Annotated in this window: 103 protein-coding genes and 9 pseudogenes (1 of these 112 running past the window's edge); 61 read left to right on the top strand and 51 right to left on the bottom strand. The window is 65.5% G+C overall.

Features of this window, described 5'->3' with window-relative positions:
- Nucleotides 1-881, bottom strand: the 5' portion of a protein-coding gene (locus tag ACNQS7_RS00760) for an MFS transporter (protein ID WP_133438223.1). Its footprint begins 421 nt before the window's first position; the window shows 881 of its 1302 coding nt (coding positions 1-881); it begins with the start codon at nt 879-881; the stop codon falls past the left edge of the window.
- Complete coding sequence (locus ACNQS7_RS00755) at nt 881-1948, bottom strand: PLP-dependent cysteine synthase family protein (protein WP_418011123.1); 1068 nt, start codon at nt 1946-1948, stop codon at nt 881-883. Before ACNQS7_RS00755 ends, ACNQS7_RS00760 begins: the two co-directional genes overlap by 1 nt.
- Before the next feature lie 1877 nt (nt 1949-3825).
- On the opposite strand from ACNQS7_RS00755, the gene ACNQS7_RS00750 reads away from it, so the two are divergent.
- The 6 genes from ACNQS7_RS00750 to ACNQS7_RS00725 all read left to right on the top strand — a co-directional run bounded on the left by ACNQS7_RS00750 (nt 3826) and on the right by ACNQS7_RS00725 (nt 9248).
- Nucleotides 3826-4125 (top strand): PE family protein, encoded by a 300-nt coding sequence (locus ACNQS7_RS00750; RefSeq protein WP_055581891.1) that lies wholly within the window; start codon nt 3826-3828, stop codon nt 4123-4125.
- Nucleotides 4126-4153: 28 nt separating this feature from the next.
- Nucleotides 4154-5308, top strand: coding sequence for a PPE family protein (locus ACNQS7_RS00745; RefSeq protein ID WP_133438092.1), 1155 nt, complete (start codon nt 4154-4156; stop codon nt 5306-5308).
- Nucleotides 5309-5536: 228 nt separating this feature from the next.
- Nucleotides 5537-5908: a hypothetical protein gene (locus ACNQS7_RS00740; RefSeq protein ID WP_133450042.1), complete on the top strand. Its 372-nt coding sequence runs from the start codon at nt 5537-5539 to the stop codon at nt 5906-5908.
- Between the two features lie 164 nt (nt 5909-6072).
- Entirely contained in the window at nt 6073-7134 is a 1062-nt protein-coding gene (locus tag ACNQS7_RS00735) for an IS630 family transposase (RefSeq protein WP_065140309.1), read from the top strand.
- A gap of 103 nt (nt 7135-7237) precedes the next feature.
- Nucleotides 7238-8302, top strand: a complete 1065-nt coding sequence (locus ACNQS7_RS00730; RefSeq protein ID WP_065133690.1) for a PLP-dependent cysteine synthase family protein — start codon at nt 7238-7240, stop codon at nt 8300-8302.
- Between the two features lie 223 nt (nt 8303-8525).
- On the top strand, nt 8526-9248 hold the full coding sequence (locus ACNQS7_RS00725; protein ID WP_133438093.1) for a YoaK family protein: 723 nt from the start codon (nt 8526-8528) through the stop codon (nt 9246-9248).
- 840 nt (nt 9249-10088) lie between these two features.
- On the opposite strand, the gene ACNQS7_RS00720 is transcribed toward ACNQS7_RS00725, so the two are convergent.
- Both ACNQS7_RS00720 and ACNQS7_RS00715 read right to left on the bottom strand, forming a co-directional pair.
- A complete protein-coding gene (locus ACNQS7_RS00720; RefSeq protein ID WP_055581895.1) occupies nt 10089-10523 on the bottom strand; it encodes a DUF4189 domain-containing protein in 435 nt (144 codons plus the stop codon).
- A gap of 437 nt (nt 10524-10960) precedes the next feature.
- The gene (locus ACNQS7_RS00715) at nt 10961-11140 is read right to left on the bottom strand and encodes a hypothetical protein (RefSeq protein WP_306238054.1); all 180 of its coding nucleotides are present in this window, start codon (nt 11138-11140) and stop codon (nt 10961-10963) included.
- A gap of 63 nt (nt 11141-11203) precedes the next feature.
- Between ACNQS7_RS00715 and ACNQS7_RS00710 the strand changes: the two genes are divergently transcribed.
- On the top strand, nt 11204-11356 hold the full coding sequence (locus ACNQS7_RS00710) for a hypothetical protein (RefSeq protein ID WP_338100596.1): 153 nt from the start codon (nt 11204-11206) through the stop codon (nt 11354-11356).
- A gap of 415 nt (nt 11357-11771) precedes the next feature.
- On the opposite strand, the pseudogene ACNQS7_RS00705 reads toward ACNQS7_RS00710, so the two are convergent.
- Nucleotides 11772-11921: pseudogene (locus ACNQS7_RS00705) on the bottom strand (DUF732 domain-containing protein); the annotation flags it as partial.
- Between ACNQS7_RS00705 and ACNQS7_RS00700 the strand changes: the two are divergent.
- From ACNQS7_RS00700 to istB, 4 genes are all read left to right on the top strand, one after another.
- Nucleotides 11877-12104, top strand: a complete 228-nt coding sequence (locus ACNQS7_RS00700; protein WP_055577519.1) for a hypothetical protein — start codon at nt 11877-11879, stop codon at nt 12102-12104. The pseudogene ACNQS7_RS00705 and the gene ACNQS7_RS00700 overlap by 45 nt on opposite strands.
- A gap of 726 nt (nt 12105-12830) precedes the next feature.
- Nucleotides 12831-13805, top strand: coding sequence for an IS110 family transposase (locus ACNQS7_RS00695; RefSeq protein ID WP_418011108.1), 975 nt, complete (start codon nt 12831-12833; stop codon nt 13803-13805).
- Nucleotides 13806-13865: 60 nt separating this feature from the next.
- Entirely contained in the window at nt 13866-15542 is a 1677-nt protein-coding gene (gene istA, locus ACNQS7_RS00690) for an IS21 family transposase (protein ID WP_055578112.1), read from the top strand.
- Nucleotides 15539-16429, top strand: a complete 891-nt coding sequence (istB, locus tag ACNQS7_RS00685; protein ID WP_082275278.1) for an IS21-like element helper ATPase IstB — start codon at nt 15539-15541, stop codon at nt 16427-16429. The genes istA (ACNQS7_RS00690) and istB overlap by 4 nt, the downstream gene beginning before the upstream one ends.
- A gap of 677 nt (nt 16430-17106) precedes the next feature.
- On the opposite strand, the gene ACNQS7_RS00680 is transcribed toward istB, so the two are convergent.
- Nucleotides 17107-17544 carry a DUF4189 domain-containing protein gene (locus tag ACNQS7_RS00680; RefSeq protein WP_055577520.1) on the bottom strand — a complete coding sequence of 146 codons (438 nt, stop codon included), beginning with the start codon at nt 17542-17544 and terminating at the stop codon, nt 17107-17109.
- A gap of 1857 nt (nt 17545-19401) precedes the next feature.
- Here ACNQS7_RS00680 and ACNQS7_RS00675 point away from each other — a divergent pair.
- Nucleotides 19402-19536: a hypothetical protein gene (locus tag ACNQS7_RS00675; RefSeq protein WP_256102193.1), complete on the top strand. Its 135-nt coding sequence runs from the start codon at nt 19402-19404 to the stop codon at nt 19534-19536.
- Nucleotides 19505-19684: a hypothetical protein gene (locus ACNQS7_RS00670; RefSeq protein WP_065133692.1), complete on the top strand. Its 180-nt coding sequence runs from the start codon at nt 19505-19507 to the stop codon at nt 19682-19684. The genes ACNQS7_RS00675 and ACNQS7_RS00670 overlap by 32 nt, the downstream gene beginning before the upstream one ends.
- A gap of 172 nt (nt 19685-19856) precedes the next feature.
- On the opposite strand, the gene ACNQS7_RS00665 is transcribed toward ACNQS7_RS00670, so the two are convergent.
- Both ACNQS7_RS00665 and ACNQS7_RS00660 read right to left on the bottom strand, forming a co-directional pair.
- Nucleotides 19857-20123, bottom strand: a complete 267-nt coding sequence (locus ACNQS7_RS00665; protein ID WP_240744041.1) for a YgaP family membrane protein — start codon at nt 20121-20123, stop codon at nt 19857-19859.
- A 133-nt stretch (nt 20124-20256) separates the two neighbouring features.
- Nucleotides 20257-20511 (bottom strand): annotated as a pseudogene (locus ACNQS7_RS00660) (metal-sensitive transcriptional regulator); the annotation flags it as partial.
- Between the two features lie 519 nt (nt 20512-21030).
- On the opposite strand from ACNQS7_RS00660, the gene ACNQS7_RS00655 reads away from it, so the two are divergent.
- Nucleotides 21031-22257 (top strand): L,D-transpeptidase, encoded by a 1227-nt coding sequence (locus ACNQS7_RS00655; RefSeq protein WP_133450040.1) that lies wholly within the window; start codon nt 21031-21033, stop codon nt 22255-22257.
- A gap of 236 nt (nt 22258-22493) precedes the next feature.
- Here the strand turns inward: ACNQS7_RS00655 and ACNQS7_RS00650 are convergent.
- From ACNQS7_RS00650 to ACNQS7_RS00640, 3 pseudogenes are all read right to left on the bottom strand, one after another.
- Nucleotides 22494-22792: pseudogene (locus ACNQS7_RS00650) on the bottom strand (IS3 family transposase); the annotation flags it as partial.
- A 167-nt stretch (nt 22793-22959) separates the two neighbouring features.
- A pseudogene (locus tag ACNQS7_RS00645) lies at nt 22960-23765 on the bottom strand (ExeA family protein).
- A pseudogene (locus ACNQS7_RS00640) lies at nt 23762-24117 on the bottom strand (transposase); the annotation flags it as partial. The pseudogenes ACNQS7_RS00640 and ACNQS7_RS00645, both read right to left, overlap by 4 nt.
- 54 nt (nt 24118-24171) lie before the next feature.
- Between ACNQS7_RS00640 and ACNQS7_RS00635 the strand changes: the two are divergent.
- Both ACNQS7_RS00635 and ACNQS7_RS00630 read left to right on the top strand, forming a co-directional pair.
- Entirely contained in the window at nt 24172-25383 is a 1212-nt protein-coding gene (locus ACNQS7_RS00635) for a tyrosine-type recombinase/integrase (RefSeq protein WP_055577260.1), read from the top strand.
- On the top strand, nt 25380-27413 hold the full coding sequence (locus ACNQS7_RS00630; protein WP_133450039.1) for a site-specific integrase: 2034 nt from the start codon (nt 25380-25382) through the stop codon (nt 27411-27413). Before ACNQS7_RS00635 ends, ACNQS7_RS00630 begins: the two co-directional genes overlap by 4 nt.
- Before the next feature lie 100 nt (nt 27414-27513).
- On the opposite strand, the pseudogene ACNQS7_RS00625 reads toward ACNQS7_RS00630, so the two are convergent.
- Together ACNQS7_RS00625 and ACNQS7_RS00620 are read right to left on the bottom strand one after the other, a co-directional pair.
- Nucleotides 27514-28091 (bottom strand): annotated as a pseudogene (locus tag ACNQS7_RS00625) (helix-turn-helix domain-containing protein); the annotation flags it as partial.
- Nucleotides 28092-28143: 52 nt separating this feature from the next.
- Nucleotides 28144-28787, bottom strand: a pseudogene (locus ACNQS7_RS00620) (hypothetical protein).
- Between the two features lie 1058 nt (nt 28788-29845).
- On the opposite strand from ACNQS7_RS00620, the gene ACNQS7_RS00615 reads away from it, so the two are divergent.
- Nucleotides 29846-31492, top strand: a complete 1647-nt coding sequence (locus tag ACNQS7_RS00615; protein WP_287042151.1) for a PE family protein — start codon at nt 29846-29848, stop codon at nt 31490-31492.
- A gap of 48 nt (nt 31493-31540) precedes the next feature.
- A complete protein-coding gene (locus ACNQS7_RS00610) occupies nt 31541-33193 on the top strand; it encodes a PPE family protein (protein ID WP_055576978.1) in 1653 nt (550 codons plus the stop codon).
- A 117-nt stretch (nt 33194-33310) separates the two neighbouring features.
- Here ACNQS7_RS00610 and ACNQS7_RS00605 read toward each other — a convergent pair whose 3' ends face one another.
- The 3 genes and pseudogenes from ACNQS7_RS00605 to ACNQS7_RS00595 form a co-directional block, all read right to left on the bottom strand.
- On the bottom strand, nt 33311-33604 hold the full coding sequence (locus ACNQS7_RS00605; RefSeq protein ID WP_418011127.1) for a hypothetical protein: 294 nt from the start codon (nt 33602-33604) through the stop codon (nt 33311-33313).
- A gap of 55 nt (nt 33605-33659) precedes the next feature.
- Nucleotides 33660-33806, bottom strand: a pseudogene (locus ACNQS7_RS00600) (alcohol dehydrogenase catalytic domain-containing protein); the annotation flags it as partial.
- A 564-nt stretch (nt 33807-34370) separates the two neighbouring features.
- A complete protein-coding gene (locus tag ACNQS7_RS00595; RefSeq protein WP_133450037.1) occupies nt 34371-35558 on the bottom strand; it encodes a cytochrome P450 in 1188 nt (395 codons plus the stop codon).
- A gap of 78 nt (nt 35559-35636) precedes the next feature.
- Between ACNQS7_RS00595 and ACNQS7_RS00590 the strand changes: the two genes are divergently transcribed.
- Entirely contained in the window at nt 35637-36215 is a 579-nt protein-coding gene (locus ACNQS7_RS00590) for a TetR/AcrR family transcriptional regulator (protein ID WP_133438099.1), read from the top strand.
- A 256-nt stretch (nt 36216-36471) separates the two neighbouring features.
- Here the strand turns inward: ACNQS7_RS00590 and ACNQS7_RS00585 are convergent, their stop codons facing one another.
- Complete coding sequence (locus ACNQS7_RS00585; RefSeq protein ID WP_231752364.1) at nt 36472-36762, bottom strand: IS110 family transposase; 291 nt, start codon at nt 36760-36762, stop codon at nt 36472-36474.
- Nucleotides 36763-37015: 253 nt separating this feature from the next.
- Nucleotides 37016-37483 (bottom strand): hypothetical protein, encoded by a 468-nt coding sequence (locus tag ACNQS7_RS00580; RefSeq protein ID WP_055576974.1) that lies wholly within the window; start codon nt 37481-37483, stop codon nt 37016-37018.
- Nucleotides 37484-38657: 1174 nt separating this feature from the next.
- Between ACNQS7_RS00580 and ACNQS7_RS00575 the strand changes: the two genes are divergently transcribed.
- The 8 genes from ACNQS7_RS00575 (at nt 38658) to ACNQS7_RS00540 (ending at nt 46358) form a co-directional block, all read left to right on the top strand.
- Nucleotides 38658-39035, top strand: a complete 378-nt coding sequence (locus ACNQS7_RS00575) for an STAS domain-containing protein (RefSeq protein WP_069433862.1) — start codon at nt 38658-38660, stop codon at nt 39033-39035.
- A 471-nt stretch (nt 39036-39506) separates the two neighbouring features.
- Nucleotides 39507-40475 carry a hypothetical protein gene (locus ACNQS7_RS00570; protein WP_133450036.1) on the top strand — a complete coding sequence of 323 codons (969 nt, stop codon included), beginning with the start codon at nt 39507-39509 and terminating at the stop codon, nt 40473-40475.
- Nucleotides 40476-41210: 735 nt separating this feature from the next.
- Nucleotides 41211-41921 (top strand): hypothetical protein, encoded by a 711-nt coding sequence (locus ACNQS7_RS00565; RefSeq protein ID WP_065136438.1) that lies wholly within the window; start codon nt 41211-41213, stop codon nt 41919-41921.
- Nucleotides 41922-42043: 122 nt separating this feature from the next.
- Nucleotides 42044-42649 carry an RES domain-containing protein gene (locus ACNQS7_RS00560; RefSeq protein ID WP_082986671.1) on the top strand — a complete coding sequence of 202 codons (606 nt, stop codon included), beginning with the start codon at nt 42044-42046 and terminating at the stop codon, nt 42647-42649.
- Between the two features lie 684 nt (nt 42650-43333).
- Nucleotides 43334-44851 carry an IS21 family transposase gene (gene istA, locus ACNQS7_RS00555; protein ID WP_240258325.1) on the top strand — a complete coding sequence of 506 codons (1518 nt, stop codon included), beginning with the start codon at nt 43334-43336 and terminating at the stop codon, nt 44849-44851.
- A 47-nt stretch (nt 44852-44898) separates the two neighbouring features.
- A complete protein-coding gene (locus tag ACNQS7_RS00550; protein WP_240263800.1) occupies nt 44899-45624 on the top strand; it encodes an ATP-binding protein in 726 nt (241 codons plus the stop codon).
- A 207-nt stretch (nt 45625-45831) separates the two neighbouring features.
- The gene (locus ACNQS7_RS00545; RefSeq protein WP_055580842.1) at nt 45832-46059 is read left to right on the top strand and encodes a ribbon-helix-helix protein, CopG family; all 228 of its coding nucleotides are present in this window, start codon (nt 45832-45834) and stop codon (nt 46057-46059) included.
- Entirely contained in the window at nt 46056-46358 is a 303-nt protein-coding gene (locus tag ACNQS7_RS00540) for a hypothetical protein (protein WP_055580841.1), read from the top strand. Before ACNQS7_RS00545 ends, ACNQS7_RS00540 begins: the two co-directional genes overlap by 4 nt.
- Before the next feature lie 1096 nt (nt 46359-47454).
- Here the strand turns inward: ACNQS7_RS00540 and ACNQS7_RS00535 are convergent.
- Complete coding sequence (locus ACNQS7_RS00535) at nt 47455-48096, bottom strand: cadmium resistance transporter (RefSeq protein ID WP_079481877.1); 642 nt, start codon at nt 48094-48096, stop codon at nt 47455-47457.
- Nucleotides 48097-48234: 138 nt separating this feature from the next.
- Nucleotides 48235-48624: a heavy metal-responsive transcriptional regulator gene (locus ACNQS7_RS00530; RefSeq protein WP_005148625.1), complete on the bottom strand. Its 390-nt coding sequence runs from the start codon at nt 48622-48624 to the stop codon at nt 48235-48237.
- Nucleotides 48625-48680: 56 nt separating this feature from the next.
- Here ACNQS7_RS00530 and merA point away from each other — a divergent pair, with 56 nt between their 5' ends.
- Genes merA through ACNQS7_RS00505 form a run of 5 tightly spaced genes read left to right on the top strand, consistent with a single transcriptional unit; the run spans nt 48681 to nt 52467 of the window.
- A complete protein-coding gene (gene merA / locus ACNQS7_RS00525; RefSeq protein ID WP_005148655.1) occupies nt 48681-50084 on the top strand; it encodes a mercury(II) reductase in 1404 nt (467 codons plus the stop codon).
- Nucleotides 50085-50110: 26 nt separating this feature from the next.
- Nucleotides 50111-50752 (top strand): organomercurial lyase MerB, encoded by a 642-nt coding sequence (gene merB, locus ACNQS7_RS00520; RefSeq protein WP_005148656.1) that lies wholly within the window; start codon nt 50111-50113, stop codon nt 50750-50752.
- A gap of 32 nt (nt 50753-50784) precedes the next feature.
- Complete coding sequence (locus tag ACNQS7_RS00515) at nt 50785-51075, top strand: hypothetical protein (RefSeq protein ID WP_005148657.1); 291 nt, start codon at nt 50785-50787, stop codon at nt 51073-51075.
- Nucleotides 51068-51622, top strand: coding sequence for a TlpA family protein disulfide reductase (locus ACNQS7_RS00510; RefSeq protein WP_005148658.1), 555 nt, complete (start codon nt 51068-51070; stop codon nt 51620-51622). Before ACNQS7_RS00515 ends, ACNQS7_RS00510 begins: the two co-directional genes overlap by 8 nt.
- Nucleotides 51619-52467 (top strand): cytochrome c biogenesis CcdA family protein, encoded by an 849-nt coding sequence (locus tag ACNQS7_RS00505; RefSeq protein ID WP_005148659.1) that lies wholly within the window; start codon nt 51619-51621, stop codon nt 52465-52467. Before ACNQS7_RS00510 ends, ACNQS7_RS00505 begins: the two co-directional genes overlap by 4 nt.
- A gap of 136 nt (nt 52468-52603) precedes the next feature.
- On the opposite strand, the gene ACNQS7_RS00500 is transcribed toward ACNQS7_RS00505, so the two are convergent.
- The 5 genes from ACNQS7_RS00500 to ACNQS7_RS00480 form a co-directional block, all read right to left on the bottom strand.
- Entirely contained in the window at nt 52604-53035 is a 432-nt protein-coding gene (locus ACNQS7_RS00500) for a hypothetical protein (protein ID WP_225503056.1), read from the bottom strand.
- 412 nt (nt 53036-53447) lie between these two features.
- Nucleotides 53448-54476: an ATP-binding protein gene (locus ACNQS7_RS00495; protein WP_005148661.1), complete on the bottom strand. Its 1029-nt coding sequence runs from the start codon at nt 54474-54476 to the stop codon at nt 53448-53450.
- Nucleotides 54464-56428 (bottom strand): Mu transposase C-terminal domain-containing protein, encoded by a 1965-nt coding sequence (locus ACNQS7_RS00490; RefSeq protein WP_005148662.1) that lies wholly within the window; start codon nt 56426-56428, stop codon nt 54464-54466. The genes ACNQS7_RS00495 and ACNQS7_RS00490 overlap by 13 nt, the downstream gene beginning before the upstream one ends.
- A gap of 123 nt (nt 56429-56551) precedes the next feature.
- Complete coding sequence (locus tag ACNQS7_RS00485; protein WP_011894084.1) at nt 56552-57292, bottom strand: TnsA-like heteromeric transposase endonuclease subunit; 741 nt, start codon at nt 57290-57292, stop codon at nt 56552-56554.
- Nucleotides 57293-57689: 397 nt separating this feature from the next.
- On the bottom strand, nt 57690-60233 hold the full coding sequence (locus ACNQS7_RS00480; RefSeq protein WP_418011107.1) for a DEAD/DEAH box helicase: 2544 nt from the start codon (nt 60231-60233) through the stop codon (nt 57690-57692).
- A gap of 265 nt (nt 60234-60498) precedes the next feature.
- Here ACNQS7_RS00480 and ACNQS7_RS00475 point away from each other — a divergent pair, with 265 nt between their 5' ends.
- Both ACNQS7_RS00475 and ACNQS7_RS00470 read left to right on the top strand, forming a co-directional pair.
- Nucleotides 60499-60681 carry a hypothetical protein gene (locus ACNQS7_RS00475; RefSeq protein ID WP_418011106.1) on the top strand — a complete coding sequence of 61 codons (183 nt, stop codon included), beginning with the start codon at nt 60499-60501 and terminating at the stop codon, nt 60679-60681.
- A gap of 11 nt (nt 60682-60692) precedes the next feature.
- Nucleotides 60693-61331 (top strand): Fic/DOC family protein, encoded by a 639-nt coding sequence (locus tag ACNQS7_RS00470; protein ID WP_418011105.1) that lies wholly within the window; start codon nt 60693-60695, stop codon nt 61329-61331.
- A 250-nt stretch (nt 61332-61581) separates the two neighbouring features.
- On the opposite strand, the gene ACNQS7_RS00465 is transcribed toward ACNQS7_RS00470, so the two are convergent.
- Both ACNQS7_RS00465 and ACNQS7_RS00460 read right to left on the bottom strand, forming a co-directional pair.
- Nucleotides 61582-62304, bottom strand: a complete 723-nt coding sequence (locus ACNQS7_RS00465; protein ID WP_418011104.1) for a translation initiation factor IF-2 N-terminal domain-containing protein — start codon at nt 62302-62304, stop codon at nt 61582-61584.
- Nucleotides 62305-62315: 11 nt separating this feature from the next.
- Nucleotides 62316-63491, bottom strand: a complete 1176-nt coding sequence (locus ACNQS7_RS00460) for a hypothetical protein (RefSeq protein WP_418011103.1) — start codon at nt 63489-63491, stop codon at nt 62316-62318.
- A 727-nt stretch (nt 63492-64218) separates the two neighbouring features.
- Between ACNQS7_RS00460 and ACNQS7_RS00455 the strand changes: the two genes are divergently transcribed.
- The 11 genes and pseudogenes from ACNQS7_RS00455 (at nt 64219) to ACNQS7_RS00405 (ending at nt 75214) form a co-directional block, all read left to right on the top strand.
- Entirely contained in the window at nt 64219-66990 is a 2772-nt protein-coding gene (locus tag ACNQS7_RS00455; RefSeq protein ID WP_418011102.1) for a hypothetical protein, read from the top strand.
- Between the two features lie 465 nt (nt 66991-67455).
- Complete coding sequence (locus ACNQS7_RS00450) at nt 67456-68502, top strand: tyrosine-type recombinase/integrase (protein ID WP_133450026.1); 1047 nt, start codon at nt 67456-67458, stop codon at nt 68500-68502.
- Nucleotides 68503-68571: 69 nt separating this feature from the next.
- Nucleotides 68572-69126 (top strand): MucR family transcriptional regulator, encoded by a 555-nt coding sequence (locus tag ACNQS7_RS00445; protein ID WP_418011101.1) that lies wholly within the window; start codon nt 68572-68574, stop codon nt 69124-69126.
- A gap of 326 nt (nt 69127-69452) precedes the next feature.
- Nucleotides 69453-69659 (top strand): annotated as a pseudogene (locus tag ACNQS7_RS00440) (helix-turn-helix domain-containing protein); the annotation flags it as partial.
- Between the two features lie 189 nt (nt 69660-69848).
- Nucleotides 69849-70013: a helix-turn-helix domain-containing protein gene (locus ACNQS7_RS00435; protein ID WP_240744037.1), complete on the top strand. Its 165-nt coding sequence runs from the start codon at nt 69849-69851 to the stop codon at nt 70011-70013.
- A gap of 332 nt (nt 70014-70345) precedes the next feature.
- Nucleotides 70346-71998 carry a ParB/RepB/Spo0J family partition protein gene (locus tag ACNQS7_RS00430; RefSeq protein WP_133450023.1) on the top strand — a complete coding sequence of 551 codons (1653 nt, stop codon included), beginning with the start codon at nt 70346-70348 and terminating at the stop codon, nt 71996-71998.
- 557 nt (nt 71999-72555) lie between these two features.
- Nucleotides 72556-72783 (top strand): glutaredoxin-like protein NrdH, encoded by a 228-nt coding sequence (nrdH, locus tag ACNQS7_RS00425; RefSeq protein ID WP_133450022.1) that lies wholly within the window; start codon nt 72556-72558, stop codon nt 72781-72783.
- A 24-nt stretch (nt 72784-72807) separates the two neighbouring features.
- Nucleotides 72808-73104 (top strand): hypothetical protein, encoded by a 297-nt coding sequence (locus ACNQS7_RS00420; RefSeq protein ID WP_055580464.1) that lies wholly within the window; start codon nt 72808-72810, stop codon nt 73102-73104.
- Complete coding sequence (locus tag ACNQS7_RS00415; RefSeq protein ID WP_055580463.1) at nt 73101-74351, top strand: hypothetical protein; 1251 nt, start codon at nt 73101-73103, stop codon at nt 74349-74351. Before ACNQS7_RS00420 ends, ACNQS7_RS00415 begins: the two co-directional genes overlap by 4 nt.
- Nucleotides 74348-74530, top strand: coding sequence for a hypothetical protein (locus ACNQS7_RS00410; RefSeq protein ID WP_055580462.1), 183 nt, complete (start codon nt 74348-74350; stop codon nt 74528-74530). The genes ACNQS7_RS00415 and ACNQS7_RS00410 overlap by 4 nt, the downstream gene beginning before the upstream one ends.
- A 6-nt stretch (nt 74531-74536) precedes the next feature.
- On the top strand, nt 74537-75214 hold the full coding sequence (locus ACNQS7_RS00405; protein WP_055580461.1) for a hypothetical protein: 678 nt from the start codon (nt 74537-74539) through the stop codon (nt 75212-75214).
- 27 nt (nt 75215-75241) lie between these two features.
- Here the strand turns inward: ACNQS7_RS00405 and ACNQS7_RS00400 are convergent, their stop codons facing one another.
- On the bottom strand, nt 75242-75388 hold the full coding sequence (locus ACNQS7_RS00400; protein ID WP_156452787.1) for a hypothetical protein: 147 nt from the start codon (nt 75386-75388) through the stop codon (nt 75242-75244).
- A 47-nt stretch (nt 75389-75435) separates the two neighbouring features.
- Complete coding sequence (locus ACNQS7_RS00395) at nt 75436-75762, bottom strand: helix-turn-helix domain-containing protein (RefSeq protein WP_082658843.1); 327 nt, start codon at nt 75760-75762, stop codon at nt 75436-75438.
- Between the two features lie 397 nt (nt 75763-76159).
- Here ACNQS7_RS00395 and ACNQS7_RS00390 point away from each other — a divergent pair, with 397 nt between their 5' ends.
- From ACNQS7_RS00390 to ACNQS7_RS00350, 9 genes are all read left to right on the top strand, one after another.
- Nucleotides 76160-76501, top strand: a complete 342-nt coding sequence (locus ACNQS7_RS00390; protein WP_055580460.1) for a hypothetical protein — start codon at nt 76160-76162, stop codon at nt 76499-76501.
- Between the two features lie 27 nt (nt 76502-76528).
- Nucleotides 76529-76873 carry a hypothetical protein gene (locus ACNQS7_RS00385; RefSeq protein ID WP_133450021.1) on the top strand — a complete coding sequence of 115 codons (345 nt, stop codon included), beginning with the start codon at nt 76529-76531 and terminating at the stop codon, nt 76871-76873.
- 388 nt (nt 76874-77261) lie between these two features.
- Complete coding sequence (locus ACNQS7_RS00380; protein WP_133450020.1) at nt 77262-77801, top strand: hypothetical protein; 540 nt, start codon at nt 77262-77264, stop codon at nt 77799-77801.
- 391 nt (nt 77802-78192) lie between these two features.
- Nucleotides 78193-79161 carry a DUF4192 domain-containing protein gene (locus tag ACNQS7_RS00375; protein WP_055580457.1) on the top strand — a complete coding sequence of 323 codons (969 nt, stop codon included), beginning with the start codon at nt 78193-78195 and terminating at the stop codon, nt 79159-79161.
- Nucleotides 79162-79491: 330 nt separating this feature from the next.
- Entirely contained in the window at nt 79492-80040 is a 549-nt protein-coding gene (locus ACNQS7_RS00370) for a hypothetical protein (RefSeq protein WP_231752612.1), read from the top strand.
- A gap of 88 nt (nt 80041-80128) precedes the next feature.
- A complete protein-coding gene (locus tag ACNQS7_RS00365) occupies nt 80129-80446 on the top strand; it encodes a hypothetical protein (protein WP_055580455.1) in 318 nt (105 codons plus the stop codon).
- 419 nt (nt 80447-80865) lie between these two features.
- Nucleotides 80866-81909, top strand: a complete 1044-nt coding sequence (locus ACNQS7_RS00360) for a DUF932 domain-containing protein (protein WP_418011100.1) — start codon at nt 80866-80868, stop codon at nt 81907-81909.
- A gap of 371 nt (nt 81910-82280) precedes the next feature.
- Nucleotides 82281-82622 carry a hypothetical protein gene (locus ACNQS7_RS00355; protein ID WP_055580453.1) on the top strand — a complete coding sequence of 114 codons (342 nt, stop codon included), beginning with the start codon at nt 82281-82283 and terminating at the stop codon, nt 82620-82622.
- 28 nt (nt 82623-82650) lie between these two features.
- On the top strand, nt 82651-83187 hold the full coding sequence (locus ACNQS7_RS00350) for a hypothetical protein (RefSeq protein WP_055580452.1): 537 nt from the start codon (nt 82651-82653) through the stop codon (nt 83185-83187).
- Between the two features lie 77 nt (nt 83188-83264).
- On the opposite strand, the gene ACNQS7_RS00345 is transcribed toward ACNQS7_RS00350, so the two are convergent.
- From ACNQS7_RS00345 to ACNQS7_RS00335, 3 genes are all read right to left on the bottom strand, one after another.
- On the bottom strand, nt 83265-83789 hold the full coding sequence (locus ACNQS7_RS00345) for a hypothetical protein (protein WP_055580451.1): 525 nt from the start codon (nt 83787-83789) through the stop codon (nt 83265-83267).
- Between the two features lie 85 nt (nt 83790-83874).
- Complete coding sequence (locus ACNQS7_RS00340) at nt 83875-84138, bottom strand: hypothetical protein (protein ID WP_418011099.1); 264 nt, start codon at nt 84136-84138, stop codon at nt 83875-83877.
- Nucleotides 84102-84419: a hypothetical protein gene (locus ACNQS7_RS00335; RefSeq protein ID WP_418011098.1), complete on the bottom strand. Its 318-nt coding sequence runs from the start codon at nt 84417-84419 to the stop codon at nt 84102-84104. The genes ACNQS7_RS00340 and ACNQS7_RS00335 overlap by 37 nt, the downstream gene beginning before the upstream one ends.
- 243 nt (nt 84420-84662) lie before the next feature.
- On the opposite strand from ACNQS7_RS00335, the gene mobF reads away from it, so the two are divergent.
- Nucleotides 84663-90506 (top strand): MobF family relaxase, encoded by a 5844-nt coding sequence (gene mobF, locus ACNQS7_RS00330; RefSeq protein ID WP_418011097.1) that lies wholly within the window; start codon nt 84663-84665, stop codon nt 90504-90506.
- A 77-nt stretch (nt 90507-90583) separates the two neighbouring features.
- On the opposite strand, the gene tnpA is transcribed toward mobF, so the two are convergent.
- Genes tnpA through ACNQS7_RS00285 form a run of 9 tightly spaced genes read right to left on the bottom strand, consistent with a single transcriptional unit; the run spans nt 90584 to nt 95087 of the window.
- Entirely contained in the window at nt 90584-90931 is a 348-nt protein-coding gene (gene tnpA / locus ACNQS7_RS00325) for an IS200/IS605 family transposase (protein ID WP_197419953.1), read from the bottom strand.
- An 8-nt stretch (nt 90932-90939) separates the two neighbouring features.
- Complete coding sequence (locus tag ACNQS7_RS00320; protein WP_254902492.1) at nt 90940-91071, bottom strand: hypothetical protein; 132 nt, start codon at nt 91069-91071, stop codon at nt 90940-90942.
- The gene (locus ACNQS7_RS00315; protein ID WP_055580448.1) at nt 91068-91757 is read right to left on the bottom strand and encodes a hypothetical protein; all 690 of its coding nucleotides are present in this window, start codon (nt 91755-91757) and stop codon (nt 91068-91070) included. Before ACNQS7_RS00315 ends, ACNQS7_RS00320 begins: the two co-directional genes overlap by 4 nt.
- On the bottom strand, nt 91754-92107 hold the full coding sequence (locus ACNQS7_RS00310) for a hypothetical protein (protein ID WP_055580447.1): 354 nt from the start codon (nt 92105-92107) through the stop codon (nt 91754-91756). The genes ACNQS7_RS00315 and ACNQS7_RS00310 overlap by 4 nt, the downstream gene beginning before the upstream one ends.
- Nucleotides 92097-92288, bottom strand: coding sequence for a hypothetical protein (locus ACNQS7_RS00305; RefSeq protein WP_084954002.1), 192 nt, complete (start codon nt 92286-92288; stop codon nt 92097-92099). Before ACNQS7_RS00305 ends, ACNQS7_RS00310 begins: the two co-directional genes overlap by 11 nt.
- Nucleotides 92289-92328: 40 nt before the next feature.
- Complete coding sequence (locus tag ACNQS7_RS00300; RefSeq protein WP_084954003.1) at nt 92329-92610, bottom strand: hypothetical protein; 282 nt, start codon at nt 92608-92610, stop codon at nt 92329-92331.
- Nucleotides 92607-94010 (bottom strand): type IV secretory system conjugative DNA transfer family protein, encoded by a 1404-nt coding sequence (locus ACNQS7_RS00295; protein WP_133450285.1) that lies wholly within the window; start codon nt 94008-94010, stop codon nt 92607-92609. Before ACNQS7_RS00295 ends, ACNQS7_RS00300 begins: the two co-directional genes overlap by 4 nt.
- Entirely contained in the window at nt 94010-94669 is a 660-nt protein-coding gene (locus ACNQS7_RS00290; protein WP_055580445.1) for a hypothetical protein, read from the bottom strand. The genes ACNQS7_RS00295 and ACNQS7_RS00290 overlap by 1 nt, the downstream gene beginning before the upstream one ends.
- Nucleotides 94653-95087: a hypothetical protein gene (locus ACNQS7_RS00285; protein WP_084954005.1), complete on the bottom strand. Its 435-nt coding sequence runs from the start codon at nt 95085-95087 to the stop codon at nt 94653-94655. The genes ACNQS7_RS00290 and ACNQS7_RS00285 overlap by 17 nt, the downstream gene beginning before the upstream one ends.
- 251 nt (nt 95088-95338) lie before the next feature.
- Between ACNQS7_RS00285 and ACNQS7_RS00280 the strand changes: the two genes are divergently transcribed.
- The 6 genes from ACNQS7_RS00280 to ACNQS7_RS00255 all read left to right on the top strand — a co-directional run bounded on the left by ACNQS7_RS00280 (nt 95339) and on the right by ACNQS7_RS00255 (nt 103399).
- A complete protein-coding gene (locus ACNQS7_RS00280; protein ID WP_197419952.1) occupies nt 95339-96601 on the top strand; it encodes a hypothetical protein in 1263 nt (420 codons plus the stop codon).
- 14 nt (nt 96602-96615) lie between these two features.
- Complete coding sequence (locus tag ACNQS7_RS00275; protein ID WP_051445784.1) at nt 96616-97542, top strand: conjugal transfer protein; 927 nt, start codon at nt 96616-96618, stop codon at nt 97540-97542.
- Nucleotides 97543-97584: 42 nt separating this feature from the next.
- Complete coding sequence (locus tag ACNQS7_RS00270; RefSeq protein WP_042910081.1) at nt 97585-97872, top strand: hypothetical protein; 288 nt, start codon at nt 97585-97587, stop codon at nt 97870-97872.
- A gap of 63 nt (nt 97873-97935) precedes the next feature.
- The gene (locus tag ACNQS7_RS00265; protein ID WP_055580442.1) at nt 97936-100929 is read left to right on the top strand and encodes an ATP-binding protein; all 2994 of its coding nucleotides are present in this window, start codon (nt 97936-97938) and stop codon (nt 100927-100929) included.
- Complete coding sequence (locus tag ACNQS7_RS00260) at nt 100926-102971, top strand: hypothetical protein (RefSeq protein ID WP_055580441.1); 2046 nt, start codon at nt 100926-100928, stop codon at nt 102969-102971. The genes ACNQS7_RS00265 and ACNQS7_RS00260 overlap by 4 nt, the downstream gene beginning before the upstream one ends.
- A gap of 2 nt (nt 102972-102973) precedes the next feature.
- On the top strand, nt 102974-103399 hold the full coding sequence (locus tag ACNQS7_RS00255) for a GntR family transcriptional regulator (RefSeq protein ID WP_231752610.1): 426 nt from the start codon (nt 102974-102976) through the stop codon (nt 103397-103399).
- A 258-nt stretch (nt 103400-103657) separates the two neighbouring features.
- Here ACNQS7_RS00255 and eccA read toward each other — a convergent pair whose 3' ends face one another.
- The 10 genes from eccA to ACNQS7_RS00205 form a co-directional block, all read right to left on the bottom strand.
- Nucleotides 103658-105490, bottom strand: a complete 1833-nt coding sequence (gene eccA, locus ACNQS7_RS00250) for a type VII secretion AAA-ATPase EccA (protein ID WP_055580439.1) — start codon at nt 105488-105490, stop codon at nt 103658-103660.
- 29 nt (nt 105491-105519) lie between these two features.
- Nucleotides 105520-107112, bottom strand: a complete 1593-nt coding sequence (gene eccE, locus ACNQS7_RS00245) for a type VII secretion protein EccE (RefSeq protein ID WP_055580438.1) — start codon at nt 107110-107112, stop codon at nt 105520-105522.
- A complete protein-coding gene (mycP, locus tag ACNQS7_RS00240; RefSeq protein WP_133450292.1) occupies nt 107109-108785 on the bottom strand; it encodes a type VII secretion-associated serine protease mycosin in 1677 nt (558 codons plus the stop codon). Before mycP ends, eccE begins: the two co-directional genes overlap by 4 nt.
- Nucleotides 108786-108814: 29 nt before the next feature.
- On the bottom strand, nt 108815-110332 hold the full coding sequence (gene eccD / locus ACNQS7_RS00235; RefSeq protein ID WP_133450283.1) for a type VII secretion integral membrane protein EccD: 1518 nt from the start codon (nt 110330-110332) through the stop codon (nt 108815-108817).
- Nucleotides 110329-111366 carry a MinD/ParA family ATP-binding protein gene (locus tag ACNQS7_RS00230; RefSeq protein WP_055578320.1) on the bottom strand — a complete coding sequence of 346 codons (1038 nt, stop codon included), beginning with the start codon at nt 111364-111366 and terminating at the stop codon, nt 110329-110331. Before ACNQS7_RS00230 ends, eccD begins: the two co-directional genes overlap by 4 nt.
- 573 nt (nt 111367-111939) lie before the next feature.
- Nucleotides 111940-112851: an ESX secretion-associated protein EspG gene (locus ACNQS7_RS00225; protein WP_055577127.1), complete on the bottom strand. Its 912-nt coding sequence runs from the start codon at nt 112849-112851 to the stop codon at nt 111940-111942.
- A gap of 82 nt (nt 112852-112933) precedes the next feature.
- Nucleotides 112934-113224, bottom strand: coding sequence for a WXG100 family type VII secretion target (locus ACNQS7_RS00220; protein ID WP_055577128.1), 291 nt, complete (start codon nt 113222-113224; stop codon nt 112934-112936).
- Nucleotides 113225-113269: 45 nt separating this feature from the next.
- On the bottom strand, nt 113270-113566 hold the full coding sequence (locus ACNQS7_RS00215) for a WXG100 family type VII secretion target (RefSeq protein ID WP_055577129.1): 297 nt from the start codon (nt 113564-113566) through the stop codon (nt 113270-113272).
- Between the two features lie 131 nt (nt 113567-113697).
- The gene (locus tag ACNQS7_RS00210; RefSeq protein ID WP_055577130.1) at nt 113698-114864 is read right to left on the bottom strand and encodes a PPE family protein; all 1167 of its coding nucleotides are present in this window, start codon (nt 114862-114864) and stop codon (nt 113698-113700) included.
- A 23-nt stretch (nt 114865-114887) separates the two neighbouring features.
- The gene (locus ACNQS7_RS00205) at nt 114888-115184 is read right to left on the bottom strand and encodes a PE family protein (protein ID WP_055577131.1); all 297 of its coding nucleotides are present in this window, start codon (nt 115182-115184) and stop codon (nt 114888-114890) included.
- Nucleotides 115185-115343 lie beyond the last annotated feature (159 nt).

Here is a 115343-nt window from a genome sequence, read left to right as displayed (position 1 = left end):
AAGAAGGAGGCCGCCAGCACACCCAACCCGATGGCCAGGCTGCGCCCCGGGCCCCACCGCGCGGCGAACCAGCGGGTGATGCGCAGCTGTCCGGCCACCGCCACCCCACCTGAAACGACGAAGATCGCCGCCACCAGCAGCGCTTGATAGCGCTTGGTCAACAGCGCCGCCTGCAGCGGCAAGGCGAGATAGACCTGGAAAGACAAGACGTAGGAGCCGATCATCGCCGCGGCGAACAACAGAAAGGACCGGTTTCCCAGGACGACTCGCCAGTCATCGAGTATCGATGTTTTCTCTGGTGCGGCATCGGCGCTGTGCTGCGGCAGCGCCAGCAATTGCGCCACCGTCAGCACCGCAAAGACCGCCGCCGCGCCTGCCGCGGTGATGCGGAAGTCGATAGCAACCAGCAGCACTCCAACTAACGGGCCCAGCAGAATTCCAGCCTGATAGAAGATGTTGAACACCGCGAATGCTTCCACACGGCGCGCACGTGAATCGGCGGCGAGATAAGCGCGCACCGCGGGATTGAACAACGCTCCAGCGAAGCCGGTGGCAGCCGAGGCGATCAACACCACCGGCAACGAGTGAGCGAAGATCAGCAACGCGAAGCCGCCCGTGCGGAGCAGACAACCGGCCACGATCAACGGTTTGTAGCCGATCCGGTCAGCCAGCGTGCCGCCGACAATGAACATGCCCTGTTGGGAGAAGTTGCGGACACCCAAGACCAGCCCTACGGCCCACCCCGCCAGCCCCAGTGGGCCGGCGAGGTAGGCCGCCAGGTACGGCATCAACATGTAGAAACCCAGGTTGATGCCGAACTGATTGATCATCAGCATCCGGCTGGGCCGGTCGAAGCTGCGGAATTGGGTCAGCAACTCCATTACTGCATCGCTCCGGTCGGATCCACCACAGTGGCGCAGCGGGTCCAGGACTGCACGACCTGGTCGTTAGGGTGGTCGACCACGGCCGGCTCCTCGGGCGGAAATTGGTCGAGCAGGCCGTGCTTGCGGCAGTAGTCGTCGTTGTAGATGGTGTCGAAATACCGTTGTGGTCCGTCGGGGAAGACCGCGGCGATGGTGGTCTCGGCGGGCATGGTGCGTGCGGCCCACCCGGCCACCAACCCGACCGCGCCCACGCTCCAGCCGCCGCTGGCGTGGTGGGTGGCCGCCAGGGCACGCGCCGCCCACACCGCTTCGGCCGGTGCCACCCAGTGCACCTCGTCAAACGCCGCATAGTCGACGTTGCGCGGGTAGATGCTCGAGCCCAGACCCCGCATCAACCGGCTGGCCGCGGGTTGACCGAAGATCGTCGAGCCGACGGTGTCCACCCCGATCACCTTCAGGCCAGGGTTGGCCTGGCGCAGCACCCGGGCCACCCCGGCCGAATGACCACCGGTGCCCACCGAGCACACCAGCACATCGACACCGCCGAGCTGATCAAGCAACTCCAAAGCCAGCGGTCGGTAGGCGTCAACGTTGTCGGGGTTGCTGTACTGATCAGGGGACCAGGCGTCGGGGTCAGCGGCCAGTAGTTCCGCAATGCGGTCCTTGCGGGCTTGTTGCCATCCGCCAAGCGGGTGGGGCTCGGTGACCAGGTCCACCTCGGCGCCGTAGGCGTGCAGCATGTTCTGCACGATCGGTTCCATGCCCGGGTCGGTGACCACGGTGACCGGGTGGCGATAGACCATGCCGGCCAGTGCCAGTCCCAAACCCAACGATCCGCTGGTGGATTCCACGATGCGCGCTCCCGGGCGCAGGTCACCGCGGGCGCGGGCGCGTTCCACCATGTGTACTGCGGGTCGGTCTTTCATGCTGCCGCCCGGATTGAATCCCTCGAGCTTGGCCCAGAACCCCCGATCGGCCGGAGTCAACGGCTCCGAGATCCGCAACACCGGAGTATTGCCCACCAGGCCGGCCGGCTGCCGGCTTGCCGTGACCGGCGGGCACATCGCAGGGTTAAGTGGCCGGTTCACCGCCACTGGCCGGGAGTTGCACGACAGACGGGCTTCCAGAGAGTTCGAAAAACGAGCAGGGTTGGCGTTCATGCGATCGTCGCTTTCTTGAATGAGGCCGCAGGCGCAGCCATCGACAAAGGGATCGGCCACCGGCCGTCGTGAGATGCACAGACGACCTGGCGCTACCCAGTCAGCGACGAGAAGAGCACAACCGCGTCAACAGTTCTCGACCGGTTAAAGGAGCGGCGGGCCCACGCGGCGGACCACGACCGCCCGCTATCCTCTGCCACCCGAACAAGCCCACTGCGCCCACCGTCGCCACCACCACGCTCAGAGCCGCCACGGTGGCGACAGGCGCGTTAGGCAACACGGCGGTCATGAACGCCTCGTGATGAGAAACCGAGGGATTTTCTAGGTGCGCGTGATTGCTATTGATGGTGAATTCGCCACCCAACGAACTCACCAGAACATGGGCGGGATGGGGTGCGGCAGGCTCATGCCGCACCTCGGCGTGTCCGAGAACAAGGACCCACACCGCGATCGCGGTCACCGCAGCAGCCAGTGCCGCGGTGAATTGCCACCACGGCCGCGGGCATGCCTTCGATCCGCTCACAGTACTAACAGCGTAGCAACGGGACCCGTGACGCGCCGACGCCGGGCGGCCATGCTGGGACATCACGTCCGCCCGCGCCGCTACGTACCCCATACCCCTTGAGGGTACGGACGAGCCGGGCGTGTGGCAAGGGGTGCGAGGAGGTCCGACAAGGCCGTCGAACATCGTCTGGTGCATCGACAGGCTTAAGGTGCATCACCAATGGTGATCATCGTCATTAACCGGCGGAGGTAGTGCCCTGCTCTGCTCACGTCTTGACAAGGAGCAGGGACCGTCGGCGCGGCGAAGGAAGCCCGATCCCGTTGCGGGGCTGCGAGGTGCAGTCAGCCGGGAACTTAGCCGAGGAGCTGAAAGACGTGTCACCTCCGCAGCGGGAACCTGTCGTGATCCAGCCGCATGGTGTACCCTCGGAGGGTATGAGGAGGATCCGATTGTCGTCGGATGACCGACGTGTCGGATTGGGCAGAGCGCCACGGTTGCGCTTTGCCGTCGTCGTGGCGGCCGCAGTCGCGGCACTGGCCATCATTGGTCACTGCGTGCCAATGCGCGCCGCTGCCTCGCCGTCTCCGTCGGCGCCACGACAGCCAGTGGCCTCGCTTCCTCTCGCGGTTCATGCCAGCGCTGATCAGTCGCAGCTTGCGCAGGAGCGGCCCATCTGTAAAGGGTCGAAGGTGTTCGCAATTGATGCGATACCTGCGGCGGTGATGACAGCGCTGGTCGTCCTTAGCGCGGGCCTAGCGACGCTGGCGGGTATGGGCTGGCAAACACAGCTTGTGGCACCGGCCGGACGGAGCCCTCCGCACCCACCCGTTGCCGTCCTGTCCGGTCAAGATCTTCTGACTCGGATCCGCGTAGCTCGCCGCTGACTGGTCAGCGTCAGGCCCTCGTGCTCTGCTGCACACGGCCGGAGACGTCTGCCCTGTCCATTTCCGCGCGCTAGTCGCGCCGCTGACGTAAGCCGACTCATGCGACTTATTCACTGCTTGATGACTTCCGAATGCTCTGCGGTGCCCGGGTTGCTGAGCTGCTTGCCGCCGAGGAAGACACGGCGCCGCGCGCCTTCCCACCGAGGCCGAGCGGTAGCCGAGGCTCGCCGACGACGGTCGCTGCCCATAGGGATGTTGAAGGTCCCCGACCGCCGGGACACGATCGCCGCCGGCACCGCCCATCTTTCACAGGCGCCTACACGGTCCATCTGCGGCCTTGTCACGGAAACCCATGTCGGTAGCGGAGACGCATTTTTCAAGGAGAGCAAAGCATGTCGTTTGTGACAACGCATCCGGAATCACTGGCGTCGGCGGCCGGCGATCTGCAGACGATCGGCGCGGCGATGGATGCCCGAACGGTGGCGGTCGCGGTCCCGACGGCCGCAGTGGTGCCGGCCGCCGCTGACGAAGTGTCGTCGTTGACCGCGGCCCAGTTCGCCGCGCACGCCCAGCTGTACCAAGCAGTGGCCGCCCAGGCCACAGCGATTCACGACCAGTTCGTTGCCGCCTTGGCGACTAGCGCTGGATCCTATGCCGCCACCGAGGCCGCCAACGCGGCCGCGACCGGCTAACACGCGGTATAGCTGAAGGAGTACGCGAATGGATTTCGGGGCACTTCCGCCGGAGGTCAATTCGGCACGGATGTATTCGGGTCCCGGTTCCGGACCGATGCTGACGGCCGCGACCGGCTGGGATGAGCTGGCCGTTGAAATGAGTTCGGCGGCAACAGCTTACGCCGGGGTAGTAGCTCGGTTGACGGCCTTGTCCTGGTATGGGCCGGCGGCGACCTGGATGGCGTCGGCAGCTGCGCCTTATGTGATGTGGATGACCACGACCGTAACCGCAGCAGAGCAGGCGGCCGACCAGGCCCGCGCCGCAGCCGCCGCATATGAGGCGGCGTTCGCGCAGACCGTGCCGCCACCGGTGATCGCGGTCAACCGCAGCTTGCTGATGACCCTGATCGCGACCAACATCTTCGGTCAGAACACGCCTGCGATCGCGGCCACCGAGGCCCAGTACGCGCAGATGTGGGCTCAAGACGCTACGGCGATGTATGGATACGCAGCTTCGTCAGCGGCCGCGTCGACGTTAACGCCTTTCGCGCCGCCCCAGCAGGTCGTCAATCCGAGCGGGTTGGCTGCGCAGGGTGCCGCTGTCGCCCAGGCCGCGGGTGGTTCGGCCGCAACCGACACCCAAGCCGTCCTCACGCAGCTGACGTCGTCCGTACCCACCGTGCTGCAGGGACTGGCTTCACCCCTGTCGTCGGGTTCGCTTTCCTCGACGTTGAGTTCGATGAGCCCGATGCTGTCGGTGACCAGCTCGACCGCGTGGATCGCCAGCGCCGGCCTGTCGACCGGGGAGAAGCTCAAGGGCCTGCTGCCGGCGGCCACCAGCGCCCTCGCGCCAGCCGTTGCCGAAGGGTTGGCCACCGGGCCGCTCGGATCAGGCTTGGCCGGTCTGGCAGGCTTCGGCGGCGCCGGCACGACGGTATCGGCGGGTATGGGGCGGGCCGGGTTGGTCGGGTCGTTGTCGGTACCGCAGAGTTGGACAGCCACCGTGCCGGCCAAGGCGGCTGCTGCGCTGACTGGCACCAGCCTCGGCGCCGCTCCGGCCGCCGACTCCGGCGTCCCGAGCAGCATGTTAGGGGGACTCCCGTTGGCGGCTGCAGGAGAACGCGGCGCGGCCGGAATTGTCCCCGATCCCCGGTTCCTGGAGCGCCCACCAATGGTGCCTCGCTGGTCAAACCTGGTGTAACGAAAGATGGCCACCACCAAGGGCCGCCAGAACCACGGTTGCGCAGGCCTGCAGCGCCGACACGGGCGCCGACTCACGCAAACCGGGGTGCAATGACCGATGAATCGGCGAAACCTTGCCGCGCCTGGTTGCTGGGACAACATCCGACGCCTACCCTCTAGGGGTATGAGGTGTGTGCGAGAACGGACGGGTGCGTCTCGACGCGCCTTGCCGCCGACGCGGCGGTCGATGACCGCGGCCGCCACAGCCGCCCTCTTGCTTCTGCTGATGGGGCACTCGGCACTGCTGCATTCGGAGAACAGCCACCCCCACCACTCCCATGCGCTGTTATCCAGCGTGGGTGCGGAGTTCGCGATCAATGTCGATCACCCCCATCTTGTCAGCGGGGCGTTGACCGCCTGTCATGACGTCTCGGCGTCCGCGGTGTTGCCGCGAACCCCAACCATCTTGGTGGAATTCGGCGTGGCCGCAGCAATGGTCGCGTTTGTCGCGGGATTGTCCGGTGACGCCGCGATGTCGGGGCGGAGCCCACCCAACGCAGCACCCCCCGCCCTCACCTGTCGAGATCTCGTGACGCGGTTCTGCCTGATTCGTCGCTGACCGATCAGCGTCAGGTCGTGGTGTCATGCGCACGGCCGGTGCTCGCTGACCGATGTTCGATGTCGCAGTTCTGCGGCGCATCTGCGAAAGCGACGATCAATGAAGGACTCTTTGCCCCTAGTGTCGCGCGTCATTAATAAATTTACAGTGTGGGATGATGGTGTATGCCGTCATCTGCACTGCTAATCAGTCCTGAAGATCGTGTGACGTTGGAGTCGTGGACTCGGTCCTCGACGGTGTCTGCCGGCCATGTCGAGCGCGCGAGAATCGTCTTGGCGGTGGCTGATGGCGCCGGTACCTCGAGCGTGGCGCGGATGTTGGGGGTGTCGCGCCCCACGGTGATTAAGTGGCGGGACCGGTTCGCCGCCAACGGAATTGCGGGACTCGACGACGAAGCCCGCAGTGGGCGGCCCAAAACGGTCGATGACGCGGCGATCATCGCCGCGACGCTGGAACCACCGCCGGATGCCTTGGCGGTCACGCACTGGTCGAGTCGGTTACTAGGCCGCTACCTGGGTATCGGGGACGCCACGGTGGCCCGCGCGTGGCGGCGCTACGGTGTCAAGCCCTGGCGTCGTGAGACGTTCAAGTTCTCCACCGACCCCGAGCTGGAGGCCAAGGTGCGCGATGTGGTCGGGCTGTATCTGAACCCTCCCGAGAAGGCGGTCGTGCTCTGCGTTGACGAAAAGAGCCAAATTCAAGCGCTCAACCGCACCCAACCCATCCTGCCGATACGCCCGGGCCTGCCGGAAAAAGCCACCCACGACTACCAGCGCAACGGCACCGCCACCTTGTTCGCCGCGTTGGAGATCGCGACCGGGAAGGTCACCGACCGCTGCTATGAGCGGCATGGCAAGGCCGAGTTCCTGGACTTCCTCAAGGCGGTCGCCCGGGCCTACCCGCGGCGGCGACTGCATGTGGTGTGCGACAACTACCACACCCATAAACACGCCGACATCACCGCGTGGCTCGCCAAGAACCCACGCGTGACACTGCATTTCACCCCGACCTCAGGATCATGGCTGAACCTGGTCGAGGTGTTCTTCTCGATCATCACCCGCCAAGCCATCCGGCGAGGTTCATTCAACAGCGTCAAAGAACTCATGGCTGCCATCAGTGCCTTCATCAACGGCTGGAACCAACGCTGCCACCCGTTCTCATGGACCAAGAGCGCAGACGAAGTCCTACCCCACACCCGTCAACAAACTTCAGACGCGCGACACTAGCGCACTCTGAGCGTCGCAATACGCTCACTGAAACTGCCGAGCTGCACCGCAATTGTGACGTAATTGATCAGGACATCGCAGGGCATCTTGGTTCTGCGGCTGCCTGCGCCTGTTCAGCTGGCATCGCGAGGCCGCTAGCCTAGTGGGCAATACCCCGGTGCTGTGGATCTCCGACGCAATCGCGGATGGGGGCCGCGGGTTTTGGGCCAAGCTTGAGGGCGCCAATCCCGGCGGAATGAAAGATCGCCCCGCCTTGCACATGGTTCAATGCGCTCGGGCTCGCGGCGAACTGCAACCGAACGCACAGATTGTCGAATCCACCAGTGGCACGCTCGGATTGGGGCTGGCATTGGCCGGGCAGATATACGGCCACCCCGTAACTTTGGTTACTGATCCCGGCATGGAGCCCATCGTCCAACAGATGCTGGCCGCGTACGGGGTGCGCATCGAGATCGTCCCCGAGCCACATCCGCGCGGGGGATGGCAGCAGGCCCGCAAAGCCCGCGTCGCGCAACTGCTGGCCGCAGATCCGCGTGCCTGGAATCCCGATCAATACAACAATCCTGACAATGTAGCCAGCTACCAGTTGCTGGCGCTGGAACTGCTGAATCAGGTTGGAAGCGTTGATGTTCTGGTGTGTTCGGTGGGCACCGGAGGCCACTCGGCGGGTGTGGCGCGTGTGCTGCGCGAAGCTAACCCCGACCTGAAGCTGATCGGAGTTGACACCATCGGCTCGACAATTTTCGGGCAGCCGGCCGCCGCCATGCGACTGATGCGCGGTCTAGGGTCGAGCATCTATCCCGGCAACGTCGACTACGCCGCGTTCGCCGAGGCGCATTGGGTCGCCCCAGCCGAAGCCGTGTGGGCATGTCGCACGCTGGCAAGCACGTACTACATCAGCGGAGGATGGAGTGTCGGTGCGGTGGCGTTGGTCGCCGGCGGGGCTGCTCGCGCCCACCGTCCCGGTACAACCATAGCCGCCATCTTTGCCGATGGTCCGCTACGCTACTTCGACACCATCTATAGCGACGATTTCTGCCGCGGCCACGATTTGCTCCTCGCAGCCCAGCCGCGTGAGCCCGCAATCATCGCTGACCCGACCGATCAGGTTGTGCGGTCGTGGACGCGGTGCACGACCGTACGCGATCCAACCCTGTCAAGGCAGTGAGCATTCTCGGTGTGCACGTCTTCACCCGGGAGGTGGTGGCCGGTGTCAGCGGAGATTACATCGATGTCGCGCTAGGCTGCGGCAGTTCTGTTGTTGTCCCTCAAGTCCGAAGGACAGACGGTACGACGCAATCCTGGCCGTTGACACCGCAGCCCCATCGATCTGCTGTTGGACCTTCGACGCTGACCAACGAGCCGCAACGACCACAGAGAAGGGGAGCTTGATGCCGCCTATCAAACGACCACAGACACGGGACCCGCGCGTAATCCTGCTCCTCTACAGCGGACTGCTGGCCGCGGTCGCCGGTTGGGTCAACTCGGTGGCCCTCCTCGTCTGGGTATATCCGGTAGGCAACCTCACGGCGCTGACCACCAAAATCGGCCAGCACACTACCAATCCACTACTTCATCCCGGTGGCATGATCGCGGCAATCGTCGCAGGATTTCTGATCGGCGTTCTGGGAGCCGGTGCCCTGGTTGCTCCCACGCAAAGCCCTACCGGTCCGCGCCACGCCGCGGTGCTACTGGGCGAAGCAGCTCTTCTGTTGGCGGCCGCCGGTATTGAACATCCGTTGATCAGAGCGCCACTGGCCGCCGCGGCGTGCGGATTGCAGAACGGAATGACTTCCAGTTTCCCGGGGATGCCCCTCCGCACCACTCACTTCACCGGCACGATCACTGACCTCGGCCTGCTTGTGGCGCGCAGTTACCGCCACGGAATGGACAATTGGAAAGCGGCGCTACTGACTTCGACCGTCCTGCTATTCATCGGTGGCGCCGCCGGCGGCGTGATCCTCGGCGGCCGGATCGGCGACCATGCACTGATCCCGGCGGCCGTGGCATGCGGCGGCCTCGCAATCGCACACGTGTTGCGTTGTCGCGGAAATCGCTCGCTCGCTGTTCACACGGCACCCGCAACTTACCCTCAAGGCGACGCACCGCCATGAGCTGGCGTCATCACTGCGCTCGCCCGCGAGTCGGATGCAGTGACCCCTGGTGACCACCGAAGCTGCTGCAGGCATTCTCACCGACCTCAACGTTGCAGATCGACCGGCCCAGGTGCAGCGGCCGCCGCGCCCGCCGGGGCTCGCGAGGATAGCGACTGCTCAAGTCGAGTAAGCCTCGCCGGCACAACGCCGTCGAGAAAGCTATGCACGGCGTTGCAGGTACAGCTAACTCAAAGGGAAAATCCGTTCATCGGACGCAACCGTCAATCTGACGCCGCCGTCGCCGCGCGGTCGCGTAGGTGAAGCGATCAGCGTTTTGCGCGCCGGACTTGGCTTGTGAGAGCCAGCTATTCGGGTCTGGCGGAACGGCGTTGCCCGTCCGGCGAGCCGGCGACTGGCTTCTGGCTGGGGTGCCCGCCGGCCGGCAAGCCCTTCCTTGGTTCCTTCGGGAAGATCAAAACGATGCCGCGAATCCTGGGAAGGGCACGAGCAACTGAGCCCGCTGTAAGGGTCCCCTGGATCCGCAGCAACCGCCGAAGCGGGGCCGCCGATTGCCGCCCCCATGGCAGCCACGACGGTCATCAAGTTCCGCAGGCGCCTGCCCTACACAGTCATCGCGTTCTACCACATCTCAAATCGCAGATCCGCGAACCCGAACGCGAACGCCGCCACCCGAGCCTTCGTGACAGACCTCTCAACTACCCCCACCCGGGTACAGTACCGCCGAACGACACATAGCTCTATATACGGTATCCCTGTACAGTATGGAGCTCAACAGCTTGGCGCCCGGACGCGCGACGCTTTACCCCGCGGAACCTCGGCGCTCAGTCCTCAATGCGCTCAATTGCATACCCAGCTCGCGACCGTCCCACCGCCGAGCCTGTTCAAAGCGTCGGCCTCGGCCGCTGCACGCGAAAAGCCCGTTCCGCCACGGTAATTCACACCGTCGGAAGCGACCGCGCCACACAGATTGAAGCTGATGACGACGCGGCAGTCGTTGTCGTTGCAGCGGTCGACCGCGACCTGTTCCGCTCGCGCCTTAGTAAGGTAACCCTGCGCTGTACCCCAAGCGCCGCTCGGGGCATAGGCGATCGCGCCGTAGCGCATCACGTGCGGCACGGGCATTTCCGGCCGCATGCCCATCTCGGACATCGCGGCTTTGTCCAGATTGGCGCTTACCTGCGGAACCAGCGGAAGCGCTATAGCCATCAGCCCGGCTGTGGCACCGACGCCCGCGACCGCCAGCGCGATTCGATGACCTCTCTTGGGTGTCATTAATTTGATTCCTTTCTTGTTCACTCTGGGGAGTGACCCTCATGTCTGCGGCACACAGGAAATTGTTCCATCATATACCCCATGGGGGTAGGGACGAAAGTCCCCAAAAGCAAGACTTGCTCGCCGGGGGCCGCGAATCAGCCATCTCGACCAGCCTTGGGTTTGGCACCGTCGCGACCAAGCGAGATAGCAAGTTCCGTCGCTGTGCGCGACCGCGCAGACGGTAGGCGTTGTCAAATTGCTTGCGAAACTCGATGTTTGGCGGTTGTATCCCAACCTGCCTCAGCGAATCACCGGGGTGTGCGGTGCTGGGTGTGCGTGGCGTTGGTATCACAGGTGTGTCAGGACGCCCCGTCGCGCGTCTGTTATTCGGGCTGTATCGACAGTGTGAATCTGTTCGGTCAATGGCGTCAGGCCGTTTCACGGTGCGAGCCTTATTAGGCCGGGTGGACCGGGGGGAGCCGGTGAAGGCTTCGACGAACCGCTGCCACCACCAGACCCGCTGCCCGCTCCAGCGCCACCGCCGCTGCCTCCTCCTCCAGCGCCACCGCCGCCGCTGCCTCCCCCTCCAGCGCCGCCGCCACCACCACCCTGCTGACCAGCTTCAGGTGGCTCAACTACTTGTGGTGGGGGCGGGGGCTCATGAGGAACCGGTGTCGGCGTCTGCTGAAGGGGAGGTGGTGGCTCCTGTGGCGGCGGTGGTGGCTCTTGCGGCAGTGGCGGTGGTTCTTGCGGCGGTGGTGGTGGCTCTTGCGGCGGTGGTGGCGGCGCTTGCGGTGGGGGCGGGGAACGCCTTGGGGGCGCCGGCGCCTCGACTTGCGGAAGCGGCGTGACGATATGTGCTGTGGGAGGCGGGGGAGTCGGAATCGGAATCTGTGGCGGGTTCGGGAGGTGGGGATCACCCGCCGGTAAGCTACCGACGGCCCAGGCCGGCACTGTGTCATGTACCGACCTCCTCTCGGCGTGGTATGTCCAAGCCGGCCGGGAGATTTCAGGCGTCAAGCCGACCACGTGGTCGCCCGGGGTATCCGGCCGCGCGGCAGCCTCGACGTACGGCGTTGCGCGCCGCGTCAGTGAATTAGTGCCCGAATTGACCGAATGGCGCTCATAGCCGCCGACGCGATACATCGATTGATGCGGTCCCGACGCCGCGCCGGACACTACGGGAGCTATTGCGCCACGGTCGTACGGGCAGTAGACCTCCACGGCTGCAGTGATGAATCGGGTCATGGTGGTGGTGACTCGCGCCGGGGGAAAACGGCGCAGTGTAGGGTCCATGTTGTATGCGTCATTGCGTAGCGCGTCGACGATTTCGTCCACTGGCGTACCGCCGTCCAATTTGAGACAAACCTTATGAGCCGCGTTGATGACCCTCGGCGCATTAGCGACAGCAGGGATCTCCTTGCTTTCGAGAAGAGCGAGAAATTGGTCATCCTGGTTTGGGTCGGCCGCTGCTGCGCCGCCACGCAGAATGGCGGTGCCGGTGATGACCGCGAGGGCGGTGACGAGCGCGCCGACATGCGTGTTGATTCTGGTGGACATGCCCTGTGTCTTTCTGCCATGAAGACGTTCGCCCGGTAGGCCGTCCGCCTATATTTCTTGCGTGCGCCGGTTTTCAGGCGCTGCGACGTCGTTGCGCCGCTTAATTCGGTCATGACTCGCCCAGGAACAGGAGCGACGATGATTCGCATATCAAAGACCATTCCCGCCAGCAGATTGCACCTGCAGTCCTGGTTGCCTCGGGCATATCGCCGTGACCGTTGGCCGCTTTCGTCGCGGCTGGTCGCCCCTAACAAGTCAAGCGAGGCCAACAGACGTTCAGCTACGCGGCGGCACGTTGTTGTGCTGAGTTAACGAGAAGCAGCTGTGGGATCTGCGGCGGAATTACATCTCTCCATAGCGGCTAAATGTACCCCCACGGGGTACCTTGGTCAAGCAGTTGTGTTGTCTGCGTGGGGCAACCGGGCTAGGGTACGGGCCGCGTCTTCATCGGGGGAAGTCATCGGAACGCAAGAAGGGCTTCAACGCGATTTCCGTTCTAGCGAGACTGACCCTGGTGGGTCGCCCGTTCCTGGGCTGAAATGTTGTGGTGGTCGCCTTGCGACGCCGTGGCTCTATGGTTCTTCGACGCCGTGTTCTAGCCGGGCGCTGGAGTCGCGTTCTGGGCCCTTCATTGTTGCTGCCGTTGACGTTTCGGTCGAGCACGCGGATTCGATTCAGTGCTTCTTTTGTGCGGCCCCACAGGCGACCACGCCCTGTTGATGCGAGCGGGAGAGGAGTTGACGCGAACGATGTTGGCCGAGTCCCATGACGAGGAACAGGTCATTGCTAGAGAGTCGCTGCCCTGGATATCGGCAAGGCCGAGTTGGTGTCTTGTGTGCGGGTTGCGGGCCCCGGAGCGAGTCGACTCCGGGAGGTGTCGACACATTCGACGATGACCAGTCGTTGACCGAACTGGCCAACCATCTGGTCGAGGTCGAGTTGCGGATCGAGCGGGTGGTGGTGCAAGCGACCAGTGACTGTCGGAAACCGGTGTCCTACCTGTTGGAGGCGCACGGGCTGGCTCCGTGGCTGGTCAATGTCCGCGACGTCAAACATCTGCCGGGCCGGCCGAAGACCGATGTGCTGGATGCGGTGTGGTTGTGCAAAGTCGCCCAACGGCAGATGCTGTGGCCAAGCTTCGTGCCGCCGTGGCCGACCCGCCGCTTGCGGGATCTGAGTCGCTACCGCGTCGACTTGGTCGGGGTGCGTACCGCGAAGACCCGGGTTGAAAAGCTACTCGAGGACGCCTGCGACATCTTCGGGGTGCCCGGGCGGGCGATGATGGCCGCGTTGATCGCTGGCGAACGCGACCCGCATGTGCTGGCGCAGATGGCGCGCTCGGGCACGCGGACCAAGATCGGCCGGCTGGACGAGGCGTTCAACGGCCACTTCGATAGCCACCACCGGTTCCTCTTGTCGCGGATGCTCGACCGCATCGACGGCATCGATGCCGACATCGCCGCCGTCGATGAACAGATCGAGGCGTATCTGGCCCCTTCCGCGGCGGCGGCAGCGCGCCTGAATGAGATACCCGGTGTCGGGCCGGTCGCTGCCGCGGTAATCATCGCCGAGGTCCGACAGCTTCCTGGGCGAGCGGTACCGGCGCATACCCAGACGGCGCGGCAAGAAACGCGCGATCGTCGCTGTCGCACGCTTGGCTATGACAGTTTGATTCAGGACCGGTGTGACGGCCTGATTCAGGACCACCTTCTTTCAGACCGGTGTGTTGTGACGGTTTGATTCAGGACCACCCTCGACGGTTGGCGTGTCGATTATTGGCTCGCTGTCGGAGGGTTCCGGATGGGAAGTCGTGTGGAGCTGTTCGCCCAGATACGTAGGGACGCCCGGGTCGAGGGTTTGGGTATTCGGGCGCTTGCTCGTAAGTACAAGGTTGGCCGGGATACGGTCCGGCACGCGTTGGCGAATCCGGAGCCGCCGAGGCGGAAGACACCGGTGCGGGAGTCGCCGAAACTGGGCCCGCTCAAACCTGCGATTGATGCGATGCTGCGGACCGATCTGGATGCGCCCCGCAAGCAACGCCACACTGCGACAAGGATTTGCAATCGTCTGGCCGATGAACACGGCGTTGAGGATGTGTCGTATTCGTCGGTGCGTGACTATGTCCGGGTCCGTCGTGCGGAGATCATCGCCGAGTCCGGTAAGCAGGCGCAGGAAGCGTTCGTGCCGCAGGAACACCCGCCCGGCGCTGAAGCTGAGGTTGATTTCGGCGAGGTTCACGTCATCCTCGCTGGTGTCAGAACCCGCTGCTACATGTTCGTTTTCCGAATGTCGATGTCCGGCAAGGCAGTCCATCGGGTGTATGCGACTCAGTCGCAGGAGGCGTTCCTCGAAGGCCACATCGAAGCATTCGACGTGATCGGCGGCATCCCGGTGCGCCATATCCGCTACGACAACTTGAAGTCTGCGGTCACCTCGGTGGTGTTCGGCCGCGGTCGGGGCAGGGTCGAGAACGACCGGTGGGTGCTGTTCAGATCGTTCTACGGGTTCGACCCGTTCTACTGCCAGCCGGGAGTGAAAGGCGCCCACGAGAAAGGCGGAGTCGAGGGCGAGATCGGACGTTTCCGCCGCACCTGGCTCACGCCCATGCCGGAAGTGGACTCGCTGTCAGAGCTCAACGACTACATCCGCCGCTGCGAAGCACGTGAGGATCATCGGCGGGTCACCGGCCGGCTGCACACCGTGGGCCAGGACTTCCAGACCGAACGAGAACATCTCGCCGCTCTGCCTGCCGAGCGGTTCGACCCGGGGCTGGTGCTGCATCCACGGGTGGACCGGTCGGCGCTGATCACGGCGCGGTCGGCGAAGTACTCGGTTCCCGCCCGGTTGATCGGACGCAAAGTCAGGGTGTCGCTGCGGGCCTCGGAGTTGGTCGTCTTCGACGGCCGCACTATCGCCGCACGCCATGAACGCGTCACGACCCGCAACGGGCAATCGATCAACCTCGACCACTATCTGGAGGTGTTGCACTGCAAACCCGGCGCGTTGCCCGGCTCCACCGCGCTTGCTCAGGCCCGCGCCGCCGGCACTTTCACCGCAGCGCACGAGGCGTTCTGGCAGCAGGCCCGCCGCGTCGACGGCGATGCTGGCGGGACTCGCTCGCTAATCGACGTGCTGCTGCTGCACCGCAGCATGCGCGCTACCGATGTGATCGCCGGGATCCACGCCGCCCTGTCGGTCGGTGCCGTTTCAGCGGATGTGGTCGCGGTCGAAGCACGCCTGCATGCCGCCGGTGGTGGTCTCGAATCAGACCGTCACGCCGGTAACCATGCCAATACCGTCGATTACCGGGTCGTCAGTCTGACCCAGCGCCGCCTGGCTGATCCAGCGACCGTGATCGCCGGCCTGCCACCCGACACCCGGCCGCTGCCTGACGTCGCGGCCTACGACGAGCTGCTCCAACGCAGACCCCCAACACCGCCACCCGGTGACGGAATGGAAGGAACGACTGGATCATGAGCACGGCCACGAAAGTCACCAACACCCTGCGCCGCCAACGCGGGATGACCCCACAAGCGGCCCAAGCCGCCGTCGATTCCGCATGCCGACGCCTGCGGTTGCCGACCGTGCGTGCGGTGATCGACGAAGCAGTGAAAGTCGCCGAGCGTGAACAGCTCACCTACCACGGCTTCCTCGCCGAACTGCTCCTGGCCGAATGCGATGACCGGGACCGCCGATCCACCTTGCGGCGAGTCGCAGCGGCCGGGTTTCCACGTCAGAAATGGTTGGGCGACTTCGATTTCGACGCCAACCCAAACATCAACGCCGCCACCGTACATACCGTCGCCCAAGGCGATTGGATACGCCGAGGCGACCCGCTCTGCCTGATCGGCGACTCGGGCACCGGCAAGTCCCACCTGCTCATTGGTGTGGGCACCGCCGCCGCCGAGCAAGGCTTCCGCGTCCGCTACACACTGGCGACCAAACTGGTCAACGAACTCGTCGAGGCCGCCGATGAAAAGCAACTCGCCCGCACGATCGCCCGCTACGGCCGCGTCGATCTTTTATGTATCGACGAACTCGGCTACATGGAACTCGACCGCCGGGGCGCGGAGTTGCTGTTCCAAGTACTCACTGAACGCGAGGAAAAGGCGTCAGTAGCCATCGCATCCAACGAGAGTTTCTCCGGCTGGACCAAAACCTTCACCGACCCCCGACTCTGCGCCGCGATCGTCGACCGACTCACCTTCCACGGCACCATCATCGAAACCGGCACCACCTCATACCGGCTCAGCCATACCCGCGGTAGCAGCTCGCGATCACAGCCTACGAAGACGCCTGAGCCACCACCTCCTCGCCGAGGTGGTCCCGAATCAAGCCGTCACAGTGGTCCTGAGTCAGGTTGACATAGAGACACGCTCCATCCTGGTCATCGTATGGCACCTTCTCGCCAACAAAGAGACACCCGCTTCACCGATCTCGGTGCCGATCACTTCACCCGCCATATCAACTCGGATACACAGAAACGTAACCACATCCGCCAACTCGAAGCACTCGGCTACACCGTTACCCTTACTTCAGCGGCCTGACCCCACTGCGCACACTGGTCCCGCCGTCACCCGCACGGCCATGTCGACGTGCAGATTCCCAAGTCAGCTCACCATTGTTTTCGGATTAGCGTCGGATGCCTGGTTTCACAGTCACGCGCCTGTGGCGCGTTTGTCCACGAACGCTCAGGCGCCCGACCGCAAAGCGGTATGACGAGTCGTTCGGTCTGGTTGTATGCGTGGTCGGCGGTTGAGGGTGCACGGTCGAACGTAGCTATCGGATGAGTCGCTCCGCTGGCTCCGATCGCGATCGCCAACGTTGGGAGGGTGCAACACATTTGGTCCGCAGTCACGTGTTTGTTGGCGAGCGGACGCCTTCACCGCTGATATGGCTGGCGGCTCTGGCATACCCGCCGCGCCGAGGATGGGTGGAGCCGGCCGAGAAGTGGGCCGAGTCTCGTATTTCTCCCGGGCGCACGCGGCGCAAGCCTAAGTGTCCGGCTTGTGAGCGATTTGATCGAGAATGTGTCGGCAACTCAGTTGCACACCGAGTTGACTACCTTCCCGCCGCCCAGCCTGTTCAACGCGTCTTGTTCTGCCGCTTGACGTGAGAGTCCTGTTCCACCTTGGTATCTCGAGCCATCAGAGGCGACGGCGCCGCAGAGGTTGAAGCTGATGATGACTCTGCAATCATTTTCACCGCACTGGTCCAGAGCGACTCGTTCGGCTTGAAGCTTGACCTGGTAGCCGCGCGAGGTGCCCCATGCGCCGGTGCTTGGGGAGTAAGCGATCGCGCCATAACGCATCACATGGGGGACGGGCATTTGGGGTGCCATACCCATCTCGGCCACTGCAGCATTGTCGAGGTTGGCACCGACCTGGGGAACAAGCGGAAGCACCAGGATCATCAGCCCCGCTGTGGCACCGACGGCGGCCACCGCAAACGCGATTTGCTGACGACGTTTCGTTTTCATTTCACTAACCCCTTTGCTGAGGACTGGCGGAGGCGTTGGCGGGAGACCAACCGGTTACCCCGTAGGCGTTCTGAAGTTATGGATGATGCGGTGTGGGCTGTGGTGTCGGCGTTCCCGATTCATGAGGCTCCATGGAGCTTCCGGGATGCATCGTGCCGGGCCGCATGCCCCCGCCCGATCCCATCATCGGACAGCTGCTGTCGCCCGAGCCGCTGGAGGCTCGCTGCCCACCGCTGGGGCCGTCGGTAGCGCGGCCCAAGAAGAAACCCCAAAAAAAGATCACAGTCACGATGAAGACGACTCCGGCCGTGATTGCTACGACGGACCAGATTCGATCTACCCGGCTGGGTTGACTGGGGCGATCGGCGACGGAAGGCTGTGCCGCCGTAGCCGGCGGCTCGCTGGACTCATTTGTTTGCGTCATGCCGAGTGATTCTGCCACAGAAATACCCTTAGGGGGTAGGGACTAAAGTCACTGGGGCAGGGGTCAAAATCTTAATCTTGCGGCAACCCGCAAGACACTTTGTTGCGGGTCCGGCCACCCGGGATTCCGACGCCGGGTCAGTCGCTGCAAACCCCTTTAGGGGCACGCTGAGAACTGGTTTGCGGGGGACCGTTGGTCCGCTGATGTGCGAAAACAGCCACAGAGCACAGGCCGTCGTGAGGCGGGTGTGTCTGCGATATCGGTCGAGGTCGATGTTTCTGCCCTAGCGCGGTTCGCGGAAACGGGTCAGGTGCGCAGGCGCGTGGTACCGCCTGAAGTGCGTAGCGGGCCGCAGCCGTACAGTATGGCATGTACCCATACGGGGTACCCTTATCGCCCGCGGCAGCAAGAGTGGCCGGTTGGGCGTTTCTGTTCCCCGACGGTGTTCGATTGCGCTTGTTACTAATGCGTCTCACTGCCCCCTGGCGGCGGGTGGGTGCAGTCATCTTAGGGCGCATGCCGCATCCTGCTGCCCGTGGCCTGCTGCCCGTGACCGGCACACCGAATCGGCGAGTTGCGCGGTTTCTGCGGCTGCGGGGCGGGGTCGGAGCGGTGCAGGTCGGGACGGGCTGCGATCTGGCGCGCGATTGGACGGCACGCGGTTGTGAGTGCGGTGGATGCTCGGCGCGGGGTGCCGGGGCTGTGCGGGGATGACTTTGGAGTGCGGCGATTTTGGCGTCTTCTCTACGGACGGGTGGTGCGTTGATGCAATCCGTTGCCACGGTCCGTCGGGCATTACCATTGCAGCTTACTGTGGCACCTTAGCGGGCAAACAGCCGCTGAGATGCGTTCCCGAATCGGCTCCACCATTGGTACAAACTTTCCACGTCGGCGCCGCCGTGGACGACGAGCAAGAGTAGTTGCCGATCTCTTGTCCATTCGATGTCGGGCGCACCTGCGACCGTGCCGCAAACGTTCTGGCCAGTGATCACAGTGTCGGACCACCTGGCGGCTGGTGTGAATTCCCTAGCCCCGGGCAATGATGAGCGTTACCTCTAAGCCTTCACGCAGGCCGATTAGGAAAACCCGATGAAAGCACCGTATTCGCCTTGCATATCGCCCTGCCCTCTGCACGAGTCGGGATCTCTCTCAGTCACCGCTTTAGCAACAAGTGTGATAGGACCAGGAGCGTATGGGACGGGCGCTGAGAAGGCGCTGAGGTGGATGGCCGCTCTGTTCGGCGGGCCGAATGGGCCCCTCGGTTGGGCGCGTCAGCCACCGCTCGAAGTGAATCCCTGATCCTTGGTTGTTCTAGATGTCGAGTCCATAACTTGGGTCGTGGCTGCGGTGGCGGGAGCGGGTCGTCGTGAGGGCGTCGAGTTGTGCTGCGAGATCGGCGATTTCGTCGAGTGCGCTAGGAGGTGGTCGCGGCGGTGCAGAAGTTGGTGGGCGGTCTGGTACTCGGGATGATCCGATGCTGGCGCGGTGGGGTGGTGGTGTTGGTGCGTTCGATGGCGTCGGTGGGGGTGGTCGGGGGTGCAGAGGCGGTGCGCCAGGGCAGTAGGTGATCTGCGGCGGTGGTCGGGGTGTGGGCCGGCGGGCGGTGATCCGGAGCAGTTTGGTGTTGGTGACGCCGGCGTTTTCGGCGATCCACTGCAGGTGGTCGGGGTGCAGGTGGTCGGCGTCATCGACGACGATCAGGGTGGTGCGCGGTAGCGTCCAGCTTGGCCTTGGATGTGGGTGCGGGCGCGTTCGACGGTGGTGTCGGCGTACGGTAGCTGTGGCCTGTGGCCAGGTGTCCTGCCCACATTGGAGCCCGACCGTCGGTGGAGTCGAGGTTCTGAGTAAACGCGAGACCTAGGCTACTATTACAGTATGTAGTAGTAGCCTAGGTCTCGGCGGCCGTCGGAATCCCTGCGCGATGCAGCAGCACACTCAGTGGACACCAGCCCACTGCCGCGTTGAGCAACAAGTTCGCGCCGACCCATCCCGCGAGGAGGCGCAGAAGCCCCGAATGCTCAGATCGCGCGGTCTGCGCGATCTGCGTTGCGAGCACTACAGTCCCGGCTACGAGGCTCACGATCCGCTCGATCGTCCATCCCTGCGGCTTGGGCATCCCGAACATGCCGGGCGCCGTCAACGCCTGGTCTTGCATGACAGTTCTCCTTGTCAGTTCGTCTGCCCGACGCCGCGACTGGCAAGTCGGTTGCGGCGCAGCGCCCAACAGCGGGCCTGGACTCTTGGCTATCTGTCCGCATCACCGATTGAGGCCGCGAGCGAGACAGGGCGAAGAAGCTTTCCAACTGGGTCTCGGTCGGCCGCGGTGGCTCGCCTGAGCTGCTCTCGTTAATGCAGTCCAGCAGACCGGATGCCACGATCATGAACCCAGCCCGGTCAAGGGTGCGGGAGACCGCCGCGAGCTGGGTGATCATTTCTTTGCGGTCGGGGCCTTGCTCGATTATGGCTATCACCCTGGCGAGTTGACCCTGCGTGCGCCGCAATCGGTTGAGCACCGCGGTGATGGTGTCTTCGTCGCCGAACATTGAATTCCCATCTCCAGTAGACATCCCAGATACTACCCCAGGGGGTATCTGGGTGTCATCTTACCGACCGCTTGAATACCTGTACGGGTATTGGTATGGTGCCAGTCATTGGGCGGGTGCAGTCACACCACGAGTTGTTCATGGCGTCTCCGTCTATCCGACTGCCGCAAGCCCGTATCGTGCACAACCGTATAGTGGGTCGGTTCTTGGCTGACAGGCGTCAATGCGGAAAGGAACTGACCGATGTCTCGTGTATTGGTCTGAGCCATTGGTGCTGAAGATCGAGAGAGCCGGCAACATGCTATACCCTGAACGGGTATGGGTCCGGACCCATGGAGCCCTGCGGTAAGGGGCACTGGTCGCCCCATTCCGTAGCTTCGACCACCTGAGCTTCAACGTTCACGATTGACGTGGGCTTGTAGCTTCTGATGCCGTACGTGGCTGTAGCCCGCGCGGCGCCGATGACAACGAATCTGGAAGAACGGAAGGCGTCTCGTGTCTCTTGATCGACAAACTCGTATGAGCCGCATCGCGGTCGCTGTGATCAGTGTGACGGTGATGGCCGTGGTGGCCGCGGTGGTGATCGGGCGAAGCGATGACCGCAATGGTGCGCTTGCCACACAGTCGGCCCCCCGCCGTGAAACGCCTGCGACCGTCACCGTCACCCCAGGCCCCAACGCCGTGAACGTTGACCCGCTGGGCGCAGTCACGGTGAGCGCGGCCAACGGCGCCCTGACCGACGTGCAGATGGTAAACGACCAAGACAAGCCGATCCCGGGTGCCATGAGCCCCGACCACCTAGTGTGGAAGCCTGGCGTGCCGCTTGGTTACGGCCGCAGCTACACCATCACCGTGGTCAGTCGCGGGCCGACGGGAACTCCCGCGTCACAGATGTCCCGGTTCACCACGCTCACACCTAAGAATCAGGCCTCGGTGTCGCTGACCACCACCTCGGGTGCGGTGTTGCGCGACGGCGGCAGCTACGGAATCGGCACGGTCATTGTCGCCCACTTCGATGAACCCATCACCGATCGGGCGGCCGCGCAGCGCCGACTGATTGTGACGACGGCTCCGGCCGTGGAGGGCTCCTGGTATTGGGTTGATGACCAGAACGCCCATTGGCGCCCGGAGCATTACTACGCGGCGGGCACGAAAATCAGAGTGGCGGCCAACATCTACGGCGCGCCGCTGGGTGGCGGACTGTACGGCCAACAGGACCAGCAGACTTCGTTCACCATCGGGGACGCGCATGTGTCTATCGCCGACGACAACACCAAACAGGTCAATGTGTACGACAATGGTGTTCTGGTGCGCACCATGCCCACCTCGATGGGCATGGGCGGCACCCAAACCGTCGCCGGCCATACCCTGACATTTTGGACCCCGCCCGGTGTTTACACGGTGATGGATAAGTCCAATCCGGTCGTGATGGATTCGTCGACCTATGGTCTGCCCGTCAGCTCCCATCTCGGCTACCGCGAGACCATCAACTACGCCACCCGCATCAGCCCCGACGGGATCTATCTTCACCAACTCGACAGCACCGTGTGGGCCCAAGGCAACACCGATACTTCCCATGGCTGTCTAAACCTCAACGGCGACAACGCCAAATGGTTCTTCGGGTTTTCCCAGCCAGGCGACATCGTCGAGATCCGCAACACCGGCGGCCCGTCACTGTCGTTGCAGAACAACGGCGACTGGAGTGTGCCCTGGGCGCAATGGCAGGCCGGAAGCGCCCTCGCCTGACCCGGCCCCAACCATGTGCTGGCGCTCACTAACTCGCTAGGCGCCGGTGACGCGATCATCATTGGGCTGGTGCGGTCGCGTATACCTCGACGTAGATCACGGCGGCGGGCATTGCGCGCGGTGGTTAGCTCATTGAACGCGATGTGATTCCCGGCCGGTTCGGGGCAGATCGCCCCGCATAGAAACTTATCGGCCTGAAGGGACTGCCCCGAGTTCAATTGACTCGTGGGTGCGTTCTAGGCCGCGGTTGCGACTGTTGTGTGGAGCAGTTCGAACTCAATCGGGGTGAGCTTGCCGAGTGCGCGTTGCCGGCGGCGTCGGTGGGAGGTCCGCTCGATCACGCCACTATCGCCAAGCGTAGTTCGGCTCGGGTGGACCAGAGTTTTCAGTCGAGCATGTTGCGTTTTAGAAGTGCGAAGAACGACTCCATGGCGGCGCTGTCTGCGCATGCGCCGACGCGGCCCATCGGTCTGTGTAACCCGTTGTGCGACAGTGCGTGGACGAACTTCCGTGACTTGAATTGGCTGCCCCTGTCTCGTTGGTGTAGCCGCGGAATCCTCGGATGGCCTGCTCGGGCCGGGTGTTGACCGGCACTCTGGATGAGCATGACGGCGGCACTGACGGTGAGGACGTGTGGGTATGAAATGACCCCGCCGAGAGGTGTCCGGCGGGGTCGGTGGTTTCGGGGTGTCGGGATGGTGTTCAGTCTGCCGTGACTTCGGCAACGGCGGTGCGAGTGGAGGATTCGTCGACTATGGCTTTGTCGGCGGCGAATGCTACGAGGAGGGTTTGCAGGGCGAGGTTGTTGACCGCGCGGGGATAGCCGCGGCTGGTCTGGTGGACCAGCGCGGCCGCGTCGTCGGAGAGCAGGGTGTCCTCGCGTCCGTCCAGCTTGAGGTGGTGGCGCAGGTAGTTGGCGGTTTCTGTATCGCTCGTGGGCGGCATCGTGTAGCGCAGCCCGAGGCGCTGGTCGAGCGCGGCGAGCACGCCGAGTTTCGTTCGTCGCCGTAGCGTGGGCTGGCCGACGAGCAGGCGTGCGAACGGGCTCAAGGAGTCGAGCTCATGGTTGGTCAAGCGCAACGCTTCCAATTGGTCGTGGCCAAGGAGGTGGGCCTCCTCGACGACTACGACGGGTGTGCGTCCCCGTTCGGCCTGTTCAGCGGCCAGCGCGTCGGCGGCTTGGGGGGCCAGGGTGGCGTGGTGGGTCAACGGTTGCCCACCCAGCGAGGCCACGATGCGGTGGTGGATGCCGCGCACCCCGACGGTGGGATCGGGCAGGTAGATGACGGTGTGGCGGCTATGGTCCAGGCGGGCGAGGGCGGCGCACACCCACGGGCTTGCCGGCGCCCACCTCGCCGGTAATCACTCCGATGCGGCGGTCGGCGACACCAGCCGATACGGGTGACTGCTTCGCTGTGCGCGCTGTGGCGGTGCAGCATGGACGGGGCCAGGTCGCGGCCGAACGGCATCCGAGACAAGCCGTAGTAGGAGATCAGCTTGTCCATCATTGGGGTGCCACCTCCTGGCCGGTGAGCAGGTCGAGCTGTCCGGGGATTTGGTCGCTAGCCCCGTGAGGGCGGCGTGGTTCACGCCGTGGGCCAGCTCGGCTTGATGCGTGATCTCGATCAGCCGCGCGTAGTCGATGCCGGAGGGTTGCGTTGGCGCCGAGGGGGTTTCGGGTTTGGCCTTGGGATGGGTGTGACGCCCGATGTGGTGCGGAATGGCCAGGCCCATCGGCGCGCCGGCCAGACGCACCTCGTTGCGGGTGAGGTCGAACGGGTCGAACACCAGCTCGACCTTGCGGCCGACCAGCGTCGGGTCGACCTCGTAGCTGTTGCCTGTTAACTGAACTACTGGGGTAGTTTTCCCTGTTCAGTGGCGCCCGGGCGTTGGGGGCCGTTAGGGTTCGGCGCCGTGGTCGAAGATGAGTCGGGGCGAGACCTGGGGGCGCTGATCGTTGCTCGGGTCGGGCGGCTGGAGGCGACCGGTTCGCCGTGGGAGCCGTATCGGTTGATCGATCCGCGCGGGGAAGTGGTTGTGCCGGTCGCTGCGTTCCTCAAAGAGGTGCAGGCGTGCGGGCGGTCGCAGGCGACGCAGCGGTCGTATGGTCATGATCTGTTGCGCTGGTTCAGGTTTCTGTGGGCGGTGCAGGTGCCGTGGGACCAGGCGACCTGGGTCGAGGCGCGTGACTTCTGCCGTTGGATTCAGATCGGGAGCAAGCCGGTGAGCGTGCGCTGGGAGTGCAGCGACAAGGCACCCTCTGCGGTGTCCGGTGGGAAGTATGCGCCGCGGACTGCCGCCCATGGGGAGAGTGTGTTGCGGTCATTCTACGACTTTCATGTGGACACCGGTGCCGGGCCGATGCTGAACCCGTTCCCGCTAGTGCGGGAGCGGCGACGCAAACGGTTTGGTGCGCACCATAATCCGATGCATCCACATCGCAACGAGCGTGTCGGGTTGTATCGGCCCAAGCTGGTCGACCGGCTGCCGCGCTGCATGCCGGATGAGAAGTTCAACGAACTGTTCGCCGGGCTGGGATCGCATCGTGATCGGGCGTTGGTCGCTTTCTTCGTCTCGACTGGTGCCCGGGCGTCGGAGTTGCTGGGCGTTCATTGCGGTGATGTGGATGCCGGGTTGCAGCTGATCACGGTGATCCGCAAGGGTAGCCGGGCGGCGCAGCAGCTTCCGGCCTCGCCGGATGCGTTCGTGTGGCTTCGGCTGTATCAGGCGGAGTTTCACGGACAGATGCCGACCAGGCGCGATGATCCGCTGTGGCAGACACTGCGGTGGCCGTTTCGGCCGCTGACTTATCACGCAGGCCGGGCGATGTTCGTCCGCGTCAATTCCGTTCTTGGAACGGACTATTCGATCCATGACCTGCGTCATACTGCTGCCTATCGGATGGCCCGCGACCCGGAGATGGCGCTGACCGATGTGCAGTGGATCTTGGGTCATGCCCAATTGACCACCACCCAGATCTATACCTCGGCTCCGATCGGGGAGACCATCGCAAGCATCCTGGCCCACCATGCGCGGCGGGCGACGGCGCCGTCTGCGCCGGCGCTCATCGCGCCGGAATACCGACCCGAGTCGCTGGATGTGCTGTTCCCGGGAGCCGCGCGGTGACCACGACGGCGCCGGCTTCGTCGGTGGCACCCGCGACGAGCCGCGATCAGCGGCGACCTCGTTCGGATCGCCGCGACGTGTTCGAACTGCGAAAGCAGTTCCCGCCCCGGGTGAATCCTGTGTCGTGGGAGGCGACCGAAGCCTCGCGCGGACGTGTCCTTGCCCGGGTGCTCACCACGCCGTTCACCGCCGATAACGCCGAATACCAGGCCGAGGTGCGCCGAGGTGTACGCACTGTGCTGGACTGGCTAGCAACGATGCCGGGAAGTACCTTGCAGGCGCGGTGGACTGCTTCAGGCGCGGAGCACGCCGCCGACTGGCGGATCCTTGCGGTGACGCCGTTGGCGGCCGGCCGCACCGAAACCGCGGTCAGCAACCTGAAAAGCCGCTTTTCGCGCGGCCTGTCGGTGCTGATCTGCGCCGATGTGATCCGTCCGAGCCTGGGCTGGTTGCTGGCGACTCCGTCGCCGAAGAACCTCGCGACTGCGCTGGCCCGCAGCCGCGACCCGCAAGGGTTCGCGGTGTTGAACGACCAGTGCCAGCGGCTGGCCGTAGGCGACTGGGCCCGCGGGATCGCGCTGGCGCGTATCGCCATGATCATGGCAGGCAAAGGAGGTCGGGCCATCGACATCACCGCCGGCGACTGCATCCAGATGGTGCAGCTCGCCGCGGAGGCCACCAAAGCCAGCGGCAGGGACCGCGGATACCGCAGTGCCTTCTTCTACCAGCTAGTGCGTTCTTTGGGTCGGTTCCCCGACAACGCACCGGCGAGCACTAGAGCGTTTCACGTCCACGGCCAGAGGAGCGTCGAGGAGATGATCGACCGATACGGCATCCAGTGCCGGCCAATCCGGGACCTGCTGGTGGACTATCTGCGGGAGTTGCAGGCCGGCTCCGACTACGCGACCGTGCTCCAGCTATCCTATGTGCTGGGCAAGTTGTTCTGGCGCGACTTGGAGCTGCATCACCCGGGCATCGCCTCGCTGGGCCTGCACCACGAGGTCGCCGCGGCATGGAAGCTGCGCATGCAGGTGAAGACGACCACGACGGTCGAGGGCGGCGAGCTCGTCGAGCGTCATACGCCACGACTGTCGGCGATCCAGCACCTGGGCAACGTCCGCACGTTCTATCTGGACATCGCGCAATGGGCCGCCGACGACCCGGCCCGGTGGGGGCCGTGGGTCGCGGTCTGCCCCATCCGTGGCGGCGAATTGACCAGCGGCCGCGCCAAAACCGCCGCTGCCCGCAAGTCCCGGATGGACCAGCGCACTCGCGAACGCCTTCCCGTGCTGCCGACACTGGTGACCGCTGCCGAGAACCGCCGCCAGCGGGCCACCCAAGCGCTGGCCGCAGTCCTGGCCACCGAGCCTGGTCGGGAGATCACCATCGACGGGCAGGCGCTGCGGCGGGCCGAGCATTCACCGGAATCCGGCACCCACCTCTGGGCCGAAGACCCCGCGACCTGCAGTCGTCGTGACCTCAAAGCTGAAGAGCGACGAGCTTTTTGGGCATGGGCCAGCATCGAAGTGCTGCGGCTGACCGGCATCCGCATCGAGGAACTGACCGAACTGTCACACCACAGCCTGATCCAATACCGGCATGCAACCACCGGCGAACTGATTCCGCTGCTGCAGATCACCCCGTCCAAAACCGACGCCGAACGACTGCTCGTGATCTCCCCGGAACTGGCCGACGTGCTGGCCACCATCGTCACCCGCATCCGCCAACCCGACGGCGGCATCCCGCTCGTCTCGGCATACGACTACCACGAGAGGATCTGGAACCCACCGATGCCGCTACTGTTCCAATGGCATTGGCGCCTGGAAGACCGGCCACTGAGCCCCAACATGATCCGCCAGCTGATCAACGACACACTGGCTAGCACCGAGCTGACCGGCGCCAGCGGGGCGCCGCTAAGGGTAACCCCCCACGACTTCCGGCGGCTGTTCATCACCGACGCCGAAATGAGCGATGTTGCAGCTGATGCATCATTCTCCGGACGGCGTGAACGTTTTCTAGCAGGGGCTTGACGTTTCGTCCGAGTTCGGAACTCGCAGCGGCGGCAGCCGAGACACGCCGTGCAGCAGGGGTTTCGGGGGTCTTGTTGCGTCGGATGCCAGGATGTTGCTACAACCGGGAGTGATCATCTAGAAACGCGAACAGATACGTCTTACGGGCCGCAATTCGTATGCCGTACAGCGCATCCCCGGTCCACAGGTCGTGGGGATGCTCGGCTTCGAACCGGCCGAACACCGGCGCCGATCCGCCAGCCGTGCCGCCGGTGAGGCTGAGCCGGTGGAAGTTGCGTTGCAGGGTGCGTTCATCGGGCGCGCCCAGCCTAGCTGGGTGCGCAGGATCCGCCGGATCGCTGCGGCCGTGCGCTGCGGGTCTTCCCGGCGCAGCGCCACCGCCAGCTCCAACGCCTCGGCCGGAGTGCGTGGTGTGCACTGACGCGGATTGGGCACCAGCGCGTCAAACCCGCCGGCGCGCCAGTCGCGGATCCAGCGGTCGATGCTCGGGCGGCTGATACGCACTCGCCGCCCGAACGGGTCGATGTGCTCCCAGGAAGCCAGCTCGCGCACCATCTTTCCCTGCTCCTTGGTCGAAAGCGCCGCATCGGCGGCCTCCCGGATCAACTGGTAGCGAAACAACCCGATCGCCCGCGCGCGCTCTGCACGCACCTTCTCCTCATCGTCGCTGACCGCCACCGGCCCGCTCCTTCCTGGTTGCTGTCCGTCAAACACACAACAGCGCACAGATTTACGGCGTGATCGGCGCCGCCGGCTGGGTCGACTCGTGTTGCACCGGCTCGCCGGGCCAGCCCGGCGCCAACAACCGGCCACCGGAGACCGCCACCGCCGTCTCGGACAGCGACACCTTGGGCAGCAAGAACGGTGTGTGATTGCGGTCGCGACCGCCGCAATCACCGTCACCGCGTCGGCCAACACCCCGCCGGCCGCATCCGGCATCACCGGATCGGCAGCCACCGCAGCCAGCCACACGGTGAACACCGAACGCATCGCCTCGGCCCGCTGGGCAAACCGGCGCAGCCAACCCCGCACCGTCTCGGCCGGACGCGTCGAATCCGCAGCGACTCGGCGAAACCCCACCCGGGGTTGTGGCCTTCGTTGCCAGCGCCGACACGATCACCGCTGCGGTATCGGCGCGGCGCAGCAGCGCGGTCACCGGCAACAAAACATGCGTCACCCCGCACCTAGTGCAGCGCCACCGGCGCTGACACAACTCCACCGGCCCATCCGCGCCGCTGCCGCAACCGTCCCCGCCCCCAACCCGCCAGCACACCCCCGCACGATGGGCAGCTCAGCTCACCAGCCGCCCAGCCTGCGCTCGACTTGATCGACATCTGCTTCTACGGTGACCCCTGCGCCTCCGAGCGCACACAGGCGGCCCTCCCGTAGCACTCGGCCAAGAGACGGCGGGAGGGCCGTCGCCTACCAATGACCTGATCACCGTGCCGCCCCGGCACCACACACACAAACCGGGGCATAACCGGCCCCACGCTGCTTACCGTCAGCGCCGCAACCCTACCTCCATGTGCTCACCCTGAATGCCCCCGAACAGCCGGGTTCGCTGAGGAATTCCTCGGCTTAACGATTCGGGGGATAGTTAGCGTCCGTCGTATCTCTACGTCTGTGGAAGGAGACGGCTATGGGTATGACGGTCGCAGAGATCGGCGTGGTTGCTGTTGCGGAGTTGCGGTCGGCTGGCTACTGGTGAAAGTCGGCCCAGAGCGCGCTGACACTCTTGCGGCTGTTCCGTTTCTCCGGGCCGCTTCCCGAACCCGGCGTGCATCTCTCAATGCACCGGGCTCTCCACAAGACACGTCCTGGTGTCGTGGTGTTTCTCGTCGGCGGTGATCGGCCAAGCTTCGGGATGACCGATCCGCGTAGCGGTATCGGGTAGTGCTGTTCTTGGACAGATCGATCAGTGTCACCTCGTCCCGGCTGGCCACCATCGCCCTGCGCAGTACTGTCCGCGGAGTTGTTTCCAGGTCGATTTCGGGTGTTTACGGCGATCTATCGCCAAACCGTATGCCACGCATAGCGGTTGAGGTGGGAGAAGGCAGCCGAGGACCGGAGGTCTCCCCACATCAAGCCAACACGTCTGCTACCAACGTCCTGTCTCGGTACAGCTAGTTGCATCGGACCGGAATTGCCGTCACTGCGGTTCCGGTCCGACGTTTAGTGCGTCGTCTCTGTGCGTGGACAATTGTCTGTGTGCGTGGACATCAGCCTGGCGTTGCGCCGAGTGCTTCGACCTGGTCAATCCGATGTACATTGCCAGAGTTTAAATTGTAAAAAGACTTTACACGGCACCCTGAGTAATATAACCGTTTGATAACGGTGAGAATTCTTTCATATAACTGGTACACCGTTGTCCTGCGCTTACTCGATATGATTCGCCTCTCCCGAGGCAGCAATAAAGTGAGGAACCCCCTGTCATGTCCTTTCTGTTTACTCGGCCGGATTTGGTGATCGGGGCTGCGACGGATCTAGCCGGTATCGGCTCGACGATCAACAGCGCTACGGTCGCGGCGGCTGCCCCCACGCTCAATGTGCTGGCTGCTGGAGCCGACGAGGTGTCCGCGGTGATCGCGGCGCTTTTCGGCGCGCACGCCCAGCAGTACCAGTCGATGAGCGCCCAGGCCTCGGCACTGCACAGCCAGTTCGTGCAGACGCTGAACGCGGCCGGCAACGCCTATGCCGGTGCCGAAGCAGCCAACGTGCAGCAGCAGCTCCTAAACGCGATCAACGCACCGACCCAAGTGGCCCTGGGCCGCCCGCTGATCGGCAACGGTGTTGACGGGGCGGCGGGTACCGGGCAAGCGGGCGGTGCCGGAGGGCTGTTGTACGGCAACGGCGGCAATGGCGGATCCGGAGGCGCGGGTCGGGCCGGCGGCAACGGCGGTACCGCCGGGTTGATCGGCAACGGCGGGGCCGGTGGCTACGGCGGGCTGGGGGCCAGCGGTGGCAACGGTGGGGCCGGTGGGCTGCTGTACGGCAACGGTGGGGCAGGCGGTTTCGGCGGATTGTCCGGTGGCAGCGGCGGTAACGGCGGCAGTGCCGGGCTGTGGGGCACCGGCGGTGCCGGCGGTGCCGGCGGCGCGGGTGGCAATGGGAACAACGGAGTCAACCCCGTGCAGAGCTTCACGGGGTCGGCGACGGACGGCCCCGCCGGTGCACCGGGTGAACCCGGCGGCAATGGCGAGCCCGGCCACCCCGGACTTCCCGGCCAGGCCGGCGGTAACGGCGGGTCCGGGTACAGCGATGCCCGTGACCCCGAACTACTGTCGAACACAGGCGGTAACGGCGGCGCCGGGGGGGCCGGGGGCGACAATGCGCCCGGCGGTACCGGCGGTCCCGGGGGCAACGGCAATCTCGTCGGCGGAACGGGCGGTGTGGGCGGCGACGGCGGGCCCGGCGGGACGGGCGGGAACGGCGGCGACGGCGGAAACGTCTTCTACAACTTTGATGTCGCAACCGGAGGCGCCGGCGGAAATGGCGGAAACGGCGGTGCCGGTGCGCCCGGTGGCACTGGCGGCAGCGGCGGCCTGAACTATACAGCGGACCCAGAGGGAGGTGCCCTTCAAGGTCCCGGTGGTGCGGGTGGTTGCGGTGGCGACGCCAATGGCCTGTTGAGTGCCGGCGGCAACGGTGTCGCGGGTGGTAACGGCGGCGCTGGTGGTCGGGGCGGGCTGTTGTTCGGCGACGGCGGTGCCGGCGGTGGCGGCGGTCTCGGGGGTGCCGGGGGCATCGGAGCCGCGGGTGGGCCCGGTGGTGCCGGTGGTGCCGGCGGCACCACCCCCGACGGTGTTTTTCGCGGTGGCCCGGGCGGCGACGGCGGTGACGGCGCGCCCGGTGGCGCGGGGGGAGCCGGCGGTAACGGTGGCGCGGGCGGCGGGGCTGGGCCGCTCAGCCGGCCGGGCGCGGCGGGGGCCGGCGGCCTGGGCGGCACCGGCGGGGCCGGCGGCACTGGCGGCGCGGGCGGACCCGGCTATGGCTTCGCCCCCCCGTTCCAGGCTCCGTCGGGCAATCCGGGTAACCCTGGCTTGAAGGGTGCCGACGGTGCCAATGGCCGTCCGGGTTAGCCCTGGCCGCTGTCATCCAATTCGGTCCACTTTTCCTTGGAGATCACCATGACCAATTTTGCTGTGTTGCCGCCGGAGATCAATTCGTGGCGGATGTTTGCCGGTGCCGGTTCCGCGCCGATGCTGCAGGCCGCGGTGGCCTGGGAGGGGCTGTCCGCGGAGTTGGAGTCGGCCGCCCACGCGTTTACCGCGGTGACCGCGGGGTTGACGGGCCAGGCGTGGCAGGGGTCGGCGGCGGCGGCGATGGCGGCCGCCGCGGCACCCTATCAGCGGTTCTTGAGCGCAGCCACGGCTCAGGCGGCCGCGGCGGCCGGACAAGCCAAGTCTGTCGCTTCGGCGTTCGAGGCGGCCCGCGCGGCGACCATTCCTCCGGCGGCGGTGGCGGCCAACCGAAACGCGTTCGTGCAGTTGGTGATGACGAACCTGTTCGGCCAGAACGCGCCCGCGATCGCGGCGGCGGAAGGCATCTATGAGCAGATGTGGACCCAAGACGTGGCCGCCATGCTCGGATACCATTCGGGGGCCTCGGCGGCGGCGGCCCAGCTGGTCTCGCTGCCCAGCAATCTGCAGCAGCTGCTGCAGGGCCTGCCCAGCCTGGGCGTGGGCAATAAGGGCAACGCCAACGTCGGCAGCGGCAACACGGGCAGCGGCAACGTCGGGGAAGGGAACCGAGGCAGTTCCAATCTGGGCGGCGGCAATATCGGCAACGACAACATCGGCAACGGCAACCTGGGCAACGGCAACGTCGGCATTGGGAACTTTCGCAACGGCAACATCGGCCTAGGAAACATCGGCAGAATCGCCACCAGCGCGGACCCGGGCCACAACATCGGCATGGGCAACCGCGGCAACAACAACATCGGCTTCGGAAACAACGGTGAAGCCAATACCGGCGGCGGGAACGTCGGCAATGCGAACATCGGCGGTGGCAATACCGGTAACAACAATTTCGGTTTCGGCAACACCGGCAACAACAACATCGGCATCGGCCTCACCGGCAACAATCAGGTGGGCATCAACCTGGCCGGTCTGCTGAATTCGGGCTCCGGCAACATCGGCATCGGCAACTCCGGCACCAATAACATCGGCTTCTTCAATTCGGGTGATCACAACGTCGGCATTTTCAACACCGGCATCAACCCCCTGCAGCCAGGCCAGCTGAACAGCATCGGTTTCGGCAACTCGGGCTACGGCAACATCGGCATCGGAAACGCCGGTTTGCTGAACACCGGCATCGGCAACGCGGGAATATTGAACACCGGCTTCGGCAACTCGGGCAGCGAGAACACCGGCTTCGGCAACGCAGGCTCATACAACACCGGCTTCTGGAATTCCGGTGACACCAACACCGGCAGCGGGAATTCGGGGAACGTCAACACCGGTTCGTGGCATTCGGGCAACGTCAACACCGGCTTCGGCGCAACCACCAACACCGGCCTGGTCAATTCCGGCTTCGGCAACGCGGGAAGCTCCATTTCCGGGTTCGGGAACGCCGCCGTCGGCAGCAACGCAGCGAACATTTCCGGCTTCGGCAACACCGCCAGCGGCCACCCGTTGGCCAACGGCCGCCTGTCCGGCTTCGGGAACACCGGCATACCAGGCCCCCTCAGCTCCGCCACCACCAGCGGATTAGGCTCGGGCTTTTTCAATGTGGGCACCGGCCTGTCCGGATTGTTCAGCATCCGTCGACAATTGCCGTGACGTCAGCACGGGGCTCATTATCAAGGGCGATTCATGATGTGCCGGATTCGGTCGCAGACGTAGATGCGACCGTGTTGCTGACCGCTCGACTCACGTATCGGGGTTGGATCTGCTGTTCTACCGGTCCTTGATCTCCGGTGTTGACGAGGCCAACGCATCCCGCGAACAGTGCGAGGCTGCAACCTCGTCGGCCGACACCAGCAGGGAGGGGTCGATGAGCCCGCCGACGCCTGACTGGTCACCGCTCACCAGTAGGTAATCCGAACAACCCGTAACTTTCAAGCCTGACATTGAGGAATTCGTTGCCACAGGCCGCGCTTTCGCCGCGCGATGGATGGGCTGGTAGGCGGTCATGTATGGGAAAATCACGCTGACAAGCACGGCCGGATCCACATCGTCTGGCACCTTCACCGCCAAGGACTCTGCGACACAGACCACTCGGCGTAGCCACCCCAAACCACTCGCGCGGCGACACGGTCACCCCGGGCACCAGCGTCGAGCATCGCGAACCGACCTGCTCCACAACACCAACGAACTCATACCCAGGGGTAAAGGGCGGCTTGGGACGACCTGGATAGGTTCCGGCTCGAAGCAGCGTGTCCGTGAAGGACACGCCCGCGGACAACACGAGGCCACTCACTTGGTGTCACGTCGAACCACGTCGGCTGCAGATAGTGGCAGCCCGCAAACTTGGTCGGGACCCAGGACGTGTTCGTCCTCCTCGATGACGCTGAGGACCTCTGGCCCTCCGTAGCGTGATACCACTACCCGCTTCATCTGCGAACTTTAACTCGAGGCACGAAGTGCGCCTCGCCTCCATTGATAATCTCCACGGAACCGAACTCGCTGGCGCCGCAACGTCGCCGTGGGGGAGCTTTTCCTCAATCTCCGTTGGGGACTCGGCGCCCGTAGCCGCAAATCCAGGCCTGAAGCCGCCGCCGCAGTGCCCCGCCACGGAAGCGTCGCCTCGAAGAAGAGTGCGATGACCCAAGCCACCTCGGCAGGTGGCCTCCTGACCGAGCAGTCCTGCGCGGTTGTTGGGCGGGCTCGGGTGCCTACGGCTGAACCCTGGGAGCGTCCGGTGACCACGGTCGATGAGCGCAGTGTCGCCATTCGCCATAACGGCATCTTCGAAGAAGCTGGCCGACATTGAGCAGGGGAGTTAGGACGGGTTGGTTCACCACGAGACCGGTAGGTCGACAAGCCCGCCGGCGAGCACGTCGCTACGCGCGGTAAGCATCGCGGGATCCACCGTCAGGTGCATGGCAGGAAACTGCGGAAAGAGCTGGGTGAAAACCGTCTTTAGCTCCATACGTGCTAACGGCGCCCCGATGCAGTACCGCGCGCCGTATCCGAAGGTGAGGTGGGTGGCGTCCCGCCGGGAGATACCCAGACGGTCCGGCTCGGCGAACACCGTCGGGTCGTGGTTAGCCGATTCGATGTCAAGCAGGACCAAGTCTCCGGAATGGATTGCAACACCATTGATGTCGAAGTCGGTGCGCGCATACCGCGGAATGCCGACGACGCCGCCGCCGAAGGCGGCTGCCCGCAATAGCTCTTCGACTGCGATCGGAATAACCGTAGGGTCAGCCAGCATCGCCTGCCGTTGATTGGGATTGGTCAGCAGCAGCAATGCCCCGTATCCGATGGCGACTACCGTGGTCTCGTGCCCGGCGAATAGCAGGAACATCGACAACGTGGCGGCCTCCTCGTCGGAGACGCCGTCAGTTGCACACAAACGGGATATGACGTCGTCGCCGGGGTAGGCGCGTTTGTGCTCGACCAATTTCATGCTATAGCTGAACAATTCGGCCAGGCCATGCTCGGAGCGGGAGTGATCGCGCACATTGGCCGCGTCCTGAGTCCACCCACGAAACTGGTCACGATCGGAGTACGGCACACCAAGGAGCTCGCAAATGACCAGAATCGGCAGCGGCACAGCCAATTTCGCGTACAGGTCGGCCGGCGGACCCTCTTCCGCGAGTTCGTTCAGCAGTCCGCTGGTAAGCGCTTCGACCCTCGGTTGCAGGGTCCGCAAATGCTTGGGCGAGAAGTGCGGCTGCAGTAGGCCACGCATCCGGGCGTGGTCGGCCTCCTCGGTGTTGAAGTTGCCTAACGGGCCGCCGAACAATGCCGATTCCCCGATGCGCGCGGCGGTGTTGGGCTCAGGATGCCCGCGACCCAGTCGGTGGTCGTCAAGCAAACGCCGTACCGCTGCATAGCCAGTGACCAGCCACGCATCATCGCCCACGGGCGTGCGGACCGGGTGAATCGTGGCCTGCGACTGCAACGCGCGCAGTTCAGGCGAGGCTTGGAGCGGATGCGCCCGCGTCAATGGCAGCTGAATTGGTGTGGTCACGGGCATCCTCTAAGGAAAGAAACTCTTGTATAAGATGCCTTAGACAAGGCTAGTTGTAAAGTAACCCGTAAACAAGAGGGGGTTGTGGTGAGTGTCAGCCGAGCCGAGCCGACTCGACGGCTGCCGCGCGAGCGGCGCCGCGAACAGATCCTCGACGCCGCAACCCGCGCCTTTGCCCGGGCAGGCTTTGCTGACACCGGACTTGATGCCGTTGCCGCAGAAGCCGGTGTCACCCCGGTGATCCTGTATCGGCACTTCGCCTCGAAGGCTGACCTCTATCGTGAAGTGCTCGACTACGGTTACCGCCGGCTCCGCGAGGCCACCGGGGCGGACGAATTCGATGATGCCAGCATCCCCGCGCTAGTACGTGCAGCCGCTGCTGATCCGGAGGCCTTCCGACTGCTGTTTCGCTATGCTGCCCGCGAACCCGAATTCTGTGACGTAATAGAACGAGCTCTGGACAACGGGACTGAGATCACGCGCCGCTACCTTGCGGGCATCGCCGACGAGCGGTGGCGGAGCTGGGCAGCGCACCTATTACCTACCGTCACAATGGACGCCGTGATCGCCTGGCTTGACGCCGGCCGGCCCGACCCCGATCAGGCCGCCGCGCGCATCCGTCGTATCGTCGACGCCGTAATCCATGCCGCCCAACCCCGCTGATCTGGCAATAGCACACCGACGACGACCACATTCGCAAGCCGTTATCGGACGCGGTGACGCAGCCAGTTTGCGCTGTCAACACAACATCGTCGGCACAATCCCGGCCAGAGCGGCAGGTGCACACAGTCTGGTTGGAAGGAAGAGACCCGTCTGCCTGGCCTGCGTCGGGCAAAGACCAAGGGTATAAGCCGATGGTTGAAAGTGTGTCCTGCCAAGCTGCGACTCCGGTGTTGGGCCCAGGCGTTCAGCTCACCGATCACACGACATCGCGATCGGTCACCGGGTGTCCGTATCCGGCCAGCACCAGCTCGGTGATCGCCTCCAAGTCGATCACGTCAGCCTTGACCCGCCGTCGGCCCTGCACGCGACGCTGCTCGGCGACCTGAGCGGGGTTGAGCTCCAACACTTCCCAGCCGTCCGGCCACCGATGGTCGAGCACCGGGCGGTGGTAGTGGCCGGCGGCTTCCACGCCAACCTTCACCCGACCTGCCGGCGGCACCACAGCCGTGGCCCGCGCCGCCGCTGCGGTCAGACCCAACCCGGTCATCGCGAACTCGACGGACCGACCAGCCGATGACGCGTCGCGTCGGTCACCGAAAACAATGCCGAAGTCTTGCCGACATCAACGGCCATGACGATCGTGGACGACGTGACTGGAGCTGCATGCACAGACACAACAACACCTCCGGGGCGTGTCACGAGGTCAACGTGCGTCAACACGCGGACCCCGGAAGGAATCAGTTACAGATCCCTTCCTGACACCTCCGGAGGCATTTTGAGAAGGACCAAGCCGATCTATATCAGCCGACTTTGGTCAGGGAAAATAATTGATGGTGGTCAACGATGTAGCAGTTCGGTGGGACGTGTGGGATGTCCACCTTAGTGTAGGGCGTGAAGTGCACTTCCCCGTTGAGCGTAACAGGGTCCCACCACTGGACTACGCTCACCGGATGGTATCCGCCATCGAATAAAAAGTCGCCCATCACATATAACGGACACTTCAGACCATCGGGGATAGTCCGCGAATTGACGTATTGGCCATCTTTTAGTGGAGCGTCGAAACTCGACCCCAGCGCAGTCGTCACGTGCGCGATGCAGTCCGGATTGCATGTCGTACTGACAGTCCACGTCCCCGTACCGCCGTCGTCGTCGGCGTAGAGATAGACACCGTCCATCGCCGGAGGTTCCGCCTTGGCCTGCGGTGCGGCCGCGCCAAGCCCCACTCCGAACAACACCGCAATCGCTGCGGGCGGAGGCCACATTCTCATGCGTGTTTCCGTTCTCTTGTCTTACCGCTATCAATGGCGAGGTTCATGTCCCTGCTGGTCATCAGTGTGACCCCCACTTGGCCACTGCGGGACTTCTGACGAACGTGCGTCTGCCGCGGATCACCGGATGAGCACATCTTGTCGGAGTGCCAAAACTTTAATTGAGGGGACGGTGAATTTAAGCGAGCCTCTCAATGCTGGCGCTGTCCCACGTGGATTATCGTAATAGTGCAAGAGGGCAAGCATATTTAGACGCACCATTTTCTTGATCGGATTTGTCAACAACGGTATGCCCGGCACACCCAATGTTTAGAACTCGCGCACCGGCCATTAACTGTCCTAGGGGGCACTTGCAGCGTCATCTGCCTTCCGGCTGTGTCAGGTCGATAAGCGGTGTAGTTCAGAATGGTCATCATCCCGGCTTCCAGGTGCTAGCCGTGATGACCGAGGATCCTGGGTTATCGGCGATCAGCACAGCAGTGAGTTTCTGGTTGGGCAGCACGATGACGGCGACTTTGCGCAATAATTGGAGGGTAGCAGCGCGCCCTGTGCCGTGCTGACGACAGGCGGCCATGGAACATCGCTTTCGTCCGTGCCGACAAGTACCCCATACCCCCTGAGGGTACGAGCAGGTGGCGCGTGTGACAAGGAGCGGGAAGGTTACGAAAGGCCCGTCGAACACCTTTCTGGTGCATGGCACGCTGTGCCCGGGGGACCTTCGGCGCCGGCAGGCCACCCGACCCCTGTGTTGGTCCAAAGTTGAAGGCTCGCGGTTCACCGCTTGGAGCACTTTCCTCGCAGTAACTGCCCGCATTTTGACTGACCGCCTGCTCGGTGGCCTCGGGTCAAGCCGTCACCGCAGAGCAACCCATGTCGGTTGTGGGGCGAGATTGGCCACATATGGTACCGTCCGGGGGTATGGGGTATACGCGACCGTCGGCCGATGCCCGATGTACCGGCCGGGCACACCTAACTGGACGGGCCTCCGCGCTGATCGCTGCTACGCGCCAATTGGGGGACACCCTTCCGCTATCATCGCGCGCCGAGCAAGAGGCGTCATCCACATCAGATTTCGCGCAGACGCACATCGAACGCTCAACGACACTGACGAGTTCCGGCGGCAGCCAGCAGCCTTAAGGCACGCCGATACCAGCCAGCGGGGTCACAGGATACGGTGAATTCCTCTCACGGACTTCGTCTTTTAGTATCATATGACGGAGCAGTTCTCGTGCTGTCGGCATCGGGAGTTATTGACCTCGCGACCACGCCACACTTTGCTCACCGCGTCAACGAGGTTCTCAAACAACGGCCCGCCGCGCTCATCATCGATTTGTCCCACGTCGAATTCATGAGTGCGGTGGGCATCGACGTGCTTGTCCAGGCTCACCACGCCACCGACACTACGGCTTATGCAGTGGTCGCTGACGGCCCGGCCACAGCTAGACCGCTGCGGCTGACCGGCCTTCACACCGTCATCGCGATCTATCCGAGCGTGGCCGAGGCCCGCAAAGGCTTAAGGACAGCACCGCCACCCAGCGCAGAGCCACCATGAAGGGCCGGGCGTTGGCGCTCATCCACACTGACCATGCCTCGGTCACTGTCGGTCAGGACGACGCTAGCAAACGCACCGAAAAGGGGTTTTCCCCCGGCGGCACTGACCGCCTGAACCATCACCCCGAAGAAACACACGACGACGTACACCACGTCCTTGGACACTTGACCTCCGCCGAAATCTGCACGGCACGGATCTGGAGACCGCGGAGTACGAAGAGTGGCACTGGTACCGGTTCTTTCGTCTCCGCCGTCGTTTCGAGAGTTGGGCGGCCCAGCGCGGCCCGGGGTGGTTCCGCGGAAAAGCCGGTCGGCCAAGGCGGCTAGGTGAGTGGCGACCATATTCGATGCGGGCACTTCAGCCCGGTCAGAGCCCACGCACGTCGGGCGCTTTTCCTCAGCGTGGCCGACGCCGTTCGCCGTGGTGGTGCTTCGGACCCTTGTGAGACGTGTGCGGCGCACGATTTCAAACGTGCTCGGGCAAGTCTGGTGCCATATGCTGCCCAACCCGACAGTGCCCGGCTGCGGCTGGATTTGCTATTGCTGCCGCGTTGGTGTCGCTGGGGCCGGATCGCCCGCAGATCGCCCTTCGTCAGGCCGAACCCACCACAATGACACGAGTTGGGTCACAGGCGCTTTCGCCAAAACTTTGTCGGCGCTGGTGGCTAAGGTAGTGACTGCCGGGATGAAGCAGGAGCCGTCGATGTTCGATGATGAGGTGAATTACCCCACCGCCGTGGCAAGCTATGACGACGGCGGTGTGGCTGAAGCCATCCGCTGGTGCACGTCTCACATGGAGAAGGGCGACACCCTCACTGTCTGGACCAAGCTGAAGTCCAACCTGCGCAACTGCGACATGTTGAACCGACTGGTCATCCGCCACTCCGACGTCGAGCACGTGACCGGCAGAGGAGGCGCATACGTGCGTGGCCACGGCCCGGTGCTGATGGCCTGGCCAGGCATGGACGACATCGGCGAACTGGTCCGATTCAGCAATCACATGATCCGGGGGTTGTGTGTGATCACTTGGAACGCCAACCGGATTCGGCCGTGGGTAACGCAGATGCGACCGGATATCCTCGGCAACGGTTCGGAGTGGGAGGACCTCACGCCGAAGCTAGACCCCGTGGTGATCGAGGCGATGAACAGTCTCACGTTAACGATCAACCACAACAACACAATCGCGGCTGGCTACGAGAAGGACGACGTCGTGAGTGTGCTCCTCGAAGTCCACGATGCCGGCATCCCAATGGACGGCGACGCGATGCAGGGATGGGCGCTTGCCCACGGTTGGTCCGGGAAGAACCCGGCATTGCTGGCCAAGTACGTCGAGGACGTCAACGGCGGCAAACGCCCCCGGTGTAACCGAGTGATCCGTTCCGACTACATCGACCACCTGAGGGCGCGGGTGGCCGGAGGCGTCAATGACGACGAGGAATGATCGTGGCCGTCACGTCTGCCCCACAACTTCCGTCGAGTGAGGAATATAGCGGATGCGAATACGGCGGGTTATCAGTAGAACGTAGAACGAGCCCTTATTCCCTATCCTGTTGCAGCGCAGATTATTTCACAGCCCGAGTCAATCGCCGAAAACTTGATCAGCCCGTATGCTCAAGCCAGGGGCCAAGAGCCCGGAAGTGGCGCCGACGAAGGTCGACTCAGACCTCCACCCATAGGCCGCGTCGTACTGCCCAACCGGCGGTTCACCGTCGCAAGGTCATGGTTCGACTACTCGAGAGCGCCAACTTGCAGGACCTCGATCTCTTGGATGCATCCGGCAACCGCGGCCCAACTAGCAAAATGCCAGAGAATTCGACCGATGTTGATACCGCCGATCCGATCAAGGTCGCGATATTCTCTAACATGTTTCGCCGCAGTGCATTTCGCAATTGTCTACACTGGCGATAACTTGCGCAATTCGTACTCATGAAGGGCTTTTCACCGCAGTCGATTGGAGCGAGTGAAAGCGATTGATTCAACAGATGATCAGGCTTAGCGCTCTGACGCCAATGACGGTGTCGCTTGTCCACGCAAAGATCGACGCCTGAGGCTCAGCGGTCGGCACGATCACCCGCGATGGAACACCGTCCCAACCGTGGGCGTCCGCCGTGCCGTGTGCGTCGATTTGGGTTTGTAGCGAACTGACGCCGATCGCAGCAAGTGCTACGATTGCTACATGATGTCGGACTATGTTATCGCCGAGGTGGACGATGGACTGGAGGTCCGTGGCGTTACCCGAGGGGAGCTCACCGAGGCGCTTCAGCTCCTCAATTTCTTCGGAGGAACCGAGGGCCCACACGAGGCAATCGCCCTGCTACAACTACGCAACGCGCTCGTGCATGACCCGCAGGGCGGTGCACACATCCGCGAGTTCATTGAGGTGTTCAAGGCTATTCGCACGCTGCAAGCCGAGCATGTGGAAGCGTCGCGCGAAGAGCTGCTTCGCGTGCTGATGGGCCATGGCGTTAGTCTGACGCCCGCCGCGACCCTGTCGCAGTCGAAGCGTTTGGCCGCCCACCGCAACGCGCTGCTCGCGACGCCTTTCCACACCTACAAATCGCTGAGTGAGCAGCGCAATTCGTCGGAGTCCAACACCAGAACGTGGGTGGCGCGACGTCGACAAGCGCATCAACTATTCACCGTTGACCATGGCGGCAGGACCTTGATACCGGCGTTTCAATTCGATGAGCACGGCAAGCTGCGCGCCGAGTTGGCGCCGATCCTGGCAGCGCTTGCCAATGGGGGAGTGCGGGACTGGTCCTTGTGGACGTGGCTTACCAGCCCGACGAGTTTTCTCTCCGGCGAGGTACCAGAGCGCACCGCAACGACTGATCCAGCGCGTGCGCTGCGCGCAGCCCAGCGCTTCGCCGCGGGTGCGGCCGCCTAGAACACCGGCTCGACGTGACCGCTACGCCTCCGCCCCAGGATCTGGTGTGCCCCCACCCGGCGGGCTGTGGTGTAGTCGCGACGTTGCCCACATTGAATGCAGTGCCCCTCGAAAAAGGCCGCATGCTCTACCGCGTGTACGACGGTAAGTGGGGATATGACGAATTCAATGCAGGCTGGGGCGACACCCGCTTTGCCCCGATCGACGACCCCATCACCGGAAAGCGGTTGTCGAACATGTATGTGGGTGAATCGCCTACCGGGGTCCTGCTCGAGTCGGTCTTTCACGATGTCCACCAGTTGGGCAGCATGATCGCCTACGACGCCCATCTGCACGAGAAGCTGTTGGCGCACATCGAGTTGCCGGTCGATGCTGCGCTGGGCGACCTTCGCGATCCGCAGCTGACGCGGCTAAACCTCAAGCGCAGCCAAGTGATCTCGAGTCCGGCCGAGCACTATGCATGCACCCGGCGCCTGGCGATCGCAGCTCTTGCACAGAAACATGATCCGCCGCTTCAGGGACTGATCTGGCATTCTCGTCAAGCCGAGTTGATCAACAAGCCGCCCGAAGAAGTAATCGTCCTGTTTGGGGAAAGGTACCCGCCGAAGCGGGGTTCCTGGCAGCGGTCCGGACCCGGCTCGCAAAACCTCTACGAAGGGCCAGGGCGACTACTCGTCGAAGAGATCGCCGAAGAATTGCGTGCGCTGATTGAGACGGATAAGGCGTAGGCGCAGTCGTGGCCGGAAGGTAGCAACTTTATCCACGACGGCGATGTGGGCAAAAGTTCGTTGACACCGGCAGGCAGGCGCATTGTCAAGACCGAATTTTCGGCGCCAGTGGGGTCGTGATGTGTAGGTCTAGCTTTCGCGCTGGCAGTCAAGTTTGACGTTGGGCATGGTTGGTCGACCAGGCAGGATGCCTGGCGTTCGAAGAGATAAACAGTGCACCGGGAAAGCGGGTGGGCCGTCGTGGTCCGGCAGGCTGATGAGTCGCCGTGAGCGGCAGGCTTTCTTGTGCGCCGTGATGGCGGCCCAGGTAAGACCAATCACCGACATTTAGTGTTGAGCGCGGGTCGCGGGGCGGGCCGCTCAAGTCGTTCGGAGCGAGGCGGCGAGCGGCGTCCAGCGATCGGCGACCGTGCGCCTGTGCCGTGCACGTGGATCGGATGCCGGAGGGTGATGCTTGCATTGGAGAACTGTCGGCGGACATGAAAAACTGCCCACTGGCGGACATGAAAGTGCCCGTTCGCGGCCAATAAGAACTGCCCACCGGCGGATACGAAAGTGCCCGCAGGCGGCCATGAATCTGCCCAGACCTACTTGATGTCGTTCGGCGCGTCTGCGCTGGGGCGGCCTCTCCTGCGGTTTCGATGTCGATGCCTAGTCGACCCGACAACCCCAGGAGAGACCTACTTGAAGTCTGACGGAGAACTCATGGAAATACTCAATGCCTACGACCTGACCGGGTCCTACCGCGCCGCGGCCGAGCTGTGTGGGTGCTCGCACCACACCGTGAAGAAAGCGGTCGAGGATCGCAACGCTGGGCTGCCCCCGGCCACGCGGCGGGCCCGGATGATCGATGATTGGCGCGACCTGCTGGAAACCTGGGTCGCTGATTCGAAGGGCAAGATCCGCGGCGACAAAGCCCACGACAAGCTGGTGGCGTTGGGCTACACCGGCACCGACCGCACCACCCGCCGTTCGTTGGCGGAGATCAAAGCGCAATGGCGCCTTGGCAATACACGCGTGCACCGGCCCTGGATCACCGAGCCAGGACTGTGGCTACAGTACGACTTCGCCGACGGCCCCCTTGTCGCCGGCCGCAAGATCGTGCTGCTCGTGGCGTGGCTGGCGTGGAGCCGCTACCGCGTCGTGGTGGCTTTGCGGGACCGCACCGCACCCAGTGTCTTCGCCGGCCTGGACCGCATCTTTCGCATCGTCGGTGGTGCTCCGACCTACCTGCTCACCGACAACGAGAAGACCGTCACCACTGGACACATCGCCGGAGTTCCGGTCCGCAACCGGGCCGCGGTCACCTTCGGCCGCTACTACGGCCTTTCGGTGCTGACGTGTGAACCCGCCGACCCAGCCACCAAGGGTGGGGTGGAGAACGCGGTGAAGCTCGCCAAAGCCGACATCGTGCCTACTGAGACCAACCTCCTGCCGCAGTACGACTCGTTCGCCGACGTCGAAGCCGCATGCGCCGGTTTCACCACCGAGATCAACGCCCGCGTGCACCGGATCACGGGACGCCGGCCGGCCGAGATGCTCATTCAGGAACGCCCGGCCCTGCACGCGGTTCCTGACCTGCCCCACACCGCCGCGTTGGGGGTGACCCGCCGGGTTCCCGACAACACCCCGATGGTCACCTTCGACCACTGCCAATACTCGCTGCCCGCAACTCTTCTGGGCCAGACAGTGTGGATCCGTGACCACGACGGCACCGATGAGGTGGTGATCTGCGCTCTTGATGGCGGCGGCCCGGTGGAGGTGGCGCGGCATCGCCGCGCCGCCCCCGGTAGTCCCGCCATCAACGATGACCACTTCCCTGAGCATCGGGACAAGGTGCCCGGTGATTACCGGGTGCGGGCCCGCACTGTCAGTGAGCAGACCTTCCTGGCGCTGGGGCCGGGTGCGGCGGTGTGGCTCAAAGAAGCCGCCGCCGTCGGCACCGAACGGATCCTGCAGAAGATGGCCCACGCGGTGGAACTGTCGGCGTTAACCGGCCGCGCCGATGTCGACTGGGCGCTCGGGCATGCTGGCGTGCACGGTCGCTTCGCCACCGGTGACCTTGATTCCATCCTCGCCAGCAAGGGCATGGACACCACTCGCCGCGGCGCCGACGAAGACACCTCCCTGGCGCAAGGAACCAGTGGGTGGAACTTATTCGGCCGCAACGTTATCGACGCTGACGAGGCAGGCATCGCGTGACTACCACCACGACCACCGCGTCGCTACCCGCCGACGTCGAAGCGCTGATGCGTGGGCTGCGGTTGCCGCACGCCCGCGCGATCGCCGCCGACGTGCTGGCCACTGCCCGAGCTCAACGCTGGGACCCCACCGAGGTGATCAAAGCGCTGCTGACCGAGGAGTCCGCCGGCCGGGCCCGGTCCATGCTGGCCGCCCGCCGCAAAGCCGCCGGCTTCCCGACCGGGAAGACATTCGACGTGTGGGACCCCAATGCGTCGTCGATCCCGTTACCGACCCAGCAGGCGCTACAGACCCTGGAGTGGGTGGGTCGTCGGGAGAACCTGGTGGTCTGCGGGCCCGCTGGCACCGGCAAGACGTTCTTCCTCGAAGCGTTGGGGCAGAAGGTCATCGAAGCCGGGATGCCGGTGGCGTGGTTCACCCTCGAGCAGATCGGGGTCCTGGTTCGGGCGCACCGCGCTGACGATTCGTTGGGCAAGGCCGTGGCCAAGATCGTGCGTGCCGAGCTCGTGGTGATTGACGACGTTGGACTGTTGCCCGTCGGTGCCGATGCCGCTGAAGGGCTCTACCGCATCGTCGAGGCCGCCTATGAACGGCGCTCGGTGGCGATCTCATCGAACCTGCACCCCAGTGGTTTCGATGAGCTGATGCCCAAGACGTTGGCGACTGCCACCGTGGACCGGCTGCTGCATCACGCGCACCTGTGCCAGACCAGCGGAGACTCCGTGCGGCTGGCCCAAGCCCTGCACGGGAAGGGAGTCAAACCCTTGAGCTGACAACGGCCTCAACCACCGGTGGCGGACACACCCTAATGGGCAGATTCGTGTCCGCCACTGGGCAGTTCTTATTGGCCACCTACGGGCAGTTCTCATGTCCGCCCACGGGCAGTTTCAGCTGTCCATTGACAGAGAACAGAACTGAGGAATGCAGGCGACGGTTGGACCAAGCAGGACGCTTATCCTCCTTAAGGTAGGATAATAAGTATGACAAAGGCGAAGGTGTCGGTGACGATAGATCAGGCTGTGCTTGCGGCGGCCGATGCGGATGCCCAGGCGGTCGGCTTGAATCGTTCCGAGATGATCGAGCGGGCCCTGCACCACGAGCATCTCCGGATCTCGCTGGACCACTACACCGCGCACACCGTTCCGGCGTTGGATATCGACGCCTACGCGCAGACGGTCTACCAGGCCAACCGGGCCGCAGGCCTGTGATCACCCCCGGCGACGTCAGGCCGCGCCGCGACACCGGACACGAGCTGTATGTTGTCGTACTCTCCAACGCGATACACCTCGCCGCTGCAACCGGGCGCGTGATCACCTGCCCGTTCATTCCCGGTGAAATCCCCAGTGGCACAATGGCGATGATTGTATCTGTGCAGCAACCCAAGGGCGTTGTCCTGCCCGAGCTAGTTCAGTGGCTTCCCGCGGTAGCGCTCGACGAATCCATCGGCAACATCGGCGCAGCAGCCCTCGCCGACACGACGGCAACCATCGCGGCCCTCGTTTCCTGATTCAGCGCAAAGACCGACCCGGTGTCGCCGTCACCGCCTTGAGAATGCCGGATATGGACCACGGTCGGAATATCTCACCGCTCACGACGTCATCAGCACCGCGACGAAGGCGCCCGAGGGCGACGATCTCGTAGTTGCCGTTCTCGCCGCGGCAGCCGATTCCGGCATAGAAGTCGACGAGGCTTATTTGGCGCCGCGTGCTCGAATTGGAACCGCTCGACCTGTCCGACGTGCGCGAACATCTTGCCCTATAGCTCGCCAACGACCGTCAGGTCAGCTTGCCGGCAACGGGATGGTGGTCGGGTGCGGACAGCCTGTTCGGCCGTCTGGTCGAGGTGAACGGCGGTGTCGCCGCCGTCGCGAAAAAGCTCGGCGTGAATGCCAAGCACCTTGCCTGGGTTGCGGATTAGAGCCGTCGACTTCGGGCAGTCTAGCCCGTATGGGGAGGCTGGGGCCGCACGGCATGTGAACGTGGGTTTACGACCGGTGGTAGCAAAGGTGAACACGGCAGCGACTGTTATCCATGCATAACTGATATTATGCATGAATTATGCCACCCGCCGAGCCGCCCTCGTCAGGTCCTGCACTGTCTCGCACCGACGCCGACCGGCCGGAGTGTTTTCGTGCGTTTCGTTTCTGGCCGACCGGGCCACTCGCAAGCCCTCACCGCACACGACCGCGGCTGTCCGTTCTCATTGAATCTGGGGCACATTTACTAGTCTGACCTGCATTGCCCCAGATTGGATGAGAATTTCGATCGCGACGTTTCTCATTGAATCTGGGGCAACCCTGCTTCCGCGCCCGGCTGCGAGCGCAGCAGGGTAGCCGGAATGGTCTCCTGTCGATTCCGTTGGCTCGGGTACGTCTTCGGTATAACTACTGTGATCGTGTCTCTCGTGACACACGATCATGATTCTGTGGTGCGCTCGCTCGTGTTGGTAGTTCGGGTGCCGGCTGCGGCCTTTGAGCACCTTGGCCACCGCCCGTTTTAGATTGTCATAGCGGATACGGGCCGGGACATCACCAAAGTGGTTGAACGCCAACACATGCCGATGCAGGAGCGCCTCCTGGCCCTGAGTGGTGAAGTTGCTCCGAGCTAGAGGGCGAACGCTCCGCCTTTGATGAGGATGAGGGCCCCGATTGTGATCAGTGCAACGGGCAGAACGATGTGGCCCCAGCGTGAGAGTGCTTTGGCGATGATCGGGTGGGAGGCGAAATATCGGCCGGCCGCGCACCAGATGGCCACACCGATGAGGAACACGATGATGTAAACACCGATGGTGGCGATCGTTGAGACGGCGAAGATCGGAACGTACACGCCGATGTTGTCGCCGCCGTTGGCGAAGGTGATGACTGCGACCTGCCAGGTGCCAGGCGTCAACAGTGTTGCGGGATCATCGGTCGGCGCCGGTTGGGTGCGGCGATCCCGCCAGGCCAGCCATGCCGCCCGCAGCCCCAACACGATGGGCAGCAGCCCGAAGTACGGCAGTGCGGCTGGAGGAAGCAGCGTGGCACCCAGGAGTGCGCCGCCGACCGAAACTGCCAAGATGGCGGTGAAGCCGAGGTACTGACCGGCGGTCACTCGGATGGCTGCGCCACGATGACCGGGCGCCTGGCCGAACATCACCGCGAGGACCACGATGTCGTCGATATTGGTGATGGCGAAGGTGGCGATCGCCTGAACGAGTGTGGCTGGGCTCAGCACGGCCAATGCGACCAGCTTCGAGTGAAATCCCACCGCATCGGGTGAGCCTACTGCTCAGCAGGCCCCGCGCTCCCGCGCACCAACGACCTCCAGTGGGGCGGAAATTCATGACGACTGCCGGGGTCAACGGACTTGACGAAATACATGCCTCCGGTGCCACGGAGGTGGCTCCTAGAGGTATCGACATACGTCATCGGCGCTGCATGATTCCGGGTCGACGCTTTCGGCGCCCTGCCGCAGCCGGGCGATGGTCTCGCGCAGTGCCACCAGTGCGCTGATCTGCTCGTCGAGGTCGGTCAGTCGGATGTCGAGCAGGTCGCGCACGTGCGTGCACGGCGCGTGGCCGCTGTCACGGATGTCGAGGATCTGCCGAATCTGGGCGAGGCTGAACCCGGCGGCCTGTCCCCGTCGGATGAAGCCGACCCGGGCGATCGTGTCGGCGGCATAGTCGCGATATCCCGCCGGGGAACGTTCGGCGGGCGGGAGCAGGCCTTCGTCTTCGTAGTAGCGCAGCGTCGCGGTGGTGGCCCCGGTCGCCTCGGCGAGCTTCCCGATTCTCACGATGTCTCCTCAGAACACTTGACCTTCAAGCCTACTTGAAGGTCAAGGATGGGTGCATGAGTCAGGGATTGGACCTCGCGGTCATCGGTTCCGGCGGCGCGGCGATGGCCGCGGCGATCCGCGCTACCGCGCTCGGCAAGTCCGTCGTCATGATCGAGCGCGGCATCTTCGGTGGCACGTGTGTCAACACCGGCTGCGTGCCGTCAAAGGCCCTGATCGCAGCGGCCGAGGCCCGGCATACCGCAGCCGACACTGCCCGGTTCCCGGGGATCGCCACCACGGCCGGCCCGGTGGACATGGCGGCCCTGATCGCCGGCACGCACGATCTGGTGGAGTCGCTGCGCTCAGAGAAGTACCTCAACGTGGCCGAATCGTATGGCTGGCAGCGCATTCAGGGCCAAGCGCGGTTCGCCGGAACCCCGGACGCGCCCGTCATCGAGGTCGGCGATGCCACCATCGAGGCCGAGCACTACCTGATCGCCACCGGCGCGAACCCAGTCATCCCGCCCGCATTCGAGGGCGTCGCCTACCTGACCTCGACCACCGCGATGGAAGTCACCGAGGTCCCGGAGTCGCTGCTGGTGATCGGCGGCGGCTACGTCGCGTTGGAGCAGGCGCAACTGTTCGCCCGGCTCGGGTCAACGGTGACGGTGCTGGTCCGCTCCACGCTGGCATCGAAGGAAGAGCCGGAAGTCGGCATGGCGCTGCTGGAGGTGTTCGCCGACGACGGCATCCGGGTGGTGCGCCGCGCCACGGTGAGCGAGGTCGAGCAGGCCGACGATCAGGTCACGGTCACCGCGACCATCACCGGCGGAACGCAGCAGTTCCGTGCCGCGAAAGTCCTCGTCGCCACCGGCCGCCGTCCGAACACCGACGGCCTGAATCTCGAAGCGGTGCAGGTCAAAACCGGCGAGAACAACGAGGTCGTGGTGAGCGACGGGCTGCAGTCGTCGAACCCACGGATCTGGGCGGCCGGCGACGTGACCGGGCACCGCGAGTTCGTCTACGTCGCCGCCCATCACGGCGCGATGGTCGCCGACAACATCTTCACCGACGCCGGCCGCAGGGTCGACTACCGCCATCTGCCCCGCGTGACGTTCACCAGCCCCGCGGTCGGTGCGGCCGGGACGACCGAGGCCGAGCTCCTCGCCGCCGGGACACGGTGCGACTGCCGGGTGCTGCCGCTAAAACATGTGCCGCGTGCGGTGGTCAACCGAGACACCCGCGGTTTCATCAAACTCGTCGCCGACGCCGGCACCGGCCGCATCCACGGCATCACCGCCGTCGCCAAGGATGCTGGCGAGATCGCCGCCGCCGCGGTCTACATCCTCGACGCCGCGATGACCGTCGACCAGGTCGCCGGGTCCTGGGCCCCGTATCTGACCATGGCCGAAGGCATCAAAATCGCCGCCCAGTCCTTCAGCGCCGATATGTCCCGACTGTCCTGCTGCGCATCCTGACGCATGGCTCACTCGAAAGGTTCCTGATGCCCAATTTCCTTGACCGCCTGACCATTCCGGAAGAGTCCGGGCTCGACCCGACGATGCTGGTGCCGTTGCTGCGGCTGCTCGCCGCCGGCGAGCCGGTCACCGTGGAGGCGCTCGCCGCGGCCGTCGGCCTCCCGGTTGACGAGGTGACCCGGCGTCTGGCCGCGGTACCCGACACCGAATACGACGAGCAGGGCCGCATCGTCGGCCAGGGCCTGACCCTGCGCCCGACCCGCCACCGATTCACCGTGGCCGGCCAAGAGCTCTACACCTGGTGCGCCCTGGACACCCTCATCTTTCCCACCATCCTGGACCGGCCCGCCAGCATCGAATCCGAATCACCCGTCAGCGGGCACCCGATCAGGGTCTCGGTCGGCGAAAACGGTGTCACCAGCGTGCAGCCCGAGACCGCGGTGGTCTCGCTGGTCAACCCCGACGACCTCACCTCGATCCGGTCCTCATTCTGCAACCAGGTGCACTACTTCACCTGCGCGCAGGACGCCGCGCCGTGGCTCGCCGAGCACCCCGAAGGTCAGATCGTCAGCGTCGCTGAGGCCCACCAACTCGGCGCAGCCCTGACCACACAAATCCTTACCCAGCTCCATACCCCGCCAACTGCCCACCCCGGCTGCTGCAGCTGACCAGCCGCACCCAACCTGATGAGGAGAAATCAATGAATCAACGTCCACGAAGAAATCCCGTGCTGCTGGGTGCGGCAGCGGTGCTGGTGACGGCCCTGTGTTGCGCCGCGCCAGTCCTGATCGCCGGCGGCGCGCTCGCCGCCGTGTGTGGACTGCTCGAGAATCCATGGGTCATCGGGGCAGCCGTCGCGCTGCTGCTGGCGGCTGTGGTCGCCTTCGCCCGCCGCGGTCAACGCGGCGATCACTGCTGTCCCGCCGACAGCCATTCACCCGCGACGCACACGCTCGACGACCTGACGAAAGGAAGCATCGACAATGTCTGAAACGCGTTCGTTTACACCCCACAGGTGGGCGGGCGTTACGGCTGTGATGCTGGCAGCGGGCGCGCTGACCGCGTGCGGCCAATCGGCCACAACCAGCAATCCGACCTCACCGCCACACGCCAACGCCACAACCCAGGCGACGGCGGCGACACTGACCACGGTGGACGGCAAAACCGTCGAACTGCCCGCTGCCGCCCCGACCGCGATCCTGTTCTTCTCCTACGGGTGCGGCGAATGCGTCGGCGGCGGTAAATCCCTGGCCGCTGCTCGGGCGGCCGTGGAGAAAGCCGGAGGCAGCGCCAAGTTCCTAGCCGTCGACATCGTCCCCACCGAGAAACCCGCCGATGTTCGCCACTTCCTGGACCAGATCGGCGGCACCAGCCTGCCCGCGGTCGTCGATACTAACGGGGCCCTGACCAGCCGCTACCAGGTGACCGCGCCGACCACCGCCCTCGTCATCGACCCGTCCGGGCAGATCAGCTACCGCGGCCACGCCCCGTCCCAGGATCAGATCCTGGCCGCCCTCGGCAGCAGCGCCGCACGGTGAACCTGCTCGCGCTCGCGTTTACCGCTGGCATGCTCGCCCCGGTCAACCCCTGCGGGTTCGCGCTGCTACCGGCGTGGATCACCGGCACCATCGCCACCGGCGGCACCGATGCGGTGCTCGTGCGGCTGGCCCGGGCACTGCGCACCGGGGCCGTCCTGACCATCGGGTTCACCGGCACCCTCACCCTCGCCGGTATCGCGATCAGTGCCGGTGCCCGGACCCTGGTGACGGCTGCTCCCTGGCTCGGGATCACGATCGGGCTCACCCTGGCCATCTTGGGCGGCTTCATGCTCACCGGCCGCACCATCGGTCTGCGTATGCCTGCCCGGACGCGTCATCGGCCGGACTCCCCAACAGCCGGTGGTGTGCTCGCGGCCGGAATCGGCTACGCCCTGGCGTCACTGTCCTGCACCTTCGGGGTACTGCTCGCGGTGATCGCCCAGGCCCAGGCCACCAGCGGATGGGGCGGTCTGCTGGCAGTGTTCACCGCATACACAGCCGGTGCCGCCACCATCTTGATGCTGGTCAGCGTCGGCACCGCCATCGCCGGCACGGCCCTGACCCGGCATCTGGGTATCCTCGCCCGCCACGGGACCCGCGTCACCGCCGTTGTCCTCATCGCCACCGGCGCCTACCTCGCGTGGTACTGGCTGCCCGCGGCCACCGGGCACACCGCCAGCGGCGGCAACCTGCTCACCGGCTGGTCGGCCACCGCGACCGGATGGCTGCAGGACCACGCCCTCCCGGCCAGCGTCATTGCCGCCTTCGCTGTGGTGGTCAGCGCGGTGGCCGCGTACTGGACCACCCACCGCCGGCCAATCACCGGCAAGCAGCGCCGCCGGTGATGATTCACCGGCCGATACACCCAGCCAGATACCACTGTCCCTAACGATTAGAAAGCCGATAGATACAACCGTCGGACACAGTCAGATGCACACCACAAGTGCCTTACTGATAAGGCACATTCAAGACTGCCGACCCCTAAGCGCGACACGCCAGTTCTGCGCCGTCTGAGCGTGTCGTCAATACGGCAGTGGCGAATAGGCGTCGGTACTGCGCCCATTGCTCGACGGGGGTGGCGTCGGCATGGTGGGCGCCGGTGCGTTCGTTGATGCGGTCGAGCAGTAGCGTCGGCCAGGCGGGTTCCGTTGGCGTCCTGGGCTGTTCAACCCGAGGGCGAGCTGTGAGCAATGTTGCGGCTACGGCGATCACATCGGGGTAGGCCACCACGTGCGCTTCTAGGCCATTCTGCAGAATCCCCGCCGCCACGTGACGCTCTGCGTGAGCCCAGAAGACCAGGATGTGGCGGGCGTCGCCCAAGGCGTCATGAAGGTCGACCTCTGAATACTGACGGGCCAAGCGCCGATGCGTGCGCCCGGCACTGAGCACCGTGGGCCGGTCACGAAGATCCACCTGGTCGTCAAGAACGCGCGTTGGTGAACCGATCCAGCGTCGGTGACGGTGGCATACGGAGACATGTGCAGGCAGGTAGCAGTAGACGGGTTCGTGTATTCCCTTGCGTGCCATACATCTTTGACACAAAGGGCGGCGGAGATATTGCTTGAGCGCGGTGGGGTCGCCAGCAAGCCCGCAGAGACGGGACCGGATTACCTGCTCAGGTTGGCCGCTGACGACGGCCAACCAGTCCGGTCGCGGCCGGGCTGCGCATGATTCGGCGACATGGCCGCGCAGTGTGGAGACGCCGATATGGTTGGCGCGGGCCAGCCTGTCGATGTAGGACGATACGGCTTCCCAACGGAACGGTGCGATCGTTCGCGGGAGCCGCTGGCGTGGTCCGCGCGGCCACGGCCTGACAGTTGCCACGTCAGCTGGCCGTGCGGGCCGCGGCCGTGTGGGCGGCGTAGTCGATCAAAATATCGTCCATGGCCTCGCGGGTGATGTGCTCGGTGCCGTCGAGCATCGCTTGGATTGCTGAAGCCCGGATCAAGTGGGCCAGGCTGCCGATCATCCCGCCGGTGCGGCGGTGCAGGTAACGGGCCTGGGCGACAAGGCTTCCCGGTTCGTGTCGATGCAGACGCAAGGTACCTTCCATGGCGGCGACGAGTTGTCGCCACTCCTTGGCGTCGGGGAATGCGCTGGTGTGGATCACCCCGCAACGGCCGGCCAACTGCCGTCCCCGCGTGCCGGTGAACAGCCCCGAGCGTTCCACTTCGATCCCGGCGTAAACGAATGTCGCAGGCAGATGCTCGGTGAAGTATTTGAGGTGGTCGGACAGTTCTTCGCCGGCGCGGGTGTCGAGGTTGAGGTTGTGGATTTCATCGACCACCACGATGTCGGTACGGGCATCGATGAGCACCTGGCACACGGCATCGGAAATATCGGTCACGTTCATCCGCTGATTGAGCGTGGGAAGCCCCAGAAACCGTGCGAACTCCATCGCCAACTTGCGGGGCGACCCTTTCGGCGGGGCCGTCACATACACCACCGGAATCCGGCTCTCATCGCCGGGAAACCTTGCACGGGTGCGCAATTCGTGAAACCGACCCAGTTGCTTGATCGCCGTAGTTTTCCCCGTCGCTGCCCCGCCGGAGATGATCAGCCCGCGCCGGGCCCCGATCTCGCGCTGGTTGAGCAATGTCAACAGCCGGCCCTGATGGGTGATCGCTTCGATCGCCGACGTGGTGACCACCACCAGCTCCGAATGATGCGCAACCCGGGCCTCGTTGTAGGCCGTCCGCTCGTCCTCACCGAGGCTGGCCCACTCGTCGTCGGCGAGCAACGTGAACTCCGGCGGATCGGCATCAACAAAACGCCGCCAGCCCTCCAGCGTCGTGGTCGGCTGGCGGCGATCCTCTAACTGACCCACCGCCGCAATCTCGGTCACAGTCGCCACGTTTGGGCCTCCTTGCGTGCATCAAACACCGGCAGGGGTATGACCTCCGCCATCTCGCCGTCATCGTCGAAAGTCTCGTTGTCGGCGGCCCGTTCCGACGGTGACGGGCCATGATGTTCGGATGATTCCGTCGGGTCCGGCCAGTCCCGGCCGGCGCTCGCGGCGCTGGTCCGTCCAGTCACTCGGCGCTCGGCTTTCGTCTGCTGCTGCGGCCCAGCGGCGGCGCGGTCCAGCAAGTCCTCCGCGATGGCCGCAATCTCCGCTTCCTGGGTCTTCTGGGCCCCTCTGCGGTCGGCTACGGAGCGGGCGTGGCGCCACAGTGTCTCGCCGAACGGCACCGGCGAGGACCGAAGGTGCGTCCACGTCGCGGCCAGCCATCCGTCTTCGTGGTGATTGCGCACCCAAATCCTCGACACGTCATACGGGTCGTAGTGCACTTCCCACTGTCCGTTACGGGCATCGACCCCGGAATGCTGGCGCCGGTATGGGTTGAGCGCCTTGGCGTCATAGGTGCGATGGTTGATCCGGACCCCGTAACTGTTGATTGTGCGCCACTGCACGGGAAGCAATTCGATATAGTCGTCGGCGTCCAGTGGGACCGGTACATAGCCAGCCACCTCAACGAGGGCAGTGTATTTCTCGTTGGGAGACAACGCTTTCCCCGGCGTCACCGGATCCCGCAGGCCATCGTGGGGGCGGTTCTGCCACACCGCGATGATCCACTCGTCCAGCAGCGCCTGCAGCTCAATCATCGACCACACCGCGTCGTCCTCGGCGTTTTTCCCACGCCGCTCCACCGATGAACCGACGTAACCGGCCACGTACTGTGCGAACAGGGTGCCCACCGACTGCAATGTCCGCTCGATCTTCGGCTTATCGGTCGGGCAGTCGGGATGAGCCGGCTGCAGATTGATCCCCAATGTGCAGCACGCTTGCCGAAATGTTTGGGACAGATACGCTTTCCCGTGATCGCAGACGATCGTCTCGGGAGCGATCACCGGCCTGGCCGCAGCATCGGCCAGGCGCTGATCGACACTGGTCAGGCTGTGGTGCGGAAGTACCGACCGGGACATCCGCAGCGCATCGGCCCATCCCGGGCGCATCGGTTCGGGCGTCAATGCCCGCGCCAAGAGCAGTGACGCGTCCACTGCTTTGGTCGTCGGTCGCAGCACCGCGGCCGGGATGGACCGCGTAGCGTTGTCGACCATCGCAGTCAGCTCGACTCGGTCTACCATGCCGTCATCGAGCACTACCCGTACATCCAGAAGGGTTGAATCGATTTCCACCATCTCGCCGGGGCGCACCACGGTGATCGACCCGAATGGGCCATCGGGCTGCTTGGACAGCGATCGCCGCGTCCGTGCTGACCCGAACGTGTGCCGTCCTTCCGCGAGGCGCTTGACCAGCCGGTAGAAGGTGGGCTGCGACGGCATCGCGGGCGCGTCGTCGGCACCATAGGTGGCCACCAGCGTCTTGGCGACCCGCCGTTGCAGACGCTGCACCGTTCCCGTTGACAGGTCGGTCTCGCCCTCGATCGCATCCCGCACCGCGGCGACGACACGGTCGTCCACACGGCCGAATACCGCGCGCCGCCGATTATGGCGCCCGTCAACCACTCCCAGGAGCCCGTCCCGTTCGTAGGCAAATCGGCGACGCTGCAACGCATTCCGACTCACGTCGTGGCCGGCGGCACGCAGCTCGTCCAACTTGGCCAGCTCACGCTGCCGCAGAGATCGTTTCGCCGTGTCGAACTCTGGGCGGGGACGAATGCCCGCGGCCGTCCCAGGCGGGCGGCCGCTGAGGATCTCCACGATGTGGCGCTCCCACCACCGTGCTTGCTCGACGGCTGCCTCGGGAATGCCAGCCAGCATTTCCTCAGAACACAGTGGCGGTCGCGACCCCGACACCAATTCCAATGCCGGATCAACCATCAGCTGCGAGAGCGGCACCACAATCTGCTCGCCGACAGCGTCAACCAGTCGAGCTGATCCGCCCGACAGGGTTACGACGGTGAAAACACCTGCTGATAAACGGATTTCGTCTCCCTCTCGGACGACACCCGTTCGCACGTCAGGTCACCACCCGGTCCCGAGGCCAATCGCCGTGTCGTCGCCAAGTGCCGCTCCTTGCAGATCGGCAACTAAACGGCCGTGCCAGAGCAGATGAAACAGTACGGGCAGCACCACCAAAGGAGTCCCGACCGCGTGCACACCAGCCATCAACGGACGGACCCGAGCGAAGACCTCCGCCAGTTGATCAGCCAAACCGATCTTCAATACTCGCGGATGCCGATAACCCGATAACCAACGTAGATTCGCCCGCAGCACTGGATCGAGGGAACCGACACGCAGGTAATCCCAACCGACCATCGCGCACGTGGCGGCAGACCGATCGAACACGTCCCGATCAGCGTCAGAGATCCGGTCGTCCTCACGAACGTCGACTACGACGACAGATCCATCGCGGCGCCGCACGAAGTAGTCAGGAGCATGCCGCGTGCCGTCACGCCAATGAATCCAAAATGGTTGCGACAGAACACCAACAACATCCGGATCGGCATCCAACGCCATCAACTGGTCACGTTCTACCCAGGACTCGTGACCTACATGTGCGCCGGTTGTGGCGAACCACCACAGCCCGGGAAAGTTACGCTGACCTCGAAACGAGGGGAAATTCCGCACTGGTGAACAGTCCAACTCAAACCGGGTTGCAGCACATCGGTCCAGCGATTGCCGCGTGCATCCCTCGCGGGTGTTGAACTCCAAGTCCACTGCACTCGCTACACCTGGCCCAGCCGAAACAGCCGACGTCAGCACACATAAACGCTAAGCCTCGTGCCCCAGATTCAATGAGAAAGACACGCACTTACCCCAGATTCAATGAGAATGCCCCAGAATCAATGAGAACGGACAGCGGCGTATCGGCGCGACTTCGACGCGATCGCGGCCGTGCGGACCCGAATACCTGCGGCCGGTCGACGACCGATAAAGAAACCCGGGTCAGCTGCCGGTCCGGCCATCGTGTTGGACAATGATACGTCACTGTGACGCACTTGAAGGCGAATCACCCAGCGGCCCATTATCTCGTGTGCTGCGTCCATAGATAATCGTCATTGTCCATGACCCATGGCCGACAATCTTTGAGCCGTGTGTCCGCGCGACTCTCAGCGGTTAGGTGGCGATTTCTATTTTCGCCGGTGGCAAAATCTTCCAGCTACCGCGAAGTGGGTCGGATCAGCTTCGAACTGTGTGCAGGGATAATCTGCTCAGCCGTTAGTTTGTTTCGCTGCAGCCCTTTGGTGACCGCCGCGGGATCACCCCATGATTTCGCTGCGGCAATTTCGTCGGCGAACCGCAACACATCGGTGCGCAGATTATCGAGATCAGCAACGGTGATAATTCGCGTCTCTGGCGGCAAGCTGGCTTCGGGGTGAAGCTCGGCACTCGGGTGCAGCATTACCGGAATCCGTTTCGTAACGTGTGGATTGCGGCAGGAATCCCATTCGAGGGACGTCAAGAGCTGGCCTGCTTCTTTGACCTTCATGATCCGGGGATCGGCCCGATTTACCTCGGTCTTCAGCTCGATGACCGCGTTGAGAGTAGGAGTCATGCCCCACAAATTGTCAGGGCCTCCATCCTTCTCCTCTTTGTCGGGCCGGGTGGATGCGAACCCGAGATGATGGCCGAGCAATTTGAACTGTTGCTCGGCGAGGTCGTGAGTTTCAGGTAGGGCCCACACGATGCTGTCGAAGATCGTGCGAAATCCGAGCCGCAACGCGTTCGCGTCGGTGTACAGCTCTGCCAGACGTTCCGCCGCCTCTTTTCCTTGCAGTGCAGGACCTTTTACCGGTTTGGCAGACGGGGAAACGTCCGACTTGATTACCCCAGGATTGAGTTCCCGCGCCCTCGCGATTGTGTTCTGGGCCTGCATGGGGTCAGTGAGTTGTTGATAGCCGGCTAGCTCTTCGAGGAACCAGCCCGTCTCCAAATCATCGGTCACCGTGTTGATCCCAACGCTCAGCAACTCAGCGGCCGCCTGGGCATCGCCGGCGTCGGCTTTGTTGAAGGCCTCCCGGCGCGCGATCGCGATGTCGGTGATTTTGCCGTCATGGTCATATTCCACATCGGCTACAGCTTGCTTGGCAGCGGTAACCCAGTCGTCACCGCGTTCCAGAAACATGTTGAGCGCGTTGCGGATCTCGGCGATCCCCTCGTTCTCAATCTGGACGGCGATCTTCTGGCTGAGTTCGATCTGTTTGAGGGTCACCGGGGAGTAAAAACGCCGTTGCTTGGGGTCGCGCAGCGTCAGCGCCGCCTCGCTGGTGAGCAGCAGCACGGCGCAATAGTCTTCGAGGTCGCGGATGCCTCGGCCCATACCTTGTTCGATTCGTTGCACCTTGCGCGCCTGGAATGTTGTTGACCCAGTGAGTGCAGCAGATTCACGTTGTTCAGCACCTGAAAGCGGTGTGGGAATGCCGTCGATAATGAGCAGCCGGCACGCGTCGTGCGGTAGGTCGACGCCGTCGTACTTGTTGATGAGGACTACCACGCCTACCTGCTCGCCCGCGGTGAGGCGGTCAACTACTGGTCCCATCGTCTTCACGTTGACGATCTCGTCCGCAACCTCCTCCCATGCCTTCGCCCGATGCTTACTCGGCACAAGCACGACGACGTTGACCGGTTTGTCGGTGGTGGATCGGTCGCCGCTTCGATCTCCATCGGCGAAGTCCCGGGCCAGCCGGTGGATGGTGACTTCGGAAAGGCTGGGGTTGATAGACAGCGGCGCCAGGATGATGCGGTCACCGAGGTCTGAGGCTCGCTCGGGAGTGATCGGCTTCCGAATGGTGTCGGGATCGGCGCCGAGCTCTGTGACGAGGACGCTTTCGTCGGCCAACGTGGCTGTCAGGTAGACCCGCCGGCGCGCCCCGGAAAACGCCGGGATCATGTTGATGGGCGGGCATGGCATCTTGATCTCGACCCCGCGGTGCGAGAACGTAATGATGGCCATCGCCAGGTTGTCGGCCACGAACGGCCAGCCGAAATAGAACTCCTTGATGGTGTCGTCGTCGCCGTACTTCTTCAGTATCTGCAGCGCCGCGTCTGCCCGCTCGGCCGTCGCTTTCGGCGGCACTCGGAGTGTGGCGCTGTAGTCCCTATCCTTCAGGTCGGCAAAGGCTTTGGGGCTCTGACGCTTGAGGTCCTCGCCGAACAGCTCCAATAACTCGCCGAATCCGGCGCACTCCGGGGGCAGGGTTGGGCAGAACTGGTGTCTGGCCGCCGCAAGCGCGGAGTGCGCATCGTCGACGATCACGGTGCCCAGTTGGGTCACCGGTTTCTGGCCCCGCACACCGAAGGCGCTGCGACCGTTGACCAACTTCTCGAAGGTGCTGACCAAGATGGCACCGCCGGCAAGGAATCGCTCGTCGTGGTGATCGGTGGTCACGGCGATTCCCTGAGGGGCCTCGTCCACCACCTGCTTGATCAGGTAGGTGTCGGGAACTAGGTAGACGACCGGGCCGACGTCTTCGTTGAGGCTCGACTGCCCAATCAAGAGTCCGACCAGCGTCTTGCCGCCACCGGTGTTCTGCTTGATCACCAGGTCAGGCTGGTCGCGGCGGTCGAACCACTGCTTGAGTACCTCGCCCTGTTCGGGTCGCAGCCGCGACCATGGCTTGTGGGGCAGGGCGGTGAAGATGTCTCGCGGTTGGAGCAGCTTCGCGCCGTTATCGGCGTTGATTTTGTCCCAGTTGATGGGCATCGGACCTCTGTGAGAGCTGGTAGAACTGCGGCGAAGCTGATGGTATTTGAGTCTACTGGGCGACCCGGGGGCGCCCGTGCCTCGCGGCACCACGGTGGCGGCGAACCATCGCCAGCCCGAGTTGGCGCATAAGTGCACAACTTCGTCGCTGTACTGGACTATGCCAGCCAGCTGTCGGGCCGCTTACTCGCGGTTCCACCCTGATGTCGGCCGTGTCCACTATCCTGGAGGGACTTCACTGAGGGTACTGAGGGTGGTGTTCCGAGTGACCGAGCTGCAGAAGGTCAAGCGCCGGGTCAAGGCTGTGCGCGCGATCCGCCGCAGCACCGAACTCGAAGGTTCCCGTAGCACCAACGCCACGCGCGCCGACCAGGTCGCCTACGCCCGCGGGACCATCACCGCCGCCGAGCTGCGCGATCGCGTCAAGCGTCGGTACAACCTGAAGTAACCGGCTCTGGAGTGCCGCATCCCTGGGACACCGGTGATCTCGAACGGAACTGGCAGGGCTATTTCATACCCGGCACGAGCATTTTGAGGAACCGAGTCGGCGCCCTGACACCCGAGGCGCTGCGGGACGCCGAGAACGATCTCGTCGAAGCACGTGTTATCGAACTCCGTGAGGCTCCCGAACTTCTGGGTGACCGCACATACGATCTCACGTACCTGCGCGCGATCCACCGTCAGCTCTTTCAGGACGTGTACACCTGGGCGGGTGATGTGCGGACCGTCGGCATCGAGAAGGGTGGCGAGTCCTTCTGTCCCCCGGGCAGTATCAGTCGGCCGATGACCCATGTCGCCGCAGAGGTCCACCGGCTCAACCAGCTCAGGGATCTTCCCGAGGCTGATCTCCCGCCCACCGTCGCATACCTGTACGACTACGCGAACTTCGCCCATCCCTTCCGTGAGGGCAATGGCCGGTCCACCCGCGAGTTCTTCGACCTTCTTCTCTCCGAACGCGGCGCCGGACTCGATTGGCAGAAGACCGACCTGACCGAGTTGCACAGCGCATGCCACACTGCGCGAGCCGAATCCGACCTCTCAGGGCTCACTGCGATGCTCGCGAAAATCCTCGACGATGACCCCGCATACGAGTTCTGATCAGGCGGGGCAGTGCTCAAACGTGCCCCGCTTCGGCGCCTGGCGGCGACCGCGAAAAACCCGCACTGACATAACTGTTGAGGGCCGTGCCTTTCGGCTCTGCTTCTGCCAAGCGTCAAGACGACCGAATCGGATGGGGTCGCGTAGCGGAAAATATCCTAGTAGGTTGTGTTGCAGCGGAATTCGAATACCGTCTCGTTTTCCTGGCGCCCGGGTTTCACGTCGAGACCCGGGACGCATACCGCGGCTTCTACCCTGCGTTCTGGTTCCGCCGCCACTGGTGGACCTCGGAGACAGCCTCGGTCCTGCTGATACGGCCATCGCGGAATCGCTGAAAGATATTGTCGCTGTTTGGGTCTATCCGACCATACCTGAGCCCTAGAGCGGCTTCCCCGACGGTGATTCCCGCCTGTGATAGCTCCGTGGCCGTGTGCGGGCGTTGGCCATCACGAGTGAGTCGGATCCATTCGATGATGGCGTCATCCTCGCCGTCGAGTCCGTTCAGCCGTTCGCGGACCCATTGTTGGTGCAGGGCCTTTGCCTTCTTGACTTCCCAGGCATAGTAGGGGCCTTCTGGTGCGCCAAGGTGGTTCGGTCTGGCAGGAACGATTACGTCGTCGAGCAAGGCTTTGAGAATCGGTGCCATCCAGCTGAGCTGGGGAGTTCTGTGGTTACTTGCCGGCGAGGGCTGGGCTTTGATCCGGGCAAGGTCGGCGGCGAAAGACAGCTCGGCGTCGCTGGCGTGATTTGTCGCGGCTGATCGACCGTACATTCCGGGATCGACAATTCCCTCGGTGTATTCCCCTGTGGGTGTTGATATTTCAGCGGCGAAGTCACGCAGCATCGCTCTGACAACCGGCGACTCAATACTTGACCCGGCCGACTTGACGTACTCGCCGCGCTCTTTGAGCACCGTGATCAGCTGGCTGGAGGTCCAACCCAGCTGTTTGGCGAATTCGTAAACACGCATCATTGTTCCGACGCCTATTTCTCAGCTCCGGATCGCGACGGTGAGGCATGCTGACCGGGTCTGTTGTTGCGCTTGTGTGCGCGCTGCCGAGCCTTAGCCAAGATTTCCACTGCTGCCTGGAGGACCTCGGGATTGGCCATGCCCGCTTCTAGATCATCTTGGCGTAGGAACCCGGTGTCGTTGCAGACTAGGCCGCCCACCACGTAGGTCAGCCGTGCACTTTCTGGCAAATCGGCGTCGAGTACCCCCTGGCCCTCAATCATCCGCAACATATGACGACGGCGTTGACGGCTGAGATTTGGCACGACATGACTTGCGGCCCTAGCGGCTTCACCGTCCGTGCGGGTTGACGGAAGGTTGGGACCAGCGGCAGCCCCTCGGCGACCAGGCTTGGTTGGTGCCAGGTAGCCGCGGCGCCGGGCCATGGCAATCCAGTCGCGGATCGTGGCTTCGGGGCGGTCGAATACTTCAGACATACGCTTGAGTGCACCTCGACCACGCCCGGCCTCCCAAACGTAAGTCTCGGCTACATCAATGAGCAGCTCGTCACTGAGTTCGGGCCGCCCGCGGCGTCGGGCTGCGGCCGTCGAGGAGTTCTCCAAGGCACGACGCTGTTCGTCGCTCAGTTCATCGGGCATCAGGTTTGGACCGGGGAACGCTCTAACGCCCTCCGTGCGCCACGAATCGTCGACGAGCTGACGTTCGGTTCGCGTGATGATGTCACCAAGCGGGACACGGCGCAAGACATCGCTGTTGATCAGGGCCGGCGGATTTTGACTGTCGGGAAGCTCGACGCTGTCAGGGGGCGAGTAGTTATCGTGCTGATCGAAGTAGCCCCAGTTGCGCCGAAAGAGTTCAAGCTCGGCAACTTCCAAACCCCGTCCGCGATTAACCAGCACCGCATACACGGTTACGGGAAGCTGCTCGGAGTTGTACACGATGTCACAGACATATCCAGGTCCTCTGGACTTCTCCTTGATGTAAATCTCAAGCCGGTCAGTGGGCCAGTCCCCCTCAACGTCAATGTCTGATGCGCAGACCTCATCGTCATCACGCGGGCCGAATCCCATATCGAAGAACGAACCTTTGGTCAGGTCCAGAAGCTGCCCCACCCTGCTGCGGCTGTATGAGAGGTCTCGAATATTCAGATCAGGATCGTGGATGAAGTCGATTTTTTCGCTCTGCCCCATAGCTTGAGAATAAGCCCGCAGGACAGCGTAAGAGCGGGGAAAAGTTACCGAGTTAGTCGGCGGAATAACTCAGCTTCAAAGGTCTGCGTGCGGCGGCACCTGCCTTAGCTACTGCTGCCCCGAAGGCTGCGGCCTCGGCCTAGGGCGCCGGGCATGGCGAAGACCAACGACCTACGAACGCTATTTGGGCGTGCTCCCTGTGGGGAAAAGCCACCGTCGCACCCAGTTCAGGTCGAAACGGCGATCGTCGGGCCAAACAATTAGCCGCAGCCGATCCATGCTCGACCCGGGCGGTTAACTTCGGCCCAGGAGGGCTTGGCAGTGTAGGTCGTCTGCGTCGCGGCGTTGGTCCCGGAACGCTCAGGCAGTCCCCTGCCGCCGCCGGGCGACACGCCCTGGCTACCGGTAACCCTCCATATTCGATCCGGTCGTATTGGAGCCGACGGACTCTCGCGGCCTCCGAGCGTTTTGGGCACAGGTGACGACACCGGGCGCTGCGCAACGGCCGCCCTGTGGGATTCGTCGGCGAGTGCTCGACGTCGGGTGTGAATGGTTGCCGAACCAGACTTCGCGGAGGCTCGAACGTTCCGCCCAAGACGATGGCGGGCTCGCATGACGTTGACAGCGGACGGCGACAACTCCGGATCGGTATACCCCGCGTCTCTCGAACACCTGTGCTATCATCTGGGCGATTACTGGCAGCGCTGAAGGGGTGAAAACAGGCGACGTGAGCGGCGGGACGCGGTCAGCCTTCGGATACCTCTATCAATACGCGGCGACTGCGGAGTACTACCTCCGTTTCCTCAGCGAACATCCCACGGCGTCGCTGCTAGTCGAGCCCACCGCGCTGGTTAGCCGCGGTCTGGCCGCCGACGACGACATCGTGGACTTCGCTGTGGAAGTCGATGCGCGGGTCGTGGACAAAGTTCAAGTGAAGGGGTCCGCCGACCCGCATGGCAATCAGCTGTATCCCGGCGAAGCTCAAGAGGTGCTTGGCAGGTTGTCGGGCTGTAAGACCTCGACGGCCACCCTGCTGACCAACCGGCCACTATCGTCGGGCCTCACCGAACAGTGTGGCCGCCTCGAAGATGCCGACGGCGCGATCGCGGCTTTCGCCCACCCAGCGTCCCAAACCGCCGACGGCTCGCCACCACGCCGGATCCTCGTTGATGGCCGGAGCATCGACGATCTAGCGGAGGGGCTGGCGGAGCGTATCCGCGGGCTCCGTCGCGATCACGCGCTCAGCCAAGGTGAATCCAGCGCGCGTATCGTCGCCACCGTCCTGCTGAACCAGATCTTCCGATCCGCCGCCGGCACCGTCGCCTCCAAACTGACTGCCCACGAGGTCATGGAGATTGTGAGAAGGCCTGACGCGGAGATCGCCCATGCGACAGGCAGCTTCGACTGGGGGATTCCGATCAGCGGTATTCCGACGTTTGCATCCACGGTGCCCCGCGTCGAACGCCTTGGTGAAATCTTTAAAGCCATCGGGCATCCTGCCCAGGCGCAGCGCCCACGGGTAGCGGTCCTCAGCGGTATGACCGGTTACGGAAAGTCCGCGCTGGCCGCCGATTACTGCCACCTGCACGCCAACTCCTATGAGTTCATCTGCTGGATCGACTGTCGGGACGACACACTGATCGTCTCGAACGTGCGACGACGGACTGAAGAATTGACCCGAGTCCGGCTCGGTCACCGCGACGATCCCGCAGAGCGGTTCCTGGCTGCCCTAGCCGCCCAGCGCGGCCCCTGGCTCATCGTTTTCGATGGGGCCGCAGCGCGGCGTGACATCGAACGGTTCTTGCCCACCCGTGGCAACGGCTCAGTTCTGGTCACCACGACCAACGAAACCGGCTGGTGGCCAGGTATTCCCAGAATCGACACAGGAGTATTCGCCCCGGCCGAAGCCGCGAGTTGCTTTACCAGCTACGCGGGTCTGGACTCAGCGACCGAGCACGCCGGCATCACCGACATCGTCGAGCGGCTCGGATGGATGCCACTCGCGGTGAGCATGGCAGGAATGTACTTCGGTAATGCGGCAGGCACTCTGGCCGAGCTTTCGCAGGACTACTTCGCCGAACTGGATGCGCTCGAAGACGAGGGCGCCGTCCCACCAGGAGTCGACAACAAGACCGCATACGCCGCCATCAACCATGCTGTCCACCATCTCGGTGCAGGCATTGGTCCTAGCTCGAATCTCGACGTGCGGATGGCGCAAGCCCTGCTACAGCGGGCCTCACTGCTAGCACCAGACCTGATCCCACTGAACTACCTGATCGCCGCCACCCCAGAGTCAATGCTGTTGCAACTCGGACACTTCCCAGACCCGGAAATAGCCGACGGAGCCACGAGGCGGCGGTACATCAGCATCTTCCGCACCCAATCGATTGCCCACCGGGCCTTTCTGGTCGATAGAGTCGAGCCCGATAGCGAAGTCGCCGAAACGATCGAGATCCACCCTCTGGTGCAGGAGATCGTACGAGAACTGTTCCTTCGCCAGATCCCGCCAGCACGGCTGGGAGACCAGTTAACGATGATGATGTCGGTGCTGATCGGCTGGATGAGCCAGATGAGACATCGAAACGCATTTTTCGCCGTCGACCAACTCGCTTCACATGCCGAGCAGCTCTTGCGAGTGATCCTGCAGGTCAGCCGATTTGAGTTTCACCGACCCGAGCAGGTCACCATGTTTAAGTACACGCGGAGCATGCTCCAACTTGAACTGGCCACCTGCCGCATGAGCCGCGGTGACTTCACCTCCTCGGTCAATCTCGCCCGTACAGTCCTGCTGGATCTCGCCGAACTACCCCGCGACCGGGTCCGCGATGTCATGGCACTCGTGGCGGTGTCTTCGATCGTCGTCGACCTGAGCATAGCTGGCTCGTCGGCTATGACGATGCGCCCATTTGCACAATTGGCGGTGCGAATCCTACTGAGTTGCGAGTCATTTGGCGGCAAGGCAGCCACTGCCGCATATGACAGGGCCTATCTGCTGCGGTCCTTCCTCAACAACCGGGAGCGGTATCGGCAAGATTCGCAGCTTGCGCAGGCTGTAGAAGTGATCGCCGCAGTCATCACACGCGACCCCAGTGACGAGATCCGGCCGAACGCAGTCATGGATCGCATCAATGAGCTGGTTGAGGCGCGTGACCTCGACTCTGCCGAGGCATTGATCCCGTTGATGCGAGACGGCGCCAATGCCCACGACGCGGTCACAGTGCGCTGCCTCGAAGCGGTCATTGCCCTGCACCGGGGTAACTTCGACTCGGCGCTGACAGAGGTGGAGAGGCTGCTCGCGCTCGAACTGTATGAGACGCATCTGGCTGTCCCGCTCGGAATGGGCTTGGCCAACGTCGTCCACGCGATCGAAGAACTGGTCGCCGTACCTTTGGGGCCAACGTCGGAGCTATCTGCAGTAGCTAATCGAATCAGATTGCGCGTCAACGAGCTTCATGCCAAACTAGTCGCCACCGACATCACGCACACAGTCACCGGGTGAGAAGGTCGAGTGGATATCGACAGGAAATGATCGATTATACGGACTACTAGACATCTAGACATCTAGACGTCTAGAGATCGTTCGTACCCGAGTTCGGGATCAGAGAGCCAAAAGCGCTGAGCGGCAGCATGATACATGCAATGCCATAAATAATTCATGGATGGTCGACTATAACGTACCGTGCCCACGGCTGGGCTGCGATCGCCGTGTGGAGCTGGGCGGTGTTGTAGCTGTATCCGATGAGCTCGGCGACCAAGGGCGGCGGTGCAGCCACAACGAGACTCTGCAAAGTGGTGTTCCGCGCTCCAAGCAGATCGATACCACCACTGAGCCCAAACCCACAGACCAACAAGGGCTTTGGCCACCACGCCACAGTGGGCGCCAATCAATGCCAGCCCGGCATCTGTGATTCATCTGATGAAAATAGCGGACCTGTTCATGGATAACCGCTATTATACATGAACTATGTCACCCGCTGAAGCACCCTCGCCAAGTGCGCCACCGCGCACCGACGCTGAGCGGCCCGAATGGTTTCGCGCGTTTCTGGCCGACCGAAGCACCCGCAAACCCTCACCGCACACCGTGGACGCGTATCGGTGTGACTTTGACGCGATCGCCGTCGTGCTGGCCGGCGGCCCCCAACAGCTGGCTGCGCTGGACTGCGTCGCGATCACCAAGGACACGATGCGCCAGGCCTTCGCGGTGTTCGCCGCCTCCCGCGAACCAGCATCCATCCGGCGCTGCTGGTCGACGTGGAACACGTTGTGCAGCTATCTGTTTACCGCTGAGCTGCTCGAGGCCAACCCGATGCAATTCGTGGGCAGACCGAAGGTCGCCAAGAGCCTTCCGAAGGCACTTCCCGCCGCGGCCGCTAAGGCCCTCGTCGACGCCGTCACAGACCACAGCGATGCGAATCTGCGCAACCAATGGCCCGAACGGGACCGCGCCATTATTCTGACCATCTTGCTCGCTGGTCTGCGTGCCGGCGAATTGCGCGCTGCCAACGTCGGGGATGTCCGCCTCACCGAGGCCGGTGGGGTGATCCACGTGCGCGGCAAGGGCAATAAGGACCGCGCCATCCCGATCGAGGCGGCCCTGATTGACGTTTTGAGTGACTACCTGGCCAGTCGCGGCACTCGCTTCCCCGCGGCCAGCCGGCGCCGGCAGGGCAGCGACGTTCCGGTGCTGCGCCGCTGGCCCACCACAGCGCCGCTGTTCGTCGGTGTCGACGGGCAGCGCATCACCCGGGGGGCACTGCAATACCGAATCCTGCGTGCGTTCAAATTGGCCGGGCCGGACGCTCACCGCAATCCGGGGGCCCTGGTGCACGCGCTGCGACACACCTATGCCACCGAGCTAGCGAACACCAACATCAGCGTCTACACCCTCATGAAACTCCTTGGCCACGAATCCATGGCGACCTCCCAGCGGTACGTCAACGCTGCCGGGGCCGAAACCCGTTCCGCCGCGGCGCAAAACCCGCTCTACCGCCTCACGGCCGATCGTCACTAGTGCCGCTCTGACGGCTGCGGTAACCAAGTGATCAACCTCCGGGTTCGCGCCTGGCTACAGTGATCAGCTATGCGGGTCGGAGATCGTGATGGCCACGGCGCCTATGGCCAGCTCACCACCGACGAGAACGGCCATCTCGTCTGCCACGAATGTGGCCGCGCGTTTCTGCATCTGGCGACTCACGCGATGCGCACCCATGGCCTGTCGGGTGCTCAGTATCGCGCTCGCCACGGTTTGGAGCTGACCGCGGTTCTGATTGCCGGCGAGATCCGTCAGAAGATGTCGCAGGCGTGGGAGCTGCACCGCGACGAGCACGTCGCGAACCTGGACCGGTCACGCAATCCGGATCGGGCGCGCGCACAGATGCGGCCGAGGTCGCAGTGGCCGGCCGCGACTCGGGTCCGTCGGAGCGCGGCGTTGTCGGCGAAGCGAGGGCGGCTGCTGACCGATGATGAGATGCGGCAGCTAGGTGATGATCTGCCGCTGCAACAGTGGTGCGACCAGGTGCGCGCCCTGCTGGCCGCCGACCCGACGATCACCGCCATGTCGATCAGTCGCAGCTTCGACCGCTCAGAGTCTTGGATTTATCAGCGGCTGTACCGATACCCCGGACACGGCAGATAAGCCGTTACGGTCGATCGCTTAGCGGCCGTCCAGGCTTTGCGGGCGGCACCGATCGCTTGGTGCCGGCGTGTACATGATGTGCGCGCACGCGCATCGGTGCGAACGGTGAAGGGTTCCACAGGCGCGGTGAGAGGTGCCTACCAGTACCTGTTGGGCACCTAGTTTAGCCGGGCGCTGCACGCAGGACGCCGCGAGGGCCCCACTTCTTCCCAGCCGCGATAGGTCTGCTGAAGACGCATTCGACTCATGGTGGGCATCGGCACCGTCACAAATTGGTGGGCCGCGGCCGTCGCGGTAGGCTATCACAGGGGCTTAGCCTCAGAAGTATGAGACAGCCTGGCTCCGATGTCCACGCGTGGGTGTGCAGCGCTGCGGCCGGATCTGCCTTAGCGCGAATGATTCTCGTGGTGTTGGCCGACAGCGCTGAGCCCGATCACACTGCGTGTGTCTCCCTTCGCGCATTAACGGCTCGGTCCGGGGCCGCACGAAGCACCGTGTTACGTGCTCTCAACGATTTGGAGGGCCGGGGGTTGCTGAGCCGGCGGTCGCAATTCGACGCTGACGGGGCTCGCCTGCCCAGTCGGTTTCACCTGAATTGCGGCCCTGCGCGACGTTTTCGAGGTCCGGCGAAAGCGGCCCGTTCAGCCCGCGGCCGTGGCGGCGTTCATTCCCGGGCCGTGCGGGCCGCCGGTGCCGCGGAGCGCCGGTGGGAGGCTCTGCCGTTGCTGCTGCCGGTTGCTGACGCGGCACCGTTGTTGGGGATCAGCCCTCAGGCTGTATATCGGTTGATCGCCCGCGATGAGTTGCCGGTTCGCCGGGTCGGTCCGCGCCGGGTCTATATCGATACGGTGCGCCTGCGCGACCTGCTTGACCCTTTGCCACGCTGATCGTCGACGTCGGTAGGTAAGCCGCGTCACGGCTTTCCATTCAAGAGAGCAGAAGGAAAGCGCCTGCGGCGCTTGCAATTGCTTTTGAACTTCTGCCTTTCTGGCCTCCGATTTTTGCCGGCGGCGGCCCGCTGCGCGCAAGGCCACGGCCTCCGCTTCGCTACGGGCACAAGGCTCACAAAGTGCCCGCTGCGCTCGCAGGGTCGCGGCGAACACCTTGTGCCCGGACCTTGCACTTCGCTGGGCTCGCGCCAGCCGAAATCTTCGCTGCCAGAACGGCAAAAGAACGGGCGGCCCCGACCTAGGACGCCCCACCTTTGGAAGGTAGTGACATGACCGACATCATCGACCCGCAGACCGAGCACGCAGCCCCTGAGGACGCCAGCGCGGGCACCCTCATGCACGTCGACCCCCACGGGTTGACCCTGGAAACCAACGTGCGCGACGACGCGGCCCTCGACAAACAGTTCGTGGCCAGCATCCAGGAGCACGGTGTCCTGATCCCGATCGCCGCTGTGCAAGACAGCGACGGCAAACTGTGGGTCCGGGCCGGTCAGCGCCGCACCCTGGCCGCCCGCGAGGCCGGACTGGCCACGGTCCCGGTGTATGTGCGCGCCGCTGGTGTCGGCGACGATAAGGCGCTGTTGGTCGAACGGGTCGCTGAGCAGATCGTGGAAAACGACCAGCGCCGCCAACTCACCGATGCCCAGCGGGCGCGCGGAATCCAGCAGATGATCGACGCCGGAGCGTCCATCACCAAAGTCTCCAAGAAGCTGTCGCTCGCCAAGGACACCGTCAAAGCTGCTGCGGCGGTCGGGAAGTCCGACACCGCGATGCGCTGCCTGGCTGACGGTCAGCTCAGCCTGGAAGAAGCCGCTGCGCTCACCGAGTTCGAGGACACCCCCGGTGCCCTCAGCCGCCTGATGCAGGCAGCCGGAAGTCGGCGGTTTCAGCACGTGGTGTCCCAGCTCCGTCAGGAGAAGATCACTGCCGAGGCAGAAGCTAAAGCGGCCCAGAGCTACATCGATCAGGGCTTCGCCGTGCTGGATGAGCAGCCCTCATTCGACCCCGACTGCGTTCCCCTGTACCGGCTGCGCACCGCCGGGGACGCCGAGGCCGACGAGAGCGCAGTCACCAACCCCTCGCTGTGGGCGGTGATGCTTTTCGAATCTGAAGGTCTCGCTGATGTCGAGACGGGCGCGGTCGTGGACGAGGACGAGGTGGACTGGGACACCCAGGATGACCCCGACGCCACACCCGCCGCAGGGTTGCGCCACGCCGCTACCGTCACCGAGACGATCGTGTTCACCCCGCAGTACTTCTGCTTGAACTACCGCGCAGCGGGCCTGACGCTCGATGCATGGTTCGCCCGCCAGGCCGGGCTGGTCGAGTCTGACAACGCAGCGGGATCCATGGTCGATCTTGACGACGAGGCACGCGAGGCCGAACGGGAACGGATTGCAGCAGAGAGTGCCGAGGCCGAAAAGTGTGAACGACGAAAGGTGTTGGCGCTGAACAAGCTCGGGGCAGCCGCCCAGACCGTACGCCGGGAGTTCGTCACGAAGCTGCTGGCCCGCAAGACCGCTCCCAAGGGTGCTGCCATCTTCGTCGCGGACTGCCTGGCCCGCGACAGCTACCTGCTGACCAACCACAACGCCGCCGAAACGACCGCTGAGCTACTCGGGCTGGACAACGCGCACTCGGTCAGCAAAGTCGCTTCCACACTCTCGGCCACTGCTGACGCGCGGGCACAGGTCATCACCTTGGGCCTGGTCCTGGCGGCCTTGGAGGCGCGCACCCTCAAAGACTCCTGGCGCAACCCGGTGACAATCAACCACTGGTCACACCACGTGACATGCGGCGACTACCTCAAATGGCTGGCTGCCAACGGCTACACCCTGGCTCCCGTCGAAGAGGTCATCGCCGGTGACAAGACCGCCGACGAAGTCTACGACCTGCACCTTGCTGAGGTCGCCCAGAAATAACCCGTCCGTGGTGGGGTCAAGCGCCGCAGTCCTGGCCCCACCACAATCAAATATCAATGGCCAGCACCCCCACAGATGAACCAGCGAACCAATGGCGTAAAGGACCACCGATTTTACCTGGCGCTACAACGCCCTCATGCCGGTCTTGGATCGTGCTGCCGCACGGCAAATAAAATAGATGTCACACGGGAAAGGATGACCATAGTCGGTATGCATTAGGTCGATGTACAGACACCACGTCACGATTCATTGTGATTTGTTATTTGGGAGAGACGCGATCACCGGATGCATTCCCCGTTTGTCCACTTTGCGCGGGAATCAGCGGGCCTGGACAGCCAACCGGGACCGCGGGCATCGGATGAAAGATGCTGGCAGTCAACGAACTGCAGGTATACCGGCCTGCTCACTCAACAGGCAACTCCGGGGTGGAATCCATCGAGGAAAGCCGTGACAAAAGTTCGGCAAATTTGTTTCTCACCGATGTGGCGCCAGCCAAATTGGCCCGATAATATTGATTTATCGATAACCGATCCCGAATTACTTCCAGGGGGCTACCAATGTCTACACTCACCGTGTACACCAAACCCGCGTGTGTGCAATGCACTGCCACATTCCGCGCTCTCGATAAAGCAGGCGTGCATTACCAGAAAATCGACATCACCACCGACGCCCAGGCCCGCGACTATGTGATGGCACTCGGTTACCTGCATGCACCCGTGGTGGTCGCCGAGGACGCGCACTGGTCAGGTTTCCGCCCCGACCGCATCAAGGCTCTGGCCGCTTAAGGCCCAACCCAAAGGACAACTGTCATGCACACTTTCGCCGCCCTGGACCACGACCTGCACGACATCAGCGAACTCGACCATCTTGAACGCATCGGTGAAACCCGCAGGCAACTGCTGGCCCACATCGCGGCCGGCATCGAATCCCTGCAAAGCGCCGCCGACACCCTGGATCGTTTGTGCAGCAACACCGTCTACGACGCTGACTTCATCGACGGCCGCGACGGCCGCGACGTCGCCGCGTTCCTGGACGAAACCATCCGCAACGCCCGCGCCACCTACGCCGTCGTGCACGCCGTCATCGACAACGGGGTCCCGCGATGAGCGCCGCACACCACACGTGCCGACCCCGTGGTGCATTCGAGCACGTCCACCAGGCGTTCGAGACCGCCGGTCACCACATCCGCCCCCGTGGGACCGACGCCTTCATGGCAAGCTGCCCGCTGCACACCGACCACAGCCCGTCGCTGTCAGTCACCTGGCGGCCCACCGGGCGCGGCGAGCAGGGGGGCGCGGTGCTGATGCACTGCTTTAGCTGCCAGGCCAGCATTGCCGACCTCGCCGCAGCCCTTGGATTGCGGGTGGCCGAGTTGTTCGACGCCCCCGCACCGGCTCCCACGAATCACCCCGCCTGGCACCGTCGCACCGCCGCAGCGCGGCCCGCGCTCGTCATGGGTCCGCTGCCCGCGCGGATCACCCCAACCGCCGACCCTGTCGACCACCAGTGGACAACGGTGCGCGTCTACACCTACACCACCGACCGCGGACTGCCCCACCAGCAAGTGCTGCGCCAAGAATGCAGTTGCACCGGCCAGCCGCATAAACGGTTTCAGCAACGCTACCGCGACGGCCGGCGCTGGGTGTATCGCAAACCTGAGGGATTCAGCCCCGTGCTCTACCGCAGTACCGCGATTTGCACCGCGGCCGCCACCGACCAGTGGATCTGGATCACCGAGGGCGAGAAGGACGCCGAAACCCTCACCCGCGCAGGCTGTCTGGCCACCACCAACGCCCAAGGAGCCGCCAACTTCGGTGACGAACTGCTCGCGCACTTCGATGGGCTGAAGGTGGTCATCGCCGCCGACCGGGATCTGGCCGGCTACCGGCGTGCGCTGGACCTGTACACCCGGCTGCACCGACGCGCCGCGCAGGTCGTCATCGTGCTGTCCGCACTACCGGCCGAGAAATCCGACGTCACTGATCACATCGCCGCCGGCCTGTGGCAACCGGGTGAACCGTTCGGCGGGCTCACCGTGGTCAGCCTCGACGAACTGCACGCCATGGCCCTGGCCGCCACCGCCGCCGCCGCCGCTGACCAATGCAGGACCGCGCTAGCCGAGGCACGCGCCACCGTAGCTCGGGCGCACACCCACAGTCGTTGGCTGGCCGAAGCCGCCCGCCAGCTGCGCGCCGTGCACCACCAACACCAACAGCTGACCAAAGTCGTGCGCCACAAGCGTTCAGCGACCGCCGAGGCGGCCCTGCGCACCGTCACCGCACTGCGCACCCGCGCCGCAGCCGACTACCGGCGCAGCGCCACCACCCAGCCCGGCCTGCAGGAGTCCGCATGAACACCGGCATCGAAACCCTCGTCACCGCCCAAGTCACCACCGCCATCACCGCGGCCGCAGGCCGCACCGGCGGCCCGGCCGCCCACACTGCCCGCGCCTGGATCGACGGCCTGTGCGCGCGTGCCCAACTGCGCTCCGAACGACACCTCCGCTCCCCCCGCCCGCACTCCTCGAGGTAACAACCCATGCACATCACCAGCCGAGCCCGCGCCGCCCTGACCGCCCTGACCGCCCTGTCTCTTGCGATCATCGCCGTGGCCGGATCAACCCCGGCCCGAGCCGACATTCCCACGGTCAGCCCCGGCGACCGCATCGAATACCTCAGTCCCACCGCCGATATCACCATGTTCTGCACCGTCGGCTACGTCTACACCGGCCACGACCTGCACACCTACGCCGTCACCGCGGGACACTGCCGCGGTAAAACCGCGGGCTACGCCCGCGCCACCCGCACCGGATTGACCGGAGACTTCACCCGCGCCATCGTCGAGCCGCCCTACCAGGGCGGCCCCGACTACGGCCTGATCGATTTCGGTATCCGATCACTGCCGCTGGCCTACATCGGCGACACACCCACCACCAACCGTCACCCGCAACCCGAAAAAGGCCAGCAAGTCTGTCGCACCGGAGTCTCCAGCGGCCAACACTGCGGAGCCATCACCGGATACGCCGGCAAAAACCAATACCTCACCACCGGGATGCCGTCGAGCATCCCCGGCGACTCCGGCGGCCCCGTCTGGCTCACCACCGCAACCGGATCCGCCGAAATCATCGGCATCTGGCTCGGCGAAAAAACCACCACCAACGGCCAAGAACACGGCCGATTCGCCTCCCTGGCCGACGGACTGCAACTGCTGAGCTGACCGTCCTGTCGTTTTAGGGCGCTGTGGTCAATAGGTGAACAACTGGTCGGGGAACGCTACATCGCAACGCAACTGCGGTGACGGCCACTCCCCGCTGACGACCCACTCCATGAGCGGCACCGGCACTTGACCCGTTGAATCCACCATCAATCGCCACAACGCCGTCTCAACCACACCCTTTAGATTACTGCGCGACGGTGACCGATGTCCCCCGTCGCACGCTAGATGAGGGTGAACTCCATGTCCTCGCCGTTGACAGTCACCGCCAGACGAGTGTTCGCGACGCCCACGGCTCGCATGTAGTCCGCCAGCGTCGACAACAGCCAATCCTGCTGACCCTCAATCTTTGACACCGAGCCTTGGCTGATCCCCAGCCGTGCGGCCAAGTCGGTCTGTGTCAACGCGGCAGCTTTGCGAATTGCGGCGAGATTGATCGCGTACCGGCGATCCATCTCGCGCATCCCCTTGCTGATCGCGGCAACCCGCGCCCCCCGCTGCAGATCGGCACGCATGTTCTGCAGGCGTTGATTGCCTCGGTCTCTGGCCATTTCGTTCCACCCAACCATCGAACTCCGCTGGCCAAATCGATCAACACCGCCCGACTATATAGCCTGAAAGCTATACATTTTGCAACGCATATCACACGAGCTGTGATGCGGAGTGCTCACCGAGACCCGTAGCCCCTCGACATTTTTGCCTGTCAGCGGGCGGCAAGTATGACCGGTGAGGGCCCCCGTCGCTGTCAACCCACGCCCGGCGGGCTCGCCCGTTCTGCGCTCCCACCGCCCTGGCGGGCGGCTCCCGCTGCGCCCGTGCGGCACCGGCGGCATGGCCGCCTCCTGCTGATCCGCCGGCCTCTGCGGGGTTGACACCGCCACCCCACCGGTCCCCCCCAAGCCCGCGCCACCAGGCGCAGATCACCACTACCGCAAAGGAATCCTGACCATGAACACCACCGAGCACACCATCGACCCGTGGACCAGCGCCGACCACGACCCGCACCAGCCGCCAGCTGTGGGCAGCGACGCCGATACCGAAAACCTCTACGCCGACTGGGATCTGGAAATCGAACACCACCGCGCCCAACTCGTCACCAGCCTCAACACCGCCCTGAGCGCACTCACCGGAGCCCACACAGCGGTCAGCGCCCTGCTCAGTGACCAGGTCTACGACGTCGAGTTCAGCGAAGGTACCAGTGGCGAAGACGTGGCCGCGTTCATCACCGAAAGCCTGCGGCTCACCCGCGCCGCCTACGCCCTGACCCAACACGTCACCGACCGGTCCTGACCCGGCCACACTCCTAAAGGACCAATGATGAGCGAGTTCTGGGAACAATGGGCCGCCACCTCCGCCGCGCCGATCCAGTGCCTCAAACGCCGCGCCCAGGTGGCCTTCCGCAAAGAACGCCACCTCGGCCTGGTCATCCGGCGCCGCTGGATCACCTTCCCCGATGAAATCAACGGCGCCCCAGTCATCGTCGAGATGCCCGAGAACGCACCGACCAAAACGTGCGACCAGGGCCGCCACGATCAGTGCGGGCATCGCCTCGGCGGCCCCCACGAAGGCGGCATTTTGCTCAAGCTGTCCCTGCCCGGTTTCTGCTGGCGCTGTGGCTGCCCCTGCCACAACGACCCGCACCGCGCCGGTCGCCTGTTCTAACACCCGGGCCCGGCCAGCTCCCCCACCACACCGGGGGTTGGCCGGGCCCCCTTTTTTGTTCCGGCCAGGGCCCCGGCCGGCTGCCGCGCGCAGTGCCGGTCACCCCCGCCGGTGGCGTCGGTAATCCGTAGCCGCTCAACTCTATTGCCGTCAGCAAAGGGGCAAAGCGTAATCGGCCGGGGGCCCGAGCAGTCAACCCACGCCCGGCGTCGGCGCCGGCGGCGGAAGACATTTTCGGCCCTACCCAGCTCGCTGCGCTCGCGGGCCGAAAATCCGCCCGCCCCACCACCGGACTCTTCGGGGTTGACCGCCCACCCTCACCCGATTGACGCCCACCCCTTAGCGCTGACCGGCGCAGCCAATCACCTTCACCGAACGGAGAACATCCATGACCACCTCGGCCAAGCCCAACCACCTCACCCCAGCCGCGACCATCACCCATAGCATCGTCACCATCAAAGGCCAACAGCACGCCGAGGTGTCCGCCCACCACGCGCGCACCCCGGACGCCCGAATCTCTCTGGCCTGTGCTGGTATTCACATGATCTTCTACAGCTGCCATGCCGTGCAGGGGCTGCTAGAGGCGTTCACCGCCGCCCGCACACAGATGCTGGGCATTCCCCACCACATTCCGACACTGCGGCGCGACCCGCACGAGATCGAGGCCCGTGTGGCGCTCAGCGTCGAGTGGACGCGCCGACCCACCTACGCCGTCGTCACCCAATCCGCGCTCAACCGGTTCAAAACCGCGAACGTCAACTGGATCGACCTCTACACCGGCCCACTGACCTGGCAGCTTCGCGACCAAGCCGGACTGCTGTCCATGATCGAACTGCTGCGCCGCACACATCAGACCGCGATCGCGATCTTCGCCGACGGCCAGCAATACGACGCAGACCCCACCAGCTGCGATTACCGGATCGCCTAACCGCGCAGGTCGGCCTGGCCAGCTCCCCCGCCACACGCAGGGCTGGCCAGGCCCATTTTTTTCTTCCGACTCACAACCCCGCCGGCTGCCAACCGGCTGCGCTGGTGCCCGCCCGTGGCGCCGCGTAATCCGTAGCCGCTCAACTCTATTGCCGTCAGCAAAGGGGCAAAGCGTAATCGGCCGGGGGCCCGAGCAGTCAACCCACGCCCGGCGTCGGCGCCGGCGGCGGAAGACATTTTCGGCCCTACCCAGCTCGCTGCGCTCGCGGGCCGAAAATCCGCCGGCACCACCACCGGACTCTTCGGGGTTGACCGCCCACCCTCACCCGATTGACGCCCACCCCTTAGCGCTGACCGGCGCAGCCAATCACCTTCACCGAACGGAGAACACCATGGAGAACGTCAACGCACTGCGCACCCCCGCCGACATCGTCGCCGCCGCACCCGGCCTGCTCGGATTCGTCCCGACCAACAGCATCGTGGTCTACCTGCTCCAGCAGCACCCCACCACCGGTCTTGGGGTGCGCTGCGCGGCCCGCTTCGACATGATCAACAGCACCGACCAAGCCACCAACTTCCCCGCCACCTGCAACCTGCGTGCCGGGAACTTCGCCGCCGCGATCATCCTCGCGGTCTGCGACCAACCCCACGACATCCACGCCCGCCACCTGGTCGAGGCAACCCGAGACTCCCTGCGCGCCATCAACATCGAGGTGTTGCGCTGCCTGCACACCCGCGACGTCACCGAGACCGGCCAATGGCTCGACATCGACACCGGCCAGTACGGACCCACCTACCCCTACACCGACGCCGTGCTCACCGCCCAACTTGTCCACCGCGGCCACACCATCCGCGCCCACCGCAGCGAAATCGAGGACGAATTCAGCCCGCTGCCCCCCGCACCCCCGGCCCAGATCGGCAACCACGCCCGCCTCGTCGCAGCGACCGTCGAGGAGATCACCGCCGCCCTGGCCGGTGGTCCCATCACCAACCCCACCTTGGCCACCCGCGCGGGCATCCTGATCACCGCACACCCCGCCCTGCGCGACGCGATGATCGGGCTGGCCGTCGACACCCCCGAGTACGCCGCGGACCTGTGGACCCACATCGCCCGCCGACTGCGCGGCGCACCCCGCGCCGAAGCCCTCACCGTAGCGGCGGCCTGCCTGTGCCTGAACGGGGACACCGTACGCGCCGGCATCGCCCTAGACGCCGCGTTCGACGAAGCCCACACCAGCCACACACCCGAGCCGAGACTGGCCGGTCTGCTCTCGGCCGCACTGCGTGCCGGGCTCTCACCGGAAAAGATCAGCCAAGCGCTCATCGCCGCCACCGAACCCCGCACCCCCGACACCGACTGATCACCACCAAGCCGGGACCGGCCAGCTCCCACCGCACGGGGGTTGGCCGGTCCCCCTTTTTCTTCCGGCCAGGGCCCCGCCGGCTGCCGCGCGCAGTGGCGGTCACGCCCGCCGGTGGCGTCGCGTAATCCGTAGCCGCTCGACTTTTTTGCCGTCAGCAAGGGGGCGCAGCCTAATCGGCCGGGGGCCCGACCTGTCAACCCACGCCCGGTGGTGGCGCCGGCGGCGGAGGACATTTCCGGCCCTACCAAGCTCGCTGCCGCTCGCGGGCCGAAAATCCGCCGGCGCCACCACCGGACTCTTCGGGGTTGACAGCCCACCCTCGACCGATTGACCGCACCCCCAGCGCTGACCGGCGCAGCCAATCACGTTGAGCGAACGGAGAACACGACCATGGAGATCTCAGAATTCGAGCACGCCTTCAACCTGTGCGACGAGGCCGCGGGCCGCATCGCCGAGCAGGCCTACGGAATCACCCGCATCGCCGCCCACAACCACGGTGACATCGCGCTGACCACCGTGCACGAACGCACCACCACCGGCGGACACCGCCTGATCCTGCTGGCCACCGACGACCACGGCCAGCTCGCCGCCGTCGAAGCCACCACACCGGACCTGCGCACCCGCCCGGTGACCCGGATCCTCAAAGTCCGCGCCGGCGACCTCACCTTCCACGCCCTGCCCACCAACACGTGGGCCTGGTCCGCGACCGCCGCCGGCCACACCTACCGCCTGGCGGGCGCCACCGGCGACGAACTCCTCGACGCCGACGACCCGCTGTGGACCACCACCATCGACGACCGCCGCCCGATCGACTACGACGCCCTCGACGACGCGATCGAACACCTGCTGGACCACCACAACCGCCACGCCGCCTAACAACCCACCACCACTCCAGGCCGGGGCCCGCGACCCTCACCGCGCGGGCCCGGTCTCCCCTATTCGCACCACCTTCAAGGAGACCCTCATGCCCGACATCGACTACGGACTGGCCCTCGACTTCATCGACCCGCCCGACAACATCACTTACCAGCTCCGGTTCCAACTCAACTGGGCACCCCCCGGCGACCCGCGCCTGTTCGACGGAACCGGCCAACTCGTTGCCGTCGTCGACGACACCCGCCGCCCCGACCACGGCCGCACCCAAGCACTCACCCGCCCCGGCGTCGCACACGCCGACGTCGACGCAGCCCTACGCGGTTGGGAAGCCTGGGCCATGATCAGCGACACCGTCGCCGCCCTGGCCGCCATCCGGCGTGCCCTGTGCGCCGCAGGCCTGACCTGAACCCGAGCTACCCGGCCCGGCCAGCACCCTTCACACCGGGGGTCGGCCGGGCCCCCCTTTTTCTTCCGGCCCCACCCCCGGCCAGCCGCCGTAGGAAGTCCCTGTCGCTGCCGCCCGTGGCGTCGCGTAATCCGCAGCCCCTCAACCTTTTTGCCTGTCAGCAGGGCGCACAGGGTAACCGGGTGGGGACCCGTCCGCTCAACCCACGCCCACGGTCGGGCATCGCCGTAGCCGAGTGACCGTTTTCGGCCCTATGCCAGCCCGCCCCGAGGCGCTGCGCGCCGGGCGGGCGCGGGCCGAAAACCCGGCGAACACCCGCCGCGGACTCTGCGGGGTTGACCGTCCACCCCCACCCGCTTGCAAGCACCCCTGCGCCGACCGGCGCACCACAACACCGTTTCCCGAAAGGAACACCTCTCATGGCACACGAACTCGACATCACCAGCGGCATCGCCTCCTTCGCCAACTCCCGCAGCGACCACTGGCACCGCCTGGGCCAAACCGTCGGCCACACCATGACCGCACGCGAAGCCCTCGACGCCGCCCACCTGGCCGGCTGGAACGTCCGCAAAATGGCCTTGCAGGTGCCCCAGGAGCCCGTCATCGACGAAAACGGCGTCACCGCACCGCAACCCCTGCCGGTGCCCGATTTCTACGCCACCGTGCGCACCAACCCCATCAACGGCCGCCTGGACGTCCTCGGTGTCGTGGGCAGCAAGTACGAGCCCGTCCAAAACGAAGCGTCCTGCGAGCTGCTCGACGCCCTCGTCGACGAAAGCGGGGCGCACTTCGAGACCGCCGGCGCGTTGCGCGGCGGGCGGGAAACCTTCGTCACCATGAAGCTGCCCGAGGCCATCGTGTTCGACGGCCGCGACGGCACCAAAGACCGCACCGAGCTCTATCTGGCCGCGTTGAATTCGCACGACGGGTCCTCGAAGTTCACCTTCCTGGTCACCCCGATCCGCATCGTGTGCGCCAACACCCAATCGGCCGCACTGCGGGATGCCAAGGCCAGCTGGGGAATCCGGCACACCGGCGGGGCGCGCGCGGCCATCCTGGAGGCCCGCAACGCACTCAAACTGACCTGGCGCTACGCCCGGGCGTTCGAGGCCGAAGCGGCCGCTCTCTATGCCCGCGAGATGGACACCGATCAGGTCCGCGACTTCACCCACCACCTGTTCGAGGTCGACGCCGCGACCAGTACCGCCACGCGCCGGCACCGCCGCGAACGGGCCAACGGCATCGTGAAGCTGTGGATGTCCTCGCCGACCATCACCCCGATCGCCGGAACCCGGTGGGCGGCCTACAACGCCGTCACCGAATACCTCGACCATCACGTCCCGGTCCGAGGTGCCCGCACCAGCAGTGACGCGGCCGCGGCCCGCGCGCTGCGCAACATCGCCAGCGCGGCCAGCACCAGTTCGCTGAAAGCCCAAGCCTTCCGGATGCTGCAGACGCTTTAACCCGACCCACCCGGGCCCGGCCAGCACCCACACGCGGGGGTTGGCCGGGCCCCTCTTTTTCTTCCGGCCTAACCGCCGCGCCTGGCGGCGCGCAACGGCCGCCGCAGCGGCGGCCATCCGTCCACCACTTACCTTGTTGTGCCGCTCGACGGGGCGCACACGCTAACCGGGCGGGGGCCCGAGCTGTCCACCCACGCCCGCCGGTGGCGCCGGCGCCGGAGGACATTTGCCGCCTACCAGCTCGCTGACGCTCGCGGGCGACAAATCCGCCGGCCCCACCACCGGACTCTTCGGGGTTGACAGCCCACCCTCACCCGCTTGCCCACACCCCGTGCCGACCGGCACACCCACCCCGCGAAAGGGCTTTTGTAATGACCATCCTGCGCACCACCGTCTACCTCAACCACGCCGCCGGCAGTTCCTTCGGTTTCGATCAGACCATCGCTTCACTGCGCATGGCCGAAAGCTTCGACCTCGAGCTCGCCGAGCACCTGCACAGCCCAGCGCTGATCGAGGCCGCGCGCGAGATCGTTTTCGAACAGCTCAACATCGACGAGCCCGAACACATCTGGGCACTGCGCTACCGCCTGGCCGGGCACCGGAGCCTGTCCGTCGGCGACGTCGTCGTCACCGGCGAAACCGCCTGGGCCGTGGAATCTGTCGGATGGAAGCCTGTCTCCGCCGACGCCATGGCCGCCGGCATCGGTCGCTGACCCCCCGACACCGAAAGGAGCCGAGCTCATGGGCGAGTACTTCACCCCGATCTTCCTCAACACCGCCGGGCACATCGTCTGCGCGCTGGACCCCGCCGACTACGGCTCAGGTCTCAAGCTGGCCGGACACACCCGCGCCGACGTCCCGCTGATGTCTGCGGTGCTGACTCTGCTGGCTCTCGACGGCGGTCTGCGCCTGGTCTGGGCCGGTGACTACGCCGACCCCGACCCCGGCCACCAGGCCAACCTGTACTTCCTTGTCGAGGACCGCCATTTCGTGCGGCTCAACGGACTCGTGGCTGACGCCGTCGCACCGAACACGCCGCTGGGCCAGGCAGCCGCGTCGACCGCCGCAGGTTATCTGTGCAACCTCGACAAGCGCGAATACATCGCCCACCACGATCTTCCCGTCGACCACACCGGGTGGCGGCGCATACCGCTGCCTTCGCTGACCGTGGAATCCGAACGCACCACAGCCAATTCGCAGAACTTCGGGACCTGGGCGCGCGACCGCCTCCACTACCGCCCCAGCCACCCCGGGCCCGACTGGGCCCCGCGCCATTAGCCTCTGCGGGTAGGTGCCCGATCGACTCCCCACCGAAATAGTCGGGCACCCCTCCTGGGAGGTGCTCCGACGAAACCTCACCACAGCGTCGGATCACCCGATCCCAGCAGCGCCGCGCTCACCGCTTCGGCGTCCCACCCGTGGCGCACCGCTTCGCGTAACGCCACCGCCCGCTCGCGGCGCGCGCGAAGACCGTTGTCGCCCTGCCGGATCGGCACCCTCCCGCCGCCGCGACCGGCCCGGGCCATCATCACCATGTTGTCGCGCTGAGTCCCGCCCACGATGTGCAGCAGACCGACCTCGCCGGGCAGGCTCACCCGCACGCACGCCGGGTTGTCGCAGCCGTGCAGAGCGCGCACCCACGGTGCCAACGGTTCGCCTTCCAGAGCGGCCGCCAAGGCATACCGGTTCGGGCGCACCATGATCCGGTCCGACCCGCGGCCGACCCAGAACCTGCCGTAGCCGTCGGTTCCCACCGCGCCGGTCCAGATCGCGCAATCCTCTGCTCCGGGGCCGCGCACCACGTGGGTTTCAAAGCGCGCCAGCTCTTCGGCATGCGCGACCGGATCAACGACCAGCTGTAGCGGTTGCGAACGTCCCATGACCCCACTGCGTTTCGATGCCTGCGCGCGGCCCGGTTGCCGCACCCGCACCCATCCTCGCCGCGGGCACCGACATCGAAGCTTCTCAGGCCGTCGCCGCCGACGACGCCAGCCCCTTCACAGCGGCCACGCTTCGGATCGCGTCTGACGCTGCCCCGTTCGCCTCGACGGCACCGCCCGCAGGGTCAGCGACCGGTTGTGCCGCCGCATCGTTAGCGGCCGCATCGTCAGAGGCCGGCGGCTGCGCCGCCGTTGCCGCCCCGTCCTGCACCACCGGCCCGTCATTCTGAGCGGCCGCTTCGGCTTCCAGAATCAGTTCGCGGACTTGCTTTTCGGATATGGCGGCCATCCGCGCGATCTCACGCAGACTCTCCCCCGATCGCGCATCGCGGCCAGCGCCTGCCCGCACACCACACGCTGCGCACCGCGGCGACGCTGCGCATCCTCGCGCAACACCTGCTGGCGCGCCTCAAGCCACCCGTCCACGGCCTCAACCCGCTCCCGCGCGGAGAAAAACCTTCCCAGATCCTCGACGTTGGCCCGGGTGCGGCGCACCACGTCATCCTGGGCGGCGCTGGCGGCCTGCCGCGCTGCGCGGCGGGCCTGCTTGCTGATCACTGTGTTCGCCATGAATCACACGCTAAGCCCCACCAACCCCCCAGCGCCGCAACGCAAGCCAAGAATCTTTCCGACCGCACCCCACACCAGGCTTTGCACCCGATCACTCACCGCCCACCCGAACGGCACTTAGGGTGCCCTAACTTTTCCCTAGCGCCGAACATCACACCTCTTGCACTCAGGTAACGGTTCGGTAACGGCCGTTATCTGGGGGCGGGGGCGCCCCTAGTTTCAGGTTCAGGTGATGACGCAGTGATGGGCTTACATAAATTGACCGCCGGCGACGGCTATCTCTATTTGATCCGCCAAGTCGCCGCCTCTGATGCCACCGAGCGTGGCCGCCCCACTTTGGCGCAGTACTACACCGAAAAGGGGGAATCCCCGGGCCGGTGGATGGGCCGCGGCCTGGCGGCACTGGCCACTCCGCTGGCCCGCTACGCCTGTGATCCGCTGGTCGCCAAGTACTGGGGCGTGCCGGCTGGCTCGCAGGTCGGCGAAGAGCAGATGAAGGCGCTGTTCGGTGAGGGTTTACATCCCAACGCCGAACAGATCACCGGTCTTCTGACGAAGCTGGGCGCCGGTGCGGCCGGGGCGAGTATGGCCGCGCGGCTGGGCCGGCCGTTCCATGTCGACGGCAAAGAAAACCGGTTCGTCACCAGGCTTCGCGAGGTTTACCGCGACTACAACCTCACCATCGGTGCCGACGTTTCAGCCAGCATCGCCCCCGACATCCGGGCCCGGCTGCGCACTGCGGTCGGGCAGGAATTGTTCACCGAAACCTACGCTCGCCCACCGGCGGACGCGCGGGAACTGTCCGGTTTCATCGCCGCCAATTCCCGCGCCGCCTCCACCGCGGTAGCCGGCTACGACCTCACCTTCACCCCAGTCAAATCGGTCTCCACGCTGTGGGCCATCGGGGCACCGCCGATCGCCGCCGCGATCGAGGACTGCCACCACCAGGCGGTGGAGGAGACCCTGGAATTCCTGGAAGACAACGCCGCGTTCTCCCGCATGGGAGCCGGTGGCATCGCCCAGGTCGACACCACCGGTTTGATCGTGGCCGCCTTCGATCACCGCGACTCCCGGGCCGGGGACCCCAACCTGCACACCCACGCCGCAGTCAGCAACAAGGTCCACGTCATCGGCCCCGACGGAATAGGCCGGTGGATGGCGCTGGACGGCGCGACACTGCACCGTGCCGCGGTCGCGGCCTCGGAGTTCTACAACACCCGCATCGAAGCGTTGCTGGTCGAAAAACTGCGGGTGCGGTTCACCGCGCGGCAGTCCCGGCGCGGTAAACGACCGGTCCGTGAAATCGACGGCATCCCCGAGGAACTCAACGAGAAATACTCCTCACGCAGCGCCGCCATCGACCACCGGGTGGGCGAGCTGGCCAAGGGGTTCCACACCGAACACGGCCGCGAACCCACCGCCGTGGAGATGCTCGCCCTGACTCAGCAAGCCACCCTGGAAACACGGCAAGCCAAACACGAACCCCGCTCCCTGGCCGAGCAGCGCCACACCTGGCGCGTCCAAGCCGTCGAGGTCCTGGGCAGCCAGCGCGCGCTGAGCAACATGGTCGCCGCGGTCACCAATCACGCACCGGCACACCACGTCCCGATCAGCGACAGCTGGGTACACCAGCAGGCCGCTCACGTCATCGACACCGTCTCCGAGCATCGCGCCACCTGGACCATCAACCACGTCCGCGCCGAAGCCCACCGCCAGCTGCGCTACGCCGATCACCCCGGCGGACCCGAACTGGTCGACCGCATCGTCACGGCCGCCCTGCGCGGGCACAGTCTGGTCCTGACCAGCCACGCGGACACCGACAAACACGAACCCGCCGCCCTGCGCCGCGCCGACGGTTCCAGCGTGTACACCCGCCACGACACCACCCTGCACACCAGCGAGGCCATCCTGGCCGCTGAGCGGCGCATCCTGGCCGCCGCCGCCCGCACCGACGGCCGTGTCATCGACGCCGACAGCATCGAAGTGGCGCTGCTGGAAGCCCACGCCAACACCGGTGTGGCCCTCAACGACGGACAAATTGCCATGGTCCGCGAAATGGCCACCTCCGGGGCCCGCGTACAACTCGCGCTCGCCCCCGCAGGCACCGGCAAAACCACCGCCATGGCCGCCCTCGCGGCAGCCTGGCGCACCAGCGGCGGCACCGTGATCGGCCTGGCCCCCACCGCCGGAGCGGCCGAAGTCCTGGCCGAAGACCTCGGCTCGGACACCGACACCCTCGCCAAACTGGTCCAGCTCAACGGCACCCGGGCAGACCAACCCGAAGCCCCCCACGACGACCCCGCCCGCCGATGGTTCGACACCATCAACGCCGACAGTTTGCTCATCGTCGACGAAGCCGGAATGGCCTCCACCGCCGACCTGGACACCCTCCGCGCTTGTGCCGAAGCGCGCGGTGCCAGCGTGCGCCTCATCGGCGACGATGAGCAGTTGGCGTCGATCTCGGCCGGCGGCATCCTGCGCGATCTGGCGCAGCGCCACAATGCGGTCACCCTGAGCACCGTCGTGCGCTTCACCCACCCCGAAACCGGGCACGCCGAAGCCGCCGCCAGCCTGGCCATCCGCAACGGTGACCCCGCCGGCATCGGCTTCTACATCGACCACGGCCGCGTTCATGTCGGCGCCGATCAACACGCCGCGGACATGGCCTACGACGCCTGGGCCGCCGACCGTGCCGCCGGGCGCGACTCGATCCTGTTGGCTCCCACCAACGAGCTAGTCGCCCAACTCAACGAACGCGCCCGACTGGACCGTCTCACCGCCGCCGGCACCGACGCGAGCACACCCAAAGCCGCAGCGACCGTCACCCTCGCTGATGGGCTGACCGCCTCGGCCGGCGACATCATCGCCACCCGCAAGAACGCCCGCTGGATACGGACCACCAGCCGCGGCGGCTGGGTCAAAAACGGGCACCGCTGGACAGTTCGCACCGTGCACGACGACGGCTCGTTGACCGTCGTCCCGCTGCGCGGAGCGGCCAGCCCGGTGCGGCTACCCGCCCGCTACGTCACCACCAACACCACCCTGGGCTACGCCTCCACCATCAACGCCGCCCAAGGCATGACCGCGGGTGGGCGCGACGTCGAAGGCACCTGCCACACCGTCATTTCCGACCGGCTCACCCGCCAGCAGCTCTACGTCGCTGGCACCCGCGGACGCACCGAAAACCACTTCTACGGCTCCACCGCCGAATCCGACCCGCACCGCATCCTGGCGCCCAAAGCCACCCACCCACCGACCGCCGTCGACGTGCTCACGACCATTCTCGGCCGCGACGGCGCACAAATCTCCGCTCACACCGCCGCCGCACTCGACGCCGACCCGTTCACCCGGTTACACCAAGCGTGCGCGATGTATGCCGATGCGCTCTCTGCGGGCGCCGAACACCGCGCCGGCACCACCGTCATGGCCGCCATCGACACCGCGGCCGCGGGCCTCGGAACCCGCGTCACCGACGCCCCGGCCTGGCCGGTGCTGCGCCGCAACCTGGCTCTGCTCGCTCTGAGCGGAGGTGACCCCGTCGCCGCCCTGCAGCACGCCGCGGCCACCGGACTCGGTGATGCGGTGGATCCTGCCGCCGTCCTGGATTGGCGCCTGCCCATCTGCGGCGAATCCACTGCGCCACAACCTGCCCCGCTGCACTGGCTCAACCCCACACCGGCGGTCCTGAGCAACGATGACGTGTGGGGTCCGTGCCTGCGCGCGCGGGCTGAACTGGTCACCGAACTCGCCGACACCGTACGCTCCACCGCCCGCGGGTGGGGGGCTGCCACCGCACCGGCGTGGGCCCGCCCACTGCTCGGCCAGCGCGACTCTCTGATGGCCGAAATCGCCGTCTTCCGGGCCGCCCACGGCGTCGATCAGGCCGACACCCGCATCACCGGCCCCGAACAACACCCCAACCGCTCCAAGGTCTTCCAACAGCTCATCAACACCCGCCTCGACGCCGCCCTGACCCGAGCCAACACCGACGCCGCGCGTTGGCGCCAGCTCGCCGAAAACCACGACCGACATCTCACCGCAGACCCGTTCTGGCCGCGCCTGGCCACCCACTTCAACGACGCCGCCCAGGCCGGCGCCGACATCGACACGTTGCTGCGCGACGCCCTAGCCGCGCACGGCCCACTCCCGTCCGAGATGCCCGCCGCCGCCCTGTGGTGGCGTCTGGCCGGCACCCTGGCCCCGCCGTCGCTGGATCGCGCCGACACCACCCTGCGACCGGCCTGGGCCGCGGCGCTACACGGTCTGTTCGGCACCGTCGTCGCCGAAGCGATCATCACCGACTACGCCTGGCCGTCCCTGGTCGCCGCGGTGGCCGCCTGTGACTGGCCCCCGGCTGATCTGCTCGCCGCCGCCGCGGAACACCTGCACGACATCAACGCCGAAAAGCCTTTGCGCCCCGACCAGTACGCGCGCCTGCTGACCTACCGCGTCGAGCTGCTCACCCACCACGCCGCCACCCTCGACCCCGACGTACCGCACCCCGCCGACACCCAGCACACACAGGCGGTCGGCGACCAACTCGACTTGTTCGCCACCGGCGACTACGGGCTCGAGGAGCACCTGGGCGAGCCGCCACCCGACCCCACCGACTACCCCTACAGCTTCGCCGAAGAGGACCTCGCCGGCCTGGACTTCGACGACCTCCCCCACCACCGGCCCCTGCGTGCTGAGCTGGCCGAGAACACTGACATCCCCGCTCTGCGCGCCCGCCGCGACGCCGCCTACCGCCACCTGCGCCAGCTGGAAAAAGCCATCCTGGGCGGGGGCGGTGGACCCGCCGAACACGCCGCCGCCGCCGAACTCGCCGACCTGCGCCGCCGCCACCACCAGCAGCGGCCCCTGCACCAGGCGCTGGCCCACGCCCACACCCGGTGGGTGCAGGCCGAAGACGCCGCCGCGCTGCACGCCACGCTGCTCGACCAGCTCGACGCCGCCATCACCGCGGCGACCCGCCGCGCCGATCACGGTGCCGCCGCCCGCTACCGCGCCCACCGCGACCAGGTCACCGGAAACACCGAGCGCATCACTGTCGCGCTACACACTGCGCGCACCCGACTCGACGACACCCGCACCACCCTGCTCGACGCCGCCGGCGGCCCGCACGGCATCGTCACCGAACACCACATCCACACCCGCCGCACCGCGGCCATCACCACCGACACCGCCGCCCTCAACGACGCCCGCCGAAACGCCCGCACCCTCGATGACCAACTCTGCCGCGCAGAAGCCGGGGCGGCCCGCGCCCTGGCGCAGCGCCCCACCCACGCCTACGATCTGGCGACCGACATCGACCAATTACGCGCCGAGGTTGCTTACCTGCAGGCCGCCAGCACCGTCAGCCCCGGAGCCCTCTACTACCCGCCCGAAACCGCGCTCGGCGACCTCGACGACACCCACCGCCGCGTCGTTACCGCGATCACCGCCAACATCCACACCGTGCAAGCACTGCACCTACACCCCGGCGCCGACAAGCACGGTGCCCTGGCCGCGCTCGTGGCAACCGCACACGACCAGAATCACCGTGTGCTCGCGCTGACCGCCAGCCCGGCAGCCCGCGATTACGCCGCCCACCACTGCTACGCCGACGCCAGCGGCCACATCGACAGCGCCCGCACCACACTCGGCAAGACGCCCCTGAAACTGCCTCTGGGCAGTCTGATCGTCGTCGACGACGCCGACCACCTCAGCACCGACAACCTGCACTGGCTCACCGCGGCCGCCACCGCCACCAACACCAAACTCATCCTCATCACCACCGGCGACCACCACCACCGACCCGCCCACACCCTGATCGCCGCGCTGCACCACAACTCCACCACCACCCACCAACTCGGCACCCCCGAACCCGACCCAGACCCGGCCCCGCGCACTGCCATCGAACGCGCCGAACACCACCTCGCCACCACCAGCGCAACCAGCGCCACCCGTGACCAAGCCGTCGAATTACTACGCCAACGCACCCAGATCGTCGACCGCCTACGCGACATCGCCGAGGCCGCCGCCCACATCGACAACCTCACCACCCCAGACCGCCACATCGACCGCGGCTACGGCATCGACCTCTGACCGGAATCTTGGGCGCAAGCCTCGGACTTCAGTCCGGGGTGAGCCCATCCCGTTTGTCGGCGGGCGTAGCCCGGCGTTCAGAGTGGTCGGGCTTGTCCGTCGATGTATTGCTTGATGATGGACAAGGGTGCGCCTCCGCAGGAGACGGCGAAGTAGGACGGCGACCAGAGGTGTCCGCGCATGCGAGCGCGGACACACGCGCCGGTGTACTCGCGGCGCACCGCGTATGCGGTGCGGCCCTTGAGCCGCTGAACCAGCGTGGAGATCGCCAGCGTGGGCGGGTGGGAGACGAGCAGGTGCACGTGGTCGGCCTCGCCGTTGAAGGCGACCAACTCGGCGCCCAGGTCGGCACACACCTCGGCCATGGTGTGCTCGCAGAAGGTGAGCATGTCGTCGGTGAACACTTTCCGGCGGTATTTCGTCAAGCCTCGACTCACCCGTCGATGGCCGCAACACCCACGCTCATCGTCACCATGCCGTGCAGGACGACGTAGAGCAACCACAGAGCTATCACCGTGGCGGCGATCAACCCGCTGAGCCAGGGGAACCTGCGTGCGTCGTTCATCGTAATCCTTTGCCTCGTAGTACATATCGGTCGGAAAACACCATCGGGTGCCTTCCCGCGCGGTTACCGGCGCTGCGTCTCGACCCGCTGGATCGAGGTGGGTGCATGGGCCGGCGTGCGATCCTCACCGCAGCGGTGAGGTCTGGCTCACCGGTGGCCACGTCGGACGGCGAGCACTGCACCGCCGCGCGGTGCACATCGTGGATGCTGATGGCGCGCTGCGATCCGTCGCGATACCAGCTACAGCACCACGGCGCACCGCTGTGGGTTGGGCAGCCCTGTCGGTACCGCGCTGCGGCTGCCAGCAACGACGATGGCGCGCTAGCGGCCAGCGCTAATGCGGCACTGCGGTGCGCGTCGTCGCGCCACGCTGCGCCGACATGTTCGCCGCACTCGCTCAGGACAAACGCAAAATCGTCAATCTCGCTCTCACTCAACGTGTTACGCGGATTACGGGTGGAGGGCCGGTCAGCGTCGCTGACCTCGACGACCACCGCCGGGCGGCCATCGAACCCTTCCGGGGCGAATCTCAGTCTGCGGTTGCCGACGGAGTTCAACGTCTGGCCGCGCGGGCAGATGAGTGCTCCGGCTGGTTGTTCGGTGTCCAGCAGCCACCGCAGTCCGATCAGCAGCAGCGGCAGATGCGCCGTGGCCTCCGCAGGTGTGCCGGTGTGCGGGCGGGTCATGGTTGCCGTCGGTAGGCCGCAATGAATACCTCGGGCTTGCAGGGCCAGGCCGCCCCGCCGGAGAGCTGCACGACGTAGTCGCCGAGGTCGGCGCGCACATCACCGATCGGCGTCGGGATCAGAAGATAGCCCGGTTCGTCGGCGCCGGTGGCCGGGTTGACCCCAGCCGGAAAGCAGCACCGGTCAGCAAGTCCCAGCCATTCGACGATGGTCGCTGCCGACGCCGAGGTCAATTGGAGCGCTTCGGCTTCGACGGTCGCGATATACCTGTCCGGCTTAATGGTTTCTGCCTGGTCGAGCGGGCCCACGCCGGCACCGGCGTCAGCGGTTGTCTCTGTTTTATCGTTCACGACATCCCTCCGTGTTGATCGAAATCCCCGCCGTGACAACACAGCTACGCACGCCGGCGGGCCCGCAGACCTGCCCCGCGGGCATTGGCCATGTCGTCAGTTCGTTCTCACCAGCGGCGATGCAGCTGAAAATCAGCGTCAACACCACAACCACCAGGGCGTCGACTGCGACGATCCACATGGCCTCTCCCGCAACAGCAGTAGATGTGGCCGGCTTACGCTCATCTGCCCAGACGTGGGTGCTCATCGACTTGCTCTGCTCGTGGCTGAGCGTTGTGTGTCAGCTCCCAGTGGGACAGCCGGCCTGGCTGGTCGTGAACGCGGCGTACTGCGCCGTGGCGTTGCAGGATCAGTAGTGCCCGGTAGACCTCTTCGGCAACTACCGGCCGCACCCGGTCGCCGGCTCTTTGGCTCAGCGCGCTACGCGCCGCGCTGGTCGTCATCGGCTCGTGCGTGCCGGCGAGGACCTCGATCAGTTCTGCGCGCAGCTGTGCCGCGTTCATCGTTCTCCTGCTTTTTTTGCGCGCCGGTGGCGCGTGACTACCCATTCCCACGGTGTTTGTGGTTTGACCTGTGGTGCAACGCTTTTGAGTAGGGTGTCTATGGCGTGGTCGTAGCGGCGCACAAATTCGGGCCAGTCGGGCAGTTCGGTGGCGATGCCGGCGGTGCCGCGGTGCAGCAGCCGTGCGTGGCCGACGTTTTGAGGGAGCAGCCTGCGGTAGTCCAGACTCGGGCCTAGGTGCGAGGACAGTGTTTTGGCGCCGCTGGCCTGATCGAACGATTCTTGGCGGCGGGTGGTTTCGCGGGACCATTGTTCGGCGCGTTGCAGCATCTCCATTTCATCAGCGCCGTACATGATCAGGGCTGCGGGGAACGTGGCGCGCAGCTCCCGGGCATAGGCGCTGCCGTAGACGGTGTCGAACTGACACGAGGCCTGCACCGAGAGCAGTAGGTTGACTCCGAGGCCGCGGCCTTCCGAGACGTGTCGGCGCAGTGCGGGCATGGGGGCGACGTTGGCGGCCTCGTCGACGGTGATCAGTAGCCGGTGCAGCATTTCTTTGCGGGTAGTTTTGCCGCGCCAGCGGCGCACAAGGTGCTCGAGCAAGGTGACGGCGGCGCCGGCGATCGCGCCTTCAGCGGGGGCGAGGATGAACAGCGTGGCATCAGGCTGGTCGAGGAATGTTTCGTCGAACGAGGGATCGGTGCTGCCGCGCAGTGCCAGGCGCATCCACGGTGTGACCGCTTTGCGCATGGTCAGCGCGATGCTGTCGCGCATGCGGGCATCCATGGCCAGGGTGCGCGTCAGCCCGTTGCGAAGCAACGGGAGGTTCTCGACTTGGCGTGCGGCGGCGTGCCAGCCCGGCGTGTCGGGCTTCTTGTCGTCTTTTTCCATGTTGTCGGTGGCTAGCAGCACCCAGCCGATGCCTTTGCCGTTGCCGCACGGTGAGGCCGCGTACAGCATCGCGGCCAGGGGGGCTTCGGTGTTGTTCTCCCAGAGCCCGGCGTCGGAGACCTGATCGATGCCCGAGCCGGTCCCGACTGCGGCCATCTGCATCATCGTGTTGCCGACCGTCACGGCTTCATCGGGTGTGGTGATCAGCGCGGTAGGGTCAAACGAGCGCACCTGCACGTCCGCGGGGTAGGCCGCGGAGTAGTCCGGGCGTAGGTCGATGACTTGCTTTGGTCCCCAACGGCGTTGACAGACCAGCCACATCAGGTCGTCTTTGGAGGACACGCAGACCGCTGGCCCGCCCCACAGGACGGCGGCCGGGGCCAGCACGGCGCGGGTTTTTCCGGTCTCGGTGGGCGCGGACACCAGCACGTGCGCCGCGCCGGCGGCCAACGACAGTTTGTCTTCTCGGCGGTGAAAGCCGCAGTACGGGGACGGCGAGCGGAGCGACATCAGGGTCTCCTTCTAGGTGGGCTGGGGTCACCCGGTGGGTCATCTTCACCGGTGGGGAAGATCCCGGGCCCGGTCATGTCGTCGGGTCCGGTGAACCCGAAATCGATCTCCTCGGCTTCCTCGGCCGGGCTCATCGGCCACCAATCCCGGGCCCCGTCGACAGCCAGCCAGCCTTCGGCGATGCCATAAAGGCCGGCGATGAGCAGCGCGGCCGGGATCTGGGCGGCAAGCCACGGCGCCAGCACCGCCGAGGACAACGACTCCCCCGGCTCATAGATCAGCGGCATCGGGGCACCGATCAGCGCCGCGGACCACAGCAACGCCGCCACCGGGTAGGACCGCAGCTCATCGGGGATTAGCTGCACAATGGCTTTCGATAACGCTTTACCGACCGGCCATCCGATCGGTGCCAATACCGCGCCGGTCATCAAAATAGCCCAATCCAGCATTGCGTACGGTGTTTTCACCGGCCGCATATACCACGGATGAATAACGTCATCATCGGCCGTATCGACACGGGCGCCGGTACGTTGTGTATCGCGGTCCCTAATTTGGCGCGCCAACAATTCGGCGCGCCTTTTCTGGAATATAAATGTCCGTTGGTTACGGGCGATCCACTTGCGGCGGATCTCGTCGAACCTGTCAGCGGGGACGGACATCGGGGCCGCCCTCCGCGGTGGGTACAGGTTCAGTGTAAAAGCCGCTCAGCCTTAACGCGACATCGTCGAGGAACTTTTTCAACTCCATCGCATACCGCCCCACCAGGTAGCGTTCGCTGTCGGCGAGCGCCGCCTCCATGCCCGCAGAACACGAGTTGACCAGGTCTGATATTCGCACCGCGGGACTTGAGCCGGCCATGATGGCTTCCGCGGAGCCTTCTTGCCATCCCAGGGCGAAGTCCAGTTGCGCCAACGTCCGCGGCGCAAACAGTCCCTCGCGCAGCCGCGCTTTGCGCAGCGTCGAGGGGGCTGGGCCGCCTGCGGCAGCCAGGTCCTGGCGGGTCCATCGCAGCTGTGCCAGACGGTCCTCCAGAAAGAACATTAACCGCTCGATCCCGTCGGCAGGTATTGCTTTCACAGAAAAGACCGTAACAACCCGACCAAGTATTTCGCTACAACTGTCGAATATGAGTTAGTGCATCCCTTAGGCTGAGCCAAGAAGAAAGGGATACGGCCGATGGTGCACAATGTTTTCAGGGGTGTCGGTTCCGCCACGATGTGCGGGTGGCGTCCGGGGCTTCGCGTCCTGCGCATCGTCACACGACAGTTTGCTGTGATAACAGTGATCGCCACGGCGTGCGCCGCGACGATGCCGATCGGGCACCGGCGATGACCGGGCCATCCACCGACGACGATGTCCACTTCGTGGACCGCTCCCTTGACTTCCTCAGTGATCTTGAGGTTGACGACTCCGGAGTCGGTGTCCTGGCGCACCCCGACGATCCCGGTGCCCTCGACCCGCCCGACATCGACGACGCCGGACCCGCCGAGGACCCCGGCGACCAGACTCCTACCGGTTTTGCAGAATCTGCGGCGCCGCGCGGTTCATCGCCCGCCGGCATCGGCGCAACCACCCACTATGGGCATGACCACGTCGATGATCCGCCGCAGGAAAACGATTCCAGCGCAGTCGATCTGGCCCCCGTCGATCTGGATTCACCCAAGCCGGACAACGACATCGACGCTGACAGCGGCCCCAACAAAGGGGACACCGACGCGCTCGACAGCCCCGACGCGTGCGCGGCGCAGCCCACCGGCGACGACCTCGCGGTGAGCGATACCAAAGACACCGCGGCGCCGGCTGCGGCGCGCTACAACAAGAAGATCGCCGCCGGCTTCGTCGGGGCGACCGCGGTCGCGGCCCTGGTCGCCAGCGGAGCGCTGATGGCCATGCGCACCGAGCCGCACGTCGCCGAGACCGGCCAGGCCGGCGGGCCCACCACCCACCTCAGTGTCGTTGCCGCCCCCACCACCATCGCCGGGGCCGGGGAGCATGACTCGACGATCCCTTTCACGGCGACCTCGGTGGGCTGCCTTCCTGGCTCGACGGCCGCCCAGGCCGCGGCCAGCCCTGACCCCACTCAGGCATGGGTGTGCGTGACCGGCGGCAACGCCGGTGAATTCGTCGTGCTCAACCTCGGGCGCAGCATGCTCATCACCGCCGTCTCGCTGACGCCGGGCTGGGTCGGCACCGACAGTTCCGGGGTTGACCAGTGGCACCAACACCGCGTCGCCACCCGGGTGCAATGGAGCTTCAACGACAGCCCACCCACCGCGATCTCTCAGGACACCGGCAGTGTGCACGGCGAAGCCACCAAAGCCCTGCCCGAGCGCGGTGTGCTGGCCTCCCGCGTCATCCTGCTCATCCAGGAAACTGGCCGCGCCCCCGCCGACGCCGCCCCCACCACCAGCCCCGCACCCGGTTCCGGCGGGCTGTTCGGCGACGTCCTCGGCCCGGCCGCTACCGAGCCGCCACCGGCGGGCAGTCCCGCGGTGCTACCTGGATTGACCGGCGAGCCCGCCCGCACCGACCCCGCCGACAACTCCTTTGCCATCTCCTCGATCAAGATCTTCGGTCACCCACCCCAATAGGAAGGCGCACCGCCATGCTGACCAATACTTGGCGCCACCGACTCGAGGCCAGCGGCACCGGCCTGCGCCGCGCTGTGGCTGCCGTGGGCTTGAGCGCCTGCAGCGTCGTGGCCCTATCCACCATCTGGGGCTGGATCACCGACGACCCGATCGACGTCGACGGGCCCGCCCGCAGCGCGGTCAACCGCACCGCCCTGGTCGGCTCCTACGCCCAGGACTGCGTGACCCGCTGGCTGACCGCCACCGCCGCCCGCCAGCAGTCCCTGCACGACTGCTGGTCACTGCACGAACCGCTGCGCCTGCCCACCACCCCGGCCGTGATCGTCAGCTCCCCCGCGGTCTCGGCGGTCACCCTGGTCAGCGATAACGACACCACCCAGCAATGGAGCGTGGTCATCACCGTGGCCGAACGGCCCTTTGAAGCCGCCACCCCCCACACCACCTACTACCGGCTGCCCGTCCTCTACACCCGCTACGGCGTGCGGGCCAACGCGCTACCCGCCCGCATCAACGGCCCCGGTGTCGGCGCGGATGCACCCCTGGGCTACCCCAGCGCCCTGGCTGCCACCTCACCGGCCTTCGCCACCGTCAGCGGCTTCGTTAGCAGCTTCTTGACCGCTGCGCCGGGGCTGGAACGCTACGTCACCCCCGACTCCGGACTCCTGGCCGCCGCGGACTACCGCTCGGCCCAAGTCACCAAACTCGTTGCCAACCACTCCGCACCCGAAGACACGGTGCCCGCCGAGGGCACCACGCTGCATGTGCTGGCCACCGTCAGCGCCGTCACCGCCCAATTTGCCCCCGTGCAACTGGACTACCCGATCGCGCTGAAAGTCACCTCCGGCCGCTGGAGCGTCACCGGCCTGGACTACGCACCGCTACTGGCCGCGGGCGCCGAACTGACCCCCGTCATCCCCGCCGCGGCCGCAGCGCCGCGCTAACATGCGACACCCAATTCCCCACCCACGAAAGGAAATTCACCAATGTTTCTCGCTACCACCGCCCCGACCCTGCTGGCTGCCACCGACCTGGTCTCTGGCAGCCACTCGCTCTACACCATCGGTGTCGGCGTCCTGGTCATCTTGATCCTGCTCGCCGGGGGCACCCGCGCCGCCGGCGCCTTCTTCGGCGGACGCATCGGCGAAACCGTCGCCTGGGCCCTGGTCGCCGTTGTGGTGGCCGTCGTCGTGGGCTCGGGCTACGCCATCTACACCTCGGCCAAACGCACCACCGACCGCACTGGCATCACCACCGGCCAATTCGGCCAATAACACCCCATCGCGCGCAACAACCCCCGACACACCGCACCCGACAGCGGGTTCAGGAGCCTTCCCATGACCGAATCAGCACAGCTGTTCAAAGGTGTGCACGACATCCCCGTCTACACCAACATCTTGTTCAACAAACCGCTGCGGCTGCCGGTGGCTATCAGCCTTTACGGCGGTGCCGTCCTGACCGTGGCGCTCACCGTGGCGATGCTCGACTCCGGGCACGCCCGCGCCACCCTGATCGGCGGGGCACTGATCACCGCCACCGCCGCCGGTGGCGCCGCACTGCTGCCACGTGGGCGGCCCAGCCTGCTTTTTCGCCTGCACAGCCTGTGGCGCACCGTGTGCCCGCGGCAGGTCACCAGCACCGGTGATCCGCTGCTGGCCCCCCCGCACACCGTGATCGGCAACCTCAGCTTCACCCGCCACGGCGTCTACGCCCACTACCTGCTGTCGGGTCTGCCCTACTATCTGCAATCGACCAAACGGCGCACCGGGGTGGCGGACCGCCACCAAACCCTGGCCCGTGAAATCCCCGCCGGGACATGGATTTACGGCCTGTCCGTGCCCCAAAGTCAACGTCAGCTGCTGCGGGCCATGCTCGCCGGGCACCGCGACAAGCCGCAGTGGATCAACTCGTGCCGCCAGATGGCGCCCGTGCTCGCCGAGCAACGCCCCCGCACCCGCATCTTCTGGCTGGCCATCCCCGTCGACGCCGGCCGCGCGGGGCACAGCCCCATGGGGCAAGCCGCCAAACTGCGCGACTGGGCGATTGGCCGTGACAAAGACTCTGACAATTCGGTGGCCGCCTACCAGCGGCTGTCCCACGACGTCATCACCGCCCTGCCCGAAGAATTCACCCCCGTAGCGGTTACCGAAGACATGACCAACTGGTTTTGGCGGCACAACGCCTGGCGTGGGGTGTTCGACAACCCCATGCCGCGCCACCACAACGCGATCGGTCGCCTCGAGGGCACCACACTGCCCGAGGCGGTCTTCGACACCGGTGACCAGCACCACCACCGCGGGCGCGCGTTGCCGCTGCACCTGGGCGCGGCCATCCTCGGCGTGATTGCCGCGGTATGCGCCGTAGCCGGGCTGCCCGCACTGGCCGCGATCACCGCCACGGCGGCCGTGGCCGCCGCCGGCGCCTGGACCGCTGGTGTGCGCCGCATCCCGTCGACGGTGAAAACGCTGCGCGTGGCCAGCCCTGATGGCCTCTACCCCGACAGCTACCAGGCCATCCTGCCGGTCGTCGACATGCCCAAGGCCGGCATCGTGTTCCCCGGCTCGGAATTCCTGCAAGCCCTCGACGACCTGGACACCGGTGCGGTCTTCGACTTCGCCGTCAACCTCGTCACGCTGAGCCGCGAAATGGAATCGGTGCGCAACGACCGCGCCAAAGGCAACCTCGACGACCAGTTCACCCAGCGCCGCGACGTCGCCAACGGCGACGCCCAACTGCTCACCACCGCACACCAACTCGCCGAATACCGCCGCCAACTTGACGCCAACATCGACGAACGCCCCCTGCAAGCCGCCTTCCTGATCGCCGTCGGCGCCCCCGACCAAGCCACCCTGGACTACAGCGTCAAACGGTTGCGCGAAGAACTCACCGGCTCCGGCCAAATCGCCATCCGTCACTACCGCGGCGCCCAAACCCGGCTATGGGCCGCCTTCAACCCCGGCGCACCCCACCACAAAACCGGCGCCGACCAATTCAGCGAACCCACCACCACCCGCAAATGGTCACGCTTCGTGCCGATCACCTCCTCGATGGTCGGCAACAGCACCGGAATCCTGCTCGGATTCACCCGACACAACGCGATGGGCAGCGCGGTCCTGCTCGACCTGCCCGGCACCGCGCGCCGCAACCGCAACCCCTGCCTGGTCTGCAGCGGCGCCCTGGGCTACGGCAAATCCTATGCCGCCAAACGCATCACCCGCGCCGAAATCCAGCGCGGAGCACAAGCATTCATCATCGACCCCGGCACCGAATGGGAAAAAGCCCTCGCCGACGTCCCCAACAAAGCCGTCATCGACATGGCCGGTGACCAGTTCAGCTGCGACCCGCTGCGCACCTTCCCCGCCGACGTCGCCGCCGCCTACTGGCTGGACTACATGCTCCCGATGATGAGCCTGGACCGCCGCAGCGTCGCCGTGCAACGCCTGCGCGCCATCCTGCAAGCCGACGTCGCGGCGGCCCTCGACATCACCAGCACCGCCGCTCTCATGAGCTACATCAGCCGCATCCAGGCACCCGCTACCGGGCCCGACGACCGCGCACCGCAGGTCATCCGGCTCGCCGAGGACCTCGCCCCCATCCTGGCCGCCCTGCAATCCTGGGCCACCTACGACTTCACCCGCGCCATCTTCGATGACACCCTGCCCGTGCCCGACCTGGCCACCCTCGATGTCACGGTCTGGCTCACCGGCAGCCTGGACCTGCCCACCGCCGAGGAAATGAGCACCCCGCACCTGGCCGCCAACCTGTCGGACCGCAAGCGCGCCTCAGTCGCCATCTACGGCATGCTGGTGCGCCTGGCGCGGGTCACCTTCTTCGCCGACCCGCAGCGCTTCGGGCTCATCGTCCTCGAGGAAGCCGCCGGGCTGCTCAACAGCCGCGCCGGCGCCGATGACGCCCACCTGATCAGCCGCCGCGCTCGCAAGCACTACACCGGATTGCTGATCATCACCCAGAACCCCATCAAAGACCTCGCCCTGATGGGCGACGAATTCATCACCCAACAACTGATCATGCCGTTCGAAAACGACGACCTCGCACGACAAGTCGCTGGCAAAGTCGGTATCCGCGCCGACGACTACGGCGACATCGAAGAATTCTTCCTGGCCCAACCCTGCGCCCACGAAATGCGCGACCCCACCACCTTCGACAACCACGACGAGAACACCACCGCAGGTGACGCTCACCGCGGCCAGCGGCAAGGCTACGGATTCTTCGTCGACGAATTCCGCCGCAAATCCCCCATCTGGGTCGCCGCCGAACCCGACACGGGCGTGCACCGCGCCTACGACACCACCCCAGGCCAAGCCGCATGAACACCACCCCCGCCGCACCCACCACCACCGCCGGACGCGCCGCCGAATACCTCGGCTACCAACTGGCCACCCGACCCCGGCTGCGCCGCGCCGCCACCGTGTGGTTCACCCTGCACTGGCTGGCCAGCTGGTCGGTGGCGGCCGCGCCGCCGGCCGCAGCCTCCACCATCGGCGGAGCCCTGAACTGGACCGGCATCACCGACAGCTACGGCGTCCCCGTCGGCAACTACTACCTCTCGGTCGTCTCCACCAGCGAGGCGATCACCAAAGCCGGCCCCGGCCTATCCGCCGACCCCTCCAGCTGGGCACGCTGGCTGGCCAACGCGCTCAGCACCGGCCTGACCCACGAAGCCGTCGCCGAGCTGCTCTCCGCCCAGGCCGCCGCCTACATCTTCATGATCACCCTGGCGCTGTGGCTGATGCGCTTCGCCATGTCCAACACCTGGCTCTACTGGCTGACCACCTGGCTGCGCCCGATCTTCGAAACACTACGCACCATCCTGGCCGACCTGTGGGTCTTCCCCATCTGCCTGACCCTGGGCCTCGGGGTCGGCGCCTACCACCTGCTCTGGCACGGCCGCAAAGGCTTCGGTGCCGGAATCATGTTGTCCACCACGGCCGTCGGCATTCTCGGCACGATGCTCACCGGTGACCCCTTATCCGACCTCTACCGCGAAAACGGGCTCCTGACCCAAGGACGCAACCTCGCCTTCACCGTCGCCCAAGCAGGCCTGAACAACGGCGCCATCACCCCCGGCGGCGGCGGAGCCCAACTGCAACACCTGACCGGGCTCATCGCCGATGCCACCGTGCGAATGCCGTTGCAGCTGATGAACTTCGGCGAACCCATCGACAACATCGGCGGCTGCGGCCAGGCCTACACCGCCGCGATGCTCACCCCGCACGACCCCAGCGACCTGGCCGGGCCCGCGCACGCCATGACCCGCTGCGGAGCCCCGCAGGCGCTGAGCTTCGCCCAACACCTCGACGGCGCCAACCTGGCCCTGGGCCTGTTCTACAGCCTGCTCGGCGCCATCTTCACCTTGTTCATCTGCTACGTCACCTACAGCTACGTCATGGCCTGCTGCGCGGCCCTGCTCAACGCGCTGCTCTCCGTCGTCGCGGCCGGACCCGCCATGATCCACGGCGCACCCCGCCGCCGCGCCGCCCGCCGCCTCACCCTGTTCTTCAAACACGCCGCGCTGCTGTTCGCCTACACCCTCTACATCTCCGTAACAGCGCTCATCGTGCTGAAAATGGCCGCCCGCGGCGGCTACGCCGACCAAGTCGGCATGACCCACCCGCTGGCCCGACTCATCATGATCTCCCTGTTCTCAGCAGCCGCCATCGGCGCCTTCCGCTGGCTCAAACACCAACTCGGCGACCACAACCGCCACGAACTCACCCACGCCGTGACCGAGCTTGCCCGCCACGGCCGCGACGGCTACCAACGCGGCCGCGACACATACGACCGCGGCCGCGACCTAGGTGCCCGCGCACCCTGGAACACCAGTACCACCTCCGACGGCGACTCCGGCAAACCCCTCACCGGAGCACCCGCCGGCGGCCGACCCCCCGGCGGGCGGCCCCCCACACCTGGGCGCGGCCGCAAACCCCACCTGCCGACCCCACCCAGCGGTCCCACCCCTACCGCCGCCTCGCCGACCACCACATCCGCGGCCCCAAGCACCACCGCTGCTGCCCGCACAGCCAGCGCCGGCAGCACGACGGCACGCGCCGCCGCAACCGCAACCACTGCAGGCGAGGCTGCCGCCACCGTGGCCGCCCCCGAAGTCGTCGCCGGCGCCGCCGTCGCCGCCCACGTCGCACACAAACTGCACCGCCCCCACGACAACAAGCCCGACCACGGCCAGCCCCGCCCCGCGGCATCACGCGCTACGCCGCCCAAACCCAAATTTGAACCAGCACCGGCCCCCGCCAACGGACGCCACCCCAGGCACATCCCACCACCTGCGGCGGCACCCGACACCGCCACACCGGGCGGCCCCGCACCCGGCCAAACTCCGGTCAAAGGCCGCTGACCGTGAAGCACATCGATCAGACGAAACATCTCGGCACAATCGATCGGACAGCCAATCGGCCTGTGTACCAACAGATTGCGGCCTTGCTTTCCGCGGCCATCCAACGGAGAAGGTACGTGCCCGGGGATCGGCTTCCCTCCGAAGCCGCGCTCGTGGCGCACTTCGGCGTCGCGCGTATGACCGTGCGGCACGCCATCGAACACTTGCTCCGCAGCGGCCTCGTGCGAGCAGAGCATGGGCGAGGAGTATTCGTCGTCGGTCAAGATCAGAGCGTCTCGCCCATCCAACCTTGGGGCACCAGCGACGTCCTTGCCGTCGTGGCGCTCATCGAGCACCTCAACGGCCGTGTGTTGAACCAGGACCAGTACGCGGCGCTCCAAAACGTCTATCGTGCGGCTCGTGCCCGCCGCACGTGCGGCCCGGCCTAGAGTCGTCATCCGGGGCAGACAGACTTCACGACGGTGCGCGACGCCAAAGTTTATGTCCGGATAACTGCGTTGACGCGGCGGCCCGCATACAGCTCGACGCCGAGATGATCACCCGCGCCGAACAAGCCCGCGTCTACCAGGATCGGTTGCAGCGCGTCGAATTCTCCATCGAGCGGGCCGAAGCAGAATACGCCAGATACGCCAACTCATCACTGCGTTCGGATAGCCGGTTCCTCCGGCTTGTCCGAAAGGTGTTGGCTACTCGCTTCTTTTCTCCGACACCGCAGCATGTAGCCCTTCGGCCAGGTCCTGCGCGGTCAACTCGCGTAATCGTTGCAGCTGCTCGTCGGTGATGTCGAGGTCTTCGGCGGCCAGCAGCTCGTCGAGTTCGGCGTTGTCCAGGCGGTCGTTGCGGTGATCGCGCGCCTTTTCCACCAGGTTGCGCACGAATCCGGCATTACCGAGCACGTCGATGCCGCGGATGAGATCACCGTCCTCGGTGAGCTTTTCGTCGGTGTAGAACCGTTCGAAGTCGCCGCGCAGCACCTCCACAGCCGCGTCGGTGGTGGTGTCGTCGTCCTCGGCGACCATCAGTTTGGTCAGTTCGACCAGCTCGGGCGGGGTGTAGCTGTGGAACTCGATCACCGTCGAAAACCGCCGTCGCAGACCCTGATTGACTTCCAGCATGCGCTGGGTGGCCTTGGCGTAGCCGGCGCCGAACACCACCAGCTCGTCGCGGTGATTCTCCATGTAGAGCAGCAGCGTGTTGATGATCGCGTTGCCGTACGGGTCGCCGGTGGAGTAGCCGCGTTCGTGCAAGGTGTGCATCTCGTCGAAGAACACCGCCCCACCCAGGGCTGCCTCCAGCATCTCCTCGGTGTTCTTCTCCGCATCGGCCATGAAGCGGCCCAGCAGTTTGGCGCGGCTGGTCTCCACCACCAACGGTTTACGCAGCACCTTCAACCCACACAACTGCTTGGTGAAAGACCTTGCCACCGAAGTCTTTCCGGTGCCGGGAGGACCTAGCAGCAGCGTGTGCCGTGAGGTCACCGGCACCCGCAACCCCACCTTGGCCCGGGCCAGGTTCACCTTCGTCGTCGAACGAATACGTTTGATCTCGCCCTTGGCCTCGGCCATACCCAGCATCGCGTCCAATTCAGCCTGGCCCTCGGCCAGGTATTTGGAAGCTTTCTCGGCGTCGCGGGCCACCTCGGCATCAACCCGGTTCGGGGCGCTGGCGGGATCCCACGGATCGGTGCGCGCCTCAATGGTTTCGGGGTCGGTCAGCACCAACCGGCGCGTGGAGTCGTCCATCGCCTCGCGGGCGGGCGCGAACTTCGGATCCCGCGAGTACACCCGGCGCAGCAGCTGCGCGGCTTCCTCCTCGCGCCCCAAATGGCGCATGCACATCGCCTGGGTGTAGAGCGCCACCGTGGCCGCCGCCGGCACCCGGTCATCGCCGGCGGCGCTTTGCCCGCGCCGAAACGCATCCTCGAACACTCCCAGAGACGCCAGCGCGGTGGTGGCCATCGCCGTGGCCGCGCACTCGTACTGCGGTAGCATCCAACGTTTCTCAACCGGGAACAGGCGCAGCACATCGGTCCAACGCTGAGTGCGAAAGTGCAGTAACCCCGCCACATAGGTGTGGGTGTCCGCATCGAACGGGTCAGCCGGTACCCGTGCCGCGGTGAGCAGCTCATCGGCCTTGCTGTAGTGGTGGGCGCGGATCAGCGCGGCGGCATAAGCGCAGCGCAGCGCGAACACCGAAGACACCGGCAGCTGCAAAAACAGCCCATCGAATGCGGCTGGCCGGAAATCAGGACCCAGCACTCCGAGGCGGCGCACTTCCCAGCCGAAGGTTTCCGCGGCCGCCCACGCCCCAGCCAGCACGTCGAGGCTGTCCTCACCGGCGAGCAGGCGCCCCAGCCAACCGTCACACACGCCGGGATCGGCCTGGGTCGCTGACCGGAACATCTCGGCGGCCACCGCCGCGTTGTGGCTGGGCACCAGCCCACCGACGGCGATACCTGAGGCCAGCAGCCCGCGCCGAAAAGCGTTGCGTACCGTAGTCTCTGACCCCGTGGTTGTCATCGTGGCTCCCGCGATGGTGGTGATAGAGGTTAGGCTGCGCGCCTGGGCCGAGCGGTGAGCAGGCGGCGCTCGTCGGTGATGTCGATGTGCAGCCGGTCAGCGATCGCCCAGGTGCGCAGGAGCGCATGATCGGGCCCGTCCTGCTTGAGGTGAACATCAGCGCTGCTAGTCGAGTCCGCCGGCACCGTGTAGAGCACGACCGTAGCGGCCCTCGGCGCCGGCTCGTCGACGTCGTCGAAGACAACCATGACACGCTGGCCCGGCGACCAGGAGCGCTGCGCGAGCGCCGCGGCGTCGATGACCTGTAGGCCCGCGGCAGTGACTTCCTGCCAGCGCTGTGGGTGCGAGGTGCATACCAGCACATGCAAGCCGGTGGCGGCCGCGCGGCGCGCGATCGCCACCGTCAAGGCCGGCTCCCCGGCGATCGTGACCGTGGCGGTGGCGGTGGGAACGCTCAGATCGACCAGCAGCGGATGGCCGGTGGCCGTGGCGCCGATAATGATGCCGGTGGCGCCGATCGGGGCTCGCAGCTCTTCATCGGCAGACACCCGCCGCGCGGGCACCTTGACCGGACAGGCCGCGACGAGCAATCCGGTGTCCAGTGCGAGGTCGTGGCGGCCCGTCCACGGGTTCAGACCTGTCAGCGGCGCCTCGGCCAACGGGTAGCCGGTGTGATAGCGCACCGCCACACCCACTGTGGGGTCGCCCTCGGGAGTCAGCCGCAGCTGGATGCTGACGACCGTCGCCTCGCTATCCGGAGCCCACAACCGGTCGATGTTGGTGGTGGTGATGTCGTGCGGTGACATCCAGTACGTCTGCACGTAGCCCCCGGAGTGACGTAACCGACGCCACCCCGGATGCAGCGCTGCTGCTTGGACCCCGGCCAGCAGCGCCTCATCGGCAGCCCGGATGTGCTCGGCGGACAGTACCCGAGCGCCGATGCGCACCCTGCCCAGCTCGTGGACCAGCGACTCCGCCGCAGCCGCCAAGGTGGCGGCTACCGATTCCCGCCACACGATCGCTCGCGCGCTGGCCGAGGCGTCGATGCGAATCACCAGCCAGGTCTGACGCTGCCCCACCGCGGGATGATCACCGACTTCGCTGGAATATGCCTCGGCATAGGGGTGATGGGTTTTACCCGCGCGCCGCGAACCTGCGCTCAGGACGTCGATGCCCGCCAACGTGACGTCGAATTGGCGCAGCGCGTCGGCCACCGTTGCTAGCGGCAGCGATGTCATCGACACCACGCGGGGATAATCCAGCACCGAGGGACTGTGTGGCTGGCCGTCAACGGCCACCACAGCAACCAGGTGCGTTCCTACGGCGCGGATTCCGACCGGCCCAGCACCGAAGGTGCGTTCGTGATCATCGAGCTGCCCGGCCGGGACGCCTAGGTGGGCGCGGTGTGCCCGCAGCGCCCGCCATCCCAGGGTCAGCAGGGGGGCTCCGCGCCAGCACACCAGCGCCGCTGCGCTGAGCAGCACTGCAGCCACCAGGGCTGTCCACCAGCCGGGCCGGCCGGCAGCACTCACACCGACACCCAGAAGCGCCATGTCGGCGACGAAAACGCTGACCAGCCGAGCCCACCCCAGCGCCAGCCCCAAGGGAAAGGTCGCGGTCACGGGCGTTGTCCTTTGCGGATCAGCGCCGCCGAGCCCAGGATCACCGAAGACAGCATCGCGATGCCACTCACTCCGGCAGCGGCCACCCATACCGGGGTCATGTCGCGGCCCACCGCTGGTGGCGGAAGCACCAGCGGCGCTGATAGTCGTTGCGGCCCTACAGGTTCCCCCGCAGGAATGTCGAACGTCAGCGCGGCTACCGGGTCGATGATGCCGTGACCGACTTGGTTGTCGACTCCGCGCGCCGGTGCCCGGGCGGTAGCCAACAGCCGGTTGATGATCTGATGGGCGGTCAGCGTCGGGTATTTCGCGCGCACCAGTGCCGCCACACCAGAGACGATCGCCGCCGAGAACGAGGTCCCCGCCTGCGGCACCAGCGAGTTACTTCTGCCCTCCAGGGCATTCATCAACCCGTCATCGCGCGCCGAGAGGCTTTCGATGTCGGTGCCTGGCGCGGCGATCGACACCCACGGCCCGGCCACACTGGATTGCACCGGAGCGCCACTGGAATCCACCGCACCCACCGTCAAAACGTAATCGGAAAACCACGCTGGGCTGACCACCGTGGTGACCTGCGCCCAGTCGCGAGGATCGTTGGGAGTCAACGGGTTATAGATGGGGTTCTGCTTGCAGTCATTGCCACCCTCCTCCCCGACGTTGCCCGCCGCGGCCACGATCACCGCGTTGCGCTCTACGGCCGCATAGCGGATCGCCGCACCCAGATCGCGCTGGTCGATGATGTCGGTAGACGGCATACAGGACACCTCGGAGATATTGATGACTTGTGCGCCCAGATTGGCGGCGTGCACGATCGCGCGTGCCATCGTGCGGATATCCCCGGCCTTGCGCCGGGTAGCGGGATCCTGACTGCCCGAGAACGCCTCCTTGGGGCTGAACGCTTTCGAACTCTGCCGGATCGAGATGAGCTCGACCTCGGGGGCGATACCAGAAAATCCGTCCGCCGCCGCCGCCGGTGGTGGCGGTGGTGGAATGGGCGGGACCGGGGTCGCCGGGTCCTGCGGGGCCCACGGCGCCTGCGGGGTGGCGGGCGCCGTGCGGGTACCGGCACCGGCCGGCACGACCGTGCGGCCCACCGCGGGCGCCTGGCGCCAGGCGGCGCCTTCGGGAGGCGGTGGCGGGGCTGGCAGCTGTAGCGTCACCGTTTGCGGAGGTGGGGGCGGTGGCGGGGCTTCAGTGGTGGGGACGCTCTCAGGCCGGCGAGGCTGTCGTGGCGGGGGCAGCACCGTCTTGCCGTCGGCGGGCTGGGCGGCGATCAGCGAGGCCACAATGGTGCCGTGCGCGTCGCAGTCGGTCAGTCCATCACCGCCGGCCTCCACGTAATCTCCGCCGCCGACCAAGTTGGTCAGCCGCGGATGCGGGCTCACACCGGTGTCGATGACCGCCACCTTCACCCCGCCGCCGCGGCCCAAGCGCCACGCCTCGGCCACATCGAGCATGTCCATGAAATGTGGCTGCACCCGGTAGTCGGTGCCGGGCAGGGTGCCGACCCTTGTGCAGTACGTGCCCTGGCGCATCGGCTGATCCGGACCCGGCGGCCCATCAGCCGGCAGCGCCCCCAGGTCGATCTCCGGCGGGCTGACCGCCAACGCCGGCGGGGCCACCCACAACGCCGCGCTACCGACGGCGACCACACTGGCCGCGGCCGCGATCATCTTCTCTGTTTTCACCCGCACCCCGCTCGTTACCGGTACCGGATAGCGGTCAGCACACCCATCAGCCAAAACGCCAACGGGAAGATCGCGGTCAAACACACGTATTCAATCCACTCCACCACCTTGCGAAACGTCGGCGTGTAGAAGCGCCGGGGCACCACTACCGCCGCAATCAGGCCGGCCACCGGCACCGCCACAATCATTGACACCCCGATCAACAGCGCCGGCAACGTCGCGAGCCCCACCACGTAGCGCCCGGCCACACCGGTTGCGATAGCCACACCTGCCAGGGCTAGCAGCGTCGCCTGCGACCGGTCGGTGAATGAGCGGCCCCGCAGCAGCACCGCGACCGCGACCAGCCCCGCCAACACCACCAGCAGTGCGCGCCGGGGCGCGTGCGGATCGCACAACGCCACACAACACAGCACCACCAGCCCCGCGGTGGCCACCAACAGCCCGCTCAGGTGGGCGCGCGCACGGTCGGTCGACACCGTCACATCGCGCACCGACTCAGGGCCGTCCAAGGTGGTCAATTCGCCGCTCGCCACCACCTTCTCGGCCGGTAGATCCGGGCGCGTCTCAAATATCCAGCGGCCGGTAGCCGACGGGAACACCGGCAACCGGATCCCCCCGGCCAACCGTGCCACCGTCGGCGCCAGATGCATCGCCACCATCGACACCAGCAGCAGCACGCTCAACAGGATCGGCGCCGAAGTCACCAGCGCCATCCGCACCATCGCCACTACGGCCCCAGCCAGCCCCGCCGTGATGACCGCGGTTCCCAGCGCAACATGACGGCCGGTAAACCGGACCATCAAAATGGCGGCAGCCGATATCGCGGCCAACCCCAGCGCGGCATGCGGTGCCCCCACGGGGCCGGGAACGGCCGCGGCACCACCAACGGCCGCCGGCACCGCTGCGGCCCACAGCAGCGTGTCCCCAATTGTGCGAGCAAGCGCGCTGTGGTGCCCGCGAACCAGCACCACCACGGCGGCGATGACCAGCACCGCGCCGAGCGCCGTGCAATACAGCGCCGCCACGGCGTCCAGGTGCCCGTAACGCCACCGGCCCAGAAGCGCCGTGGCGACCAGCACACCGGCGACCACCATGCCTGCCCCCACCCGCGCCGCCCACGCCGGGCTGACCCCGGGCCAGCGTGTGTGCAGTTCGCGCGCCACCGCGGTCGTGATGTGCTCGACAACGTTGATGCGGGCCTCGGTGTCAGTGGCATAGCGCAGCCACAGCTGCGCGCCGTCGACCACACCCTGCTCGCCCAAGGACAGTGCCGGTTTGAGTGCGCTGCCATCCACGCGGCACAACGTCCAGCGGCCCCGCGATTCGGCCACCAGCGGTGGCTGCCCCAGTTCCTCAAGACGGGCGGCGATTAGATCCACCAGCGCCGAGAGCTGCACCGACACTGGTGCCCCGGCATCGAGGACCACTCCGACCTTGGTGGCTCCGGCCAGGATCGCCACCAGGATCCGATCGGGCAGCACCGCCCCAGCTGGCGCCCCGGACGTCGCCTCCCGGCTGCGCTCTAGCGTCATCCCTGCAGCGCTCCTGCGGTGGCAAACCCATCACCCAACTCAGCGGCCAACTTCTGCAATGCTTCGCGGGTGTTTTTGCGCAGCGCGGGAAGATCCAGGGTGGCCGCATCCCGCAGGTGCTCGTCCCAGGGCACCGTCAGGACCGCCTTGACGCGCTTGCCCAGGGTTTGTTCGACATGGTTGACGAACTTCGGTGTCGCGCTGTGATTGGCGTCGTTGAGCACGATCACCGACCGTTTGAGCAGCTCATGTCCGCGCCGGGCCGCCAGCCAGTTCACCGTCTGTTCGATCATCAATCCGCCATCAATGGTGCAGGATCCCAGGATCATCAGCGCATCCGAGGACGACAGCACCGCTTTGAAGACATCGCCCTTCATCGCCGCACAGTCCACCAGGGCCAGCTGGTAGATCCGGCGGGTGCGGCTGATGGTTTCAAAGAACGCCTGCTCGTCAAAGGCGAACTCCGAGGCGACATTCTGATGGCTGGCCAGCACCTCGAGCCGCTCCCGGTTGCAGCCGGTGTAGGGCCGGGTTTTTGGGTGGGTCAGCGCGTCGGGATCGGCTAAGAACTCGCGCACCGTGGCCTTCATGGAGGGATCGATGAACCCGCCCAGACGCCCGCCGGTGTCATCGGCGTCCACCGCGATCACCCCGCCGCCACGATGGTGGGCGAACACCGACCCCACCGCCGCGGTCACTCTGGTCTTGCCGACCCCGCCCTTCATCGACACCGCCGCGATTTGATAGTTCCCCGGGATGTTGGCTGTGATGCGTTTCGTCCAGCCCTGCAGCTGCTTTTCGTAGTCGCCAGCGCCCAGATTCACCACCCGTCCGGTCACCATGTACACGGCCTTGCGCCACCCGATCGTGGCTGGTTCGCGACGCGTCTTGACCACCTCGCCGACCTGGATCTGGCGAAACGACTCCGCCCCGGCGTGCGGATCCGCCCGCGGCGCCCACCGTTCTTGCGGGTCGACCGCCGGCGTCCACTGCTGCGGCGGCACCGCAACGCGGTATTCCGCCAGGTGCGGCATGGCAGGGATCGGCGCCGGGCCGGGGGGCGCGGCAGGTGGCTCGCTGTCTTGTCGGCGCGGCGGCGCCGCGTTCCACGCCCCGCCCGCGCCCGGACCCCGCGACGCATCAGAAGCTAAGTGCGGGTGCCCAGGGCCATAGGACGCCGCACGGGAGGGCCCCGGCGGTGCGCAGGCCTGCTCAGGTGGCGGCGGGGGTGCCCGGTGCGTCACAGGAGAAGGCGCGAACAACGGGTCCCGCGCCGGCCGCAGGTCATTGTTGGGTGGGTGGGGGCCACGCGGTGGTGGCGGTATGGCTGCGTCCGGCTCAGGTATCTGCGGGTCGGGCATGGATGCTTCGCCGGGGTCGAGGGCGGGCGGGCCGGGCTGGTGACGCTCGCCAGCAGGCGGCGGCAGATAGCGTGACCTAAAATCGGAATTGTCCGTCATTTCCTGCCTTTGTCATGGGGCTTATCCTTCTGATCCTAAGGCCCAACTTCTCGCTAAACCACGCCCGATCAATATTTTTTGAGAAGCAGAATAGTGTTTGCTGCAGGGGCGATCGCTATTTCTACGGTCGGCAAGAGAGGCGCTTTTTCAAACCATTCGTTCATGGGTGGCCCAGGATCGTATCGCCACACTGGCCAGCACCGTGGCCACGCCGTGGCGGATCTGCGCGGGCCCGGCCGGGCCGATCACCATCCACTCCTGGCGGCTGCCCGGCGCCGGGTTAAGCCGGTACAACGCGACGCGGCCTGCGGTGGTATCGCGCAGATTCAGCACCGACGCGCTATTGACGGTGCTGGCATCGACATAGGCCCGCGCATATACGACCGCCTCGGCTACCGGCTCGGCCAGGGCCTGCTCTAACTCGACCAGCGCCGCGCCGCGCAATCCCACCGCCCGCAGCGGGGCCTGTTTGCGCGCGGCCGTGGGCCCCTGGTCGTGCGCGGTCACCGCGGCCACCATCTCGTCTAGGGGCACATTGACCGCGCTGATGCGCGCGGGGGCCACCTGATGTACCGAGTCCAGCGCCTCGGTGACCGTGCGCGCCAGCGTATCTTCGTCCGCCGCGCAGCAGTCGTCGATGGTGATGTGTCCCCCGGCGCGCACCGCCGCAACCCAGCGGCCACCGCAGCGTGCCATGACTATGCGCAACTGCTCGTCGGGGATTGCTCGCCACGTCGAAGGGTCCTCCAGCACCACCGTCGGGGCCCAGTTCATTGGCCCGCGCGACACCAACACGACGACCTCGACGTCAGGGTCGGCCAGCACCTTCATGCGGGCGGCGACATCGTCGCGCACCACCGCGGCCTCATCACAGATCCCTTGCCCGACCAAGACATCCAGGCCCGGATGTGTGCTCAGCCAATCCAGACAACGGGGCTGGCCGTAGGGGTGGGCCCGCAGCTCGGGCGCGAGACGTTCAATACCCAACAGCGCCTGCAGAAACCATAGGCCGTCCACATTGACGGTGATGTCGGTCGGTGAGGTGCTCGCGTTGCTCATCGCGGTCTGCGCTCTCGTGGCGGTGTGATCACGACAGCGCGGCGGCACCCGTGAGTGCCGCCGCGCTGGTGTCCGGACCGGCCTAGGCCGACATCCACGAGGAGCCGACCTGCCCGTCGGTGCTGTTCATGTTGTGCCCTGCGGCCTGCACCTTTTGGCCGTGGGCGCCTGCTTGCTCGTAGATGACCTGGAAATTGCGGCCGAGTTGGTTGATGAACTCCTGGCAAGCCGTTGATCCAGCGCCTCCCCAGAAGTCACCGGCGGCCAACACATCGCGCACGATCCCCTGATGCTCGGCCTCCAGCGCTGCAGCCTGGGCCCGGACCGTAGCGCCGTGGGCGTCAACGTCGCCGAACTGGTAGTTGATCGACATGGGTGAAGTTGCTCCTGACCTCGATTGAACGGCGTTCGGTTTGGGTTAGCTGCTCAGAATCTGCTGAGAGGCCTGCTCTTGCTGCTCGTAGTTGGCGGCGTCGCGAATCAGGCCATCCCGCACTCCGTGCAGCATGTTCACGATGTTGCGGAAGGCCTGATTCATCTGGCCCATGGTGTCTAGCGAGGTCGCCGACGCCAAACCGCTCCAGCCCGCACCCGAGATGTTCTGCGAGGACGCAAACATCTTGCGGGCGTCGTCCTCCACCGTTTGGGCGTGGGTCTCGAATCGGCCCGCCATGTCACGCATCGCATGCGGGTCGGTCATAAAATGCGAGGCCATAATTGATAATCCCCTCATATTTGCTCAGTGAATTGGTTCGCGGTTGCTCCGAACTCATTCTATGAGCCGGTTTTGGCCCCCGGCAACGGCGACAGTAAGCAATTTCCCAGCAATTTTTTCGAGCCTCGCGGCTATTGTCGGCGCAGCACCTTGATCGGCGTTCCGTAGCGCGGGCCGCCGCCACCTTCCCCGCCGCGCGCACCCATCCCGCCCGCCATCGGGGCGCCCCCATACATGCCGCCAGCGGGGGCTGAGGCGGGAACAGCCGACGATGCCGCCGCACCGCCCGGCGCGGCGACCGGTGTCACTGCCCGCGCCGAACCGACCGCTTCGGAGGTCCCCGCCGTCCAGGTCGCCGGCACCGACAATCCGCCCAGCGAACCGGCACGCCCGGCCATCGCTTCCACTTGTGCCCCGACTGAGGAAGACCCACCCAGGCCCGCCAAGCCGGGTCCGCCTAGGCTGCTCGCGGCCCCGGTGGCGCCCCCGAGCATGCCGGGATTGCTCAGCATCGACATAAACGGACTCAGCAACGACTGGAACTGGCCCAGGCCCGAGGCCGGCGACAGCCCGCTGCTCAGCGGTGAGGAAAACCCCTGCAGCACTTGAGGGATGGCGCTGACCAACTGCGGGCCCATCGACAGCATCGTCTGGCCGTCGAGTCCGGCGGGCAGACCCCCGGCATTGCTGAGCAGATTCATCGGCTGCTGGCCTGCCGCGTTGCCCGCGGACTGGCCCAACGCCGCGCTCTGGGCGGCTAGCCCGATTGGGTCGGAGTTGGGCAGCGGCGGGGTAAACGGCACCAACGTGCCGGTGACGCCCGCAGCGTCGGCGGCAAAACCGTACAAGACCGTGCTGTCCTGCGCCCACATCCCGTCGTAGACGGCTTCGTTGGCCGCGATCGCTGGGGTGTTGAAGCCCATGAAGTTGGTGGCCACCAGCGTGGCCAGCTGCGCCCGGTTCTCGGCGATCACCGGCGGCGGCACGACACCGGCGCGGGCGGCCTCGAATGCTGCCGCCGCTGCGGATGCCGCCGCGGCCGCGGCCTCGCATTGTCCGGCCGTGGCCATCATCCACACCGCATAGGGGGCGGCGGCCAGCGCCATCGAGATCGACGACGGACCCAGCCACGCCGTGCTGGTCAGGGCCTCGATCACCGCTTGAAACGCCCCACCCGCTGAACCCAACTCGGCGGCCAGGGACTGCCAGGCCGCCGCAGAGGCCATCAACGGCCCTGAACCGACGCCGGCATACATGCGTCCCGAGTTGTACTCGGGAGGGCCCCCGTAATCGACCATCAGTGCTACGGCGCGAAAGGCGCTTAGACCATCGCCACGGCGTTGAGGGCCTCAGAGGCCGCATACGTGGCCGCGGAGGTGCCCATGGTCGCGACGAACATCTCATGGATCACCGAGCCGATCGCCTGGGTGACCTGATAAACCCCCGCGTGGGTACCGAACGCGGCGGCCAGCAGCACCGAGGTGGGCTCCGGTGCCGGGGGCACCACCCCCAGCGTGGGGGCCGCGCCGGCGGCGTTGCCCGCGGCCACCGCCGACCCGATCGCGGCCAGTCCCGAGGCCGAGGACTCCAGCCCCGCCGGTAGCGCCGTGACAAACATGCAGCCTCCCAAAACGCGACGAACGTACCAATCTGCTGGCTTGAGTCTAACGGTGCCCCTGGTCTTATGTCCGGGTCAGCGAGAACCAATTCCAGGCACTTGAGTGTCCGCGACCTGCACGTATGTTCCCGTTTCGCCCGATTCGGCGCTATTCATCAA

Origin of the sequence: Mycobacterium sp. 23 (genome assembly GCF_048287075.1) — a bacterium.
GTDB lineage: Bacteria > Actinomycetota > Actinomycetes > Mycobacteriales > Mycobacteriaceae > Mycobacterium > Mycobacterium gordonae_B.
The sequence above is the reverse complement of the archived record's forward strand: the minus strand, read 5'-3'. Positions and strand labels throughout refer to the sequence as shown.

Coding starts and splice junctions, on each gene's coding strand:
- ACNQS7_RS00300 (WP_084954003.1), bottom strand. CDS start 92,610: ATGAACGCGGCACAGCTGCGCGCAGAACTGATCGAGGTCCTCGCCGGC.
- ACNQS7_RS00510 (WP_005148658.1), top strand. CDS start 51,068: ATGTCTGAAACGCGTTCGTTTACACCCCACAGGTGGGCGGGCGTTACG.
- ACNQS7_RS00420 (WP_055580464.1), top strand. CDS start 72,808: ATGCACACTTTCGCCGCCCTGGACCACGACCTGCACGACATCAGCGAA.
- ACNQS7_RS00275 (WP_051445784.1), top strand. CDS start 96,616: ATGCTGACCAATACTTGGCGCCACCGACTCGAGGCCAGCGGCACCGGC.
- ACNQS7_RS00565 (WP_065136438.1), top strand. CDS start 41,211: ATGATGTCGGACTATGTTATCGCCGAGGTGGACGATGGACTGGAGGTC.
- istB (WP_082275278.1), top strand. CDS start 15,539: ATGAGCACGGCCACGAAAGTCACCAACACCCTGCGCCGCCAACGCGGG.
- ACNQS7_RS00725 (WP_133438093.1), top strand. CDS start 8,526: ATGCCGCCTATCAAACGACCACAGACACGGGACCCGCGCGTAATCCTG.
- ACNQS7_RS00480 (WP_418011107.1), bottom strand. CDS start 60,233: ATGCCCATCAACTGGGACAAAATCAACGCCGATAACGGCGCGAAGCTG.
- mycP (WP_133450292.1), bottom strand. CDS start 108,785: ATGATCGCGGCCGCGGCCAGTGTGGTCGCCGTCGGTAGCGCGGCGTTG.
- istA (WP_055578112.1), top strand. CDS start 13,866: ATGGGAAGTCGTGTGGAGCTGTTCGCCCAGATACGTAGGGACGCCCGG.
- ACNQS7_RS00550 (WP_240263800.1), top strand. CDS start 44,899: ATGCGTGGGCTGCGGTTGCCGCACGCCCGCGCGATCGCCGCCGACGTG.
- ACNQS7_RS00395 (WP_082658843.1), bottom strand. CDS start 75,762: ATGGCCAGAGACCGAGGCAATCAACGCCTGCAGAACATGCGTGCCGAT.
- ACNQS7_RS00695 (WP_418011108.1), top strand. CDS start 12,831: ATGACGAGGAACAGGTCATTGCTAGAGAGTCGCTGCCCTGGATATCGG.
- ACNQS7_RS00415 (WP_055580463.1), top strand. CDS start 73,101: ATGAGCGCCGCACACCACACGTGCCGACCCCGTGGTGCATTCGAGCAC.
- ACNQS7_RS00220 (WP_055577128.1), bottom strand. CDS start 113,224: ATGTCGATCAACTACCAGTTCGGCGACGTTGACGCCCACGGCGCTACG.
- ACNQS7_RS00345 (WP_055580451.1), bottom strand. CDS start 83,789: ATGGGACGTTCGCAACCGCTACAGCTGGTCGTTGATCCGGTCGCGCAT.
- ACNQS7_RS00755 (WP_418011123.1), bottom strand. CDS start 1,948: ATGTGCCCGCCGGTCACGGCAAGCCGGCAGCCGGCCGGCCTGGTGGGC.
- ACNQS7_RS00295 (WP_133450285.1), bottom strand. CDS start 94,010: ATGTCGCTCCGCTCGCCGTCCCCGTACTGCGGCTTTCACCGCCGAGAA.
- ACNQS7_RS00225 (WP_055577127.1), bottom strand. CDS start 112,851: ATGAGCAACGCGAGCACCTCACCGACCGACATCACCGTCAATGTGGAC.
- ACNQS7_RS00615 (WP_287042151.1), top strand. CDS start 29,846: ATGTCCTTTCTGTTTACTCGGCCGGATTTGGTGATCGGGGCTGCGACG.
- ACNQS7_RS00445 (WP_418011101.1), top strand. CDS start 68,572: ATGCGGGTCGGAGATCGTGATGGCCACGGCGCCTATGGCCAGCTCACC.
- ACNQS7_RS00360 (WP_418011100.1), top strand. CDS start 80,866: ATGGCACACGAACTCGACATCACCAGCGGCATCGCCTCCTTCGCCAAC.
- ACNQS7_RS00680 (WP_055577520.1), bottom strand. CDS start 17,544: ATGAAAACGAAACGTCGTCAGCAAATCGCGTTTGCGGTGGCCGCCGTC.
- ACNQS7_RS00375 (WP_055580457.1), top strand. CDS start 78,193: ATGGAGAACGTCAACGCACTGCGCACCCCCGCCGACATCGTCGCCGCC.
- ACNQS7_RS00545 (WP_055580842.1), top strand. CDS start 45,832: ATGACAAAGGCGAAGGTGTCGGTGACGATAGATCAGGCTGTGCTTGCG.
- ACNQS7_RS00305 (WP_084954002.1), bottom strand. CDS start 92,288: ATGTGGATCGTCGCAGTCGACGCCCTGGTGGTTGTGGTGTTGACGCTG.
- ACNQS7_RS00745 (WP_133438092.1), top strand. CDS start 4,154: ATGGATTTCGGGGCACTTCCGCCGGAGGTCAATTCGGCACGGATGTAT.
- ACNQS7_RS00320 (WP_254902492.1), bottom strand. CDS start 91,071: ATGAACGACGCACGCAGGTTCCCCTGGCTCAGCGGGTTGATCGCCGCC.
- eccA (WP_055580439.1), bottom strand. CDS start 105,490: ATGACAACCACGGGGTCAGAGACTACGGTACGCAACGCTTTTCGGCGC.
- ACNQS7_RS00465 (WP_418011104.1), bottom strand. CDS start 62,304: ATGATGCGTGTTTACGAATTCGCCAAACAGCTGGGTTGGACCTCCAGC.
- ACNQS7_RS00385 (WP_133450021.1), top strand. CDS start 76,529: ATGAGCGAGTTCTGGGAACAATGGGCCGCCACCTCCGCCGCGCCGATC.
- ACNQS7_RS00720 (WP_055581895.1), bottom strand. CDS start 10,523: ATGACACCCAAGAGAGGTCATCGAATCGCGCTGGCGGTCGCGGGCGTC.
- mobF (WP_418011097.1), top strand. CDS start 84,663: ATGGGCTTACATAAATTGACCGCCGGCGACGGCTATCTCTATTTGATC.
- ACNQS7_RS00580 (WP_055576974.1), bottom strand. CDS start 37,483: ATGAGAATGTGGCCTCCGCCCGCAGCGATTGCGGTGTTGTTCGGAGTG.
- ACNQS7_RS00390 (WP_055580460.1), top strand. CDS start 76,160: ATGAACACCACCGAGCACACCATCGACCCGTGGACCAGCGCCGACCAC.
- ACNQS7_RS00585 (WP_231752364.1), bottom strand. CDS start 36,762: ATGACCGGGTTGGGTCTGACCGCAGCGGCGGCGCGGGCCACGGCTGTG.
- ACNQS7_RS00260 (WP_055580441.1), top strand. CDS start 100,926: ATGAACACCACCCCCGCCGCACCCACCACCACCGCCGGACGCGCCGCC.
- ACNQS7_RS00735 (WP_065140309.1), top strand. CDS start 6,073: ATGCCGTCATCTGCACTGCTAATCAGTCCTGAAGATCGTGTGACGTTG.
- ACNQS7_RS00740 (WP_133450042.1), top strand. CDS start 5,537: ATGACCGCGGCCGCCACAGCCGCCCTCTTGCTTCTGCTGATGGGGCAC.
- ACNQS7_RS00700 (WP_055577519.1), top strand. CDS start 11,877: ATGAGCCGCGTTGATGACCCTCGGCGCATTAGCGACAGCAGGGATCTC.
- ACNQS7_RS00405 (WP_055580461.1), top strand. CDS start 74,537: ATGCACATCACCAGCCGAGCCCGCGCCGCCCTGACCGCCCTGACCGCC.
- ACNQS7_RS00270 (WP_042910081.1), top strand. CDS start 97,585: ATGTTTCTCGCTACCACCGCCCCGACCCTGCTGGCTGCCACCGACCTG.
- eccD (WP_133450283.1), bottom strand. CDS start 110,332: ATGACGCTAGAGCGCAGCCGGGAGGCGACGTCCGGGGCGCCAGCTGGG.
- ACNQS7_RS00350 (WP_055580452.1), top strand. CDS start 82,651: ATGGGCGAGTACTTCACCCCGATCTTCCTCAACACCGCCGGGCACATC.
- ACNQS7_RS00450 (WP_133450026.1), top strand. CDS start 67,456: ATGTCACCCGCTGAAGCACCCTCGCCAAGTGCGCCACCGCGCACCGAC.
- ACNQS7_RS00430 (WP_133450023.1), top strand. CDS start 70,346: ATGACCGACATCATCGACCCGCAGACCGAGCACGCAGCCCCTGAGGAC.
- ACNQS7_RS00215 (WP_055577129.1), bottom strand. CDS start 113,566: ATGGCCTCGCATTTTATGACCGACCCGCATGCGATGCGTGACATGGCG.
- ACNQS7_RS00750 (WP_055581891.1), top strand. CDS start 3,826: ATGTCGTTTGTGACAACGCATCCGGAATCACTGGCGTCGGCGGCCGGC.
- ACNQS7_RS00460 (WP_418011103.1), bottom strand. CDS start 63,491: ATGGGGCAGAGCGAAAAAATCGACTTCATCCACGATCCTGATCTGAAT.
- ACNQS7_RS00205 (WP_055577131.1), bottom strand. CDS start 115,184: ATGTTTGTCACGGCGCTACCGGCGGGGCTGGAGTCCTCGGCCTCGGGA.
- ACNQS7_RS00365 (WP_055580455.1), top strand. CDS start 80,129: ATGCCCGACATCGACTACGGACTGGCCCTCGACTTCATCGACCCGCCC.
- merA (WP_005148655.1), top strand. CDS start 48,681: ATGAGTCAGGGATTGGACCTCGCGGTCATCGGTTCCGGCGGCGCGGCG.
- ACNQS7_RS00315 (WP_055580448.1), bottom strand. CDS start 91,757: ATGACCCGCCCGCACACCGGCACACCTGCGGAGGCCACGGCGCATCTG.
- ACNQS7_RS00290 (WP_055580445.1), bottom strand. CDS start 94,669: ATGTCCGTCCCCGCTGACAGGTTCGACGAGATCCGCCGCAAGTGGATC.
- ACNQS7_RS00335 (WP_418011098.1), bottom strand. CDS start 84,419: ATGGCGAACACAGTGATCAGCAAGCAGGCCCGCCGCGCAGCGCGGCAG.
- ACNQS7_RS00665 (WP_240744041.1), bottom strand. CDS start 20,123: ATGCAAGACCAGGCGTTGACGGCGCCCGGCATGTTCGGGATGCCCAAG.
- ACNQS7_RS00380 (WP_133450020.1), top strand. CDS start 77,262: ATGACCACCTCGGCCAAGCCCAACCACCTCACCCCAGCCGCGACCATC.
- ACNQS7_RS00355 (WP_055580453.1), top strand. CDS start 82,281: ATGACCATCCTGCGCACCACCGTCTACCTCAACCACGCCGCCGGCAGT.
- nrdH (WP_133450022.1), top strand. CDS start 72,556: ATGTCTACACTCACCGTGTACACCAAACCCGCGTGTGTGCAATGCACT.
- ACNQS7_RS00340 (WP_418011099.1), bottom strand. CDS start 84,138: ATGGCCGCCATATCCGAAAAGCAAGTCCGCGAACTGATTCTGGAAGCC.
- ACNQS7_RS00595 (WP_133450037.1), bottom strand. CDS start 35,558: ATGCCCGTGACCACACCAATTCAGCTGCCATTGACGCGGGCGCATCCG.
- ACNQS7_RS00655 (WP_133450040.1), top strand. CDS start 21,031: ATGAGCCGCATCGCGGTCGCTGTGATCAGTGTGACGGTGATGGCCGTG.
- ACNQS7_RS00280 (WP_197419952.1), top strand. CDS start 95,339: ATGACCGGGCCATCCACCGACGACGATGTCCACTTCGTGGACCGCTCC.
- ACNQS7_RS00265 (WP_055580442.1), top strand. CDS start 97,936: ATGACCGAATCAGCACAGCTGTTCAAAGGTGTGCACGACATCCCCGTC.
- ACNQS7_RS00410 (WP_055580462.1), top strand. CDS start 74,348: ATGAACACCGGCATCGAAACCCTCGTCACCGCCCAAGTCACCACCGCC.
- ACNQS7_RS00515 (WP_005148657.1), top strand. CDS start 50,785: ATGAATCAACGTCCACGAAGAAATCCCGTGCTGCTGGGTGCGGCAGCG.
- merB (WP_005148656.1), top strand. CDS start 50,111: ATGCCCAATTTCCTTGACCGCCTGACCATTCCGGAAGAGTCCGGGCTC.
- ACNQS7_RS00560 (WP_082986671.1), top strand. CDS start 42,044: ATGCTCTACCGCGTGTACGACGGTAAGTGGGGATATGACGAATTCAAT.
- ACNQS7_RS00210 (WP_055577130.1), bottom strand. CDS start 114,864: ATGGTCGATTACGGGGGCCCTCCCGAGTACAACTCGGGACGCATGTAT.
- ACNQS7_RS00610 (WP_055576978.1), top strand. CDS start 31,541: ATGACCAATTTTGCTGTGTTGCCGCCGGAGATCAATTCGTGGCGGATG.
- ACNQS7_RS00230 (WP_055578320.1), bottom strand. CDS start 111,366: ATGCCGCACCTGGCGGAATACCGCGTTGCGGTGCCGCCGCAGCAGTGG.